General features: G+C 48.8%; 93 protein-coding genes (1 of these 93 only partly in view). 41 read left to right on the top strand and 52 right to left on the bottom strand.

Annotation, left to right across the window (positions count from 1 at the left end):
* From gpAD87_RS26435 to gpAD87_RS26390, 9 genes are all read right to left on the bottom strand, one after another.
* Positions 1–40, bottom strand: the 5' portion of a protein-coding gene (locus gpAD87_RS26435) for an ABC transporter permease (protein WP_064641788.1). Its footprint begins 779 nt before the window's first position; the window shows 40 of its 819 coding nt (coding positions 1–40); its start codon is at positions 38–40; its stop codon lies off the left edge, out of view.
* Positions 41–239: 199 nt separating this feature from the next.
* Positions 240–1,178: a nucleoside hydrolase gene (locus gpAD87_RS26430; protein ID WP_064641787.1), complete on the bottom strand. Its 939-nt coding sequence runs from the start codon at positions 1,176–1,178 to the stop codon at positions 240–242.
* A 275-nt stretch (positions 1,179–1,453) separates the two neighbouring features.
* Entirely contained in the window at positions 1,454–2,524 is a 1,071-nt protein-coding gene (locus tag gpAD87_RS26425; RefSeq protein ID WP_063567243.1) for an ABC transporter substrate-binding protein, read from the bottom strand.
* 477 nt (positions 2,525–3,001) lie between these two features.
* Positions 3,002–3,346, bottom strand: coding sequence for a Na-translocating system protein MpsC family protein (locus tag gpAD87_RS26415; RefSeq protein WP_064641785.1), 345 nt, complete (start codon positions 3,344–3,346; stop codon positions 3,002–3,004).
* 408 nt (positions 3,347–3,754) lie between these two features.
* Complete coding sequence (locus gpAD87_RS26410; RefSeq protein WP_064641784.1) at positions 3,755–4,648, bottom strand: ROK family protein; 894 nt, start codon at positions 4,646–4,648, stop codon at positions 3,755–3,757.
* Positions 4,649–4,667: 19 nt separating this feature from the next.
* Positions 4,668–6,149, bottom strand: coding sequence for a glycoside hydrolase family 32 protein (locus gpAD87_RS26405; protein ID WP_064641783.1), 1,482 nt, complete (start codon positions 6,147–6,149; stop codon positions 4,668–4,670).
* Positions 6,150–6,247: 98 nt separating this feature from the next.
* Positions 6,248–7,855, bottom strand: a complete 1,608-nt coding sequence (locus tag gpAD87_RS26400; protein ID WP_064641782.1) for an ABC transporter substrate-binding protein — start codon at positions 7,853–7,855, stop codon at positions 6,248–6,250.
* Positions 7,856–7,911: 56 nt separating this feature from the next.
* Positions 7,912–8,793 carry a carbohydrate ABC transporter permease gene (locus gpAD87_RS26395; RefSeq protein WP_064641781.1) on the bottom strand — a complete coding sequence of 294 codons (882 nt, stop codon included), beginning with the start codon at positions 8,791–8,793 and terminating at the stop codon, positions 7,912–7,914.
* Positions 8,794–8,810: 17 nt separating this feature from the next.
* The gene (locus gpAD87_RS26390) at positions 8,811–9,704 is read right to left on the bottom strand and encodes an ABC transporter permease (RefSeq protein ID WP_231952871.1); all 894 of its coding nucleotides are present in this window, start codon (positions 9,702–9,704) and stop codon (positions 8,811–8,813) included.
* 507 nt (positions 9,705–10,211) lie between these two features.
* Here gpAD87_RS26390 and gpAD87_RS26385 point away from each other — a divergent pair.
* Complete coding sequence (locus gpAD87_RS26385) at positions 10,212–11,273, top strand: LacI family DNA-binding transcriptional regulator (protein ID WP_064641780.1); 1,062 nt, start codon at positions 10,212–10,214, stop codon at positions 11,271–11,273.
* A 166-nt stretch (positions 11,274–11,439) separates the two neighbouring features.
* Here gpAD87_RS26385 and gpAD87_RS26380 read toward each other — a convergent pair whose 3' ends face one another.
* Genes gpAD87_RS26380 through efeO form a run of 3 tightly spaced genes read right to left on the bottom strand, consistent with a single transcriptional unit; the run spans position 11,440 to position 15,564 of the window.
* Positions 11,440–13,338 carry an FTR1 family iron permease gene (locus tag gpAD87_RS26380; RefSeq protein WP_082935363.1) on the bottom strand — a complete coding sequence of 633 codons (1,899 nt, stop codon included), beginning with the start codon at positions 13,336–13,338 and terminating at the stop codon, positions 11,440–11,442.
* A 50-nt stretch (positions 13,339–13,388) separates the two neighbouring features.
* On the bottom strand, positions 13,389–14,663 hold the full coding sequence (gene efeB, locus gpAD87_RS26375; RefSeq protein WP_064641779.1) for an iron uptake transporter deferrochelatase/peroxidase subunit: 1,275 nt from the start codon (positions 14,661–14,663) through the stop codon (positions 13,389–13,391).
* Positions 14,664–14,667: 4 nt separating this feature from the next.
* Positions 14,668–15,564, bottom strand: a complete 897-nt coding sequence (gene efeO / locus gpAD87_RS26370; RefSeq protein ID WP_064641778.1) for an iron uptake system protein EfeO — start codon at positions 15,562–15,564, stop codon at positions 14,668–14,670.
* A 303-nt stretch (positions 15,565–15,867) separates the two neighbouring features.
* Between efeO and gpAD87_RS26365 the strand changes: the two genes are divergently transcribed.
* The 4 genes from gpAD87_RS26365 to gpAD87_RS32850 all read left to right on the top strand — a co-directional run bounded on the left by gpAD87_RS26365 (position 15,868) and on the right by gpAD87_RS32850 (position 19,941).
* Positions 15,868–16,782 carry a zinc ribbon domain-containing protein gene (locus gpAD87_RS26365; RefSeq protein WP_064641777.1) on the top strand — a complete coding sequence of 305 codons (915 nt, stop codon included), beginning with the start codon at positions 15,868–15,870 and terminating at the stop codon, positions 16,780–16,782.
* A 267-nt stretch (positions 16,783–17,049) separates the two neighbouring features.
* On the top strand, positions 17,050–17,787 hold the full coding sequence (locus gpAD87_RS26360; RefSeq protein WP_231952870.1) for a DUF3105 domain-containing protein: 738 nt from the start codon (positions 17,050–17,052) through the stop codon (positions 17,785–17,787).
* 274 nt (positions 17,788–18,061) lie between these two features.
* Complete coding sequence (locus gpAD87_RS26355) at positions 18,062–19,780, top strand: methyl-accepting chemotaxis protein (protein WP_064641775.1); 1,719 nt, start codon at positions 18,062–18,064, stop codon at positions 19,778–19,780.
* 38 nt (positions 19,781–19,818) lie between these two features.
* The gene (locus gpAD87_RS32850; RefSeq protein ID WP_269453528.1) at positions 19,819–19,941 is read left to right on the top strand and encodes a hypothetical protein; all 123 of its coding nucleotides are present in this window, start codon (positions 19,819–19,821) and stop codon (positions 19,939–19,941) included.
* A gap of 1 nt (position 19,942) precedes the next feature.
* On the opposite strand, the gene gpAD87_RS26350 is transcribed toward gpAD87_RS32850, so the two are convergent.
* Positions 19,943–20,893 carry a nucleoside hydrolase gene (locus tag gpAD87_RS26350; protein WP_064642047.1) on the bottom strand — a complete coding sequence of 317 codons (951 nt, stop codon included), beginning with the start codon at positions 20,891–20,893 and terminating at the stop codon, positions 19,943–19,945.
* Between the two features lie 280 nt (positions 20,894–21,173).
* Positions 21,174–23,405: an MMPL family transporter gene (locus gpAD87_RS26345; RefSeq protein ID WP_064641774.1), complete on the bottom strand. Its 2,232-nt coding sequence runs from the start codon at positions 23,403–23,405 to the stop codon at positions 21,174–21,176.
* A gap of 180 nt (positions 23,406–23,585) precedes the next feature.
* Between gpAD87_RS26345 and gpAD87_RS26340 the strand changes: the two genes are divergently transcribed.
* Together gpAD87_RS26340 and gpAD87_RS26335 are read left to right on the top strand one after the other, a co-directional pair.
* Positions 23,586–24,209 carry a TetR/AcrR family transcriptional regulator gene (locus tag gpAD87_RS26340; protein ID WP_064641773.1) on the top strand — a complete coding sequence of 208 codons (624 nt, stop codon included), beginning with the start codon at positions 23,586–23,588 and terminating at the stop codon, positions 24,207–24,209.
* A gap of 84 nt (positions 24,210–24,293) precedes the next feature.
* Positions 24,294–24,875: a GNAT family N-acetyltransferase gene (locus gpAD87_RS26335; RefSeq protein WP_064641772.1), complete on the top strand. Its 582-nt coding sequence runs from the start codon at positions 24,294–24,296 to the stop codon at positions 24,873–24,875.
* Positions 24,876–24,888: 13 nt separating this feature from the next.
* Here the strand turns inward: gpAD87_RS26335 and gpAD87_RS26330 are convergent, their stop codons facing one another.
* Positions 24,889–26,100 (bottom strand): serpin family protein, encoded by a 1,212-nt coding sequence (locus gpAD87_RS26330; RefSeq protein ID WP_064641771.1) that lies wholly within the window; start codon positions 26,098–26,100, stop codon positions 24,889–24,891.
* Positions 26,101–26,389: 289 nt separating this feature from the next.
* Between gpAD87_RS26330 and gpAD87_RS26325 the strand changes: the two genes are divergently transcribed.
* Entirely contained in the window at positions 26,390–26,980 is a 591-nt protein-coding gene (locus tag gpAD87_RS26325; protein WP_064641770.1) for a hypothetical protein, read from the top strand.
* Positions 26,981–27,080: 100 nt separating this feature from the next.
* On the opposite strand, the gene gpAD87_RS26320 is transcribed toward gpAD87_RS26325, so the two are convergent.
* The 4 genes from gpAD87_RS26320 to uxaC form a co-directional block, all read right to left on the bottom strand.
* On the bottom strand, positions 27,081–28,961 hold the full coding sequence (locus gpAD87_RS26320) for an ABC transporter ATP-binding protein (protein WP_064641769.1): 1,881 nt from the start codon (positions 28,959–28,961) through the stop codon (positions 27,081–27,083).
* On the bottom strand, positions 28,958–30,685 hold the full coding sequence (locus gpAD87_RS26315; protein WP_063567314.1) for an ABC transporter ATP-binding protein: 1,728 nt from the start codon (positions 30,683–30,685) through the stop codon (positions 28,958–28,960). Before gpAD87_RS26315 ends, gpAD87_RS26320 begins: the two co-directional genes overlap by 4 nt.
* Positions 30,682–31,224: a MarR family winged helix-turn-helix transcriptional regulator gene (locus gpAD87_RS26310; RefSeq protein ID WP_064641768.1), complete on the bottom strand. Its 543-nt coding sequence runs from the start codon at positions 31,222–31,224 to the stop codon at positions 30,682–30,684. Before gpAD87_RS26310 ends, gpAD87_RS26315 begins: the two co-directional genes overlap by 4 nt.
* A 201-nt stretch (positions 31,225–31,425) precedes the next feature.
* Entirely contained in the window at positions 31,426–32,868 is a 1,443-nt protein-coding gene (uxaC, locus tag gpAD87_RS26305; protein ID WP_064641767.1) for a glucuronate isomerase, read from the bottom strand.
* A 204-nt stretch (positions 32,869–33,072) separates the two neighbouring features.
* On the opposite strand from uxaC, the gene gpAD87_RS26300 reads away from it, so the two are divergent.
* On the top strand, positions 33,073–33,819 hold the full coding sequence (locus gpAD87_RS26300) for an MBL fold metallo-hydrolase (protein ID WP_064641766.1): 747 nt from the start codon (positions 33,073–33,075) through the stop codon (positions 33,817–33,819).
* A gap of 103 nt (positions 33,820–33,922) precedes the next feature.
* Here the strand turns inward: gpAD87_RS26300 and gpAD87_RS26295 are convergent, their stop codons facing one another.
* The 3 genes from gpAD87_RS26295 to gpAD87_RS26285 form a co-directional block, all read right to left on the bottom strand.
* Positions 33,923–34,537 (bottom strand): hypothetical protein, encoded by a 615-nt coding sequence (locus gpAD87_RS26295; RefSeq protein WP_064641765.1) that lies wholly within the window; start codon positions 34,535–34,537, stop codon positions 33,923–33,925.
* Between the two features lie 202 nt (positions 34,538–34,739).
* Complete coding sequence (locus gpAD87_RS26290) at positions 34,740–36,218, bottom strand: alpha-amylase (RefSeq protein ID WP_064641764.1); 1,479 nt, start codon at positions 36,216–36,218, stop codon at positions 34,740–34,742.
* Between the two features lie 166 nt (positions 36,219–36,384).
* The gene (locus gpAD87_RS26285; protein WP_064641763.1) at positions 36,385–38,706 is read right to left on the bottom strand and encodes a helicase C-terminal domain-containing protein; all 2,322 of its coding nucleotides are present in this window, start codon (positions 38,704–38,706) and stop codon (positions 36,385–36,387) included.
* Between the two features lie 330 nt (positions 38,707–39,036).
* Between gpAD87_RS26285 and gpAD87_RS26280 the strand changes: the two genes are divergently transcribed.
* The 12 genes from gpAD87_RS26280 to gcvPB all read left to right on the top strand — a co-directional run bounded on the left by gpAD87_RS26280 (position 39,037) and on the right by gcvPB (position 57,129).
* On the top strand, positions 39,037–39,534 hold the full coding sequence (locus tag gpAD87_RS26280) for an antibiotic biosynthesis monooxygenase family protein (RefSeq protein ID WP_063567321.1): 498 nt from the start codon (positions 39,037–39,039) through the stop codon (positions 39,532–39,534).
* Between the two features lie 308 nt (positions 39,535–39,842).
* Positions 39,843–41,831, top strand: coding sequence for an LTA synthase family protein (locus tag gpAD87_RS26275; protein WP_231952867.1), 1,989 nt, complete (start codon positions 39,843–39,845; stop codon positions 41,829–41,831).
* A 292-nt stretch (positions 41,832–42,123) separates the two neighbouring features.
* On the top strand, positions 42,124–43,830 hold the full coding sequence (locus gpAD87_RS26270) for an amylo-alpha-1,6-glucosidase (RefSeq protein ID WP_064641762.1): 1,707 nt from the start codon (positions 42,124–42,126) through the stop codon (positions 43,828–43,830).
* A 193-nt stretch (positions 43,831–44,023) separates the two neighbouring features.
* Positions 44,024–45,769, top strand: a complete 1,746-nt coding sequence (locus gpAD87_RS26265) for a sensor histidine kinase (RefSeq protein ID WP_064641761.1) — start codon at positions 44,024–44,026, stop codon at positions 45,767–45,769.
* A complete protein-coding gene (locus tag gpAD87_RS26260) occupies positions 45,747–46,931 on the top strand; it encodes a response regulator transcription factor (RefSeq protein WP_064641760.1) in 1,185 nt (394 codons plus the stop codon). Before gpAD87_RS26265 ends, gpAD87_RS26260 begins: the two co-directional genes overlap by 23 nt.
* Positions 46,932–47,060: 129 nt before the next feature.
* Positions 47,061–48,323: an ABC transporter substrate-binding protein gene (locus gpAD87_RS26255; RefSeq protein WP_064641759.1), complete on the top strand. Its 1,263-nt coding sequence runs from the start codon at positions 47,061–47,063 to the stop codon at positions 48,321–48,323.
* Positions 48,324–48,347: 24 nt separating this feature from the next.
* Positions 48,348–49,334 carry a carbohydrate ABC transporter permease gene (locus tag gpAD87_RS26250; protein WP_064641758.1) on the top strand — a complete coding sequence of 329 codons (987 nt, stop codon included), beginning with the start codon at positions 48,348–48,350 and terminating at the stop codon, positions 49,332–49,334.
* The gene (locus gpAD87_RS26245; RefSeq protein ID WP_064641757.1) at positions 49,334–50,146 is read left to right on the top strand and encodes a carbohydrate ABC transporter permease; all 813 of its coding nucleotides are present in this window, start codon (positions 49,334–49,336) and stop codon (positions 50,144–50,146) included. The genes gpAD87_RS26250 and gpAD87_RS26245 overlap by 1 nt, the downstream gene beginning before the upstream one ends.
* A gap of 31 nt (positions 50,147–50,177) precedes the next feature.
* Entirely contained in the window at positions 50,178–53,309 is a 3,132-nt protein-coding gene (locus gpAD87_RS26240; protein WP_064642043.1) for a glycoside hydrolase family 2 TIM barrel-domain containing protein, read from the top strand.
* Positions 53,302–54,084: an SDR family NAD(P)-dependent oxidoreductase gene (locus gpAD87_RS26235; RefSeq protein ID WP_064641756.1), complete on the top strand. Its 783-nt coding sequence runs from the start codon at positions 53,302–53,304 to the stop codon at positions 54,082–54,084. Before gpAD87_RS26240 ends, gpAD87_RS26235 begins: the two co-directional genes overlap by 8 nt.
* 48 nt (positions 54,085–54,132) lie before the next feature.
* Positions 54,133–55,533 (top strand): aminomethyl-transferring glycine dehydrogenase subunit GcvPA, encoded by a 1,401-nt coding sequence (gene gcvPA / locus gpAD87_RS26230; protein WP_064641755.1) that lies wholly within the window; start codon positions 54,133–54,135, stop codon positions 55,531–55,533.
* 27 nt (positions 55,534–55,560) lie between these two features.
* A complete protein-coding gene (gene gcvPB, locus gpAD87_RS26225) occupies positions 55,561–57,129 on the top strand; it encodes an aminomethyl-transferring glycine dehydrogenase subunit GcvPB (protein ID WP_064641754.1) in 1,569 nt (522 codons plus the stop codon).
* Between the two features lie 194 nt (positions 57,130–57,323).
* On the opposite strand, the gene cidR is transcribed toward gcvPB, so the two are convergent.
* Positions 57,324–58,208, bottom strand: coding sequence for a cidABC operon transcriptional activator CidR (cidR, locus tag gpAD87_RS26220; protein WP_064641753.1), 885 nt, complete (start codon positions 58,206–58,208; stop codon positions 57,324–57,326).
* Between the two features lie 165 nt (positions 58,209–58,373).
* Here cidR and gpAD87_RS26215 point away from each other — a divergent pair, with 165 nt between their 5' ends.
* The 3 genes from gpAD87_RS26215 to gpAD87_RS26205 all read left to right on the top strand — a co-directional run bounded on the left by gpAD87_RS26215 (position 58,374) and on the right by gpAD87_RS26205 (position 60,046).
* Positions 58,374–58,745, top strand: a complete 372-nt coding sequence (locus tag gpAD87_RS26215) for a CidA/LrgA family protein (protein WP_063567332.1) — start codon at positions 58,374–58,376, stop codon at positions 58,743–58,745.
* Positions 58,742–59,422 carry a CidB/LrgB family autolysis modulator gene (locus gpAD87_RS26210; RefSeq protein WP_064641752.1) on the top strand — a complete coding sequence of 227 codons (681 nt, stop codon included), beginning with the start codon at positions 58,742–58,744 and terminating at the stop codon, positions 59,420–59,422. Before gpAD87_RS26215 ends, gpAD87_RS26210 begins: the two co-directional genes overlap by 4 nt.
* A gap of 105 nt (positions 59,423–59,527) precedes the next feature.
* Positions 59,528–60,046: an AbrB/MazE/SpoVT family DNA-binding domain-containing protein gene (locus gpAD87_RS26205; RefSeq protein WP_064641751.1), complete on the top strand. Its 519-nt coding sequence runs from the start codon at positions 59,528–59,530 to the stop codon at positions 60,044–60,046.
* A 179-nt stretch (positions 60,047–60,225) separates the two neighbouring features.
* Here the strand turns inward: gpAD87_RS26205 and gpAD87_RS26200 are convergent, their stop codons facing one another.
* On the bottom strand, positions 60,226–60,612 hold the full coding sequence (locus gpAD87_RS26200; RefSeq protein ID WP_064641750.1) for a DoxX family protein: 387 nt from the start codon (positions 60,610–60,612) through the stop codon (positions 60,226–60,228).
* 424 nt (positions 60,613–61,036) lie between these two features.
* On the opposite strand from gpAD87_RS26200, the gene gpAD87_RS26195 reads away from it, so the two are divergent.
* Positions 61,037–61,324, top strand: coding sequence for a winged helix-turn-helix transcriptional regulator (locus gpAD87_RS26195; RefSeq protein ID WP_062321783.1), 288 nt, complete (start codon positions 61,037–61,039; stop codon positions 61,322–61,324).
* Positions 61,325–61,431: 107 nt separating this feature from the next.
* Here the strand turns inward: gpAD87_RS26195 and gpAD87_RS26190 are convergent, their stop codons facing one another.
* From gpAD87_RS26190 to gpAD87_RS26170, 5 genes are all read right to left on the bottom strand, one after another.
* On the bottom strand, positions 61,432–62,436 hold the full coding sequence (locus gpAD87_RS26190) for a Gfo/Idh/MocA family protein (RefSeq protein WP_064641749.1): 1,005 nt from the start codon (positions 62,434–62,436) through the stop codon (positions 61,432–61,434).
* 68 nt (positions 62,437–62,504) lie between these two features.
* Complete coding sequence (locus tag gpAD87_RS26185) at positions 62,505–64,163, bottom strand: glycerol-3-phosphate dehydrogenase/oxidase (protein ID WP_064641748.1); 1,659 nt, start codon at positions 64,161–64,163, stop codon at positions 62,505–62,507.
* A gap of 393 nt (positions 64,164–64,556) precedes the next feature.
* Positions 64,557–66,044 carry a glycerol kinase GlpK gene (glpK, locus tag gpAD87_RS26180; protein WP_064641747.1) on the bottom strand — a complete coding sequence of 496 codons (1,488 nt, stop codon included), beginning with the start codon at positions 66,042–66,044 and terminating at the stop codon, positions 64,557–64,559.
* A gap of 23 nt (positions 66,045–66,067) precedes the next feature.
* Positions 66,068–66,646 carry a glycerol-3-phosphate responsive antiterminator gene (locus gpAD87_RS26175; protein ID WP_063567339.1) on the bottom strand — a complete coding sequence of 193 codons (579 nt, stop codon included), beginning with the start codon at positions 66,644–66,646 and terminating at the stop codon, positions 66,068–66,070.
* Positions 66,647–66,898: 252 nt separating this feature from the next.
* On the bottom strand, positions 66,899–67,666 hold the full coding sequence (locus gpAD87_RS26170) for a GTP cyclohydrolase II (protein WP_064641746.1): 768 nt from the start codon (positions 67,664–67,666) through the stop codon (positions 66,899–66,901).
* A 322-nt stretch (positions 67,667–67,988) separates the two neighbouring features.
* Here gpAD87_RS26170 and gpAD87_RS26165 point away from each other — a divergent pair, with 322 nt between their 5' ends.
* The 4 genes from gpAD87_RS26165 to gntK all read left to right on the top strand — a co-directional run bounded on the left by gpAD87_RS26165 (position 67,989) and on the right by gntK (position 72,934).
* Entirely contained in the window at positions 67,989–69,263 is a 1,275-nt protein-coding gene (locus gpAD87_RS26165; RefSeq protein ID WP_064641745.1) for an ABC transporter substrate-binding protein, read from the top strand.
* Between the two features lie 129 nt (positions 69,264–69,392).
* Positions 69,393–70,259: a carbohydrate ABC transporter permease gene (locus gpAD87_RS26160; RefSeq protein WP_064642040.1), complete on the top strand. Its 867-nt coding sequence runs from the start codon at positions 69,393–69,395 to the stop codon at positions 70,257–70,259.
* Positions 70,260–70,280: 21 nt separating this feature from the next.
* Positions 70,281–71,108: a carbohydrate ABC transporter permease gene (locus tag gpAD87_RS26155; RefSeq protein ID WP_064641744.1), complete on the top strand. Its 828-nt coding sequence runs from the start codon at positions 70,281–70,283 to the stop codon at positions 71,106–71,108.
* Between the two features lie 275 nt (positions 71,109–71,383).
* Positions 71,384–72,934 carry a gluconokinase gene (gntK, locus tag gpAD87_RS26150; RefSeq protein ID WP_064641743.1) on the top strand — a complete coding sequence of 517 codons (1,551 nt, stop codon included), beginning with the start codon at positions 71,384–71,386 and terminating at the stop codon, positions 72,932–72,934.
* A 378-nt stretch (positions 72,935–73,312) separates the two neighbouring features.
* Here gntK and gpAD87_RS26145 read toward each other — a convergent pair whose 3' ends face one another.
* On the bottom strand, positions 73,313–73,687 hold the full coding sequence (locus gpAD87_RS26145) for a hypothetical protein (RefSeq protein ID WP_063567344.1): 375 nt from the start codon (positions 73,685–73,687) through the stop codon (positions 73,313–73,315).
* Positions 73,688–73,848: 161 nt separating this feature from the next.
* On the opposite strand from gpAD87_RS26145, the gene gpAD87_RS26140 reads away from it, so the two are divergent.
* Entirely contained in the window at positions 73,849–74,166 is a 318-nt protein-coding gene (locus gpAD87_RS26140; protein ID WP_064642038.1) for an ArsR/SmtB family transcription factor, read from the top strand.
* A 63-nt stretch (positions 74,167–74,229) separates the two neighbouring features.
* On the top strand, positions 74,230–75,045 hold the full coding sequence (locus gpAD87_RS26135; protein WP_064641742.1) for a hypothetical protein: 816 nt from the start codon (positions 74,230–74,232) through the stop codon (positions 75,043–75,045).
* A gap of 243 nt (positions 75,046–75,288) precedes the next feature.
* On the opposite strand, the gene gpAD87_RS26130 is transcribed toward gpAD87_RS26135, so the two are convergent.
* Together gpAD87_RS26130 and gpAD87_RS26125 are read right to left on the bottom strand one after the other, a co-directional pair.
* Positions 75,289–77,613 carry an ABC transporter permease gene (locus tag gpAD87_RS26130; RefSeq protein ID WP_064641741.1) on the bottom strand — a complete coding sequence of 775 codons (2,325 nt, stop codon included), beginning with the start codon at positions 77,611–77,613 and terminating at the stop codon, positions 75,289–75,291.
* Positions 77,613–78,317 (bottom strand): ABC transporter ATP-binding protein, encoded by a 705-nt coding sequence (locus tag gpAD87_RS26125; RefSeq protein WP_064641740.1) that lies wholly within the window; start codon positions 78,315–78,317, stop codon positions 77,613–77,615. Before gpAD87_RS26125 ends, gpAD87_RS26130 begins: the two co-directional genes overlap by 1 nt.
* A 250-nt stretch (positions 78,318–78,567) precedes the next feature.
* On the opposite strand from gpAD87_RS26125, the gene gpAD87_RS26120 reads away from it, so the two are divergent.
* The 4 genes from gpAD87_RS26120 (at position 78,568) to gpAD87_RS26105 (ending at position 81,575) form a co-directional block, all read left to right on the top strand.
* Complete coding sequence (locus gpAD87_RS26120) at positions 78,568–78,954, top strand: GntR family transcriptional regulator (protein WP_064641739.1); 387 nt, start codon at positions 78,568–78,570, stop codon at positions 78,952–78,954.
* Positions 78,955–78,988: 34 nt separating this feature from the next.
* Positions 78,989–79,831, top strand: coding sequence for an ATP-binding cassette domain-containing protein (locus gpAD87_RS26115; protein ID WP_231952863.1), 843 nt, complete (start codon positions 78,989–78,991; stop codon positions 79,829–79,831).
* A gap of 10 nt (positions 79,832–79,841) precedes the next feature.
* Positions 79,842–80,510: a hypothetical protein gene (locus tag gpAD87_RS26110; protein WP_231952900.1), complete on the top strand. Its 669-nt coding sequence runs from the start codon at positions 79,842–79,844 to the stop codon at positions 80,508–80,510.
* 105 nt (positions 80,511–80,615) lie between these two features.
* Positions 80,616–81,575, top strand: coding sequence for an MraY family glycosyltransferase (locus gpAD87_RS26105; RefSeq protein ID WP_063567347.1), 960 nt, complete (start codon positions 80,616–80,618; stop codon positions 81,573–81,575).
* A gap of 202 nt (positions 81,576–81,777) precedes the next feature.
* On the opposite strand, the gene cydC is transcribed toward gpAD87_RS26105, so the two are convergent.
* From cydC to gpAD87_RS26085, 4 genes are read right to left on the bottom strand one after another with little or no spacing between them, the layout of a single operon-like run.
* Positions 81,778–83,727: a thiol reductant ABC exporter subunit CydC gene (gene cydC / locus gpAD87_RS26100; RefSeq protein WP_064641736.1), complete on the bottom strand. Its 1,950-nt coding sequence runs from the start codon at positions 83,725–83,727 to the stop codon at positions 81,778–81,780.
* A gap of 1 nt (position 83,728) precedes the next feature.
* Positions 83,729–85,603, bottom strand: a complete 1,875-nt coding sequence (cydD, locus tag gpAD87_RS26095; protein ID WP_064641735.1) for a thiol reductant ABC exporter subunit CydD — start codon at positions 85,601–85,603, stop codon at positions 83,729–83,731.
* 1 nt (position 85,604) lies between these two features.
* Positions 85,605–86,621 (bottom strand): cytochrome d ubiquinol oxidase subunit II, encoded by a 1,017-nt coding sequence (gene cydB / locus gpAD87_RS26090; protein WP_063567358.1) that lies wholly within the window; start codon positions 86,619–86,621, stop codon positions 85,605–85,607.
* Positions 86,605–88,020, bottom strand: coding sequence for a cytochrome ubiquinol oxidase subunit I (locus gpAD87_RS26085; RefSeq protein WP_064641734.1), 1,416 nt, complete (start codon positions 88,018–88,020; stop codon positions 86,605–86,607). The genes cydB and gpAD87_RS26085 overlap by 17 nt, the downstream gene beginning before the upstream one ends.
* A gap of 429 nt (positions 88,021–88,449) precedes the next feature.
* Between gpAD87_RS26085 and gpAD87_RS26080 the strand changes: the two genes are divergently transcribed.
* The 4 genes from gpAD87_RS26080 to gpAD87_RS26065 are packed head-to-tail and all read left to right on the top strand — an operon-like array spanning position 88,450 to position 92,762.
* Positions 88,450–89,748: a tetratricopeptide repeat protein gene (locus gpAD87_RS26080; protein ID WP_064641733.1), complete on the top strand. Its 1,299-nt coding sequence runs from the start codon at positions 88,450–88,452 to the stop codon at positions 89,746–89,748.
* Positions 89,745–90,659 carry a glycosyltransferase gene (locus gpAD87_RS26075; RefSeq protein ID WP_231952860.1) on the top strand — a complete coding sequence of 305 codons (915 nt, stop codon included), beginning with the start codon at positions 89,745–89,747 and terminating at the stop codon, positions 90,657–90,659. Before gpAD87_RS26080 ends, gpAD87_RS26075 begins: the two co-directional genes overlap by 4 nt.
* A gap of 1 nt (position 90,660) precedes the next feature.
* A complete protein-coding gene (locus gpAD87_RS26070; RefSeq protein WP_064641732.1) occupies positions 90,661–92,094 on the top strand; it encodes a glycosyltransferase family 4 protein in 1,434 nt (477 codons plus the stop codon).
* Positions 92,091–92,762 carry a class I SAM-dependent methyltransferase gene (locus gpAD87_RS26065; protein WP_064641731.1) on the top strand — a complete coding sequence of 224 codons (672 nt, stop codon included), beginning with the start codon at positions 92,091–92,093 and terminating at the stop codon, positions 92,760–92,762. Before gpAD87_RS26070 ends, gpAD87_RS26065 begins: the two co-directional genes overlap by 4 nt.
* Before the next feature lie 84 nt (positions 92,763–92,846).
* Here the strand turns inward: gpAD87_RS26065 and gpAD87_RS26060 are convergent, their stop codons facing one another.
* The 5 genes from gpAD87_RS26060 to gpAD87_RS26040 form a co-directional block, all read right to left on the bottom strand.
* Positions 92,847–94,862 carry a glycosyltransferase gene (locus gpAD87_RS26060; protein WP_064641730.1) on the bottom strand — a complete coding sequence of 672 codons (2,016 nt, stop codon included), beginning with the start codon at positions 94,860–94,862 and terminating at the stop codon, positions 92,847–92,849.
* Positions 94,863–94,907: 45 nt separating this feature from the next.
* Positions 94,908–96,812: a glycosyltransferase gene (locus tag gpAD87_RS26055; RefSeq protein WP_197521520.1), complete on the bottom strand. Its 1,905-nt coding sequence runs from the start codon at positions 96,810–96,812 to the stop codon at positions 94,908–94,910.
* A complete protein-coding gene (locus gpAD87_RS26050; protein ID WP_064641728.1) occupies positions 96,769–99,141 on the bottom strand; it encodes a glycosyltransferase in 2,373 nt (790 codons plus the stop codon). The genes gpAD87_RS26055 and gpAD87_RS26050 overlap by 44 nt, the downstream gene beginning before the upstream one ends.
* 80 nt (positions 99,142–99,221) lie before the next feature.
* Positions 99,222–100,565 carry a DUF6385 domain-containing protein gene (locus tag gpAD87_RS26045; RefSeq protein WP_197521519.1) on the bottom strand — a complete coding sequence of 448 codons (1,344 nt, stop codon included), beginning with the start codon at positions 100,563–100,565 and terminating at the stop codon, positions 99,222–99,224.
* 48 nt (positions 100,566–100,613) lie between these two features.
* The gene (locus tag gpAD87_RS26040; RefSeq protein WP_064641727.1) at positions 100,614–101,111 is read right to left on the bottom strand and encodes a DUF6385 domain-containing protein; all 498 of its coding nucleotides are present in this window, start codon (positions 101,109–101,111) and stop codon (positions 100,614–100,616) included.
* 234 nt (positions 101,112–101,345) lie between these two features.
* On the opposite strand from gpAD87_RS26040, the gene gpAD87_RS26035 reads away from it, so the two are divergent.
* Positions 101,346–101,879 carry a hypothetical protein gene (locus tag gpAD87_RS26035; protein ID WP_064641726.1) on the top strand — a complete coding sequence of 178 codons (534 nt, stop codon included), beginning with the start codon at positions 101,346–101,348 and terminating at the stop codon, positions 101,877–101,879.
* Between the two features lie 28 nt (positions 101,880–101,907).
* The gene (locus gpAD87_RS26030) at positions 101,908–102,489 is read left to right on the top strand and encodes a hypothetical protein (protein ID WP_064641725.1); all 582 of its coding nucleotides are present in this window, start codon (positions 101,908–101,910) and stop codon (positions 102,487–102,489) included.
* Positions 102,490–102,582: 93 nt separating this feature from the next.
* Here the strand turns inward: gpAD87_RS26030 and gpAD87_RS26025 are convergent, their stop codons facing one another.
* From gpAD87_RS26025 to gpAD87_RS25975, 11 genes are all read right to left on the bottom strand, one after another.
* Positions 102,583–103,923, bottom strand: a complete 1,341-nt coding sequence (locus gpAD87_RS26025) for an MFS transporter (RefSeq protein ID WP_064641724.1) — start codon at positions 103,921–103,923, stop codon at positions 102,583–102,585.
* 71 nt (positions 103,924–103,994) lie between these two features.
* The gene (locus gpAD87_RS26020) at positions 103,995–105,173 is read right to left on the bottom strand and encodes a winged helix-turn-helix domain-containing protein (protein ID WP_064641723.1); all 1,179 of its coding nucleotides are present in this window, start codon (positions 105,171–105,173) and stop codon (positions 103,995–103,997) included.
* A gap of 140 nt (positions 105,174–105,313) precedes the next feature.
* Entirely contained in the window at positions 105,314–106,108 is a 795-nt protein-coding gene (locus tag gpAD87_RS26015; protein WP_064641722.1) for an ABC transporter ATP-binding protein, read from the bottom strand.
* A 2-nt stretch (positions 106,109–106,110) separates the two neighbouring features.
* Entirely contained in the window at positions 106,111–106,971 is an 861-nt protein-coding gene (locus tag gpAD87_RS26010; protein ID WP_064642035.1) for an ABC transporter permease, read from the bottom strand.
* Between the two features lie 150 nt (positions 106,972–107,121).
* A complete protein-coding gene (locus tag gpAD87_RS26005; RefSeq protein ID WP_064641721.1) occupies positions 107,122–108,171 on the bottom strand; it encodes an ABC transporter substrate-binding protein in 1,050 nt (349 codons plus the stop codon).
* A 353-nt stretch (positions 108,172–108,524) separates the two neighbouring features.
* A complete protein-coding gene (locus gpAD87_RS26000; protein WP_064641720.1) occupies positions 108,525–109,430 on the bottom strand; it encodes an Rpn family recombination-promoting nuclease/putative transposase in 906 nt (301 codons plus the stop codon).
* A gap of 190 nt (positions 109,431–109,620) precedes the next feature.
* The gene (locus gpAD87_RS25995) at positions 109,621–110,259 is read right to left on the bottom strand and encodes a helix-turn-helix transcriptional regulator (protein WP_064642034.1); all 639 of its coding nucleotides are present in this window, start codon (positions 110,257–110,259) and stop codon (positions 109,621–109,623) included.
* Positions 110,260–110,281: 22 nt separating this feature from the next.
* Complete coding sequence (gene trhO, locus gpAD87_RS25990; RefSeq protein ID WP_064641719.1) at positions 110,282–111,169, bottom strand: oxygen-dependent tRNA uridine(34) hydroxylase TrhO; 888 nt, start codon at positions 111,167–111,169, stop codon at positions 110,282–110,284.
* A gap of 251 nt (positions 111,170–111,420) precedes the next feature.
* Positions 111,421–112,845, bottom strand: a complete 1,425-nt coding sequence (locus gpAD87_RS25985; RefSeq protein WP_231952857.1) for a YfcC family protein — start codon at positions 112,843–112,845, stop codon at positions 111,421–111,423.
* Positions 112,846–112,849: 4 nt separating this feature from the next.
* Positions 112,850–114,022, bottom strand: a complete 1,173-nt coding sequence (locus gpAD87_RS25980) for a M20 family metallopeptidase (RefSeq protein ID WP_231952854.1) — start codon at positions 114,020–114,022, stop codon at positions 112,850–112,852.
* Between the two features lie 395 nt (positions 114,023–114,417).
* Complete coding sequence (locus tag gpAD87_RS25975; protein ID WP_064641717.1) at positions 114,418–115,326, bottom strand: LysR family transcriptional regulator; 909 nt, start codon at positions 115,324–115,326, stop codon at positions 114,418–114,420.
* Positions 115,327–115,343 lie beyond the last annotated feature (17 nt).

Raw genomic sequence — 115,343 nt, 5'->3', positions numbered from 1 at the left:
CAAATCCCGGCAGCAATAGCCAGTATACTGATTTCTTCATCGCGGTACTCCTGACATAAGAATTAGAGATTTATACTCGGATACTCCGATTGCAGTACCGTCCTTCGATCCCTGTTATCCCCCGATTTTTCTGATTCCTTTTCAATGGAGAAAATCGGGGGATAAAGGGGAACGCTTCGCTTCTCCAGATCGGTTCTGCACTCTCCGCAATCGTATAAATATCTTATTGGGTCGAGCAATTAAGAATTTAACGCATTAATAAACAACTCAAGGAATGCTTCGGCATCTACCGTTTCGCATACCAGTGTGTTGGGTTGTTCACCCAAACGGTTTTGGAAGTCACATACCATCTGACCATCGCACAGGCGGCTGGCCGTCTCTACATCAACGTAATACGATTTGCGTCCAACCAGTTCCGGGGCAAGAGCGACGCCAACGGCCAGTGGATCATGCAAGGCACAGGCGCGTATGCCGTTCATTTCTTCATACCGCTTGATATAAATCTCCGTGCTCTGTGCCACGTAATTGCGCAATACCGGATCAGTTAATCGTCCAATGGCTTCTTCATTCAGCAGGGTTTGGCGGGTAACATCCAAGCCCACCTGCGTAAGCTTCTCGAAACCTGCATGCAATACAATGCGTGCGGCTTCGGGATCGGCGTACGTGTTGTACTCTGCAGTAGGTGTAACATTGCCATGTCCACGAACGACGCCACCCATAAAGATGACTTCCTTCAATAATGTAGGTAGTTCAGGACACTTCATTAACGCAAGCGCCAGATTCGTTAACGGCGCAGTCATGATCAATGTTAGTTCGCCTGGGTACAACTTCGCTTGTTCAACGATAAATTCCGGGGCAAAACCTTCATCAGCCTGCTTGGACACGGCCGGATCGGGCAGCGCACCACCCAATCCGTCTTGCCCATGTACCCGGTGCTCATAGTGAGACTTGCGTGTGAGTGGCCCAGCCGCTCCGGCAATGACCGGAATGGAGGGTGCTCCCACCAGCTCGAGAATTTTGCATGTATTATCCGTTGCCTGCTGGAGCGATACATTCCCACAGACCGTGGTAATTCCGAGAATGTCCAGCTTCCGACTCTTGACGGCCAGCAAGATGGCCAGCGCGTCATCAATACCGGTATCCACATCCAGAATGATGCGATTTCCTGTTTCACTCATACATTCCCAACTCCTCTGTCGTTCAATGATTGCTTGCTGCAAATTTTATAAGTTCAACTAAAGAATATTTACACTTACCACTCCGATGACAGAATAACCTTCCGATCGCTGTTATCCCCAGATTTTTTTTAATTCCCTTCTTCAAAGGGAAAATCCGGGAATAAAGGCGAACGCTTCGCTTCTTCACGTTATTTCTGTCCTCTCCGTTCTCGTGTAAAAAGTTTAGTTGAACCTATATAGATCAAAGATAACTTTAAGTCAATCGGCTTCTTGTTTTACTGTGCAATCTCGCGGTTCCAGCGATCTGTCCATGCTTTGGCCTGTTGATTCACAAATTCCATATCCAGCTTGTTCAGCTTGCCAACCACGTCCGCACCATATGTTACGCCTTCAGCTTCTTCGGCATTCAATTCAACCTTCGTATTTACCGGGGAGTCCACTTTCGCTTTGGCGGATTTGGTTTGTACATCCTGGCTGAGCTGCCAGTTGATGAATTCTTCGGCGAGTTCTTTGTTCTTACTGCCTTTCACGACATTGATCGTATTCATGACTGCATACGCACCTTCGCTAGGTGTAACAAACTTCGCATTTGGCACTGCAGCTTTCAGGTCTTTGAAGTACATTTCCATAATCGGTCCGCCCGCAATCTCTTCCTGGGAGAACATGTTCACGAATTCGGAAGTTTGCGTGTAGAATTTAACAACGTTGCTGCTTAATTTTTTCAGTTCCGCAAATGCTGCATCTTCATTAAACGTTTCGTTTCCGGCTACACGGGAAGCTGCATCCAGTACCATTGGGCCTGCTGTTGCCGTAATATTCGGAATGGTCAGGTTACCCGCAAACGCCGGGTCCCACAGATCTGCCCATGAAGTGACTTCTTTGTTAACGAGGTCTGGATTATAAGCGATTCCGAGCTGTCCAACCGTATAGGCCGGGCCGTAATCTTCGCCAAGCGGTGCTTTGGCAATATCATAAATATCATTCACATTCGGAATTTTAGAGCGGTCGATTTTCTCAAACAAACCTTCATCAATACCTTGCTGTGCATAGTAATCGGACAAATAGATCACATCCACATTGGATGTACCTTGGCGAATTTTGTTCAAACGCTCAGCGTTGTTACCCACTTCAAGCACAATGTCTACATTATGTTCTTTTTCAAATGGACCAAATACTTCTTCATTGAAGAAATCTTCCGAGAACCCCCAAGTGGAGATGACCAGTTTGGTTGGCGCCGTGCCTCCGCTGCCTGATCCGCCTGTTGCGTTCTCTGTGCTGCTGCCGCATCCTGCAAGTAATACCGATGTCATTGCCACTGCCGCCAAACCGCTAATCCACTTCTTCATCATGATCCTGATTCCCCCTGATATGTGTGATTTAACAACCCAAACCATTAAGTTGAACTAGCTTGATAACGCATTTCACGTAGAAAACAGAAAGAACCTGGAGAAACGAAGTGTTCGTCTAAAAGCTTTCTGAAAGAAAGCTTCTTCGGAAACATAAGCTATCACAAGATTTCTACCTTTATTAAAGGGAATAAAAGAAATCTGGGGATAACAGCGATCGGAAGGTCTTCTGATTTTCGAAGGATACATGCGTTATTTAGGGCTAGTTCAACTTAAAAAAACAAAAAGAAAAGCATTCTTGTATAAACAAGAACACTTTTCTTCGTAAACAAAGGAAAGCGACACCCGCTGCCGGTACATCATCGGTTTCTGCTTCAGAATCAATCCGAAGTCAGACGCCATCATATGAAATTGTTTGGAATCCGAATGATGAATTAGAATCGTGTGCAACGCATACATCGAACCTGTCGATCCATCCTATGCTTGTTCCAATATCACATTCGTGATGGCCCACTGCGTGGACGCATCATAATCCCGTAATACAGCTTCGATTGGCAAACCCATGTGCTGCTCCAACTTCTCCCTGAATTTCTTCTTATACAAGACAGACATGCGGAAGTCCACTTCCAGCTTCAAGCCGGGGGCCTCCCCTTCCAGGGCGTCAGAGCGCGGTGAACGTCGGTGCTTCGCGTAGAAGGTCACAGTGTTCTGATCAATGGTCACTCTCAGGAGAGTGGTCCCAAAGCCGAACAGTTCCTTCGAAATTTCGTTATAATACTGGCACATCTTCTTCTTGCTCTCATTGCTGTCCAGCAGTTCCATGAACTCACCCACATCATTTACTACCGTACGTTCGACGTGTTAACACGATTGATTATACATATATCTACGATTTTAGGCAACCCAAAAGATATAGTTAACATGCAAATAACACATAAAAGCGAACGATAGGTATAAACTAGCGAAAACAATTCGTAAATATTCACCGTGAGCGTGCTTAGCGTTACCTGTATCTCTTTTCTCTATTATTCTTGCTTAAAAACCCAATTTTGATACTCGTTCTCTGGATGAAACTCAAAACGACTGAGCATCACCTTTTCCTGATCCGCCTTGAACCGTGGCGTACTTTTTCTTGTAGTAAATGAGACAAAAATCCCACAAAGGACGGTGAGGTCACATAGCCAAGTGAACCTGCATCCGTCCCTTCTGGGACATTATTAATATAAGAAATTATAAAGCCGACGTTGGATGTTGCTGCAATGCCTCTAAACCCAATGCAAGGGCACCGCATAGTCCTGCGTGCTGGCCCAATCCCGGCTGGACAATATATTGATCGATATGTTGCGTTATTGAGGCTGCATTCACATAACCATTCAGATTTCGTACAACCCGCTCCCGGATCATGGGGAACAGATGACTTTGCTGCATCACCCCTCCGCCCAAGATGACCTTTTGCGGGGAATGAAGCAGAATGGCTGTCGTGATGGACTCCGCAATGTAAAAGGATTCGATCTCCCAGACAGGGTGGTCTGCCGGCAGTTCGCTGCCAGGGCTCTGCCAGCGGGCTTGAATGGCTGGCCCCGCAGCCATGCCCTCCAAGCAATCGCCATGATACGGACATAATCCGGCAAAATGATCCTCCGGGTGCCGTCTCGTCCGGATGTGCCCACCCTCTGGGTGCAGCAATCCATGCACACGTTTACCTCCCGCCACAAGTCCAATCCCAACACCTGTGCCGATTGTATAATACACACAGTTTTCCAATCCCTTTGCTGCTCCCCAAGTGACTTCTCCAAGGGCCGCTGCATTCACATCCGTATCCCATCCGAAGGGAATCGGGAATTCGCGCTTGAAGGTTCCAATAACATTACAGTTTCCCCACCCTGGCTTGGGCGTTGTTGTAATGTAACCATAGGTGGGGCTATCCGGTTGCAGATCAATCGGACCAAAGGAGCCGATTCCAATCGCGGCTACTCCTTTATCCCTGAAATAGTCAATAACCTTCGCCAGTGTGGTCTCGGGATGCTCCGTTGGAAAGCTGCACCAATCTTCAATTTCCCCTCGCTCATTACCTACACCACATACAAACTTCGTTCCACCGGCTTCTATTGCTCCTATACGCATCTTACTGTCCCCCTCACGATCATTCCGACTGATCTTCAACTCGGATGGGGGATAGCTCGTAGATATGAAGCGAAGCAAATACTACATCCTTATTTTCGGACTGAACAGAGATTCCCTTGGAGCCCGCATCCGGATAGATCAGATCGGTAATCACCGCTTGACCGTCATTGGCAAATACCTCTACGGATGAGTAATCCACAAAGATACGCAGATGTTGGTTGCCGTCCACTGCTTTTAATGCAGCTGCATGGCGACCCAGGAAATGTTCATGGAAATCGATAATACCCGATCGACTGCGATCAACATATACCTCATTCTGACGAGCGTTCACGCCGATGAGCGTTTCGTTGTCCGCACCACTTCGTAATGTAAATTGAACAGATTGATCAGAGGGCCATTCCGCATGAATCTCATAGTTTACAAGGCGCAAGGTGTTCAACTGCTCACTCACTTGTCTAATGGAAGCATTCTGTAAGGACAGTACTGGCGTGCGGGCTTGCTCCAACTCGCGTGCAGGACGCTGAACCAGCAGGACTTCGCCGTCCCTTTTCTCCAATGTCAGTTCTCTCGCAATGGTCATCGCGCCGCGGTATGCTTCGGTTGGTGTCTGATTGGCATACATCCAGTTGCTCATCCAGCCCATAAACAGACGTCTGCCGTCTTCAGCCGGAATGTCGGACCAACTGACCCCTGCGTAATTATCCCGACCATGATCAAGCCAGCGAACGGTATGGGAAGCTTCATCAGGAACAAATGTAATGCCATCAAAATCTCCGGGGAAGTATTGCGTTCTGGAGCCTTCTTTGAAGGCCGGATCTGCACCAATGCTAACGAGCATCACCCATTTCTCCTGGCTCGCATCTCCATCCACGGCCAGCGGGAACAGATCAGGGCACTCCCAGACGCCATCATGCGAACCGATCCCAGCGCCGAATTCACTGCCCAATGTCCACTCCTTCAGATCAGGAGAATGGTACAGACATACCGTCTGACCACAAGCGATAACCATAATCCATTCCTTGGTCTGTTCATGCCAGAACACTTTGGGATCACGGAAATCCACGAACGACTCATGCTCCAGTACCGGATTGTCCTCGTATTTCATCCATGTTCTGCCGCTATCCTTGCTATATGCGAGGCTCTGAGACTGAACGGGAGGATTGTTTGGCACCTCCTGATGATGGGTGAAAATAGCCACCAGTCCTGGCTCATCGTCAAAGAATCCGGACGTATTGTTCCAGTCCACCACTGCGCTGCCGGAAAATATCATGCCATGCTCATCCGGCGCCAAAGCCACAGGCAGCTCTTCCCAGGTAACCAGGTCCTTGGTCACCGCGTGTCCCCAATGCATCGGTCCCCATGTTGTGCCAAATGGATGATGCTGATAGAACAAGTGATACTCGCCTTTGAAAAATACCATACCGTTGGGGTCATTCATCCAATTTTTCTTGGGCGAGAAGTGATAGGCGCCCCGGTAATCCGTTGTTGAAATGGTAGACATGTTGGTTTACTCCTTTGATTCAAACCGTTGAAGAGGAGACTTGCTTCACTCACGCACCTTAATGCTATGTACGGCAGAGTCTCCTCATCGAGTTTGTTTTATTGGGTATTGCGGTCATATCCCGCTTGTTTAATTTGAAGCCACTCTTGCAAGCCAAGACGATCCAGCTCTTTCAGATAAGCATCCCACTCCTTATCGATCTTTCCGTTCTGATACCATTCCGTGCGCATACGCAGCACATAGGCGAACAGATCGGTCTCAATCGTGGAGAGGCGGTCGAGTTCATCAATCGAGAAGAACACTTTTGGATAGACGTGTTCTGCTTTCATATGTGGAACCATAACTTTGTCAAGCAATTCCATACGCCATGCGGCATCATCCGGTTTGGTCGTGTATTTATCATAGTAACTGTCGAGAATGGCCAGTGGTCCTGATATACTCGTTTTCTGTCTGAGCTCAACAGGTGCAGAGCCTTCCAGCGGAAGATGCTTCAGCATGCCCTTGGCTTCATCGAATTCAAATATATTCTGCTGTGTCTCATCGCCGTAGGTTCCCCAGTTGTTCTGCACGGATTGGAGCGGATCGTACAATTGGTCCACCCACTTCGCTGTGGATTCCAGATTTTTATTGCTGCTCGTAATAACCATACGTCCCCGGTCGAGACCAATACCATTCGTACGTGCAACATTAACCTCTCCATTGGGCCCGGCAACCGGAGGCAGAACATCATAGGTATCATTCATGCCTGTAATGTTGGCCTTATCCCAAGTGAAGTACATGCCATACTTGTTGTCTTTGCCCTTGGCCAGATACGTATTCCAATCCTGCTGATACGCTTCGATATCCACGAGACCTTCCTGAACCAATTCGTGAATATATTTGACCGCTTCCTTGTAGCCTTCATCAGCTGCCGTGAATACCACTTTTCCATCGTTGGTTACAACCGTGTGATCCGAGTTCTCTCCAAGTCCAAATGCGGCAAATAGAAATGTCAGATCTTCTCCGCCAGGCTTGTTAATGAAAGATAACGGGATTTCGTCCGCCTTACCATTACCGTTGGGATCCTGGGTTTTAAACGCAATCAGCACTTGTTTCAGCTCTTCGGTCGTCGTTGGCATCTTCAGTCCAAGCTTGTTCAGCCACTCCACGTTGATCCAGGGCAAGTCATCAACCGCCTGTATGCGCTGCTTGCCACTTCCGAGCTCCTCAATCCAGGGAAAGGAATAAATATGTCCGTCTGGAGCTGTAATCATGCTCTTGTATTCGGGAGCTTCCTCCAGCACCTTTTGCAGATTCGGCATGTATTGCTCAATCAGGTCTTCCAGTGGAATGATGGCCCCGTCCTTCGCCAGTTTCAGGAGATCATAATCCCCATAACCTGCATCAAAGATGGCATCGGGCAAATCACCGCTGGCTACCGCCAGGTTTCTTTTCTCCGCAAACACATCACTCGTATAGTTCTTCCAGTTGATATGCACATTGGTTTTCTCTTCGAGTCTCTTGTTAATCAACTTCTCGTTCGGATCAGAAGGGGCCAGCGGAGAACTCTGTGTTATAAAATTCAATGTCACTTTGCCATCAGGCGACTGGGCTTCACTCGCTGCACCGCCTCCTCCCCCGCCACAGGCCGAGAGCAGGAGCATGGCTGACAACATGGAGATGGATGCCGTTGTAGCGGCTTTTCTGGACTTGTTCACTTTTTTCATGATAATGACCTCCGTGGATTATGTTGGATCGAGCGCGCTATATTTCAGGCTGTTCACTATTTGAGCGAACCTACCATGACACCTTTTTCGAAATATTTCTGAAAGAACGGATACATGATGATGAGTGGCAGACTCGAAATGACAATGGCTGAATATTTGATCATTTCCGAGAGCCGTTTCAGTTCTGCCATCGCAAGCTGATCACTGATCATGCCCGGTGCAGCCTGATTCTGAATCAGAATGGAGCGCAGTACGAGTTGTAACGGATGGAGGTTCGGATTATCCAGATAGATCATGGCGTCAAAATAGGAATTCCACTGCCCTACAAACGCGTACAACGCGAGGACAAAAATGATAGGTTTTGATAACGGAATGACGATCTGGAAGAAAATCTTCATCTCGGAGGCGCCATCCACATTGGCGGCTTCTTTCAGTTCTCGCGGTACCCCTTTGAAGAAGGTTCTGGAGAGAATGATGTTCCATACGTTGACTGCGCCTGGGATGATAATGGCCCATACCGTGTCCAGCATGCCGAGATTACGAACAAGCAGATAGGTAGGAATTAAACCGCCACCGAAGAACATCGTGATGATAAATATAATCATGAAAAATCCCCGCCCAGCCAGCCTTTCATCAGACAAGGCATAACCTGCAAATATCGAGACAGTCACCGTTACGAGTGCAAAGGAAACCGAGTACAGCACCGCATTGGCAAACCCTCGAATCATGGCCGGATTAGACAAAATCATCTGATACCCGTCCAGACTCCAGTCGGATACATTGAAGGACAACCCGCGATTCAGCAGCACCGTTGGGTCCATGAAAGAGGCAACGACGATATAAATCAGGGGGACAACCACAACCAGCACGGCACAAGTGAGAAAGATCGCGTTTAGTGCGATGATGAGACGATCCAGCCCCGTATGTTTGACTACCATTGGATAACACTCCTTTCCTAATAGAGGCCTTCGCCTTCATTCAATTTCTTCACAATCAGATTCACAGTAACCAGCAAAATGACATTGATGACGGAGTTGAACAATCCCACTGCCGCAGAATAAGCGTAATCTCCGGACTGCAAGCCCACCTTGTAGACATACGTGGCAATGATCTCGGAGGAAGGCAGGTTCATGGACGTCTGCATCAGGTAGGCCTTCTCAAATCCAATCGACATGATTCCGCCAGCGGCAAGAATAAATACGATAGCCATAATCGGTCGAATCGTCGGAAGGTCGATGTGGCGAATACGCTGAATGAGATTCGCTCCATCCAGGTTGGCTGCATTGTGAAGTTCCGGATCGACATTGGCCAAAGCAGCGACATAAATGATGGAAGCCCAACCTGCTCCGGTCCAAATATCCGACAAAATGTAGATCCAGCGGAAATATTCCGGCTCGGACATGAACATGATTGGATGACCGGTAATCCAAGTCGCGAATTGGTTAACTGGTCCTGTCGGGGATAGGAAGATGAAAAGCATACCCACAACGACAACAACCGATATAAAGTTGGGTGCATACAGAAACAATTGAATATTTTTTTTCACTCCGGCTTTACGTACCTGATTGAGCATAAGAGCAAGTAGAATGGGCACCGGAAAACTGAATATCAACCCCAAAAAGCTCAGTTTAAGCGTATTCATTAAAATGATATCGAAATTGGGTGAAGCTATAAATTTCTCAAAATGCTTCAGTCCTACCCACTCACTGCCCATGATACCTTTGATTGGACTAAAATCCTTAAATGCGATAATGGCTCCGTACATCGGAATGTATTTGAAGATAAGGGTCAGGATCAGAGCTGGTGCGAGTAACAAATACAAAAAATAATTCTTTTTGAACTGCTGCATCCTGTGACCGGTTGATGTCCTCTCCTTCAACGCCCTTCCTGTACCCTTTTTGGTATCCACCGTGTTATCCAACACATGACCTCCGTTCATTCCTAAAGTTGACAATTGTTTATAGTAAGGGCTTTCAATATTTACAATTGCTCATTTAATAATTTACAATTTAGCAGGTAATCTAGGCATTAGTCAATACATTTTGTAAAAAAATAATTGTGCATTTGATAACATTTTGTGTATTTTTTGAGTTATGAATGTGCATTAAATGGTATATATAACGTTTGTTTAATTCCCTTAAATCTGTCATTCCCCTTATCATCAGTAGGATACTTCGAACTAATTATCATTTGTAACGAAACTTCTGAATATAAATAATAGCGCATTATCTGAATTAAAAATGTAAACTAAATTGTGCATATGTAAAATTGAGATTGCTATTTGTTTCGATCTATTATACATTTGACTAAGATAATACTATGGACGACCATATGATCATTAGAGGTGAAGCACTAGATGGCAAAAGAAAAGGTTACGATACAGGACATCGCGGATGCTTTGGGTATCTCCCGGAATACAGCTTCCAAAGCCTTGAATGATAGCGGAAACATCCCGGATGAGACACGTAATCGTGTAATTAAAAAAGCAATTGAACTTAAATATAAACAGTTTGCCTATATGGAAAACGAGCATGTTCTAACCAAAGCACCGAGCAATATCGCCCTGTTAACGGAAAATCTGCCCAATACATCTCACTTTGGTTCAATGTTAATCAGCGGTCTGGAGAAAAGAATCAGCGCAGAGGGGTACAATCTCTCCATTCATATTGTGCGTGAGGTTGATCAGGATTCACTTACACTTCCTAACAATTTTGATATTTCCAACGTAGATGGCATCATCTGCATTGAATTGTTCGATCTGCAATATACGCAGCTTATTACCGATCTGGGAATTCCCACAATCTTCATCGATTGCGCTTCTGACATATGTTTTCCGGAATTTCATGCAGATTTGCTGCTGATGGAGAATGAGCACAGCACGTACCAGTTAACCAGAAAGTTAATTGAGAGCGGTTATAACCATATTGGATTTGCCGGGGATTACAATCATTGCAAAAGCTTTAATGAACGTTGGGTAGGGTATCAGCGGGCCATGCTGGAAGCGGGCCTGCAGGTCGATCCATCCCAATGCATTGTGGATGATGACCGCCTGTTCTTCTCGAAGCCCGGCTGGTTGAACGAGCGAGTAGCGGAGCTGAAGTCACTGCCTGATGCGTATGTGTGTGCCAACGACTTTATCGCAGTCGATCTCATCAGAGCTTTGAGAGCGAGGAGTGTTACAGTGCCGCAGGATATCGTCATATGCGGCTTCGATAACGCACCTGAATCACGGATTATTGAGCCTGCATTAACGACGGTTCATATCTACAGCAACGAAATGGGCATCAAGGCTGCGGAGATGCTGTTATCCCGGATTGATCATCCGTCACAGCCTTATCAGGTCTCGCATATCGTGACCAAACTGATCATACGGGAGTCCACTCCCACACTTATGAATGCCAATCCACAAACCGTTTAACTTATCTCATGAATCTCTAAAAAAATAAATAGCCGTATCTTTCACGCAGAGTAGATCGTGAAGGATACGGCTTTTTTTAAAGGGACTTCTATATGCCCTTTGTATGATGCAGTCACAATATGATGCGAACAGGACGCAGCCTTTAACCAAAACTCGTAGCTCCGTGCTAAACGGATGCCTTGGATGCTCCTTTGGCCGAACGTACCTCTGTGCGAATCAAATTAAAGATCATAAAGACCAGCACAACGAGTTGTGGAATAAAGGTCTCCCATGTCGGATACATGCCAAGCCAGCCAATCGTTGGCAGACTCGGCACAACATGAGCCCCCAACGCTGCTGAGACTTGAAGGGAGTGAATACTCTCTCCAAGAAAACGAAATACCAGATAATAAATCAGCAGCGTAGCGGTCAGGAAAAACCATCGTACAGGCAGACGTACACTGAACTGAATAATGGCCACAGCCAATACAACTAGGATGAGCAATGCTGCCCCCATACCGATCAACATCTGCGAGGTATCAATTGCAGGCGCCATGCCGATATAAAAGATCGCAGTCTCGGCACCTTCTCGCAATATGGCGAGTCCCGCCACAGCAAAGAGTGACCACAGACTCCCCCTTGCCAGTGCACCACCTACCTGTCGCTGTACATAACTATTCCAGGAGCGGGTATTCGATTTGCTATGCATCCAATGTCCAACCGTCAACATTAGTACAACGGCTGCAAGCCCCGTATACCCCTCAATCATCTCCCGTGTGCTACCCGATGATGCCACAGCAAGGGTCAGCGACAGTACAACGGCCAGCGCCGCACTAAGCAGCAGACCACTACCGGCACCAGCCCAGATCCAGCGCCGGGCCGCAGTCTCGCCACTTTTCTTGGCATAAGCGAGCAATGCAGCCAGTACCAGAATGGCCTCCAAGCCTTCGCGAAGCAGAATCAATGCTGCATCCCATGCCGTGTATGAGGTAGTAGCCGTTAGCGGCTCCAGCCGATTGATCATGCGGGTTACAACCTCGGTTGCCTTCGCCGTATTGGGCGGATTCGAGACGACATATCCGGATGCTTCCGCCATTTCATTCTCAATGGCCGTATATGAAGCGGGAGATGATATCTGCACCTGACCTTCAACCAAAGGCCAGGCCACGATAAACTGCTCCAATCCCGTTGCAGCAGAAGTGGTATCCCCGGCTTGAATCTGCTGCTCTATTTGCTCCAGTAATTTCAGCAGGTCGGACAATGAAGAAACACCAGAGGATGCTGACGTATCCTCAACTTCCCCTTCCTTGAGTGTCCCTGCACTGTAGTCCGTGAGCAACGTGACCAGTTCCTGCATACGCTCTGTTGCCTGTTCTTCCTTGCGGGGCTCGGCCTGCATTGAAATACGAACCAGGCTGATGTCTTTCTCCAACTGGCTGTATACGCCAAAATGATCCTGACGGATCGGAGCTTCCGTGCCTTTCCAGGCCGTAACAATCCGTTTATAGGCAAGCTCAGCCTGGGTCCAATCGCCCTGTTCCATTGCACTCAAACTTTTACGTGCGTCTGGCAGCAGCCTTTCGGCCGCTTTACGGCCTGCGTCGCTGCTCTCTTCCGCACCCTGAAACGCCTCAATGTACTGATTGGTCGCACGGGCAAGATCCGCCAGTGCTTTCTTGGCAGCATCAGAATCATTGCCAGACAGTGCCTGTTCTGCTTTGGACAAGGCATCACCTACAACGCTAGAGCTCGTCGCAACCTGATCTGCGTTCTGCTCCGGCACCAACGTGCTGGCAGCATCCCACAGTTGCCTGAATTCGGTGACGTCCTCCCTTGCTTCTGTCAGCTTGCCCTGCCCCGCTTCAACCAAGGCACTGCCCACAGGCGGCAATAGACTATCCAGTTGTTTTTGCACGGACTGCTCTTTGTTTTGGATTCCTTCAGCAGAAGCGTGTGGCATGCCCAGCAAACGAATTACCCCGGACCCCACCATCAGGAACACCAGCAGCATCAGCAAGGAACGCATCAACTTTCCTTTGTACAGCAGCCGCTTCTGTGCCTTCCGATCTCCGATCCTGCCCATCATCGTCATCCTCCCCATTCCTCTGAAACCGTTCAGTGCCATCTAACCTTTTATTAAATTAAGGTGTCCCCAATATATCCGCCATTCGTAATCCCGGGGAAACAGGCAAATACAGCACTGCCCGTGTGCACGGTATATTCGTTCAGCTTGTCGTTCTTTGCCAGTCGTTTCTGAATCGGAATAAACTGCTTCTCCAGGTCCCGTTGATAGCTAATGAACAACAAACCTGCATCCAGCTGTCCGGTCTTGGCATCGAGCCCACTCGAATACGAGTAGGAGCGGCGTAAAATTTGCTGACTGCCGTCACCCTTGGCGAGACGCAGATGTGACGTTGCCGGAATGACAAGCTGTCCATCGGCAGACTTGGCCTTCAGATCTACCGGATCGAACTCGCCGCGGCTGCCGAGCGGCGCTCCGCTGTCCCGGTGGCGACCAAATGTCGCCTCCTGGTCTTTCAGTGTGGAGCGGTCCCACACCTCCACACGCATGCGAACCCGGCGGACGGCCATATAGCTGCCGCCGGCCATCCACCCCGGACCGTCAGCAGGCTGCGCCCAGACGGTCTGGTCCATCAGCACCGCATCCGTAGTATCCGGATTGCCGGTGCCGTCCTTGAAGCCGAGCAAGTTGCGCGGTGTTCCACCCGCAGGGTCAGCTCGGCCCGTGCGCTGGAAGCCTTCCTGCGTCCAGCGCAATACCGCATGCCCGCGTGCGATGCGCGCGAGATTGCGGATGGCATGGAAGGCGACCTGCATATCGTCTGCGCAGACTTGCACGCACAGGTCGCCACCACACCACTGCGGGTCCAGCGCATCTCCGGCGAATGCCGGCAGATCGCGCAGGCCCTTGGGCTTCCGGCCCTGCAGCCCGAAGCGCCCGTCAAACAAAGAGGGCCCCACACCAAACGTCAACGTAGTTCGTGACGGTGTCAGGCCTGCCGCTTCGCCCGTATCGGTAGGCGGAGTATTCAGCGTTGTATTATGTTCGCCAATCATCTCTCCGGCGGCCATGGCAGCGGCAGCCGCCGTCCAGTTCTTGAACAGTCGGCGGAGATCATCCGCACTTCCCGCCGTCACATCAAAGGCGGCGAAGCAGATGAAATCCTGAGCCGGGGTGGTGATGCCCGCCTGATGATTGCCATAGAAGGGCAGGCCCTTGTCTGGCGCGGCCTCTTTCATTACCGCCGGACTGCTTTTGCGGCCCAGCGCCATCAGTCCGCTGGCACCAACTCCGCCCAAGAGCAGACCCAATCCGGCCACGCCGGTCAGCTTCAGCATTTCACGCCGTGACAACGGCTTTTTCAGCGAATCCTTTTTCTGCTCAGTCATTGTTCTACACTCCCAGTACTTGTCCCATGTTCGACAGTGGCTCAGCCAATGCATCCAGGTTCTGACTCAGCTTCTTCACGTCCTCATCCTTCAGCTTCTCATAGGAAACGTACCCGTCTCCATCCTTGAATGGAGCAAGCTCTTTCTCCAGCGCATCGAATCGGTCCGCAATTTGCTGATTCAGATCCTTGTCTTTGGCAGCCAGATCATCCTTGAGTAGGTTATAAATCTCGCGTGCTCCCTCTACATTCGCTGCAAAATCATACAAATCCGTATGGGAATAACGTTCTTCTTCACCGGTTACCTTGCTGGAGGAAACCTCATTCAGAAGTTCTACCGCACCCGTTACCATCAGACTCGCATCGATGTCCATCGTCTCGACTTTAGCACGCAGGAGCTTCGCATCACTTAACAATGTATCCGCAAAGTCAGTCATGCCTTCGGTCGTCTTGTCTTCCCAAAGTGATTTCTCAATCCGGTGGAATCCGCGCCAGTCGGCAGCCTCCACATCTCCGTCACGTGCATCGATATTCGGGTCAAGATCGCCAAGTGCTTCGGCTACCGGTTCAATGCGTTCATAATACATACGAGCTGGTGCATATAATGATTTGGCAGTCTCCAGATCACCAGCTTTCACGGCATCCGTGAACTTCTCCGTTTGCTTCACGAATTCATCGATCTGCTCAATTGCAAACGCTCGATAGCCATCCACTGCGGTTGTATAATCGCTCCCGGTCGCTTCCTGATCTGCTGCATCCGTGGTTTCTGTGGAAGTTTGGTTTTCGCTTTGAGCAACAGGTGTTTCTGCCTGCTTGTCCGAAGCCGCTTCATTATTGCCGCAAGCGGCGAGTAAAACCGAAGTTGCCAGCACAACAGCCGGCAATGCCAATATTTTTTTCAACACGATACACTCCCTATTGGTTAGACTGATTTGTCTATACTCGCGCGATTAATATGTCGATGAGTACAAACCCTTGGATTAACGTTCATTTAATGATAATGATTATCAATTTCGGTAATGACATCATAATTCCAGTGCATACTTATGTCAATATGAAAATAAGGGGACCGGTTTATTCATATACTCAGGTGGAAAATACCGGGTATTAATTCCCTTGAAAACATAGACAAACTTCGTCATCAGCCGTTAAAATGAGACAAAATGTCTAGATTACTTTAATTTATCAAATTGGAGGCTCATGCCATGAAATGCCCAGTATGTAATCATGAAAATGGAAATGCCAGTTTTTGCGAGAGGTGCGGCGCTAATCTAGCCCCTTCCTCCCCTACTGCAAATTCCGCTCAGGAGCAACAATCCGCTGCTGCCGAACCTGAATATACCCGTTGGTCGAGCACACAGACGACACCTTCTCACGCTCCCATTTCTCCCAACACACCTTCTGCTCCCAGACCTGTACAACATGTATCCGACTCTTCCAGCACAGAGGGCGCTTCATCTTCAGGAGACAAAAACACCAATCAGTGGAATAACATCGTACAAAATGAGAAAGTTCAGCAAGCCAAAGAAGTAAGCAAACAGTATCTATCCTATTTCCTTAGTGTGCTCACTCGTCCTTATCAAACCATGAAAACCGTTGGTGAACAGCACTCTCTTAACGGCTGGATCACGATGGCTCTGATTGCGGTCCTATCCTCTACATACTTTTTGATTACATTCGGCCGGATGGATATGGACGGATTGTTCATTGGCGGGTTTATCAGACCGCTATTGTTCACCGCCATTTCCTTGATCGTTGCGATCGCATTGATGTATGCCATACTGAAGATTGAGAAAATAACGTTTCGCCCCAAAACGCTGGTTGCCCAGTTTGGATCATTACTAGTTCCCGCTGTAGCGTCGCTCGTTCTGGCGAATCTGTTTATTGTTATCTCGTATTCCATCGCTATCTTCTTCCTCGTTGTCTCGTATTTGATTATCTTTGTATCTCTTAACACGGTGCTGTTCCAGTATCCGCTGAATCGTACGAAGGCAGCCATCGATAGCATGTACAGCGTGTTGATTGCCAATGTTGTATTGTTTTTTATTCTATCTCGCTTTCTGGGCACTACAATCATTGGATTGATTAGTTTCATGTTTTCTCCATACGGTCGTATGTAGTATCTAGTTCAAAAGCTCTTACGAAGGCTCTCCCTGCTTATGCGAGGAGGGTCTTCATTTGTTTTCAACGTCAGCAGATTGCACTCGTTGCGTTCCATACACTATAATGTGTAGTGTAAAAGGTATGTCCTTTTTTACGTAAGGATATGAGGTGAGAAACACTCCATGCTTAAATGGAACCTGTACCATTGCCATCAACACTACATTATGTAGTGTATGGTTGTGATCATTCATTTTATTAAGAAGGGTAGAGGAATTGATATGGACATGAATATGAATCATATGCAAATGGAGCACGAGGCAGGGACATCCTATCTTTGGCTTATCATTGGGGCAGTCGTTCTATTGCTCTCCATCGCAGCTTATATCTGGTCTGCACGCACCCAGAAGTCTGTATTGTCCCATATGAAGAAGAATGAACGAGCTGTGATTAAAAAGAAAACCCGATCCATCCGCCTTGCTGCACATGCACTGCTGGGGGTGTCGATCATTGCGTTTGTCCTTTTCTTCATGCAGGGCGCATTTACCAAGTATGATGTTGCAGATCTGAATTCCGGTGCTGCGATCGAAGTGACTGACGATAAATACTACGGTGCAGATCATACGGAAGAGCCGATTCAATATGAGATGACCATCCCGACATCGGGGCCTCATAACCCGCATGATATCAAGTTTGGATTTTACACCGATTTCCCCGGCTATCCATACCTAGTACATAATCTGGAGCATGGGGATATCATCATTTATTACCGTGAGAATGCAAGTGATGAGCTGAAGGAGCATCTGAAATACCTTGCCAAGTTCCGCAAAGCTGGATCAGGTATTCTCGCTGTACCGAACAAGGACATCCCCGAGGGCAGTGAGGTCGTCTTGACGGCATGGACCAAAACGATGAAGCTTGACCAATTCAATGATGCCAAAGTAGGCACTTTTATTAATAAATATATTAATCAGGGACCTGAGAAGATCCCTGCATCCATCCGCCAGGGTGGCGGGACGATGTAATGCCCTCTTTGTAGTAACAGCAGCAAATGGTTCCTGCAATCATGGGGAGTCCAAGAGATGAGATATCCATTTATACGTTTCAAACAAGATAAGCTCCTGGATCTACTTGATCCGGGGGCTAATTCTTTATCATGCAGATGCCGATATTTTAAATAGAAATGAAATACATATATGTACGTTAGCAAAGTAGCAAACGCATTCCCAATAAGACGATTCATCCAACTTCAATATAAGAATTCATAGTCCTACATATCAAGGGGGAACATTTCTACTAATGAACAGTTTGTTTATGCGTATCTTTTTATTTTTTTCCTGTCTGATGCTGGCGGCAGGAGCCGTTCTTGGCATTACCATGTATCGCTCATCTGCACAGCTGGTTGAACAATCGATGGGCATGCAGGCACAGGCTGTTGCCGAACGGGCAGCGCAATCCATCGACACCTCCCTGTATGCGCCACTTAGTACAGGACAGGATCAAACCGAGTATTACGATACATTGCGCGAACAACTCAGCCAGCTTCGCCAGTCCAATGGATTGAAGTATCTATACACGCTTGGTAAGCGTGAAGATAACGGAGCCGCATCGTATTATTACGTGGTGGATGGCGCTGCTCCGGATGTGGAAGAGGATGATTTCTCTCCCTACGGGTCCCCAGAAGAGAACCACTATGCGGGAATGCTGCAAGCCTTTGCACAAAACGAACCTTTCCGGGGCGATCTGACCCAGGATGAGTACGGCGCAACGATTACAGCCTATGTACCAATTCACGGGGCTAATGGGGAACTGCTTGGTCTGGTTGGCGCCGACCTCGACTCCACCGCCGTCTACGAGTTAATGACACGCAATCGGATGACCATGATCTGGACTGCCCTTGCCATCGTATTACTCAGCGTGCTGCTGGTCTATGGATTTGCTCATTATTTGACCCGTCCTCTGGTGAAACTGAAGAAGATCATTGCTGAGGTGGGCAAAGGTGATCTGACCGTCGATGTCGAGCTTGGACGGAAGGATGAGGTCGGACAACTGGCTTCGGAGTTCAAACATCTGGTCACGGATACAAGAGATGTCATGACAGGCATCCGCAAAAGCTCCGATTCCCTGCTGCAAGCAGCCGAAGGGGTATCCAGACACTCGCAGGCGACAGCGGAAGCCAGCCAGCGCATTGCTGAGCACACGGATCACACAGCCAAAGGGGCTGCGGAGCAGGTTGCACGCGCGGGGGAAGTTACTGTAGCGATGGAGGAAATTACACGCAGCATGCAGCATATTGCGAATTCATCTTCCATGGTGGCTGATGTATCCGAGGAGACGACCCATAACGCGATACAGGGCCAGACCAACATCAACACAGCGATTGACCGCATGGACAAAATCCATCAGGCCAACGCCCAGATGGAAGCATCCACCTCCCAGCTCGCGCAATACTCCAGCAAAATTGAATCGGTAGCCCACATGATGAAGGGCATCGCTTCCCAGACCAGTCTGCTGGCATTAAATGCAAGCATTGAAGCTGCTCGGGCCGGGGAACATGGCAGCGGATTCGCCGTTGTTGCTTCCGAGGTTCGGAAGCTTGCGGGGGAATCAGAGCAATCGTCCCAGCATGTGACTGAACTGATCGCCGAAATAACGCGACAGACTGCCGTTTTATCTTCGCATATGTCGGCCAGCACTTCAGAAGTTCAGGCCGGTCTTGCTGTTGTTCAGGAAGCAGGACGTTCGTTCACGTCCATTCATTCCGGCATTGAGACGATGAATGAACGTTTGCACGAGGTGTCTGCCGCTTCCGAACAGCTCTCCGCCAGTGCCGAAGAAGTATCCGCCTCCGTTGAGGATATGGAACATATCTCACGCAAGTCTTCTTCCAGCATTCAGGAAGTATCGGCAGCAACTGACGGGCAGCTTCAATCGATGGATGAGATGAGTACGTCCGCGGAATCTCTTCGCGTGTTGTCCAGTGAATTGAACGGGTTGATAAGCCGATTCAAATTATAAATCGGATTGCAGGTGGGCAATCCATGGGAGCCCACCAGATGAATACAAAAAAGCCGCAAGGCAGGGAACGGAAACATGGGGTCTACCCCATTCCTGTTCACTCTGCCTGCGGCTTTTTATTGTTCTACCATTTAATGGAGGCTGGCCTTGCGGCTGCCTGAATTAATAACGCTGCGGAGCAGCTTTTTTGCCCAAATCCGTCATGTATGTGAAGAACGCTTCTGGATCGGTATCATACACGAGTTGTACTGGACGTCCGTCTGCTTGTTCCACCGTACGGCCCTGGCTTGGACCATCCGGGATAACAATACAGTTCACCGTTTTCTTCTTCACGATGTCCTCACGTCCAACGGAAGCCGTAGTCAACACATCCCACAGATAGTACGTGGAATTCGTTTCGCTGTACACCAGTGGCGGACATCCTGCGTAACAGTTACCCAGGAAGTCAACGCCTTCAAAGCGGCGCTCTGCAGCCCAACGGTTACGTACAGCAGGTGTCAGAGGTACTTTGTTTGTGCTTTCCAGGGCTACCAGATCAATCTGGATACCGCTCTGCCATACACGGTAAGCCGCTTCTGGGTCCCAGAATACGTTCCATTCTGCTGTACCATCATGTTCAGGCTCTTCAACGTTCCCTCTTTCGAACGTACCACCCATCCATACAAGCTTGTCGATTTTCTCTTCAATGTCTGGTGCTTCGTCCAGTGCACGCGCGAGATCAGTCAGCGGTCCTGTGAACAGGAGCAGCGTTTTGCCTTCGGTGTTGCGCACTTTCTCAATAAGATGCTGGTGGGCCGGAACGGCAGACAAAGGAGCTTCCATTTTGCCGGATTCGTTCAGTACTGGAAGTGCATCTACATAGAAGGAATGCAATCTCCACGCCGCAGGAAACGGATTTTTACCTCTGGAGTTGGATTTCGCTACCTCTACGGAATATGTGCCGAAGCGATCGATAATTTTACGGCTGGCATCTGTAGCTGGCTCCAGATATCCGTCTGCCGGAATAACCGATACACCGGTTACATTTACATTGTCCATTTGCAGAAGCATGAACAGCGATACGAGGTCATCCACGCCGCCGTCATGGTTAAAGTACACATTAAGTTGGTTCATCATGCTTGTTTTCATCCTTCCCCATGGTTGTCCCATTGATGTTCATCCCGTCCGTCCGCCTGTGGCTGACGTTACCTCTATTATGTCCCAAAACCCTTGGCCACGTAAACCTTCCTCGTACAAAGAAAATAGCGACCAGGTCTGTTTCTGCGGATATTTTACAGTTCCTCCATTCCGTCTCAGCATATACTTGGTGCACCTACACTCCAATATGAAAAATAGTAAAAAAAGGACAGTAGGCTTAAGATCCCCACTGTCCTTGTCTGAATCTATCCATCAATTACATGGATTGTTTTTGTTTCTCTTTGGCTTTCTCTGCAACAGGCACATACTTGCCTGGCCAGAAAGCCCATTTGCCCAGCAACGTAGTAATAGCTGGCACCATGAACGGTCGAACAAGGAACGTATCGAGCAAGACACCCGCAGCCGTGATAATACCGAACTGCACCAGCACCTGTATAGGCAGTGTTGCCAGTACGGCAAACGTACCTGCCAGAATCAGACCTGCGGAAGTAATAACAGATCCGGTTTCACCCACACCTTCCTTGATCGCTTGGCGAAGTGGCATCGTTTTGCGTTTTTGCCAGATGCTTGAGATCATGAAGATGTTGTAGTCCTCACCCAGTGCCACGAGGAATACGAAGGAATATAGCGGAATCGCTCCCTGAATGGCGTCTGCCCCCAGTCCATAGTGGATGATGAGCCATCCCAAGCCCAATGCAGAGAAGTAGGATAGTACTACTGTCGCGATTAGATACGCTGTCGCTACAACAGAGCGCAGATACAACAGTAACAGCAATGTGATCATTCCAATCACCACTGGGATAATGATGCTGGCATCCCGCTCTCCGGTTACTTCGATATCATACTGCTCAGCCGTCTGACCGTCGATCCAGACATGGCTGTCCACGCTTGTTATACCAGCATCTTTCAATGCCTTCTCAGCCGTTGCCCGCAGATCCGGGATATGCTGCATCGCCTCCATGGAGTATGGATTCAGATTGAATTCCACATCGTAAGCGGTGATGTTCGCATTCTCAGCACCCTGCTGCGCTTCACCCACCTTGCTTACGTAATCCAGCGATTCCAAGCGTTGTTTCAGATCTGTCTCGCTGCCTTCTGTATCGATAATTACTTTCGCCGGAGCGAGTTCACCCTCCGAGAACTGTTCTCCAATGACTTTGAAACCTTCACGAGATGCAACATTCTCCGGGAAGGACGATAGCAAGTCATACGTGAATTTAATTTGGCTGGAGAAAGCAGCCAGTCCACCCAACAACACCAGTGTAATCGCCAGTACTGTCCACGGTTTGGTTACTACTGTACGGCCAATCCAGCTTTCCTTGATTTTACGCGGAGCAGGCGCTGGTTTGCCTTTTTTCTTCGCACGTTCTACTTCCATATCATGCGTACGCGGTACAAACGGGTAGAATGAACCCCGACCAAAGATCGCGAGCAAAGCCGGAACCAGCGTCAGGCTCGCAATAAACATGATGAAGATGGATAAACTGAATGGTACGGCAAAACGGTGATAGGCACCATATTCTGCGAACAGCAGTACAAGCAATGCTGCAACAACTGTAAATCCACTCATGGCAATCGCACCGGACGATCCGGTAATCGCCTGGAAGAGTGCTTTCTTTTTATCCGGCTCATGATAGAGAACTTGACGGAATCTGGAGATCATGAACAGACAATAGTCCGTTCCTGCGCCGAACAACAGCACCGTCATAATAGAGATGGACTGCGCGTCCACTGTAATCCAGCCCTGATCCGCCATAAATCCGAGAATCGGACTGGTGACCATATAAGCGAACCCAACTGCAATAATCGGGATAATCGCCAGTACGGGCGAACGGTAGATCAACAGCAACAGCACGAGTACCAGCACAACTGTTGCAATCAGCAGAGATACATCCGCAGATGAGAATAATCCACTTGCATCAATCGATATCCCCACCGGACCTGTAACCCGTGCACTTAGTGCGCTAGCATCATCGATGGCAACGTTAAATGGGTCTGAGCCAAAAATATCTTTCGTTTTCTGCTCCAGCGCTTCAATGCCCTCTTTCAACTGTGACGAATCAGCTTCCTGATTGAAAAAGAGCGGCATAACCAAGGTGCTTCCGTCTTCCGAAAGCTGACCTTTCAGAGCCTCTGACGGCAACTGATATAGTGGCACCACAGATTGCTGCTGCTCCACCGGATCTTGATCCAGTCGCTCCGTTAACGCCTGAATGTTCTTAATCTGTTCATCCGTCAGCCCGCCGGCTTGACGCCATACGATAAGAGCGGGAACACCTTCGCCGCCGGGAAATTCTTTCTGGGCAACTGCTGCCGCCTGCACCGAGGGCTTGGAATCACTCAGATCCTGCGCGTTATTCGTTTCACGGTCACCAACAGCAGGCCACACCACACCAAGAACAACCGCGATGATGATCCATACCAACAGTGTAATCCATTTGCTTCGTTTGCCGGCAACCCAGCGGCCGTAGCCCGAACCTTCTTGCATTGTCTCTTCATCTCCCTATTTTGGTTCTATGAAGCCGTTTTTATGTGATAAATATAGAAATGAACCACGGGTCATAGTATAATTGACTTAATTATATATACCGGAAGGTTAATATTGCAAATACTAATTTTGTGAACACTTTTGTACAGCCAACATGAATAAGTAAAGAGGTATGCAACCATGAGCAAAAAAACGAACCCTCCCCGCTCGCCGGGCAGGCCCAAAGCTGGTGCTGATCAGGCATCAGCCCAGTCGAAAATACTGATGACCGCCTCGCGGCTATTTATGGAATACGGGTATGAGCCCGTCTCTCTCCAGCAAATCGCCTCGCTATGCGGCGTAACCAAAGCATCGATCTATTATCATTTTTCCAGCAAACCGCAGCTGTTCACCGTCGCCATCACCAGTATGATGGCCATGGGCATGCAGCAGACAGCCCTTCGTATGGATGCACCAGGTACATTGCAAGAGCGGTTGGAGAAAGTTGCGGAAGGACGGATGCAACAATCCCACGTCGATACCGAGACTATGATGCGTGAAGCCAATACCTATCTGGATGCAGATCAGCTGGCCCAGATCCGTGAAGCCGAAGTCCGCATCTATGAAGTCCTTGCCACCCACTTTAAGCGGGAGATGGACAACGGTTATTTGCGATCTGCCAATCCGATGCTGCTTGCCCACGCGTTCACGTCCTTGCTGATGCTGGCTAACCGTGAAGGCGTGCGCGACATGCATGCAACGATTGCCGATCTGGCACATGAGCTGGTAGCTTTATTTTTGGACGGAGCCGCTCACAAGGCGTAAAGATCTCTCCATGCTTTTGCCAATGCGGCGATACCAGCTCAATCAGTCCTGCATGACGATTTGAACCCATAGGAGGAATAAACCATGTCCCAACCAACACCATCCGCACGCATCCCACGTCTGTTGGAAACGAAGCGCATCTATCTGCGTCCATTTGAATCGACTGACGTTGATACCTATTTCCCCGGATTGTTTGACGCCGAGATGCGTAAACTTACTGGAACACAAAACAGCTTCACCCGTACCCAAGTAGAACGTTACATCGAAAACGCGGCCCAAGATGACTCACGCCTGATGCTGCTGATTGCCTTGCAGGAGAATGACCAGGTCATCGGAGAGATTGCCCTGATGGATATGCATACCAAAAATCGCAGTGCGCACATCCGAATCGCCATTGATCATACAGAGCATCAAGGAAAAGGGTATGGCAGCGAGGCATTGCTGCTTATGCTGGACTACGGCTTCGGTATCTGCAATCTGCACCGAATCGAGCTTGAAGTGTATGCCTTCAATCAACGTGCGATTCGTACATATGAGAAACTAGGATTTCAACGTGAAGGTTTACGGCGAGATGCCTTGTATTACAATCATCAATATCACGATTCCATTCAGATGAGCATGCTGGAGAATGAATTCCGAGAGCGGCATGTCAGCATACTTGGATAACGAAGACTACGTGCTACCGGGAGGGAATCTCATCCGGTTGGTTTACGTTCCCGGCAAATAACCATGCTCCAGTGGATTTATGCACTACAGCAACCATAAATGGACGATTAACCTCCATCTTGATTGGATCAGTTGGTGGAGCACTTCCAGCCTGCATCTCTACCAGCGTTGAAGCTGCCGCTACAGTCCCTTGCTCGCTCACTTCCATTACGGCACGATGCAGTACCTGACCAATGTATGCTTGCAAGTTCGGCCCGGGAGACATCATTTCCGTGAAATTGGCAGCATACGGATCAAAGGCCATTTCCATCCCCATCTGCTGCAACGTCTCTTTCAGGTTCATGCCATACTCCGCACGAAAACGTGGCAAGGACAGCTCAACTAGGCTATATTCGGAGCCACGATCAAGCCGTTTTGGGTCATCCAGCAACTGCTGCTGAACCTCATCCAGCGTACGCCCCTCTCGTGGCAAAACGACAAGCAGATGCATCTGGCCATCTCCGTAAGGCAGCCTCACCGCCTGCCAATCCTCATTCTCCGAGTATTGGAACTGCTTTGTCTGATGCATCATCCGCACAGACAGGTGCTTTCCATTTGCCAGCTTAAACTCATCATCCGTCGTGTACTCCGGATTAAACTCAGCCATCCAGTTTCCATCAAATGCAATGGCATTCACAAGAATCATCAGGGTTTCCTTTGCAGGTGGCTCCTGCATCAAGTTTGGAATCATGCCTTCGGTGTGCTGCTTCACCCATTGATTAATCTCTTCCTTTGCTTGTGCTGGTTGTCCATTGAGTGTCCTGATTTCGGCTTCATACGTTTGCTGTACGGCTGTTTGATACGTTTCCTCTACCGGGATTCGGTCCTTCACCCACATGGAGTTCGCAATACCGATCTGTATTCCTTTTCCCGGATGGTTCAACAACTGCTGCAAAGCCGCTTGAGAAGCATTCACTTGCTCCATTTCTAGCCCCGACCAGCCCATGAACTCTGCCATCTCTCGCCTAGTCTCGCCTACGCTGCCGTTATATGCCATGCCAATCGCCGCCGCAATGCTGTAAGGAGAGATCAGCAGATTATTCCCATCAGCTTTCTCTTTGGTACCCATCTGTTGAAGGATGCGCAGCCCCATGGTGTTCATGGCTTGGATTCTTTCGGGTTCGATCTCTTTCAGAGCAGCCTTTCGTTCTGACTCGGATAGCTCCTGATTCGAATTAGATTGCATCTTGTTCGGGTCCCCCTTTGCTGAACAGCTCGTAATGATCAGCCCACTTATACAGCATAATAACAGTAGTACTCCTAACCGTGCATGCATCGTAATCCCCCCTCATCCGTAATACTCAGATACCCGTCATAGCAATTTACTGATTCCCTTTTTTTACTAGACGTACGGTTGAGAAAAAAGGTTACTTTACACTCATATGCTAAGGTCACCAATTTCTACTGTAGAAAACACCATTCAAAACGAGTCAAAACGGTTATATCTATACCATATACGAATGGAGGGATTCCCTATGATTCCAGCAACGTTGGAACAATTAGAGCAAGTTCGCAAGGAATGCCGCACCATGGTCAAAAAGAGAGCCACCGCTTCCGCTGGTACAACACTCGTTCCTCTTCCAGGTACAGACGTCCTGGCTGATGTGGGAATGCTCATGCAGCTACTGCCTGCCATTAACAATAAATTCGGATTATCGCAAAAACAGCTCGACGGTATGGACCCTGAGACCAAATCCATGATCTACGGATTCGTCATGTCCATCGGAAGTAAAGTCATTGGACGTATGGTAACCAAAGAACTGGTAGTAGTCGTGCTAAAAAGGGTCGGAGTACGCGTAGCTACCAAATCAGTCGCCAAATTTGTACCTTTTGCAGGTCAAGGACTGGCTGCCGCGCTCAGCTTTACAGCCATGCGGTATGTCGGCAACAAACATGTTGAGGACTGTTATGAGGTCGTGAAACGTATGATCGAGCAGCGTGAATTACTACCGGGCGAGCCGGCACCTTCTGCGCTTGAGGAAGCAGACGAAGATCCAAAGCTGGAAGTAAAGACGTCATCCGGCGACAACGAAGGTAAAGCTCCAGAAGATTCGAAAAAGGACTAAAGAAAGAAGAAATTATATCGTGGGACTTTCCGCGGTAGCAAACAAATAGCCGGGTTCACCTAAAGGGTGAACCCGGCTATTATGTTAACGCCATCTAGGATCAGATCGCCTGTGGCTGTTGCTCCGTAAACTGACTGTTGTACAGATCAGCATAGAAGCCTTGTTTCTCCATCAGTTCCTCATGATTACCCTGCTCAATCACGTTACCATGATCCATGACAAGAATCAGGTCGGCTCCGCGAATGGTGGACAATCTGTGGGCAATGACAAAGCTGGTGCGATCCTTCATCAGATCATTCATCGCTTTCTGGATGAACACTTCGGTCCGTGTATCGACACTGCTCGTCGCTTCATCGAGAATCAGAATGGCCGGATTCGCCAGAATTGCTCTCGCAATAGTCAGCAATTGTTTCTGCCCCTGTGAAATGTTCGATGCTTCTTCATTCAGCACCGTATCATATCCATCAGGCAAGGTACGAATGAAGTGATCAGCATGGGCCGCATCGGCTGCCTTGATGACTTCCTCTTCCGTTGCGCCTTCTCGGCCATAGGCGATGTTGTCACGAATCGTTCCGTTGAACAGCCATGTGTCCTGAAGCACCATCCCAAACAGGCTGCGCAGCTTGCCGCGCTCCATGTCCACGATATTAACACCGTCAATTGTAATTTGGCCGTCCTGAATTTCATAGAAACGCATCAGGAGGTTGATCAACGTTGTTTTCCCCGCTCCAGTCGGTCCGACGATGGCTACCGTCTGTCCCGGTTTTACATCAATATTCATATTTTGAATGAGTAACTCATCCGCTTTATATCCAAAATTCACACCATGGAATGCAACGGCACCCTGTGGATACTGCAATTGTACTGGTTTTGAAGATTCTGGAACCTCTTCCTCTTCATCCAGCAATTCAAATACCCGCTCCGCCGAAGCGATGGTGGACTGAATGATATTCGAGATGTTGGCAATCTGGTTAATTGGCTGAGTGAACTGACGGGAGTACTGTGTGAATGCAAGGATATCCCCGATGGAGATGGCACCACGTGTAACAAAGATCCCGCCGACCACACAGATCAGCACATAACCAAGGTTACCTACAAACGTCATCAGTGGCATGATAATCCCCGAGATAAACTGGGCTTTCCAACCGGATTCATACAGCTCTTCGTTCACTTTTTCGAACTGCTCTACGGAATGTTCTTCCCGTCCAAAGGCTTTAACCACCTTATGTCCGGTGTACATTTCCTCGACATGGCCGTTCAATTCACCAAGTGATTTCTGCTGGCCTGCAAAGTGTTTTTGCGAACGAGATGCCACCAGAATAACAACAACTACACTTAATGGCAGTGTCAAAATGGTTATCAGGGTCATCCATGGACTAATGGTCAACATCATGATGATAACCCCGACAATGGTGACTACAGATGTAATGAACTGCGCCAAACTTTGCTGGAGCGTATTACTGATGTTGTCCACATCGTTTGTCGCCCGGCTTAATGTTTCCCCGTGGGTACGGGAGTCAAAATATTTCAGTGGCAGACGTCCAACCTTGGCACTGATCTGCTCACGCATATCATACACAACTCGCTGAGCAACACCAGCCATCAGGTATTGCTGAATGTACATGAAAGCTGCACTAAACAGATAGAGTCCCACAAGCAGATACAATACTTTCATCAAGGCAGGAAAATCAATGCCGGCCCCCTGTACACCCTGAAGGATGGCAATAGCGCCTTTACTGAGAATATCCGTACCTTCTGCCATAACCTTTGGGCTGATAATGCTGAACACGGTACTTAGAATTGCAGCAACCAGCACACCCAGCAAACGATAGCTGTGGGGCTGAAGATAACGCATCAAGCGTCGCAGTGTACCTTTGAAATCCTTCGCTTTCTCCACGGGAGGCCGCATGCCCATTCCGCCTCCGGGATGACCCGGCCCGCCAGGGGGACGAGATGACTTGCGTTCTGTACGTTCACTCATGCGATCTCCTCCTCTGTCAGCTGGGAGGATACAATCTCGCGATATACTTCATTGTGCTCCATCAGCTCTTTATGTGTTCCCGAACCGACAATCCGTCCCTCATCCATAACCAGAATGCGATCTGCATCCATAACCGTACTTACGCGCTGAGCCACAATAAGCACTGCTGCTTCAGTCGTTTCGGACTTCAGGGCAGCACGAAGTTTGGCATCGGTTTTGAAATCGAGAGCCGAGAAGCTGTCGTCAAAAATATATACTTCCGGACGGCGAACCAGTGCGCGTGCAATGGACAAACGCTGTTTCTGTCCACCGGATACGTTGTTACCTCCCTGCGCAATGACGCTATCGTAACCGTCTTTCATCTCCGTAATGAAGTTCTCTGCCTGGGCCGTTTGAGCGGCTCGAACAATCTCCTCCATCGTAGCGTCATCCTTCCCGTGGCGGATATTCTCCGCAATTGTTCCGGTGAAAAGAATCGCTTTTTGTGGTACAAATCCGATTTTGGCCCGCAGATCTTCCTGCCGTAGCTCACGGACATCTGTTCCATTTACCCGCACAGTGCCCTCCGTTACATCATAGAAACGTGGAATGAGACTGAGCAATGTGGATTTACCTGAGCCCGTACCCCCAATAATCGCTGTGGTCTCACCCGGGCGTGCCGTAAATGAAATGCCTGACAACGCAGCATTTTCCGCACCCGGATAACGGAATGTCACGTTATCGAATTCAATCGTGCCTTGCAGCGATTTCATCTCACGAGGCTGCTCTGGGTTGCTGAGATCCGGATGCATATCCAATACTTCGTTGATCCGCTCTGCCGAAGCCGAAGCTCTTGGAATCATGACAAAGATAATGGAGACCATAATGAGGGAGAACATGATTTGCATCGCATATTGAATAAAGGCAATTAATGAACCAATATTCATATTCCCGCTGTCGATACGCTGTCCACCGAAATACAGGATGGCAATCATTGAAAAGTTCATAACCAGCATCATAACAGGCATTAATGTTGCCATGAGCACATTCACTTTAATGGAAACGTCTCTCAGATCTGTATTGGCTCCATTAAAGCGAGCACGTTCATGTTCCCCACGATTAAAGGAACGAACCACGCGAATCCCAGTTAGTTGCTCACGCAGGACCAGATTGAGTCGGTCGAGTTTTTTCTGAATTTGTTTGAACAAAGGCAGACCTTTCGCACCAATCAGTGCAATGGCTCCAGCCAGTACAGGCAAGACAACCAGGAAGATGGTCGATAATTTGGCATCCTGGGATACCGCCATGAAGATACCGCCGATACACATCATCGGAGCCATAACCATCATGCGTAGCATCATCGTTAATACGTTCTGGACCTGCGTAATATCATTGGTGGTACGAGTGATTAGTGAAGCTGTACCCAATTTATCAAATTCCTGCAGCGAATAGTTCTCCACATGGCGGAATACTCTGCTGCGCAGCTGTTTGGCAAATCCACCCGCTGTGCGGGATGAAAGGTAACTGGCTGTTATAGAACAAGCCGTGCCTGCTATCGCAATCACCAGCATCCAGCCACCAATCTGCCAAATGTATGGAACATCTCCTTTTATTATGCCGCCATTAACGATGTCCGCCATCAGGGTTGGCAAATACAGTTCAGCTAGCGACTGTAACAGCACCAGACCCAGTATGAAGAAAATGGGGACTCGGTAAGGCTTAAGCATGCGAAACAATTTCATCATGGCTTATCATCTCCTTGTGTGGACGCATCCATCTGTTGGGAAACCCTTGTATCAAAAAAGGTGTACACCTTGGTCAACAACGCCGCTAATTGAAGACTGTCTTCCTCACCCAGATGCTCAACGAGCTTATTAAATATCTCCATGCGCTCCTGATGTGCCGCCCGAATAATTTCACGACCTGCTTCGGTAATGGTGATGCGGACTGCGCGACGATCCTCCGGGTCCATGGTTCGTTCAACCAGCCCTTCGTCTTCAAGCCCTCGAATGACAGGAGTAATCGTCGGCGATTTCACACGCAACAAAGCACTAATTTCCGATACTTTTAGTCCTGGATGATTTGAATGTAGTGTGTCATTGAAATTAGGAGGATTATCCTGCCAATTCAATCGTTCTCCCGGATGCATGCCGTGGAGCAAACAACCCAGTACCATAATTTCATTGTGATTACGCCCATGTGGTTTATGTTGCCTCCATTTGCCTTTATTAAACTGCATAATGGAATACAAAAGCTTCTGGGCAACCGGATCTATACCAGTCATTATTGTCCCCCCTTTAATTTCATTATCATTCCATAGACGTCCAACATCAAAGGACATCTATTAAATAGCATTCCAATTAAATAGCCAATCAATTAATTAGGTGTACTAAGTATATTCCTGCAAAAGTTGAATGTCAAATAGCAAATACACACCAAAAAACCGTGACTTTAAAGTCACGGTTTTGAACTAAATATAGAAGAATCAGGACTGTGAAGCAGAAACAGTTTTGAGCGCAGAAGCAAAAGGGAAATACTCCTTCGCATTGTTGTAGGCGATGCCCTGTACGATCTGTCCAAGCAGTTCCATATCATGTGGTACCTCGCCCTGTTCGGCCCATTCACCGATGAGGTTGCAGACCAGGCGGCGGAAATACTCATGTCGTGTGTAGGAGAGGAAACTGCGGGAATCGGTTAGCATACCGACGAAACGGCTGATTAGACCTACATTCGCCAGCGCCTTCATTTGAGCGAGCATGCCGTCCTTCGTATCGTTGAACCACCAGGCTGCACCAAGCTGGATTTTGCCTGGAATGGCGCCGCCCTGGAAGCTGCCGATAATCGCTGCGAGCACTTCATTGTCCCGAGGATTCAAGGAATACAAGATCGTTTTCGGCAGCGCCTGCTGCTGCTCCAACGCATCGAGCAAACCGATCATGGCTGAGGAAAGCGGCGTATCATTAACGGAATCATAACCGGTATCCGGGCCAAGCTGGGCGAACATACGGCTGTTATTGTTGCGGGCCGCATTAATATGGAACTGCATTACCCAGCCCCGATCTGCGTACAGCTTGCCGAGGAAAGTCAGCGTTACCGTCTTGTACTTGTCCTCTTCCTCACGACTAACCTTCTCGCCTGCAATAGCCTTGGCAAAAATCGCTGCTGCTTCCTCACGTGTGGCCGTGCCGTAAGGTACATAATCGAGTGCATGGTCAGACACCCGGCCTCCTACGGAGTGGAAGAACTCTACCCGGGACTCTAGGGCCGAGAGAAATGAGTCATAATCGGAAATCGCCGTTCCGGCTGCCTGCGACAGCTTGCCTACCCATTCCGAGAAGGTGTCACGGTTCAATTCCAATCCTTTATCCGGACGGAATGAAGGCAGTACAGCGGTATCGAAACCTTCAATCTCCTGAATCTTCAGGTGATATTCCAAGGAATCACATGGATCATCCGTCGTGCATACCACGGTAACATTGGATTTGGTAATGAGATCACGTGCACCGAATCCGTCACTGTTCAGCTTCGCATTTACTTTTTCCCAGATGGCCGGGGCGCTCGTCTCATTCAACACTTCATAGACACCGAAATAACGCTGTAATTCCAAATGAGACCATGCGTACAGCGGGTTACCAATCATCATCGGTACGGTTTTGGCGTACGCCAGAAAACGATCGTAATCGGTTACGCCCTCTCCTCCCGTAATGTACTGCTCCTCAATTCCGTTTGCGCGCATCAGCCGCCATTTGTAGTGATCACCGTATAACCAAGCCTCTGTAATATTGCCAAAGGTTTTATTCTCGTAGATCTCCTGTGGACTCAAGTGACAGTGATAGTCAATAATCGGCATGTCCTTCGCATAGTCCTCATATAACCTGATCGCCGTTTCATTGTGCAGTAAAAATTGTTCATCCAGAAAAGACTTCATTCGCCTCGCACGCTCCCTTTAGGTGAGTTTACGTTCATATGGGTTCACTTCCCAATCTTTACGCTACACTGTTTGCCCACAAAGTTCAATATAAAATGATAGCGTTATCACAAAAGGTTGATTTAGGCATATTTCCTGGAACGAGGTATACTGATTTTAATCTAATTGATGCTGATCTGAAGATGATAGAAGGAGATGAAATGGATGAAAATAACATTTCTCGGTACAGGAGACATGTTCAGTGTAGAGCAACACCACAACAGTATGCTGGCCGAATTCGGCGATACACATCTGGTGATTGATTTTCCGGAATCCAATGCAAAAGCATTAAAGGAATACGGCTTTCCAATGACGGATATTCACAATGTGTTTATTACCCATCTGCATGAAGATCATATTAACGGAGTACAGATGCTCGGATATTATTCACAGATTGTGAGCGACCGCAAGCCACGCCTGTTTATCCACGAGGAACTGGTTGATCCGTTATGGAACATTTTATCCCCAGGCATGCGTTATACAACCGATGGGGAGCGTACGATGAGCGACTATTATGATATCGTACCTTTACCGGATGGAGGCACATTTGAGCTGGGGGGCGTAACGTTTGAGACTTTTCGAACACAGCACGTGCCGGGTATGGTCAGCAATGGCCTTCTTGCAAAGCCCTTCTTCTACTATAGCGCGGATAGCACGCTCGATCAGGAACGGGTAGAGCAGGCCGCCGCAGACATACAGCTGATCTTCCACGAATGTCATATGCATGATCTGGTGATCAAATCACACACCTCACTGAAGGATCTGCAACAACTTCCTGCCGAAGTGAGACAGAAAACCGTGCTCATGCATTATCATGATGAATACGCTGATGCGGACAAACGGGCACAGTTCAACCAAGAACATGATCTAAGAATGGTGGGCACGCTGGAGTCGTTTGAACTGGAAGTGTAGTACGCAACTCGAGCTATATGTATCACCAAAATAAAGAGGCAGCATCCATTCAGGTTCCTTTGAAGGAGCTTTTCGGGTGCTGCCTTTCTATTGATCTGCCTTTCTATTGATCTGCATTCCATGATTTCATATATTCAATAGTTTCAGGAGATGGTTTGGCCTTAACATGAATGTAATCTTCCGTTCGCTGATCATTTGGTCCGTAAGAAATTTTGATATACATATCCTGATAAGTTTTAATGCTATTGCTATGGATCTCCGCTTTGGGCTTCAAAATATAATCTCGGAGTAAACTTAATCCCAACGGTTCTTTACCAGGACCCAGAGTAGTCTCGTGCGTATTTCCCGCATTGGAGTTGAGAAGCTCAGTGGCGTTAATGCTGTTCATCAAGGATGGATCAAGTGTAAAAGACTGTATCACATTGACCATCGGTAACCGGGCCTCTTGAACAGAAATCTCATATATAATGCGGTCCAGATCCGATTCATGATGAACTCTAACAGTAGCAGTCAAGGTATAATCATCTGGCAAACGCTCCTGAAAGGAATCCGAATTTTTCAGCAAGCGCTGGGTCAAATCTCTTCGCTCGGTATTCAGCGTATAATCATCCGTTCGCTTCGGTTCTCCCCTTGGCCCTTTGTTTGTTCCCAAACTGCAAGCCCCCAGACAAACCGCCAGCACAAGCAGAAACAACCCCAACTGTACTAATTTCCTCACCCGATTTCCCCCTCGGTATGATCTATCTAAAATGATCACGAATCTATTTTAATAGCAATCATTATATTGGTTTATTATTCCATATAAGGATAACACGAATAAGCTTAGTCTACCTAACATAAATAAACCACCTGCCTGGCAGATAGATCGCCAGTTCAGGTGGTTTAACATTCTATATGAAGATTTACTGATCCTCAACGTATTATTTAGCGGAAGATTCCTCACCCTGATTCGGGAGAGCCCACACGGAGACGCCTCCACCACATACATGGAAAGTGGCCCAACCGTCTTTCTCAATAGTGATGTCGTCCTCACAGCTGTGCGTCAGATCGGTCCAGAGCTCGCCAGCACGGTGTTCGCCAACAAACATCCTTTTCTCACCATCATCACCATTCGAGATAACTACTGCACAACCAGAGCCTTCGATTTCGTCCACCCCGCGGCGTACCCACCCAATCGTGTTCGCGTGATCGAAGTAATCTTCCTGCTCTCCATAAGCTTTGTCGTAACGGGCTGACATCAGAATGTCGAGAATGTCCTTCTTGCCCTCGACAGGTTCGGGACCACCAATGCCGTAATAATCACCGTAAAAGACAACCGGATAACCGTCACGACGCAGCAGCGTCAGCGCATAGGCGCTCGGCTTGAACCAATCGCCCACCCAGGATTCCAGCGCTTCATGCGGCTGGGAATCATGATTATCAACAAACGTTACGGCATGCGTTGGATGTGTCTGCACCAGGGTGTCATCAAAAATCTTGGAAAGATCGAAATCCCGCCCAACCAGAGAGGCTTCATGAAGTTTGTAATGCAGGGACACATCGAACAGATCAATCTGATAGTCCACCGTATCCAGAAATTCACGGCATGCATCGAGATTGGAGTTCCAGAACTCGCCCACAATGTAGAAATCCTGCCCCCGTTTGCGGATCATCTCAGCAGCGAATTCCTTGATGAATTCGTGATTGATATGTTTGATCGCATCCAATCGAAAACCGCTGCATTGCAACGTATCGATGAGCCATTTTCCCCATTGGAGCATTTCCTGCCGAACATCTGGGTGATTGTAATCGATATTGGCGAACATCAGGTAATCATAGTTGCCGAACTCATCGTCGACATTTTGATTCCAGTTCTTGTTCTCCCCTGCAATGCGGAACACACCGCTCCGTTCTTCCTTGGCATCAAAGTCTGTACCGTTGAAGTGTTCGGCGTTCCATTTGAAAGAGGAGTATTGATCTCCGCGACCCGGAAATGTGAATTTGGTCCAACCCTCAATCTCGAACGGTTTGGAGATTTCCTTCAATCGATCATTGGGATCGACCTCAATTATCTTGAAGACTTCCGTCTCATCCGCACCCGCTTTATGGTTCATCACCAAATCCACATAGACGGCAACACCATTCTTCTGGCACTCGGCAATCGCATCCACCAGTTCCTGCTTGGTACCGTATTTGGTGCGCACGCTGCCTTTCTGGTCAAATTCGCCCAGATCGTACAGGTCATATACGCCGTAACCGGTATCCTCGGCAGATACGGCTTTGGTCACCGGAGGCACCCACACGGAGTCAATGCCTTTTGCTTTCAGTTCTGGCGCCATTTCGGCCAATCGTTTCCAGTGATTTCCGTCTGCGGCCAGGTGCCATTCAAAAAACTGCATCATCGTATGATTTCTCTTCATTCCCAACCGACCTCCTTGATTGCTTCCGAAGCGGACCACGGCATGCATCTGTATCGTCCTTGTTCGTTCGTATGCTATCCAAGTAATACCCTTTTCGGCCTACCCTTCAATCATGCACAGCAAAGAAAGCTGAAAAGTTTACGATCGATCTTTTAGCTATAAATCGTTATGAAGGTGAAATCCGTGTGTAGTCCTGCCACTCCTCGGGCAGCAATGAACGATACGGTTCCTCGGTGAAACGATCATCGACCAGCACCAGTACGCCCTTATCCTCTTCCGTACGTATCAGCCTTCCACCTGCCTGCAATACCTTGTTCATACCTGGGAAAACATAGGCGTAATTGAATCCATTTCGCCCTGTACGACTATAATAATCGCGGAGTACGTTGTTCTCCAGACCAATTTGGGGTAATCCAGCACCGACCACCACAACTCCATTCAGACGATCACCCGGCAGATCCACACCTTCGGAAAATACACCGCCCATAACGGCAAATACCAACCGTGTTCGTTCAGGATGTGGCTGGAACGCGTTCAGGAACGCCTCCCGTTCCTCTTCACTCATACCCTGCTCCTGCATCACGACTTCTGCCTCGCCCGGCTGTTCCATATACGTCGCATGTACTTCGCGCATATAAGGATAGGATGGGAAAAAGACGAGCAGGTTGCTATGGGGCCACTCGGCAACCAACTGGCGCAGCATACTGGCAATAGGCTGTCTGGAACGCTCACGATCCCGATAGCGAATCGATAATGGCAGCAATCTCACATCCAGCTGTTCCCGCTGGAAAGGCGAAGCAATACGCAAGGTATAATCCTCTTCCTCCGCACCTAACATATCCCGGTAATAACCAAGAGGTGACAATGTCGCAGAGAAATGAATGGTAGAACGGAACCCTTTGGCAGTCTGGCGCAGCAGCACGGACGGATCCAGGCAGAACAGCTTCACTCGTACTTCACTTCGCACACATTCCATATAGGTAATGAAGCGATCATCATACAGCTTGGCAATACGCAGGAAATTCTGTGCGGTGAAGTAGGCTGCCAGCAGCAATTCATCCGTCTCGGCATTTCCCGAACCGCCTTCAACAAGGCATTGCTCCGCAACCATGACAAAAGGCTCCAGCAGTTCAATCAGCTCCTCCGGCGCCTCCTGTTGCAGCAATTTGCCCTCATCCCCGCCGTTTTTGCGAAGCGTAATCAGGTATTTGTCGATGGCACCCGTACGATCCGCGATGGCTTTGGCAGCGGTCACACTGCTGCCCAGCGTCTGGAACTCCCTTTTGACATCCAGAAAGACGGCCTTCTCCAGCTCTGCCGAAAACATCATTCGGCCCCGATCGACCAGATTATGTGCCTCATCGACCAATAATACCGTCTTGCGCTTCTGCTCCTCCAGCATTCGTTTGAGCGAGATACGCGGATCGAAAATATAGTTATAGTCGCAGATCACCGCATCGGCTGCATACGCAGCATCCAGTGAAAATTCAAACGGACATACCCGATGCTTGCGCGCGTACTGTTCAATAACCGGGCGTGTCATTAACGTCTCATGTTCCAGCATATCCAGCACGGCTCCATTAATACGGTCATAATATCCTTCGCACATGCCACACTGTCCCGTATCACAGGCTTCCTCTTCCTTGAAACAGATCTTGTCCTTTGCCGTCAGACTGATCACATGCATCTTCAATCCTTCCGCCTGCATCCGGGCAAAAGCCTCTTCTGCCGCCACTCGCGTCGTCGTTCTTGCGGTCAGATAGAACAATCGTTTGGCTTCTCCTTCACCAATGGCCTTGACCGTGGGAAACAGGACTGACATCGTTTTGCCAATACCCGTTGGCGCTTTCGCCATCAGTCCCTGCCCCTCGCGGATGGTCTTGTATACGGCTCCTGCCAGCTTGCGCTGTCCCTCTCTGTATTTACGAAAAGGGAAAGGCAGCTCTCGCACGCTTATATCGCGCTTCTCTTCATAAGCCACAATCATCTCTGCGTATGGCGCGTAACCAGCGACCAGCTCTGCTGCAAACTGTTCCAGCTCCTGCCGTTCCAGCATCCGCCGAAACCGTCTTTCCTCATTATTCACGGTGTGCACGTATGTAAGCTGTACCTGCATACGGGGTTCATCATGCTGAACGGCGTACATATAGGCATACATCATGGCCTGCGCCCAGTGTACGGGGGCCCCCTCGCCCAGATCGTCCAGATTGCCCGCAGTTGATTTGATCTCATCCACCGTCAGTTGACCATCCAGACGAATCAGTCCGTCACATCGTCCCTCCACCACGTAGGTCAAGTCTCCGTGCTGCAGTTCCACTTCGAGAACGACTTCTTTCAAATCCTCTTCTGTGTAATCCTTTTGCACTCGCTGATGTATCCGCGTTCCCTCCTGCATCGATGCATTCGAGCGGAACCCTGGACGTATGCTACCACTGCGGTACACATATTCCACCAAAGGCCTGACTGATATTCGAATTGCGGTTGTCATGCGATCACCCGTTCTGTTTGTAGTGACTATACTTTATCACGAAAAGCGGTGCTCAAACCAGCCAATCAGCGGATTGGACTCGTCCTTTCCCATATGCTATGTTGGGGTGTATAAGTTGAACTAGATAAAAGTTACACTTGCCACTCCGATGACAGAACAATCTTCCGATCGCTGTTATCCCCAGATTTTTTTGATTCATTTTTACAAAGGTAAACATCCGAGGATAAAGGCGAACGCTTCGCTTCTCCAGCTTATTTCTGTCCTCTACGTTCTCGTGTAAAAGTGTAGTTAAACTTATATTGAATGTACTTAAATGAGGAGGCATCTTCTATGTATATCTATTTGGTCCCTTCACCGATTCCGGATGCACTTGCTGCATATCCGCATCTGACTTTGCGCAGCGAGGAACAGGTTCGTTTGGCCATTGAATCGACAGAACGTCTGATGAACATCGAGTCCGATGACAACGTAGCGGCGTATGAAACCTTCGATGCCGCAGGCTCCTGGACAGGCGGCGGTTATGCCGTTCTCAACAATATACCCGTATCCGAAGATGGACGGAATGACTTCGAGGAACGCTTCAAGAACCGTGCACGCAAAGTGGAAGACGAACCCGGCTTTGTCGGCATTCGTGTGCTTCGTCCTTTAAAAGACGATACGTATGTCGTACTTACACTTTGGCAGTCCGAGGATCATTTCAAAAACTGGCAGCAGTCCCAAGCCTATAACCATGCTCACCGCAACCGCAGCACGAGTGAAGGGCTGACTGCACAGAAGCCCACCATGTTTCCAAGACCTTCATTCGTCACGACCTTCACCATAGAGTAAACGAACGGGAACAAACCTAATGTTATGCCCCAGAACCTGTATGCAAGTTTACAGATATACTGTGATCACACTTTGGACAAGCATCATTTAATTATTTGTACTTTAAAATGATAACCCCTTCCGCCTCTTCTTCAATGGAAGGGGCTTTTTGTATACGTGAGGTCAAGAATGATCCCAAGCTCCTCTCTCCTTTTTCCAATAATTGCAAGAATTGAGCAAACAATAAGTTCGGTGCTTTTGACACGACATACCATGAGATAGCATAATACTTGTTAAATGAAACTTCGGAAAGGAAGGAAGGCGGTAACTTGTCACGCAATTCACTCACCCGGTTTCTAAGCGGACCGTTTATAGTGTTTACCGTTATTATGATGATCAAAAGCTCTCTGGCCTGGATTGTGATCTTCGATGACATCCCCGTCTGGAAACCGCTGCTGACAGAGTTGCCGCTGATCTGGATCTGCTTCTGTCTCATTGAATGGTTCGCAGCCAAACGCCGGATGTGGCTCTATCTCGGACTAAATCTGGTGCTATCGGGCATCTTCTTCGCGGCGATCATGTATTACAAATATTATGGTGTGATTGTCAATTATCACGCACTCGCACAGGTTAATCAGGTAACCTCGGTCAAGAGCAGCATGTTCTCTTTGCTCGATCCGTATTATTTGTTTATTTTTGCAGATATTCTGGTCATCGCGGGGATTCTGATTCGTCGGCGGATCAAGCTCGGCGGGACTGAACGTCCAGGCAGAGTGCCGCTTGAACGAAGGGCTCGAAGACGGAATGCCTCAGTCATTCTGATTCTATCGATGATGCTGTGCATGCTCAACATATACCCCAATCGGGCGAGCATGAGCGAAATTACACAGGCGGAGCAGATGGGGATTCTCGGTTACGAAGCGTACACCATCCTGGCGGACCGGCCTGACAAACCCGTGCCCTTCGATCAAATCGATCAGAAGCATATCGACGAGATTAAACAAACGACAGCACTACCCGCTGTTGTGGAGGAGGGTGCAGCCAAGGGACGAAACGTTATTGTCCTCCAGCTCGAATCATTCCAGAACTTCCTGATCGGATTGCAGGTGGACGGACAGGAAGTTACACCCAATCTGAATAAGTTGGCAGGGCAAAGCCTGTATTTCCCCAACTTTTATCAGCAAGTGGGACAGGGAAACACGTCGGATGCCGAGTTTGTCGTGAATACATCGTTTTATACACCGCCCAACGGAGCTGCAGCTACCGTCTATGCCAATAAGGAATTGCCAAGTCTGCCCAGACTGATGTCCGCGAACGGTTACCAGACAGCCACATTCCATACGAATGATGTGCACTTCTGGAATCGCGATCAGTTATACAAGGCGCTTGGATTTGACCAGTATTATGACATAAATTATTTCGGAACAGAGGATTCCATCGCCTTCTCGGCATCAGATGAAGTATTGTACAGCAAAACGCTCGACAAACTCGAGGCCATGCAGGACACGGGATCACCTTTCTATGCACAAATCATATCCATGTCTGCACACCATCCTTACCATCTACCAGAAGATAAAAAAAGTCTGACGTTGCCTGAACGGTACGTTAATACGTTGCCAGGGGATTATCTTGTATCGCAGCATTATGCCGATCAGGCCGTGGGGCAATTTATTGAGGGACTTAAGGAACGTGCACTATGGGAAAATAGCGTGCTGGTCGTTTACGGTGACCATCTGGGTCTGCCTATCTACTCGCTGGATCGGACTGACGAAAAGCTCATGCAGGAAATCTACGGTCGGGAGTACACGTCTGCGGACATGATTAATATTCCACTTATCGTCACGGCTCCTGGCATCACGCCGGCAGCTCAGCTGGAACAGATCGGAGGACAGGTGGATATTCTGCCAACGATCGCCGGGTTGACCGGTGCCTCTCTCCAGAACCAACTGTATTTCGGGCAGGATTTGCTGCGTGAGGGAAATAATCTGCTGCCAGAGCGCTATTATCTGCCCTCCGGTTCCGTACTGAACGATGCTTCACTGTTCGTTCCTGAGACGGGGTACGGTGACGGTACTCACTACTCCCTTGCGGATGCCGGGAGACAGGATGTCGTCTCGGCAGAGCTTGATCAGGAGAAGGGGACGATTCCAGACAGTCTGGAGGATGAACCGGCCGTGCCCGCATCTGCCATACCAACCGAAGAGGGATCGACCTCTTCCGAATATATTACGAAGGAACAGTACGATCGGGCTTTGGATCTTCTACACTTATCCAACAGTTATCTGAGTCAGTTACCGAATCGAAATGCCGTAAAATGATCCAACATGCGAAATGAACTTATTTTTAACTTTAACAATTTTAATCCATCATGAAAAAAGACAAGAGCCCATGAAAGGTCTGAAACGACCTGATTCATGGGCTCTTTCCATTCCTTCTAACCTCTATATCTAACACTTTCTCCCCAATCATCTAACAAAAAGACACCTATAACCACCCGAATCATCCATTGCCAACAAATTCCCCTCTTTAGTGAAGACACCTGGACGTTCCTGTTCCTAGAGCAGCGGTTTACAATGAAAGCGTATTATTCCTTGTTGAAGGAGGAGAATTATGAAATTCGATCTGAACTTTGTACCCTTCAGTCGCAGAGAGTCGTTCCTTGCCGTCTCTCTTCTGCCTGAAGGCAAGAATAGACAGCAGGGCCTCTACCTACGAACTGTGCGGGGTGGGGATGATAAATTTGGCGAGGCGTTCCGTATTGAACTGTTGGATCAGCAGAATCAGACGATTCCATTCACTGCAGAAGCTTCTCCAGAAAATGTCCGGCTGAATTCACCAGAGCCCGCAATCTTTGCCGAAATCTGTATTTCGGATAGCTGCACGGTCCGCTTACGCTCGAAAGGGTGCGGGATCAGGTTGACCTTTATCCCGTCAACTTATGATTATGCATATGAGGTGAATAAGAACAGCTTGGAAGTAAATAGCTTCACCCATGAATGCCGCTTCATGCTGACTGGAATTGTAGGCGACATGAAGCTGGAAGTGCCGTGGGATAAAATAAAGAGCTCACGCGTAATCGCAGAGTTCAATCCGGATACAGACACGAATACAGCTGAGTTTGCCGTTGAGGAGTTCCGCACAGTATGGGAGCCTCGCCCACAATGGGATTCCTTTGATGATGACGTAGAAGCGGTTCGGACTGAATTCAGCCAGTGGCTGGACAGCAGTCTTGCGATCCCTGATCGCTGGCAGGATGCGCGGGAGCTCGCGGCTTACATTACTTGGTCCTGCCTCGTTCCGGCGGAGGGTTGTCTGACGCGTCCAGCTATGTATATGTCGAAGAACTGGATGACGAATATATGGAGCTGGGACCACTGTTTCAATGCGATGGCGCTTGTTCGCCATGATCCAAAGCTGGCGTGGGACCAGTTCATGATCTTTTTTGATCGGCAAGATGAGAGTGGATTAATTCCTGACTTTGTGAACGATAAATATGAACTGTGGAACTGCAACAAACCTCCTATTCACGGATGGACACTGGCTTGGATGATGCAACGTACGGATTATATTCGCGAGGCGCAGCTTCGTGAAGTGTACGCCCCATTGTCCAAGTGGACGAAATGGTGGTTCCGGTATCGTGATGATGATGGTGATGGGATTCCCCAATATAACCACGGTAATGATTCCGGTTGGGATAACAGCACCGCGTTTAATAATGGAATTCCTGTAGAAAGCCCTGATTTGGCTGCCTTTCTGATTATCCAGACAGAGCTTCTGGCTGAAATTGCTGGGTTGCTTGGGCTTACGAAGGAATCTTCGGAATGGAGAAAACTGGCGGATGATACGCTGGAGAAGATGATCAGCCACTTCTGGAAAGATGATAGATTTATCTCCTTACGTTCAGGTACACATGAGCCTTCAGCTGGAGACAGTCTGCTGTTATTCGTTCCGATCCTACTGGGCAAACGCCTGCCTGAACCCATCAGAGATCTTCTTCTGGAAGGGTTGCGGGAAGAGAATCGCTTCCTAACGGAAAATGGTTGGGCGACCGAGAGCATAAGCAGCCCTTACTATATACCAGACGGGTACTGGCGTGGACCGATCTGGGCTCCATCAACCATGCTGCTCGTGGAGGGCGTAGCTGCTGCCGGTGACCTGGAGCTGGCTCGGGAAGTATCCCGCCGCTTCTGCAATATGCTTAGCCGGAGTGGTATGGCGGAGAACTTCGATGCGCTGACTGGTGAAGGCCTACGTGACAGGGCATTTACATGGACATCAAGTGTGTTCCTGGTTCTGGGGCACGAGTACACAATCTAAAACCAATATTGCACGTCCCTGGCTGCTGTTTTAAACAGCTTTCCGGGGAGGTGCTTTTCCCGTTTCATCGAAAAATTTTATTTGCAAACAACAAATTGAAAGCGTTACCATAAAATGATTGGATTCTTCTATAGGCTACCTGTCCATGCTAGAATGCAGGTAGATATAGTTATAGCGAGAGGGGAAACCGTTTATGAACATCCAATGGATCAGGCAGCTTAATAAACGCATTTTCTCTGGTTCCTACCGCAGTATACGGACCAAGCTGCTCTTCTGTTTTCTCATCGTGACTCTGATTCCACTGCTCTCGCTTGGTGCATTGTCCTATTACCAATCCGCCAAAATCATTAATTCCCAGTTTGGCAAATATGGTGAAAATGCCGTAGCGCAGTTGGAACAACAAACGAGTTCATCTTTAAGCCGAATGAAACAAATGAGTGAAACGATCTATTCGTATTTGCTTGATCCCGCCCATACAGATCTAAGGAATCAAGCACCTGTAAGCTATAGTGAAATCATTGAGAAGAATGACTTTGAAGCACTACTGAAATCGCTGCGGACAGACCAAACTGCAGGAATCTATATCATTACACCCTCTGGCTATTATTATGGAGAGAACAATTTGGATGTTGCCAAGCTGAGAAATATCCCAGAATGGAAGACAAAACCCGTCTCTTATAAAGGATTATATTGGCTCGGCTTTTATATGCAAAATCACGCAATGAGCAGCTCAGGTGATTCGAATCTTCCCGTCCTTGGGCTCGCTGTACCGATTCATAATTCCAACGGAACGCAAAACGGCAGCACCATACTCATAGAGGAGAATGCGCAGGAACTGATTCATATGTTCAAACTGTTTGAGACAGATACGAAGTCACATCTGACCATTAAAGCTTCGGACGGAAGAATTGTATATGAGAGCGTATCCACTTTTACGAAGAAGGATAGTGATATTACATGGATTCGGACGCTTGCCGTGAACCAGTGGACCATAGAAGCGAGATTACCTGCCAAAGCCTTCTACCTGTCCTCGGGCATTATTCGGTCGAATACAATTGTAGTGGCAGTTATTTCATGTCTGCTTGCCTTTGGATTCGCCTATCTGTTCTCATCGAGGTTTACAGCACGTATTCGCACGCTAAAGGATTCGATGCAGAAGGTCAGCTTCGGTAAGCTGGATACACGGATGCCAATCGAAGGTAGAGATGAGCTAGGTAGCCTTGATATGAGTTTTAACCGGATGGTAAGTGGTGTCCAATCGCTTGTACAAGAAGTGGAACAGAGCGAACGACTCAAGAAGGAAGCGGAATTAAAGGCTTTTCATTATCAGATTAACCCCCACCTGCTGTTCAATACGTTGAACTCCATTCAGTGGAAGGCCCGTCTGGAAGGGGCTGATGATATCCGTCAGATGTTATATCACTTAACGATGGTGCTGGAAGGAAATCTGGATATATCGCAGGAACTGATCACGGTGGGCAGAGAACTACGCATGATTGAGCATTTCCTGAAAATTCAGGAGATCAGGTACGGAAATGTGTTCAGCTATGAGCTGAATTGTGAGGACTCACTGAAGCAGTATCTGATCCCGCGTATGACTCTGCAGCCGCTGTTTGAAAATATATTTTTCCACGGCTTCACGGATGGAATAGGTGTAATTAAGCTGGATGTCACCATAGAAAAGAATGAGCTTCTGCTGACTCTCCGGGATAATGGAGCAGGTATGACGGAAGAAAAACGGGAGCGTTTGCTTGTTCCAGATCCAACACGTCGTGGTCGCGGAGGATTAGGCGTCCAGAACGCAGACCAGAAATTCAAACTGCATTTCGGCTCGCAGTACGGACTTACAGTATATTCGACCAAGGGTGAAGGTACAGCGATTGTCATTCATTGGCCCAAAGAGGAGGAGCGTCCGGATGGATACAGCAAAGAGAATTAAGGTGCTGATTGCAGATGATGAGAGCATTGTACGGAAAGGCCTACGTTCGACCGTAGCTTGGGAGAAATTTGGAATGGAAGTTATAGCTGACGCGCCCAATGGACAAAAAGCCTGGGAAGCCTTTCTGGAGCATCGGCCTGAAATTGTAATAACAGATATTGTAATGCCAGAGATGGATGGCATTGAGCTGTCTCGCAAGATAAAGGAGATGGATGTGAAGACCAAAATAATTCTACTCAGTTGCCACCGAGATTTTGAATACGCACAGCAGGGAATTCAACTTGGGGCCTCCGGATATCTTTTGAAAACCGCTTTTGAGGACGAAGAACTTGAAGACATGTTACAGAAGTTCCAGCAGGAACTTTCTGTCTCCGCTCCCCCATTTTTAAAAGATGAAGAACGTATGGAAACACTGCTCTTTGCCTGGCTGAACGGACATAGCTGTAAATTTCCAGAGGAACTGGAGAAGCTGCATGGCGGTCAATCGCATGTTAATGGTCTGCCGCTGGTGATATATCTGATTCGAACGACAGAATGCGGAGCATCTTGGACCGAGCTACTACAAGAAGCTGAGAAGAATGACCGCAGCATGCGCGAGGGTACGATCATTCCTTATGGAGAAGAATACTACTATTGGATCGTTCCTGATTCACTGCGAGGGTCAGCAGACAGCCTTCTGGTAGAGAGTAAGAGCAAATACAGTCAGTTGAAGTGGACTCGTAAAGAATCCTTGCTCCACAGCGATGATCTGAAGCAGGCGTTCCAAAACCTTCATAAAGAAGCTGAGCTAGAGAAGCTGTATGGGATATCCGTAAATCATTGGCCAGAACCGATCTGGAAAGCCGTGAATCTACTGTATGCTAATCCCGCAGCTGACTGGTCAGCCAGCGAACTGGCGGAAGAGGTTGGGCTCAGCCGCAGTCATTTCTCCATTTTGTTTAAGAAGGCTGTCGGTGATAGCTTCATTGCCTTCCAATATAAACGGAAACTGCGCCTTGCTTATGGTTTACTGCGGGATACACATCTAACCATGCAGGAAATTGCGGAGCGGACAGGACTTGGGGATAGCAAATATTTTAGCAAATGGTTCAAACGCTGTACGGGTCAGACACCGAGCCATTACCGTACCCAACAAAAAGACGAAGGGTCGCGAACAGATTGACACCTGCTTCAACAATTCGAACAAAATCACAACAACATTCGAATAGATACACGTTTTGAACCGCTTTCATTCGCGTTACGATGAAAGCGGTTCAATTATTATAAACCTCACTGACAGGGAGCTGACAATATGAAAAAAAGAATTTCACACATTGTCCTTGCAACGACGCTGATGGTATCTATACTGTCTGCATGTAGCGGTAACGCTGGAACAGCCAATCCAGAGAACGGCGGTTCGGATCAGACGAAGACGCTTCGTTTTGCAACCTGGGATACGGGAGACGCGCTCAAAATTGAGCAGGATATCGCCAAGAAGTTTGAAGCAGAACATCCCGGTACAAAGGTGCAGGTTGAGGCCTATGCGGACGGATTTGACCAGAAGCTCGCCGCAGGCTTTGGAGCGGGTAACCCGCCAGACGTCATGTACATGTGGGATTTCCCTACTTACCATCAATCTCTTGAACCACTGGATAGTTTCGCAGAGAAGGATACAGACCTGAAGATAGATGATTTTTACAAAGGATTGTTCAACTATGGAAAAATTGACGATAAGTTATACGGCATTCCGGCAGGCTTCACGACTCGTGTCGTCTATTATAACAAAAAGCTCTTTGATGCTGCCGGTGTCCCTTATCCCAAAGACGGATGGGAATGGAGCGACTTTCAGGATATCGCTAAGAAGCTGACGGACACATCCAAGAAGCAGTACGGCTTCGGTGCCCGTGCCGAGAATGATACGTATGACTTGCAGGGCTTTGTCTGGAGCAACGGTGGCTCCTTTATTTCCCCGGATGGTAAAACCATCGAAGGCTACATGAACAGTAAAGAAACCGCTGAAGCTATCCAAATGTTTGGTGATATGGTCAAGAACGGCAGTGCCGTGCTCACAGGTGGTAAAGGCCAGCAAAGCGGTGATGATATTTTTAAAGGTGGCAAAATCGCCATGTGGGAAAGCGGAATCTGGCCGCTCGAATCATTCAAACAAGCGGGAGTTGATGTAGGTACAGTCGAAATTCCGGCTTTTCCAGGCAAACCGGTTAAAGGTGTACTTGCAGAATCTGCCCTCTCTATTGCCAAAGACTCCAAACACAAAGATCTGGCATGGGAATTCGTTAAATTTTATGTCTCTAATGAATCGATCAAAATGCGCGTTGCTGACCTGCCAGTACGACAAAGTGTTGTAAACGAACTCAAGAAGGATCAGGACCCGCTCTACAAACCTTATTACACCATGCTTGAGCGTTCGGACAATACACCTGCATTTCTACTCAATCCGAAGTGGAATGAAGTGAACCGACAGCTGTCGGCTGCAGTGGAAGCAGTCATGCATGGCAGCAATGCCCAAGAAGCGCTGAATCAGGCGGTTAAGGATAGCGAGCGATTTTTGAAATAACACTTGTAGAAAGAAGGTTAGGAGATGGCTCAGACCTACCTGCAGAATACATCAGAACCGACAGCTACCCTTAAGGCCTTGAAAAAACGTAGATGGGGTGGGCTTGCGCCCTACCTCTTTATCTTCCCTTGGATATTTGGATTTATTGTCTTCACGTTAGGTCCCCTGCTGTTCTCACTGGTCATTTCATTTTTTGATTGGCCAATTGTAGGTAAGGTAACTTTTATCGGGCTAGACAACTACGTAGAGATGTTTTCGAATGATCCGCTTTTTTGGAAATCACTATTTGTAACATTGAAATTTGCAGCCCTCTTCGTTCCGCTCAATATTGTAGTCGCACTCGGACTCGCCATGCTGCTCAACCAAAGGGTAAGAGGAAGCGCCATTTTCCGTACGGCATTTTATCTTCCCTCTGTAATTTCAGGTGTTGCGCTTGCCATGATCTGGTCGTGGGTATACAGCGGAGACTATGGAATTCTGAACTATTTCCTGTCTGTCCTTGGCATTCAGGGGCCCGATTGGCTGAATGATACGAATTGGTCGCTTGTTGCCATGGTCGTTGCCAGCCTCTGGGGACAGGGATCGATGATGCTTATTTTCCTGGCTGGACTTAAAGGCATTCCTAAGGACTTGTACGAATCCGCTTCAATCGACGGAGCAGGTAAAATCCGAAAGTTCTTGAGTGTAACCATTCCGATGATTACGCCAACTATTCTGTTCAATCTCATCACATCGATTATTGCAGCATTCCAGCAGTTAACTCTCGCCCTGCTACTTACGGGAGGCGGGCCTATGAAATCAACCTATTTCTATGCGATGTACATGTATGAGAACGCTTTCAAATATTTTAAAATGGGTTACTCTGCCGCCAACGCCTGGTTTATGTTTCTGATCGTGCTTACCTTGACGTTTCTGGTATTCAAATCTTCGGAAGCCTGGGTGTTCTATGAAGGTGAAATGAAAAAGCAGCCGCAGAAGAAACTTAAGGTCAGTAAAAGGGGGCGGTCCTGATGAAAAAAATAGTTGCATACACTTTGCTGATTGGGTTCTCACTGCTGTTCATCGCCCCACTGTTCTGGGCGGTGACCACGGCGCTGAAATCACCGCAGGAGCTTTATCTGTTTCCTCCCAAATGGATTCCGTCCGACTGGAAATTCAGTAACTTCGCAGAGGCATGGAACATCCAGCCCTTTAATTTATTTTTAAAAAACACACTGCTCGTTACGGTTCTATCCACCCTGGGTCAGCTGATATCCTGTACGCTCGTCGCTTACGGCTTCGCCAGATTCCAGTTCAAGGGGCGTGATTTCCTATTTCTTGTCGTTCTGGCAACCATGATGATCCCTTGGGAAGTAACGATGATTCCGCAGTATATGGAGTTTAACTATTTGGGTTGGATCAATACACTCAAACCGCTGATTATTCCGTCGTGGTTCGGCTCTGCCTATTATATCTTTTTGTTGCGGCAGTTCATTATGACCCTGCCCCGGGAGCTGGATGAAGCAGCGACGATTGACGGCGCTAGTAAAATGACGATTCTACTGCGAATCATCGTGCCGCTAATGGGCCCTTCGCTGATCCTGGTCTCCGTATTCCAGTTCATGAGTTGTTGGAATGACTATCTGGGACCGCTCATTTTCCTGAATGATCAGACGAAATATACGTTAACACTTGGCCTATCTCAATTTAAGGGCATGTACGGTGTTGATATGCAATCCATCATGGCCATCACCTGCTTAATTTCGATTCCGCCACTTGCGATTTTCTTCTTCGCCCAGCGTTACATTGTCGGCGGAATTGCCACGACAGGTATTAAAGGATAGGACACACAAATAGAGGAAGGGAATGATGATCATGACTGTGATGAACATTGAGCGCGACTGGAATAACCTCAGCGTGCTGGAGAGAAACCGTGCGAAGAGTCGCTCCTATTTTATTCCTCATTCCACTAAAGAAAGTGCTCTGAGCTATGACAGAGGAAGCTCTCCTTGGTTCAAATCGCTGAACGGTATTTGGAAGTTCCAATTGGCTGAGGGGCCGGATCTGGCCACCCCGGATTTTCATCAAAATGAATATGACACCTCAGGTTGGGATGATATCCCTGTCCCTGGACACTGGCAGTTGCAAGGTTACGGAAGTCCGCATTACACGGACCTCGACTACCCATTCCCTGTCGATCCTCCTCATGTACCTAACGATAATCCAACGGGTAGCTACGTCAGGGAATTTACGCTGCCAGACCATTGGGACGGAAGAGTTGTTTCACTTAAGTTCGACGGTGTAGATAGTGCCTTTCATGTATGGCTGAATGGTTCATTTGTCGGCTACAGTCAAGGCAGCCGCCTGACATCAGAGTTCGATCTGACCCCTTTCCTTCAGGCGGGAATTAACCGATTGGCGGTCCGGGTTTACCAGTGGTCTGACGGGAGTTATTTGGAAGACCAGGATATGTGGTGGATGAGTGGCATTTTCCGGGATCTCTATTTGGTTTCCGAGCCTTCCGCATCCCGTATTACAGATTATCGAATTGTAACGGAGTTAGATACGGAGTTTACCAATGCGGTACTGTCGGTCCGCTTAGACCTCGATGGAGAAGAAGTTCAGGGCAAGGTACAGCTGCAACTGCTGAATAACATTGGAGAGCAGATCCTGTCTGCTGAGAAGAATCTAAACCATCCTTCACGTGTCGAGTTCAATCTGCCTGTGGCGAAGCCTTCTTTATGGAATGCCGAATCTCCTTATTTATATCATCTGGTCATTTCATTGGTTGATTCGAAGAATCAGGTTGTAGAAACTGTTGCCCAGCGAGTCGGGTTCCGCCGTGTGGAAGTCAAGGATGGACAGTTCTTGGTGAATGGAGTAGCGATCCTTCTCAAAGGAGTAAACCGGCATGACCATCATCCAGATACGGGGCGAACCGTTACGGTATCCACCATGCTCGAAGATATCCAGATGATGAAGCAGCACAATATTAATGCCGTACGAACGGCACATTATCCGAACGATCCGAGGTTCTATGATCTGTGTGATGAGTATGGGTTATACGTTATGGAAGAGACGGACCTGGAGACACACGGCTTTGAGCCGCTGGGCAATATTTCACGACTTAGCGACGACCCCGCTTGGCAGGATGCTTATGTTGACCGCATCCGCCGTATGGTGGAGCGCGACAAGAATCACCCTTCCGTGATTTTCTGGTCGCTTGGCAATGAATCGGGCTTCGGCTGCAATTTCCGTGCAATGTCTGAGTGGTGTAAAGCCAATGATTCCACACGTCTTATCCATTATGAAGAAGACCGTGAAGCGGAAGTATGTGATGTGGTGAGCACCATGTATTCCTCCGTCGAGAAAATGGAAGGATTCGGCCAGCTAACCGATCATCCAAAACCGCATATTCTATGCGAATTTGCCCATGCGATGGGCAATGGGCCCGGAGGGTTACGGACGTATTTTGACACCTTTGATGCTTATCGGCGTCTTCAAGGCGGCTTTGTCTGGGAATGGATCGATCATGGGCTCAGCAGAAAATTAATCGATGGCAAGACTGACTATGCTTACGGCGGAGATTACGGAGATGTACCGAATAACAGTAATTTTGTTATTGACGGGCTGGTTCGCCCAGACCGTACCCCCTCTCCAGGACTCATTGAATATAAGAAAATCATCGAACCTGTGAGGGTCGAATTAATAGACGCAGGAAAGATTCGCGTAACGAATCGGTATGACTTTGTGACTTTAGATCATCTGCAGGTTCATTACAGTATCACGGCTGATGGAAGAACCATAAACAGTGGTGCACTCGTACTTCCTCAGATTAGTCCGGGTGATAGCGCAAACGTATTGATTCCAAATTTGAATTTAACAGATCAACAGTCGATTCATCTTGAGCCGGGTACGGAGATGTGGCTGAATGTCGGATTTACGCTGGCAGCAGACTGCGCTTGGGCGGAACAGGGGCATGAGGTGGCTTGGGCGCAGTTTGCACTGCCGAATCATTCCACCTCAGCCGTATCTTCCCTGTCTCAGTTGTCTGTAGAGCAGAAGTTGTCAGTCACCGAAGAAGGGCGAGAGCTAATCCTTGCGAATGACAGTTTCCGTATTTCTTTTAATCGTCTACGTGCAGGGGTCACGTCGCTTCGCTTGAACGGAAAGGAACTCATTCAACATGGACCACGACTGAATTTCTGGCGTGCTCCGATTGATAACGATATGTATGTGCTCCCGGATTGGCGTAAGGTACACCTCGATCGACTGACCGAGCGGATAGATAACTTCGTCTGGGATAGATTGAATGAAACGTCCGTGCGTATGACTTGGACTTCACGCATAGCACCTCCTGTCTACGACTGGGGCTTCCGCTGCGAAACGTCCTATACGGTTAATGCAAGCGGACTAATCATTATGGATGTGAAGGGAATACCGGAGGGAACACCACCCGCCATGCTGCCGAAAATCGGTCTTCAAATGGAAGTACCCGGTGATATGGACCATGTGAAATGGTATGGCCGCGGGCCGGGAGAGAGCTATTCGGATAGCCGGGAGGCCGGACGCTTCGGAGTATATCAGAGCAGTGTTGATGGATTGTTCACGTCGTATATCTATCCCCAAGAGAACGGAAATCGGACAGATGTTAGGTGGGTGTCGATCGTCGATGGGGCAGGAATCGGTCTGCTAGCGGCAGGAGCGCCAACGCTTGATTTCAGTGCCAGACATTACACGGACGGTGATCTGGAGAAGGCGCAGCATATGAGCGATTTGACACCTCGTGATTTCATTACTCTGAATCTGGATTACCGACAGAACGGACTGGGTAGTAACAGCTGCGGCCCAGCACAGTCCCCTGAGAATACAGTTAAGCCGGAAGCGTTCCGGTTCCGCATCTTGCTTCAAGCGTATATGGCGGAGGATAGCGCGCCTACAAGGCTGAGCCACCGAATGAGTACAGAAGCGATGCAATATGAAATGGAGGAAGATCAACATGCTTAATACACAGGATGTTTTGAATTTATCTGGCAAGGTAGCTGTTGTTACTGGCGGGGCATCAGGCATTGGGCTTGCCACCGCCGAGCTTCTGGCGAGCTTCGGGGCACATGCTGTCTTGATTGATATTAATGAGGCGGCGGGTAACGAGGCCGTCGCCAGTATCCGTGAACAGGGCGGTCAGGCCAGCTTTTACTGCTGCAACGTAACCTCTGCTGCAGACTGCGAACGTACAGCCTCAGAGATCAAATCAGCTTTTGGAGGGATTCATGTCCTGTTCAATAATGCAGGGGTTATCCGCCGCAAAACGGTTACCGAGTTGGATGAAAGAGACTGGGATCTTGTACTAGATGTCTCACTCAAAGGTGTCTTCCTCCTCTCTAAATATGTAATTCCCATTATGGAGCAGAGCGGCGGCGGTAGCATCATTAACACTGGCTCAGGTTGGGGACTGAAAGGCGGAGACCGTGCAGCAGCGTATTGCGCCGCAAAGGCGGGCGTTGTCAATCTGACGCGTGCCATGGCTATCGACCATGGCGCGGCGAATATTCGAGTCAACTGTGTATCACCAGGGGATACGGATACACCTCTCCTGCGTGACGAAGCGAAGCAGCTACAGCAGGATGAGTCAGCATTTCTGGTTGCCTCTGCAGGAGGCAGACCGCTGGAGCGTCTGGGTACACCGCGTGATATCGCGAATGCGGTATTGTTCCTGGCGAGTGACTTGTCCTCATGGGTAACAGGCAGTGTGCTCGTTGTTGACGGAGGCGGAATCGCTTAGGGCGGATAAGAACACCATTTTCCCAACATATGAACGGAGGCGTTAATTGTGGCTGACAGCAAAACATATGCCCATCCCTATATTCCAAATACCGTTCCGGAGGTCCGGGACGCGATGCTGAAAGAAATTGGTCTCACGTCTATGGAGCAACTCCACGACGCGATCCCTGACAGCCTGAAGCTGAAGCGGGAGATGGACCTTCCGCCAGCCATGAACGAGTACGAACTGCGCCGACATATTGACGGACTACTAGCAAAGAACAAGCACAGTGGAGATTATCTTAATTTTCTGGGTGCAGGATGCTGGCAGCACTTCATTCCAGCTGTATGCGACGAGATCAATCAGCGTTCTGAATTCGTGACAGCTTATGCCGGTGAGCCTTACGAAGACCATGGTCGATTCCAGGCCCTGTTCGAGTATCAGAGCCTGCTTGCCGAGCTGGTGGACATGGATGTCGTAAATGTTCCAACCTTTGACTGGGCTCAGGCGGCTTCCACCGCGATCCGGATGGCCGGGCGTATTACCGGGCGCAAAATCGTGCTGCTCCCGCGGTCCGTAGACCCGGATAAGGCGGCGATTATTCGTAATTACTGTACTCCAGTCATGGATATTCAGTATGTTGACATCGATCAGGTCACAGGACGAATGGATCTGAATGATCTGCGCAACAAATTAAATGATGATATCGCGGCGATTTATTTTGAAAATCCCGGTTACCTTGGAATCATTGAGGATCAGGGTGCTGAGATATCTGAATTGGCTCATAAGATCAATGCTGTTTCAATCGTAGGTGTTGATCCCATTTCACTTGGAGTTTTGGAGCCTCCGGGCCGTTACGGGGCGGATATCATTTGCGGAGATTTACAACCGCTGGGGATGCATATGAATTTTGGCGGCGGGCAGGCTGGCTTTATTGCAACACGTGATGAGGAAAAATACGTAATGGAATACCCTTCCCGGTTATTTGGCATCGTGCCCACCGAAGTGGAAGGCGAATATGGCTTCGGAGACGTTGCCTATGAACGTACCTCATTCGCTCTTCGGGAGAAAGGCAAGGAATCGGTAGGAACCCAGACCGCATTATGGGGCATTACGGCAGGAGTATATCTGGCCCTCCTCGGTCCTGCCGGAATGCAGGAGGTTGGCACCACTATTATCCAGAAATCGCATTACGCTGCTAAACAAATATCACGAATTCCAGGTGTGTCTCTTCGCTTCGAAAATGGCACCTTCTTCAAAGAGTTTGTTGTTGATTTTAATGGTACAGGTCTAACCGTTGATGAGATCAACCAGAGATTAATGGAAACAGGGATTTTCGGTGGTAAGGATCTGTCATTATCCTACCCATCATGGGGTCAATGTGCACTGTACTGCGTCACGGAAACGCATACCCAGGCGGATATAGACCGACTCGTCGATACTCTTCGTTCCATTGTCAGCACATCATAATGATCATATAGAGGAGGACTGAACGCCATGAAACGGATTCGCAGAGATCATAAGGTTCGTAATTTTCACCAAGCTAAATGGGATGAGCCCGTTATCTTTGAACTTCACCGGCCCGGAGAGCGGGGCGTCGTTCCACCGGGAACGGAAGCGGCTGTAGCGGCTGAAGTAGGCTCCGCAGAAGACAGCATACCGGCATCCATGTGGCGGCGCGATATTCCCGCTCTGCCAGAAATCGGGCAGGCAAAGGTACTGCGGCATTATCTGAGATTATCCCAGGAAACGTTGGGATCAGATATGAACGTGGAGATCGGGCAAGGAACGTGCACGATGAAATATATTCCCCGGATTAACGAAATGCTTATCCGCAATCCACGTATGACCGAGCTTCATCCGCTGCAGGATGTGGATTCTGTTCAGGGGATGCTGGAAATCTTCCACAATCTTGATCTGGCAATGCGAGAGATTTCAGGTATGGATGCATTCTCCTTTCAGCCGAGTAGCGGAACCCAGGCACTTCTGGCTATGGCCTCCATCGTCCGCGCCTATCATGATTCGCGCGGTGAAGGTGAACAACGTGATGAGATCATTACGACGATCTTCTCTCATCCTTCCCAGGCTGCCACAGCTGCCGTTAAAGGATATAAGATTATTACGTTGCATCCAGACGAGGATGGATTCCCGGACCTTGAGAAGCTGAAGAGTGTTGTCTCCGAGCGGACAGCCGGATTTGTTGTGGCTAATCCGGAGGACACAGGCATCTACAATCATCGTATCCGCGAATTTACGGATGTCGTGCACGAAGCTGGTGGTGTCTGCTATTATGATCAGGCTAACGCCAATGGCCTGCTCGGGATTACACGAGCGAAGGAAGCGGGTTTTGATATGTGCTTTTTCAATCTTCACAAAACCTTTGCTGCACCCCATATGTGTGGTGGTCCTGCTACGGGCGCTCTCGGAGTGACGGAAGAATTGAAGAATTTCATGCCCGGGCCTTTGGTGGATAAGGAAGATGACGGACGTTATATCTTGAGAGATCAAACGGAAGTCAGCATAGGTAAAGTACGGAGTTTTCACGGTGTAGCCCAAACTGTACTCCGCTCCTATGCCTGGATTATGAGCCTCGGACCGAACGGTCTTAAGGATGTCGCCCAGGTAGCGGTGCTGAATAACAACTATCTATATCATAAAATTGTTCAAATACGCGGAGCGAGTGCCCCATATGTCCAAGGACGCCGTTTAGAACAGGTACGCTACAGCTGGAAACAACTCACGGATGAGACTGGAGTGACGACGGAGGATATTACGCGGAGAATGTGCGATTTTGGCTTGCATTACTGGACCTCTCATCACCCATATATTGTTCCACAGCCGTTCACACTGGAGCCAACCGAATCCTATTCCAAGGAGGATCTCGACGAATATATCGATGCGCTGGAGCATATCTCGAATGAAGCCTATACTCAGCCAGATATCGTCAAATCAGCTCCGCATAACAGCACGGTGCATCGCAATGACGAATCATCTTTGGATGATCCGAAACAATGGTGTATTACCTGGCGTGCATATTTGAAAAAAACACAGCCAGAGCTTCATTAACTGCATTAGCATGTACGCTGTAGCTACTCTTATTGTTCATATAGAAGCACATTAATATTACTCGTTTTATAAATAGACGGAAAAGTAAAGACCCTCAACACGTGTTGAGGGTCTTTTTAATATGGTTCTATAGCTTTCAGTGGAGTTAAGATAATGATTTATCCCGTCCCCTCTTCCCCATTTACACCGATTTCCTATTCATTCAGCATCGACTGTGTGAAACTGATCCACTCCCGGGTTGCGAAGGACAAATATCGATCCTTCCGCCAAATCATGCCGAGCTGCCACGGAATCACAGGTTCCATCACAGGTATAATGCGCACACGCATATGATCCACCTCACGGCAGATCGTTTCTGGCAGCAATGCCACGCCCAGATTGGCCGCTACCATCGCACTGAGCAGGTCCCATTGGGAGCTCTCATACACCACCCGAGGCTGGAATCCCGCATGCTGACAGGCGGCGATAATCCGGTCATGCAGCGCAAAATCTTCCCGAAACAGCACAAATGCATCATGCTCCAGTTCGCGCAGCGCGACAGACTCTTTACCCGCAAGCGGGTGTGAAGGGTGTACGATCAGATTCAGTTTCTCTTCCACAAAAACAAAGTGGTCCACAAGTTCATCCACAGTAGGCAGAACGGCGACACCAATATCCAGTGCACCACTAATCACATCGGCCTCTACTTTTTTGGCACCGTCCTCGAAGAGCTGAATGGTTACCTGTGGATAAGCTTTATGAAACTCACCGATAATCATCGGAAAAAAGCTGGAACCTATCATCGGCGGCAAACCGATCCGCAGGTGCCCTTTCTTCAGATTCATTAGATCGTCCAGCTCGGACGATAAGCTGCGAAATGACTTTTCAATCTCCAGCGCCTGCCGAAAAAAGACATGCCCTGCATCCGTCAGCGCTACCTTCTTGCCATAACGATCCAGCAGCGTTACGCCCAATTCGTCTTCCAAGCTTTTGACGGTTTTGCTAATCGTCGGTTGAGTAATGAACAGCACTTCGGCTGCTTTGGTGAAGCTTTGCTGCCGAGCGACTTCCAGAAAATATTGCAAATGGCGGATATCCATCGTCTAGTCCCCGTCTCTCATAGATAAATGGAATGGTAAACATTCTTAATATGCATTTTACTCATGAAAGAATGCGATGTAAAATTTGTTATATCAAACAACGTTTCCATTCACTTTCATAAACAACTCAAAATCATCACGTTCATTATACAAGGAGGGATTGAAGTGAAGAAATGGGGCCTTGGCATTTTGCAAGTTGCGCTCTTGATGGCCTTTTCACTGCTCATGGACCAGTTGGCCCGTGCTCTCCATCTACCTGTACCCGGTTCCATACTTGGCATGATCGTGCTGTTCATTTTGCTTCAGACCCGAGTCGTGAAGCTTCGCTGGATCGAAATTGGAGCTGCCTGGCTGCTAGGTGAGCTGCTGCTGTTTTTCATCCCGTCAGCCGTCGGCATTATGAACTACATGCCCATGCTGGAGCAAGACGGACTGCAAATTCTGTTTATTGTTCTGCTTAGCACATTTCTGGTCATGGCCTGCACAGGCCTTGTTGCCACCCGAATCGCCAAACGAAAGGAGCGTCACACCGGATGATTGGATTCCTCTGTCTCTTGTTAACCGTCGGTATATACTTGGTCACCAAACGCATGTATCGCAACCTGCCCAAAGTGTATCTGTCTCCGCTGCTGATTACGCCGCTTCTTGTCGTTGGTGTGCTGCTCGCAACAGGCACGGATTACGCAGCCTACAGCAGTGGTGGTAAATGGCTAAGTTTGCTGCTTCAACCGGCAACGGTAGCCTTCGCTATTCCGCTCTATACATTCTTCCATGTGCTCAAAAAACATATTTCCGAGATCGTCTTCAGCGTTATGACGGGCTCCGTCGTGGCGGTCCTCTCTTCTGCCCTGCTCGCCAAATGGCTGCGCCTGGACTCCGGACTCATTCATAGTCTGATCCCGAGATCAATCACGACCCCTATTGCCATGAATGTATCGGCTACCATTGGAGGCATTCCGGCGGTTACGGCGGTTTTTGTCATCATGACCGGTCTGTTGGGGGCAATTATGGGGCCATCCATTGTGAAAATACTGCGTATTGATGGTGAGATAGCACGTGGTACGCTGCTTGGAACCGGTGCCCACGGAACAGGCACATCCAAGGCTTTTGAGCTCAGTTCACTGACAGGAACCATCTCCAGCATCTCCATGGTACTGGCCGCATTGTTCACATTGGCGGTTGCACCCGTGCTATCCAAACTTATTTTCCCATAATAGATGGAATTAACCCTATTTCTTGAAATATTATTGTTGTATTAAAGCCCTTTCTTCCTTACAATAAGGACAGGTTTTAATTGTGAATATTGCGGGGGAGATGCGATGAAAAGAACCGGAATGAAGAGATCTCTGGACCGCCTTGGACGAATTGTCCTTCCCAAAGAAATGCGGGATACGATGGAAATCCATATCGGCGATCCGCTCGAGTTTTTCATTGAAGGGAAAGAGTTGATTTTGAGAAAGTACAAATCAACATTGTGTATTTTTTGCGGTGATGTGGATACTGAAATGTATTTCAAAGAGCAATTCATCTGCCGGACTTGTGCAATTCAATTAAAACACCCGGATGACACTCCCGATTGGTTCGTTCCTCCAAACAAACAGGCTCCTGCACCCGTGGAGCGTCCTGCTACCGAATCCGCCACAGTCTCATCTCCCGCATGGGAAGAAGGGACTACAGCTGCCAACCATGAGTACCCGGACCTGCGGCCGAAGACCGCACGCATGCTGCAACAGATGAAGGAAATTGTTGAACAGAATCCTGGTTTGGCTCAACAGCAAATTGCGGAAAAGCTTGGCATTAGCCAAGGACGCGTCTCCCAACTTAAAAAACTACTATAATAGGAATTTATTCGATTATTTATAATCAGGAGACCTTCCGTTTCAAGAAGTCCCGTTGCAAGAGAACCCTTTGAAATCCGTGGGTTCTTCTTTTTTTTGAGATAAACGTAAAAAAGACGACTACCGCTTAATCACAGTGGTCATCTTTTTCAATATTCGTTACTCCAGCGTCTAACTCTTTAGACCTGCACGAGATCCATATCCATTTCTTCTGCTTCCAGTTTACGCATGCCCATAATAAGAACGACAATGTTGGCAACCAGTAGCACTGCCGGGAAAGGAACAGCCGTATATTGTCCGTAAATCAGATGACTTCCCACAGCCCCAATCAGAATAAACGTCAATACTCCTGAAGCCAGAATACGAGTTCGGGGAATCAACAGACCCACCGCACTGAGCAGCTCTACTGCACCAATGAGATACATCGTCCATGTAGGATAAGAGAAACCTTCGAAAGTCTGCACCATCATCTCTGCTCCACTAACCTTGTTAAACCCCGCCATTACAAACACACCTGCAAGCACAACCAACGCAATATATCCCAAAATTCTTAAGCCTTTGTTCATATGTATAATCCTCCTGAAAATGAATGTCCATATCCATCTGTTGTATAAAAAGCAATCTATGTAAAAGTTACTGCGTAACTCTATTTTTAAAATGGGCAGTTTGCACTGCAAAAAAAGGTACGTGCTGATATTATACATATTAATAATCATTAACTTACTTTTATGAAGTGAGTATATAATAATAACATTATTTATTCAAGTAATTTTTTGACGAATAGTGTATAATACATACAAAAGGTATGTTACAGTACATTTTGTAGTAACATGTTGACTTCATTGTCCCTTACTTTGGTCAGAGCGGCAGAAAGCCACGCACTTTTATATATACGAATATACGAAGAAATCCATCAATACTTGAATCGAGGTGAACACGTTGAAGCTGAGAAAAGTAAAATCACCAAGTCCCTGTCTCATTACTCAGGCCATGGATATCATCGGTAAGAAATGGGTACTGCTCATCATGTACCAACTGTTATCCGGACCGAAACGATTCACAGAGCTGGAAGCAGAAATGGCGATTAGCGGTCGGTTATTATCCGAACGTCTGAAGGAGATGGAAATGGAAGGTATCGTAACCCGGCATATGTATCCTGAAATTCCGCCCCGCGTAGAGTATGAATTGACGCCCAAAGGCAGAGCCATCGAACCCGTCATCAATCAGATTTACAACTGGTCCTCAGACTGGTTGAAACAGCAGCAGTCTACTAAGTAACCAGATTCTGATTCATGTACAACACAAAGACGCCTGAATTGAACTGATCTTTGGATCAGTCCAGATTCAGGCGTCTTTTTTATATTTCTGGTTACGTCATAAAAGGATTAATGAGAGAGATGTTTGGAGCGCTGAAGCTGTACCGGCAATCCCGAATCTGCCGAAACCAATGCCGCCGTTGTAATTTCCTGTGTACGGCAGGCATCCGCATAATCGGACAAAATCCGAGAACGATCTCCGGTACGAAGGGCGTGAATGAACGCTTCATTTTCCCGCTCATACGGGTTATGCCCTGCTGGAATCTCCAGACCTGCCATCGCATGAGGGGCAGCACTTGGCAGAAGAAGACGTTCAGGCGTCCAATCCCAGACTCCGGCGTCCGTGTAAAACTGGAGCCCTGCACCGCCTTCACCATCTGGCAGCAGGCAAGTGTTGGCAATGCTCGCGATCGCCCCACTTTCTAGCTTAAGCGTTACATTCGCCACATCGGCTACCGTGACATGTTCGTGCTTCTCATGCATGCTGCGCTGGGCAGCTGCAGCGTATACCTCTGTCACTTCACCAGCACAGTACCGCAGTAAATCCACGATATGGGTCGTCTGTTCCACAAACTGTCCCCCGGATCCTTCCTGGCGACGCCACCAGGCGACTCCTGGCATTCCGCCCATCCAGCGCCCAAGCGCCATGCCGACGGTCTGCTCTTTCATCGCTTCTTTCAGTACCTGTGCAGCCTCCTGATAACGGAAATGATAACCTACGGATGTCAACAATCCAGACTTCTGTACCTGATCCAGCACCTGACGAGGAATATCCATGCCTGTACTCAGCGGTTTTTCCACCAGGAACGGGATATCCCGACGAACCAATTCAGCTTCAATCGATCCATGAGACATCGGAGGAACACAGATATAGACTGCATCCAGCTTTTCACCATCCAGCATATGTTCAAGTTCACCGTAGCCAACAGCATCATAGACGGAAGCCATAGCCTCCGCCTTTTCCAGCGTTGTTCCACAGACAGCTGCTACACGAACGCCTTCCATTCGTGCCAGAATATCTGCATGTACCTTGCTGAACCAACCTGTTCCAATGATTCCGATCTGTAAAGTCATAGATGTAAACCCCTCTCCTTGTTACACGCTTACATGTTCCATTCGACCCCCACATGCGAAATCCTGCATTACATTTTGCCCGATGCTTCCAAGAGTAACTGATCCAGTTCATTCGCAAATCGTATCGCTTGCTCCTCACGCCAATCCAGGCGTTCAGCCATAAACTGAATAACTACCGCCTTATACTGACGGACTTCGTCAATACGGAAAAACAGGTCTCCGGTGCGTCTCACAAAAAAGTCTGCTGGTGTCACAGCCATCTCCTCATCAATGGCATAACGTAGCATCAGCAGCAGCTCCTGCGGCATGCCATGCAGCTCGGCCTTTGCCCGCGGATCAGGCATCCGCTCGTACAGTGCGTCCACATTGGAACCATACACTCGGGCTAATCGTTCCGCAGTAGATCTGTCGAGGCCAAGTGCTACTCCATCCTTAATCTTGCGTTCAGCATACGCAACAAATCCGGCGGAACCGCCAACATGACCTCCAGAGATTGGCATCTCTTTCGTTATACATGGTCCTATCGATTTTCCCGTCTCCTGCTCCAATTGGCGAGCAGCGAGATCAACAACCATCTCGGCCATTTTGCGGTACCCGGTTAATTTACCCCCGGCAATGGTGATCAACCCCGAAGGGGCTACCCACACTTCGTCCTTGCGCGAAATTTCGGAAGGTCCTTTACCCTCCTCATGAATCAACGGACGCACACCTGCCCAACCGGACTCCACATCCTCGGCTCGAATCCGAACGTCCGGGAACATGCCGTTGACGGCATCGATGACATAATTCCGGTCTGCCTCAGAGATTAACGGGTGTGCGGGATCATCTTCGAATACGGTATCTGTGGTTCCCACATAGGTTTTCCCATCCCGCGGGACAGCAAAGACCATTCGTCCATCCGGTGTATCAAAATATACAGCCTGCCTTAACGGGAAACGCGTACCGTCGAATACCAGATGAATACCTTTGGTCATCTGCAACGTTTTGCCCTGGCGAGACCCATCGATCTTGCGCAGCTCATCCACCCATGGACCGGAAGCATTAATCACTTTGGTTGCCCGCAAATCATAAGATTGACCGCTGATCTGGTCCACAGCCTGAATTCCGGTAATGACCCCATTCTCCTTCAGGAATGCTGCTGCCTTCACATAGTTCACTGCCTGTGCGCCGCGCCGCACCGCTTCCTTCATCACTTCAATGGTAAGCCGGGCATCATCCGTTCGGTATTCCACATAACGTCCACCACCCAGCAGTCCTTCCTTGCGCAGCAAAGGCTCACTGTCTGAGACGGCACCGGCATTTAACATTTGGCGTCGTTCACTACGCTTCACTCCGGCAAGCCGGTCGTACACCATCAGACCAATGGATGTGCTGAAGCGGCCAAAGGTACCCGCCGTATAGATGGGGAGAAGCATCGGTTCGGGTGTCGTCACATGCGGCCCATTCTCGTACACCACCGCTCGCTCCCGTCCCACCTCAGCCACCATTTTCACTTCAAACTGCTTCAGATACCGTAGACCGCCATGCACCAGTTTGGTCGAACGACTGGATGTGCCTGCTGCAAAATCCTGCATTTCCACCAGTGCTGTCTTTAATCCGCGGGAAGCTGCATCCAGCGCAATCCCGGCTCCCGTGATTCCCCCACCAATAATCAATATGTCAAAATGTGCATTCGCCATCCGATCCAGATATTCAGTACGCTTTTCCGCCGAGAACGATGTTGTCATCCTGATTCCTCCCATTGATTACCTCTGTTTTACCCACAAAAGCACAAAAAAAAGACCACGTCATTCGCTTCAGCAATTGCTGAGCGGTACGTGGTCTCTCCCGATCTCCAGACATCATTTTTTTAACTTGTGACTTAATCCTATCACACAATTAAGGCGGCGTGAAGGCCTGAAATGACACATTATTCAAAAAAATTTCAAAAAGTTGTTCTGCCTGCGGATGGAATTTCAAGCTGATCCACTAATCATTTATTTTTCCTTATAGTGGGTATATGTTTTCTCTTCTCCAGGAAAATAACCCCTGTAAGTTATGCATCATTTTCCACCAATAAATATCATTTATTGTAGAACTTTAACGAAAAAGTACAAATGCCCATTTGAAATATAATCCACTCATTTGAAAACCATCGCTGCCTTCACGGCACGTTGCCACCCTGCATACAGTTCTGTACGCTCATCTTCAGCCATAACCGGATGGAAGACACGTTCCGTATTCTCGTGATTCGCCAATTCATCCGCGCTATTCCAATAGCCTACTGCAAGTCCTGCCAGATAAGCCGCACCTAATGCTGTCGTTTCGTTCACATTGGGACGCTCCACAGGAATATTCAGAATATCACTCTGGAATTGCATCAGAAAATCATTGGCAGCCGCTCCCCCATCCACACGCAAGGCATTCACCGGAATACCTGAATCGGATTCCATTGCCGTCAGTACATCCTTGGTCTGATACGCCAGTGCTTCCAGGGTTGCACGGATAAAATGTTCTTTGGTCGTTCCTCGCGTCAAACCAAACACAGCTCCCTTAACTTCACTGTCCCAGTAAGGGCTGCCCAGACCCACAAATGCAGGCACCATATAAACGCCGTCTGTAGAGCGTACACGTGCCGCATAATCCTCACTGTCTTTTGAGGAACGAAGCATCCGTAAGCCGTCACGCAGCCACTGTACCGCCGAACCTGCAACAAAAATACTGCCTTCCAGCGCATACTCGATTTTACCATTAATGCCCCATGCAATAGTTGTAATCAGCCCGTGGTTGGACTGTACGGGTTGTTCTCCAGTATTCATAAGCATGAAACAGCCGGTGCCGTACGTATTTTTCATGCTCCCCTTCGTATAACAGCCCTGACCGAATAATGCCGACTGCTGATCTCCTGCTGCTCCGGCAATCGGAATCCGATGACCAAAGAAATGGTAGTCAACCGTGTGTGCGTACACCTCGGATGAACCGCGCACTTCCGGCAGCATCGCTTTGGGAATGTCCAAAATTTGCAGTAATTCATCATCCCATTGCAGATCATAAATGTTGTACATTAAGGTGCGAGAAGCATTAGATACATCGGTGACATGAGTACCACCGCTCAGCTTCCAGATTAGCCAGCTATCAATTGTACCAAACAGGAGTTCACCCTTCTCTGCACGCTCCCGGGCACCAGGCACATGATCCAGAATCCACTTTACCTTGGTTCCCGAGAAGTAAGGGTCAATGAGTAGACCCGTTTTGCGATGAAATAGGTCAACCAGACCCTTCGCCTTCAACTCATCACAAATTCCAGCCGTTTGTCTGGACTGCCAGACTACTGCATTATAGATGGGCCGGCCCGTTTCTTTGTCCCATACCACAACCGTTTCTCGCTGGTTCGTAATGCCGATGCCGGCAATCTGGACGGGCTTGATTCCACTCTCGGCCAGACATGAAGCCATCACTGCCAGAATGGAGCTCCAAATTTCATTGGCGTTCTGCTCCACCCAGCCCGGCTTGGGAAAGTACTGCGGAAATTCTTGCTGTGCAATATGCACAATCTCCCCGCTCCGGTTAAATAGAATCGCCCGGGAACTCGTCGTCCCCTGATCTAGGGCCAATATATATTTTTCCATACAGACAACCTCCTGTTGTGGGATTACTGCTTATATTCTGTATGCGATTTCTTGTAGTGCCGAATCAGGTCCACGTTGGAAGTGGTTACTGCAGTAGCTCCGGCTTCCAGCGCCAGTTCAACCTCTTCCGTTGAGCGGATCAACCCACCTGCAATAATGGGTATACCTGTCCGTATGGATACTTCTGCAATAATATGCGGGATAACACCGGGCAGTACTTCAATATAATCCGGTTGGGTCTTGGACAGCAAAAGATAACTTTTCTCCAGCGCATTTGTATCCAGCAGAAAAACACGCTGAATGGCCGTAATCCCTTTCTGTTTCGCCTTCTGAATTACACTGGCCCGCGTCGAAATCAGTCCTGCCGGCCGAATATGCTGGCATAAATACTCTGCGGCATATTCGTCGTTCTTCAGCCCCTGCACCAGATCGGCATGCAGTACTATTTTTTTACCACGTCGCCGTGCTTCTTCCAGCAGACTATGAAGCTGCGCAATATGCGTATCCAGCATAACCCCATAGGTGTAAGGGCCTTCAATCATTGCTTCAAACTGCTTCATGCTCTTGGCAGCCGGTAACACATACTGTCCCTCAAATGGCACCTTCGTTCCTCCCGCATAAATCAGATGCCTATATTGTATAGTTCGTATGGTATGAACGGCAAGCAAAGTCAGGACCGTTAGATCAATTATTGGTGTAATACGGGACCGTTCCATTTTCTAAACTCAAAAAAGCTGTTCATGTATATCCCAGAAGGAGCATACACAAACAGCTTAAATTGTCCTGTTTATTGGACAGTATGGCAAACAGGTTTTATCCAAAATCATATTGAACGATTGATCGGGATCAACCTTTTAGGCTTGGGCATGCGGAAGCAAGGTGTCTTTGCCAGCCCATGCATCATTTTCTGCCAAGTGACCGGAGCGGCTCACTTTGGTCTGCAAATATTTTTCGTTGAAGGACGAGCGATCTCCCCACAGTGGCACACGTCCACCCACATTCAGTCCAGCTTCCTGCAAAGCAGCAAGCTTGCGTGGATTGTTGGTGATCAATGTAACGGGAGCTGTACGAAGTGCCCGCAATACGGCAATGGCATCATCATAATTACGAGCATCGTCTGTAAACCCAAGTTGCAGGTTGGCGTCAACGGTATCCAGACCTTCCTCTTGCAGCAGGTATGCCATCGCTTTGCTGAACAGACCGATGCCACGGCCCTCATGGTTCGCCAGATAGAAGAGTGCGCCTGCTCCATGGGCAGCAATCATCTTCATCGATTGCTCCAGTTGGAAGCCGCAGTCACAACGTTTGCTACCAAAGATATCGCCTGTATGACAGATGCTGTGCATCCGAATCAGTGCTTCCTGTGCTTCGGCAAACTCACCGTACACCAATACGCTGGATTGCTGACGTTCAGCCAGTTCGGCGGTAGCGAGAGATTCAATCAGCTCGCGGCTTTCCATAGCTTTCTCCGATTTCATCCAGCTGTACCACTGGAAGGTATGTGTCTCTCCATCAAGATTCACCGGAAGTTTAATCGGTCCAACGAGGTGAATGAATTCTTTTCCACTCGGAAAAGTCTGAATTTTGGGGGCAAGCAGTTGAATAATATGTGAATTAATCATTAGTAATTTCCTCCTGTTAAACCATCTTGGTTATGAATTGGTTCGCATCCAGACGTAAAATGGATCACTGGATTGCATATCATACGTATCTATATTATTGTCATCATCATTAGTTACTTTATGTAAGCAAGTTTAAAATAAAAATTATATTGTGTCAAGTAACTTTTGTTTTTAAAGTAACTAATAAATTTATGATACGTAACCGACACAAATTTGTGTTTCATTTCAGGAATATTGGGTATGAGTTTATAAACTGCTCATACACTTATGTTGTAGTCCATCGCACTTCATGCCTCGAACTTAACGATGAGGGGGTTATCACATGATCCGCCGGAAAAGAACATGCTGGACAGCCATTCTGCTAGTCTGTGTCATGCTGGTGAGCGGATGCTCCATATGGCCGGGACAGAACGATTCATCGAGCAACAAAAAGGTAGCGCTTACATTGTGGTACTGGAACCGTTCCATCGATGATAAGCTGATTGCCAAGGCCAAGGAAAAGTTCCCCAATATTGAACTGACCGCCCAGAAAATCGGTGGTGATTTCAAGGCAAAACTCAAAACGACACTCGCTGCGCGCTCAGGTGAGCCCGACATTGTCGCATTGAACGATTGGATCATGGAGCTCTTTCCCAGCGAGGACCGTTTCTATAATCTGTATGATCTCGGCGCAGGTGACGTCGAAGACCAATATCTGGATTGGAAATGGAAGCAAGGCGTTACACCGGATGGACAAATGATCGGTTTCCCTATGGATACAGGACCGACAGCCCTCTTCTACCGTGCAGATCTATTTAAAGAGGCCGGATTGCCTTCCGAGCCTGAAGAAGTGGCTCATCAGATCAACAACTGGGATGCCTATTCTGCTGCAGGAGAAAAGATCAAGGAAAAGTTCGGAGGCAAAGTATTTCTAACCGACAATATTGGAACCGTTTACAATCAAGTGTTATCGCAAGGAACCGAACGGTATTTCCGTCCTGACGGCTCGTTTATCGGTATGGATTCTCCACTCGTCAAGCAGAGCTGGGATACCGCCGTATCCTTCAAGCAAAAAGGGCTGCTCGCTAATGCAGACGGCTGGACGCCGGGCTGGAACGCAGCGATGAATAATGGTGAGATTGCTTCCTTTGTGGGAGCTGTCTGGATGAAGCAAGTACTGCAGGAAGCCGCGCCGGATACATCTGGCAAGTGGCGAGTCACTCGCGCTCCTGGTGGAGATGGCAATAACGGTGGATCATTCCTGTCCATTTTGAAGTCAAGCAAACACCCAAAAGAAGCGTTCGAGGTCATCCAGTGGCTGCAAAGCCCGGATAACCAGCTTGAACAATATAAGACGTTGAACCTGTTTCCTTCGGCACCTGGTGTGTTTGATACACCGGCGATGAAAGAAGAAGAACCCTTCTTCGGCGGACAGGCAACAGGGCCTGTATTTGCCGAATCGGCACAGCATGTGCCCGAGGCTTTCTTTGGCGAACGGTACCCTTCGGTGCACAACATCATTACTCGGCGGCTGAATGATATCGCGAAGCAAAATGCCAATCCGGAGCAGGTATGGCCCGATACGGTTCAACGTGTTGAGCGGGAGTTACAGCGTTAATTCAGACACTCTTATGAGATGGCAATCCGCAAAGGAGGAATTCATATGGCTGTAACCGAACCTCGCCTCACTCCGGATCCGGGGAAGGCAAGTCCGGATTTGGATCGGCAGAAATCACTCTTGTCCCGGATGTGGGAACATCGTGCACTCTATGTGGCGATCTCCCCGTTTTACATTCTGTTTGCCGTGTTTGGGCTGTTTCCGATTGCATTTTCCTTATATCTGGCCTTCCACAAGTGGGATGGCATTGGTGTAATGACCTATAACGGACTAAACAATTTTAAATATATGCTGACCGATGCTGAATTCTGGCAAGCCGTGGGCAATACATTCATGATCTGGATTTACGCTACCATTCCGATGTTGTTCTTTGCACTGATCATTGCGTTTCTACTGCATGCCCCTTTTGTGAAGTTCCGTACGCTGTTTCGCGTGGGATATTTCCTGCCGAACGTGACGTCCATCGTGGCCGTGGCCATTATCTTCGGTGCCTTGTTTGCCAACAATTATGGCTTCCTCAACTATCTGCTACAGTCCGTCGGACTTCCCGTGGTGGAATGGCTGGACGCACCATGGGGTATCAAAGTGGCAATCTCCTCCATGGTAGTCTGGCGCTGGACAGGATACAACGCAGTTATCTATCTGGCCGGACTTCAGAGCATCCCGCAGACATTGTACGAGGCTGCCAAGATTGACGGTGCATCCGGAATACAGTCCTTTTTCCGAATTACGATTCCAATGCTGCGTCCCGTCATTCTGTTCACTGTGATCACATCAACGATCGGCGGCATGCAGCTGTTCACCGAACCTCAAATTCTCGTGGGTAACGATGGCGGTACAGGTGCAGCCGGGATGACGATTGTATTGTACCTTTACCGAGAATCGTTTATAAACAACTATTTTGGTTACGGTGCTGCGGTTGGTTGGGGCATGTTCCTCATTATCGCCCTGTTCTCGATTGTGAACTGGAAGCTCGTTCAAGGCAAGTCATCCTGATGTGACAAGGGGGGAGCGCTCATGACGTCCAAATCTCTCAAATCGTTGGTGCTGTATACCGGTCTTATCGGGGGCATGCTCATTTCCATGTTCCCGTTCTATTGGCTGATTGTAATGTCCACCCGGACGACGTCCGAAATTTATACATTCCCACCCAGACTCTGGTTTGGGAGCGAGCTATGGAATAATGTCAGTCGGGTGCTTCAGCAGATTGACTTCTGGGGCGCATTCATGAATACGTTGTTTGTATCGGGCTTGGTGACGGTACTGGTGCTGTTTTTTGACTCATTGGCAGGATTTGCGTTTGCGAAGTTTGAATTCCCGGGTAAAAAATGGCTCTTCGTCCTGCTGCTCGCCACCATGATGGTGCCTTCCCAGCTGTCGCTGGTCCCTTCCTTCGTGCTCATGGCGACGTTCGGATGGGTTGGTTCCTTCAAAGCCCTCATTATTCCGGGCATGGTGAACGCCTTCGGCATCTTCTGGATTCGCCAATATGCCACGGAGTCCATACCGAATGACCTGCTGGATGCCGGGCGAATCGACGGCTGTAATTTTTTCCGGCTCTATTGGAACGTAGCGTTGCCCATTCTGCGGCCTGCCTTTGCTTTCCTCGGTGCGTTCACGTTTATTGGTGTATGGAATGATTATCTCTGGCCCCTGATCGTCTTAACGGATGCACGAAAGTATACGCTGCAGATTGCGTTGTCTCAATTAAACGGACTGTACAATACGGATTACGCGATGGTTATCGCGGGTACATTGCTGGCTGTTATTCCGCTGATCGTGATGTTCCTGTTCATCAGCCGCCAGTTTATCTCCGATATTGCCGCAGGAGCTGTAAAGGATTAGGGATAGCGCATTTTGATCCATCCCTCAAGTCTGATATTCTTATCTATAGATAAATACCAGATGCCATATAAGTTAAGTGAATAGCGCCACGTGGGCGGAGGGGACAGAAAAGGCCTGAAGAAATGAAATGTTCGCATTTATAACCAAATTTCTCCTTTTGAAGAGGGATCGAAGAAATTTGGGGATAACGGCGATCGGAAGGCTTTCTGTACCCGGGGTGTTAACGTGTAACAGCATTCATTTCACTTATATATTCAAGAAAGAGGGATGACAAAATGGCTTCTTCACCCTATATGATCGGCGTAGATATCGGCACCACCTCCACGAAGGCCGTCCTGTTTGAAGAGAACGGAACCATCGTGGCTCAAGGCGGTGCCGATTACCCGCTGTATACCCCTACTCCTGCGATTGCAGAGCAGGATGCGGAAGATATTTTCAAAGCCGTAGTAGAATCGGTTAAACAAGCGATTTCCAAGGCCGGTATCAAACCGGATGAAATCCTGTTTGTATCGTTCAGTTCAGCCATGCACAGCATTCTGCCTGTTGATGAACACGGCAAACCGCTGATGCGGGCGATGACTTGGGCAGACAATCGCAGTGCCGAGTGGACGGAAGCACTCAAAACCGAAATGAACGGTCACGAAATCTATTTGAGAACAGGTACGCCGATTCATCCGATGTCACCTCTGACCAAAATCATGTGGCTAACCAGAGATCAACCTGAGCTGTTCAAACAGACGCACAAATTTATTTCAATGAAAGAATACGTATTTTATAAATTGTTCTCCGAGTATGTAATTGACCACTCCATGGCCTCTGCCACGGGAATGATGAATCTCGAAAAGCTCGACTGGGACGAGGAAGCTCTCCATGTCGCAGGCATCACTCCGGATCACCTGTCCCGCCTCGTGCCGACGACACATGTACTTAAGAAAGGCTTGAATCCTGAGTATGCCAAGGAAATGGGTATTGCGGATTCGACACCATTTGTCATCGGGGCAAGTGACGGCGTGCTCTCCAATCTGGGCGTTAACGCCATTGATCCAGGTGTCGTGGCCGTTACTATCGGTACCAGCGGAGCGATTCGTACCGTCGTGGACAAGCCAGTCACTGATCCAAAAGGACGTTTCTTCTGTTATGCGCTCACTGAGGATGCATGGGTGATTGGCGGTCCGGTCAACAATGGCGGGGTGATATTCCGTTGGATTCGGGATGAGTTTGCGGCATCCGAGGTAGAGACAGCAAAACGACTCGGCATTGATCCGTATGAAGTATTGACCCGTGTCGCCGAAAATGTACCACCAGGCTCGGAAGGCCTGCTGTTCCATCCGTACATGACGGGTGAGCGGGCCCCACTCTGGAATCCGAATGCACGCGGTTCGTTCTTCGGCCTGACGCTGCATCATAAGAAGGAGCATATGATTCGCGCTGCTCTCGAAGGTGTCTTGTTTAACCTGTACACCGTCATGCTGGCGATTGAAGAGAAGATCGGACGTCCCAAAAAGATTCAGGCCACGGGCGGATTCGCCCGCTCTGAGCTGTGGCGCCAGATGATGGCTGATATTTTCGACCAGGATGTCATCATTCCCGAAAGTATCGAGAGCTCCTGCCTGGGGGCAGCCGTACTGGGGCTATATGCTCTTGGCCGCATCGATTCCCTCAGCGCCGTCTCCGGCATGATTGGATCGACGCATCGGCATCAGCCAGACCCGGATAGCGTTCGCGTCTATCGCGAACTGCTGCCGATCTTCATCCGCATCTCCCGCAAGTTTGAAGAAGAGTATGCCGATATCGCTGCTTTTCAGAATAAAACGATGCAGAAGTGAGTTAGCTACGCCAACGAATCGCTGCACGTTAAAGAGGGGCATCCCACATGCCATATCTATGGCATGTGGGATGCCCCTTCTTCATGTACTTTTTTGTACAAATACCCCAAGTACCATAGGTGCAATGCCCATCACACCATCAGCAATGGTGACATGATATACAAGATAGATAACGAAGTATCTCAATAAGAAGAACCACAAAAGAACATTTATGCATCCACATAAAACACCTAACTTTGAACTATCTGTAGGAAATAAGTTAACGCCTAACTGATCCGGTGTACGACAAAAAAAGAGAACAATTAATCGAAAAGTAATCGATCGGTTGCTCCCTTTCTATTTCAATCTGGATATGCATCTGTATCCTAATTATTGCAATCATCCATTATATTTGCTGAATGCATCCTTATCTGCCTGCACATTTTCCAAATATACAATCTGTCCCGCTTCATTCACACGAGCGATATCGATGCCTGTTTTGGCATACACCGTTCCGTCCGCAGCTTGTCCGCATACCGCCCAGTTCGTTTGATAGCTACCGTCCGGCTGAAGCTTCCATTCGTCCCACATGTGTTTCACATCGCTATTGTATTCATAGAAAGCCTTCATAAAACCGTCGAATCCTGTTCTGCTGGTGCCGTTCAACACAATCTCTGCATCCGGTGTAAACAGGGACAACAAATCTTGCATCGCGCGTTCGTCTGTACGGGAAGCGTCAAATAAACGGAAATAGTTGTTTAACAAGGTAGTCATGGGTATTCCTCCTGAGGTTGATAAGCTGATTTGGATTTCAGTTCGAAAAATTTCAAACTAATCTAGAAGAAATGTACCACACTTTATGTCCACAGAACAACACTCAGTTCGAAAAAAATCAAACATTGAAAGAGATTGTCGAATATGCTACCGTCATAGATATGAAAACTCCAATGATACCTATGGCTTCGGAATTGAATCTGACCACGGTCTGCAACGCACTCGGTGATCCGGTACGGATGAAAATTGCACACTGTCTGGCCAGCTCTGGCGAGAAAAACTGTTCCGCCTTCGAAGTAGACCATATTTCCAAATCAACGTTGTCTCATCACATCAAAATCTTGCGTGAAGCAGGCCTTATCCGGCCTCGCATTGAAGGCAAACAGCACTTTTATTCTCTACGAAAGGACGATTTGAACTCCCGTTTTCCCGGTCTTGTTGAACTGATTCTGAATACAACCGAGGAATATGTACATTAAGGAAAACGAAGCTTGAATCTTGCGATACATCATCTTATGGATTGTATACAGGAGGTTGATTTCTTGGATAAAAAAGCGGCAAAAATTCTGCTGGGCACCTTCTGGGGAAGCGGCGGCTGGAAAACAATATCTGCTCCCTTCTCGGGGGATGACTTTGAATATGCCAAAAGCAGAGGTGTTATGTTCGATCCACTGACCATTACCCATGATGAGATCGTCGCACGTTTGCATGAGATTCATCAGGACAACTCCATCAAGCGACGGGTAGTATCAGCATTTTTACACAGTTTGTCTACCAAAAAAGGTTATCTGCGCAGCGCCCTTTCCAGCTGGGCTTTAACATCGCAACTGCCTTTGCATACCTACGAGGAACGCCGCACACTGCTTGCCAACACCAGCTCCTGTGGGGATTGTAACTTCCTGCGCCTGCAATCGGACAAGACGTACACGGACGTCGATCTGAATGTATTGAACTTTGAACGGGTGAAATGGGGCGGGGTTCGCCATAATAACCTGTTATACTGCCTGATCGATCTGGAGTTACTGCTCGCTAGCAACGAAGCCATCTATGAAGTGACTGACGCAGACATCTCTATACTTGTGAGCATGCTTGAAGCAGCGCAAACCTGCGAACCTCATGACAGCGCACGCGGGTTGGAGAAACGCTGGAAAGGCTTATTTCCTTCGAGCAAACAGGAACGCGACGCCATCCTCGAAATCTGGGGTGCATCCGGTCTGCTTGTTCCGCAGGATACGCCACGAAAAAGCAGAGGCGGATACAGCGACTTCCACTTTGCAGCAACCTGGCAGGGCGATGACGGTTATAGTGCAGATGCGGCGATTTCCCTCTTTGGTTCCTATCTGCCCCAGAAACTCTAAGCCCTTAAGCAGCTCTGGATCTGTTTAAGCCGGTTATATGAATAACAAACAAATACTTAGGTCTATATAGTAAAAAACACTACAGCTTGGAGGCTCGTAGTGTTTCATCGAAAATTGACCATTAATTTTCCGATAGGCATCAAGAATCAAGACATATTTGAAGGACGACTTACTATGTGTGGAATCAATTCACACTTGTCGTTTTTTATATAATTGGCAATAATCCACTCTTTACTGCCCGATTTATTCTAAACTTTTTAACGATACAATCATATTAATTCGGGATACCTTTCTCCGAAGCATCAAGTTAGAGAGCCCGGTAAGTAAAAATGCAATAATGATTGATATCAGCATAACAAACATATTTATTTGATCTGGGATTTGTTGATGGGTACTCGACAGCGCCTCAATAATAATGGAATACATATATACACTGATTGGCAGTGCTATAATGACCGCAAAAGTGGTGAGTATCATATTCTCAGAAAAGATGAGTCGATTTATTTTATATTTTTGATAACCCAATACCTTAAGAGTAGCCAGCTCGCGATTCCTTTCATAAATGTTGATGGAGGATATGGTGTAGATAGCACCAAACGAAAGAATGACAGCACTAATGATAAACATAATGAAGATAAAACTATTTTGCTTCATAATAAATTGTGCGGATTTTTTTAAATCATCTTTATCCGCGATTGTATCTACCTGATTGTCTTGTTCGAAGAACTGTCGGACGTTAGTAAGGTCTGCGGCGTTGCTGGCTTTCACTAGAATCGAGGTTGGGTTGTAGTCGATGCCAAAACTCCTCAGATACGCTGTCGAACAAAAGAAAGAGGGATTGGAATACTGATTGGATATTTGCGTAACCTTCATATCAACCGTTTTATTCGCAAACGACGGATCGGTGAATCGAATTTGGATCGTATCCCCTAGCGCAACCTTATATTGATCCGCATACGATTTGGGTACCAGCACGCCGCTGTCCATAAGCGTCATCGGATTGTCTTTCTCGTCGAAAAATTGAATAAGAGCGTTGTCCTTCTCCGTAACGGTCAACGTGGCGTTCTCATGATCATCGCCCTTGGCGAATTCCACAGGAAAGGTCTTTTGATAATAACTGCTTTCAATCCCAGTGGGTAATTCCACCTTTTCTAGCTCTGCCCCACTCGTGTATTCAACCTTCAGATCATAGGTATTCACCTCTTCGATCTGTTCGGCGACCCTTTGTAAGGACGTTTGTGTCCCGAACGCAGTGATCAACAACACTGTGCTCACAACAACGCCAACGGAACTTGCTATCGCCTTTTGCTTATTAAGAAAGATGTTTCTCAAAATGAGTTTATTGCTATAGGGAATACGTCCCCAAATTTTCGGAAGCTGTTCAATGAGCAGTTTTTTCATCTTCTTCGGCGGTTTAGGCCTCATCGCCTGTGCTGCATGTTCTCGAAGGATACCTATGCCGCTCAAGTAACATGCCAGCATGCCGAATGCACTCGAGAACAGGATAGGCATAATGATCGAGAAGGGGGATAAGGAGAAGGTTATGCTCGGCAACGAGTAAGATCTAGCATTCGACGCCTCAATCATTGGAACAAATATGATTGCCGAAAAGATACAACCAAGAATGGAACCTATGATTCCGACAAATACCGGGAAACCCATGTAATGTAGCATGATGCTGCTGTTCTTCACGCCTAACGCCTTCATAATTCCTACTTGGTTCCTTTGCGAATCGATAATTCTTGACATGGTGAGGAAGAGAATGATCGCTTCGATGATAAAGAGAACCAGCGGAATAACCTTGCTCATCAATTTATTGTTATAGACTGTTTGTTGAAGCTGCGAGTAATTGAATGTTCGCTCTTTACTTATTTGACTTACATAAGAAAGTTGTTGAGACTGCGCTTCAACATTTTGGCCTAATCGGTCTATATCGTACCCTTCTTCAGCGTCAATCAAAACCTCATTATAATAAAGGTTACCTGCGATTCGAGGAATTCCCCCTTCAGCCACATATGCAAATCCCGAAGTTTTATGATCCTGGGTTTCGTTCTTTTTGGCATATTCCACATTTTCGCCCAAGCCGCTAATGGTGAATGGCACTTCCTGGTCATTGATGCTTAACTTCATTTGATCCCCGACTCTGTACTGGTGCTCCTTGGCGTAATGGGAATCAAGCAAGATTTGATCCTGGCGAGACGGAATGTTGCCCTCAATTATAGTAGGCGTATTAATGCTATTGATTTCGGGGATGGAGTGGATCTTTAAAGTTGCTTTAGTATCACCAAATGATTGCGTCGCATCAAAGGTATACCGTCCCTCCACCTTCTTTATCCCCTCAATTCCACTCAACTTCGACATATCCTGCTTGGATACTTGGTCGTAGTAAACATTTAAGTCACTTAAATTATGAGTTTGAAAGTAATTCTTTGAATAAGAGCTAAGGTTATCACTTAACGTTACCAGCCCCGTGTAGAAAAAAGCGCCTATGGTGATAACCAATACAAAGGCCAGAAATTGACCGATTGATTGCCTGAGATCCCTTATCAATTTTTTGAATAATTTCATCACCACTCAATCCCTTCAACGCTTTGTTTATGCTCATTGACCGTTACGCTTTCGATTTTTCCGCTCTTCACCCGAATGATTTTATCCGCCATCGGCACAATCGCAGAGTTATGCGTGACCAGCACAACACATTTTTTCGTTTCCGTATTCAAATCCTGAAGCAGCTTCAAAACCGACTTGCCAGTTACATAATCCAACGCACCAGTCGGCTCATCGCATAGCAATAGCAGAGGGTTCTTTGCAACGGCGCGTGCTATAGCAACTCGCTGCTGTTCTCCTCCAGAGAGCTGGGACGGGAAGTTTTCTAACCGATTCTTTAAGCCGACTTTATTTAAAATCTCTTTGGCATCCAGATGGTTTTTACATACTTCAGTGGCAAATTCAACATTTTCTAAAGCATTCAAATTGGGAATTAAGTTATAGAATTGAAAGACAAACCCTACCTTCTCGGCGCGATATCCCGTAAGCTTCTTCTCATTAAAGCCAGTAATATCCTTATCGCCAACAGTCACTTTACCCGAGGTGGCTGTATCCATGCCTCCAAGTATATTCAGAATCGTGCTTTTGCCTGCTCCGCTTGCACCTAGAACAACGACGAATTCGCCCTCGTTGATGGAAAAATCCACGCCGTTCAGCGCCTTGATCGGCACTTCGCCAATTTTGTATTCTTTGGTTACGTTTCTAAATTCGATTAATGTTTTCATAAAATCTTCTCTCCCCGTTATCTATTTGTCATACTTCTGGAGTGTCCTTTGGCAAGCATATTTTTATTTATGTAAGTATGTTAGTGTATGAGTATGTCACTCATGTAGCATACTATAATTCCATTGCAAACAATTGTCAATAACTGGACTCAGTGTAAAAAAAATCATCAGTAACCCTTAAGAATGATTGTTTATTGACAAATTTTCGCATATAAGTTATGTTTTCCTGCTAGATGTGTAACAAACTACAATGCTGAGTGGTGAGGTAATGAGCGTCACTTTCGACGAAAAACAGCCAATTTTTCAACAAGTAGCAGATATCATTGAGGACGATATTCTCAACGGAACTTACCGAGAGGACGAGCAAATTCTTTCCGTTGCTCAGTTTTCTCAGCTCTTTCAAATCAATCCAGCAACTGTTGTGAAGGGAATTGGCCTGCTTGTAAATGAAGAAATATTGTACAAAAAAAGAGGCCTTGGCATGTATGTCTCGTCTGATGCCAAACAAAAGATTAAGAATAAGCGAAGAGATCGTTTTTATAAGGAATTGCTGTCCAATCTCATTTGTGAAGCTGACAAACTTGAACTGGCAACTGGGGATATCATTGAGATGATTAAACAATTAAGGAAGGAATGAATTCATTGTGAGCATCTTGGTGAGTTGCAACAATTTGAATAAGAAATATGGTCGAACCTATGCATTACGAGATCTGGATATACAGCTAGAGGAAAACGTTATTTATGGCTTGCTCGGACGAAACGGCGCAGGCAAAACAACCTTGCTAAACATCATAGCAGGTGGACTCTTCTCGAATGACGGCAGCATTGAGGTAAGAGGTAAAAAGCTGGGTAAAGGAGTCCTTCCAGAAGATTGCTGTTTCGTACGGGAGAATAACAAGCTATTTGGAGGAGCTCGATTGATTGAAATTTTGCAGTTCGCTGCAAATTTCTATCCCAATTGGGACTGGACATTAGCTCATAAGCTTCTTCAAACGTTTGAGCTTGATCCCAACAAAAAAATCAAACAGCTCTCAAGAGGCACAGAATCACTCGTAGGAAACATCATCGGTCTGTCTAGTCGATCGTCGTTGACATTATTCGACGAACCGGTGCTTGGACTTGATGTATTGATGCGGGAAAGGTTTTACAAGGAGCTTTTGGAGGATTACGCCAATCATCCCCGTACGATTTTAATTTCTACGCATTTGATTGATGAAATCGCCCCAATCGCAGAAAGAGTCTATATCATTGATGAGGGCTCTCTCCTGCTTCATGACGAGATGAATCGGATACGGATGGCAGCTTATTTGATTCGTGGAAATTCAGATGCCGTAGCTTTGTTCACAAAAGGAAAGCGAGTATTACATACAGAATCTTACGGCCACGGAAAGCTTGCCGCCATCTACGAAAAATTTAACGATGAGGACAGGCTTCAGGCCCGCAAACTAGACATAACTATTGAAAATTTGACGCTTCAGAAATTTTTTTCGTATTTGATCGAAGGAGGTCGTTAAATTGGGTGCAGTGACCGTTCATTTAAAGGCGACCTATTTACAATTGAGGATTTATATATGGATGGTCATTATTTTAATCCTCCTTGGCAGGTTGGCGGAATTCATTGTTGGCCTCTTTATAGACAGCAGTCAAAACACAGGAATCGCGGATGGCAACCTGCTGCTACTTATTTTGCTCATTTTCGCAATCGTACTTCCGCTTAGCTATTACAACCGCATCGTACATTTAGGAGCAAGCCGAAAACAATATTTTTTTGGTCTTCAATTCGTTTATGCTGTGTGGGCAGTGGCCATCGCTTTATTTAATTCTTTATGGCCTATGCTTGAAGTGAATGTACTCCACAAAAACACCGTAAATCTTATTGAAGCGTTTCATTGGAACGAATTTGGCGTGGCAGGTTCTTTTCTCTACCAAACTATTTTTTATTTGATGACGATGGCGCTCCTAAGCATGCTAATCTCCGGCTACCACCACCTTTTCGGCTGGCTGCTGTGGGTGCTATTCATTGTGGCGATTCCAACCGGAACAGCGATTCCCGCGCTACGCACTCATGTTGTTTCTTTTTTCGAAGCATTGTTATTCAACGACTCACTACTCAAGGGTGTTGGATTTAATCTTGTGCTTTTCATCGTGTTCGTGGCCGGTGGTTGGTTTTTCACAAAGGGGAGAACATACTAAACTATCTTGGTAGAAACTTAGGTTACAATAATGACATCGACAGATTTCCTGTTTAGCTCGTATAATAGGGGGAAATTGGTAGATAGGAGTGAATCAAGCGAATTTATGGTATACATACTGGCTTTTATGCTGTCTTTTGCTGTCGTGGTTCTGCTTATTCCGCCGCTTGGTCGACTGGCACATCGGCTCGATTTTGTGGACAAGCCCCGAGAAGATGTGGAGCGTAAGCTGCACAGGCAGCCCATTCCACTGACGGCGAGTTACGCGATATTTACTGGATTCTTCCTGACATACATTGTTCTTACGAAAGAAATTTCATGGGAAACGGCGGCCCTGGTCGCCGGCGGAATGCTGCTGTTAACGATTGGTACAGTTGATGACTGGTACAAAACCAAAGGCAAAGACTTCCCTGCCCTGCCCAAGATGCTCGTACAGATCTCTGCCGCAGTGCTCGTATTTGCTTCCGGCATTGCGTTCACCGGGTTCGTGAATCCCTTCAATTCCGAATACATTATGCTTCCGATCTGGCTGCAATTTATTCTGACGATCCTGTGGATCTTCGGTGTGACAACAGTCATTAACTTCACGGACGGCATGGACGGATTGGCAGGCGGTTTGTCCGCCATCTCAGCCATTACACTGTTTATCGTGGCAATGACCAAAGGCCAAACCGATTCTGCCCTTATGGCCATTACGCTGGTCGGGGTCACCCTTGGTTATCTGAAATATAACAAAGCCCCCGCCAAAGTGTTCATGGGCGATGCAGGAGCTACGTTTCTCGGCTTCATCCTGGCGGTAATCGCCCTGGATGGTGCTTTCAAACAAGCGACCATGCTGTCTATCTTCATTCCGATTTTGGCACTCGGTGTGCCGATCTTCGACAACATTTTTGTGGTCATCAAACGTTTCATTCAAGGCAAAGCCATCTATCAGGCAGATGCAAGTCAAGCCCATTATCGCTTGCTGCGTGCTGGCCTGAATCACAAACAGGTGGTTGGCGTCCTGTATCTCATCAGTACCTGTCTATGCCTCTCGTCCATAATTTTGATGCTGGTGGAGATGTAATACTAGAAACAAACTTTACAACAAAAGGTGTAAAAAAAGAGACGAGCCCACTGATCCTGTGGCTCGTCTCTTTGCTATGTCCCTGATGAATTGAACTAACATTTAAGAGGGTACCAGCTACTGTGTCGTGCAAAAACCTCTGTCTACGCCCCATACCCTATCCGACACCAGCCCTGCCTGCATCTGCACCTTATATTCGCTCTTATCTTGAGGCTACAGGTGGTAGCGTGACCGCAGGTTGCTGCCCATCTGCCCAACCCGGTCGATCAAGTTCAACGAGACGGCGATAACGCTCTTCCCGGGCTAGCAATTGTTCGTGAGAACCCTGCATGGTGATCTGTCCATTTTCCATAAAAATAAGTTCATCCATCCGTTCCACTCCCATCAGGTGATGGGTGACCCAGATCATTGTTTTACCTTGCATGCTATCCAGAATCGTCCGCATGAGCGTTCGCTCCGTTACAGGATCGAGTCCTACAGTCGGTTCATCGAAAATAACGACAGGCGTTTCGCGAAGAAGTACCCGAGCCAGTGCAATCCGCTGTCTTTCTCCACCAGAGAAACGAAGTCCTGTCTCCAGCATCGGGGTATGATAACCCTGCGGTAAAGATTCAATGAGATCGGATAAACCTACTTGCGCAGCCACTCGCTGGATTTCTTCGTCTGTTGCATGCGGACGGCCGATCCGCAGATTGTTAGCTACTGTTGTATCAAATAGATGTGGACTTTGGTTCAGCACCGCAATGACATCCGTTATATTTTCGCCCATCGTTTGTACCGGAAGATCATTGATGAATATGTTCCCGGCGGATGGGAGTAACGCTCCCTGAATGAGCTTCAGGAGGGTTGATTTACCGCCGCCGCTGCGACCGAGAATAGCCAAGCGTTTGCCCTGAGGAAGATGAAGGGATACCTCCTGCACCGCATACGGAGCATCAGGCGTATAACGATAACTCACTTGATTGATCTGAATGTCGGCTCGCAGCCTGGGCGGAATGCGTAAGCGGATACGTCGGTCCGAAGCTCTTTCCGTGCGATTCAGGGAATCCAGCTGCTCTCCAGCTACCAGATCACTGCCTGATGCACCTAAGGTCATATCCGCTTTGGCTCCGGCTGCTGCTTTCGCTTCTTCGATTCCAGACTGTTCTGGCTTATGCTCTTCACCTTCCAAGTGCTGCAATCGTTCCAGCGATTCACGATACTGCGGGATATGCTCCACCGCATCTCCTACGGGCAGCAGTGCTTCCGTGAGTGGAAACAACACCAGCACAAATGCAGCAATCATAACCGCAGGCAGCTGTCCGGCAGAAGCCGCACTTCCCGCCCATAAGGTCACGGATACCACCATCAGTCCAATCACGCACTGCGCAACCAGATCACGCCAGCGCGTCCATTGCCGCAAGCGGAGTCGAATCATATCCGCCTGTCCTTCAGTCACTTCCTGCCGACGTACAAATTCTTCAGCTCGTCCACTCGCTATCCAATCCCCGAGGCCAAGCACACCATCTGTCAGACGAGTGTACAACTTGGCGTTCTCCCGCTTCAGTCGCACCCGCAACTTCCACGTCACGCGGAGGGAGATGGCAGGCAGTACGGCAACCAGAAACAGCATATACAACCCCATCCACAGTGCAAACCCCAGATCAATGCTGCCAAAGACCACAACAGCTCCACCGTACATCATGAGCGCGGTAACCGCTGGAAATACCGTACGCAGGTAAATATCCTGCAGTCGTTCTACGTCCTCTGCGAGAGCACCAAGTACGTCTCCCGTCTGCATACGAGAGCGCAGGAACAATGCCTGCGGCTCCAAAATTTGATACAGCTTCACGCGCTGATCCGCCAGTATACGCAAAACCGCATCATGTCCGGCCAGACGTTCGACATACCGGAATACGGCACGGAAAATCCCAAATGCACGAACACCCACGATAGGTACATATACCATCAAAATATTTTCAGGACGGAGCGCCGACTTGGAGATCAGAAACCCGGAGGTGAAGAGCAGCAGCACAGCACATAATGTAGCGCATATCCCCAGCGCAATGACTGCCACGAGTCTCCAGCGGTACTGTGCCACGTACGGAGTGATCCAGCTATTCTTTTTGCTCCCGCTCCGGGCTGTTTCTGTCTGCTCATATCCGGCTTTCATCTTACACCGCCTCCATCTGGGCCTGAATCATCTGGTAATATACGCCTTGTCGGGCCAATAATTCCTCATGTGTTCCTGTCTCTGCAACCGTGCCGCCCTCCATCACGATAATGCGATCCATATGGGGCATCCAATGCAGTCGATGTGTTGCCAGAAACACCAGCTTACCTTCAAACAGCGGTAGCATCGTCTGTTTCAGTTCATACTCGGTCTCCACATCCAGATGCGCAGTCGGCTCATCCAGCAGTAGGATCGGGCGCGCACTAAGCAGAGCTCTCGCCAAAGCTACCCGTTGCTCCTGTCCCCCACTGAGCTGCCTTCCCCCAGCCCCGATCGGCTCCTGCAACCCATTCGGCAAGGAGGAGGTAAGCTTATGCAGACCTGCTGCGTGAATGGCGTCAGCCACCTCCGCATCCGAAGCTTCAGGCATATAGAACCGAACATTATCCGCTAAGCTGCCACTGAAAATAGTTGGATGCTGCGGAATCGCCGCCGTTTGTTTTCTCCAATCTTCCATCATCTCTGGAGATAAGGGCTGGCCGTTATATAAAATCTGACCTGAAGTAAGCTGCTGGAAACCCGCCAGTACATCAATCAGGGTCGATTTCCCTGCTCCGCTCGCTCCGATAATCCCTACTTTGCCAAGACCAGAAACCTGAAAAGTCACATCATTCAGCGAACATGGCCCGTCTTCCTGATGCCGTACCTGTACGTTGGTAAGCGCCAGTCTGCTCGTTGCCTCCCAAGAGGGTCTCATTGAGAAAGCAGCCACGCCACTTCGGGCATTTACCTCGCGCAAGACCACCCGTATGGTGGATGGAGCCACATTGCTTAGGCCAGAAGAAGGCTCAGACGAAGAGGATTCTCTGTTCTTTTCTGACACCCCATGCAGAACAGTACTTGTGTATGCTTCCTTTTGCTTACGTTCGGCCATTTTCCCTCGTTCAATCATCTGGCTGATCGATTTCCCGGCCTCTTTGCCGTCCAGTGTAGCGTGGTAATCTGCGCCTACCATTCGTACAGGCAGGAAGTATTCCGGCGCGAGAATGAGTACGGTCAGCGCTGGTCCAAGCAGCATATTTCCTTCCGTCAAGCGCAGCCCCAACCCAACCGCCACCGAAGCCACCGACAGCATGGTGAAGAAATCAAGTGCGAAGGAGGACAGAAAAGCCATACGCAGCGTAGACATTGTAGCCTTGCGATAACGCTGACTGACCCGAATGATCGTCTCCCCGTGCCTGCCGCTCTGTCCCAGTGTTTTGAGTGTTTCCAGTCCACGGAGCGTATCTACGAAATGGTTCGCCAGCGCTTTGTATGACTTGAACTGTCCATCGATCTTGCGTTGTGCAGCCATTCCCACCAAAATCATAAACACAATCAGGATCGGCAGCGTCAGCGTCAAAATAACCCCGGACATCATATCCAGCTTGAAGACATAGAACAGAATAACGATTGGCGTGAACCCCATCCCCAGCATTCGAGGAATAAACAGTTCAAGATATGTCTTATACTGGGCTATTCCTTCGCGTGCCAGCGTAACCAGGTGCCCTGTTCCTTCCGTTTTGGCAAAACGCGGCCCCAGCCGGAACCACTGCTCCACCATCTGTCTACGCAGATCGTTCCCTGTCTTCTCCGCGTACCGCGAAGCGATGAGCTGCAACCAGAACGATAGGGCGTAGCGGGCGGCAAAAGCGGCTAAGAACAATAGCAGCACTGGGTACTGCTCCGTTACAGGTGAACCTTGAAACAATGCCGTAATCGCCTGTGCCAGCCACTTCGCCTGCATGATAATCGTCATCGCCTGCAACAGTACCAGCGCTGAAGCCAGCGCCAGTACCGGTCGGATGCCCGGCAGCTTCAACAGCCCTCGTCCCATATCAGTACTCCAGGTGATGCTGGTCGTTCAGACGTTTGCGGAAAATGTAATAACTCCAGATCTGATAGCCGAGTACAAACGGAAGCAGCGTACAAGCCACAATCGTCATCACTTTTAGCGAATATGCACCGGATGAAGCATTATAGACTGTCAGGTCAAACGCCGAACCCATTGAACTCACCATGACCCTTGGGAATAGACCGATAAATACGGAGGCAAACGCGATTGCAATCACGGCTCCCGTCATACCGAAGGCCCAGGCTTCACGTTTCTGACGCACGAAGTAAGCGGCCAGCCCCAATGAAGCAGCGCCGAGGACAACCATAATCCAGAGAGCCCAGCCACGTACGGCGAACACATCGGTCATGAAGTATGTCATCACAGCGTAGATCGCGAGGATTGCGGCCAGCGGCAGCATCAGTTTTTTGGCCATATTTAGGGCACGTTCTCTAAGATCTCCGACGGTCCGCAATGAAGCAAACAGCAAGCCATGCACCAGACACAACAACGTAACGCTCAACCCACCTACCACCGTATACGGATTGACGATGTCCAGGAAGCCGGGACGGAGCTGCATCTGCGCATCAATAGGTAGGCCTTTCATCAAGGTAGCGAAAACAACCCCGAACAGGAATGGCAGTAATGCACTGGAGACTACGATGATGATGTCCCATGTTTTGCGCCAGCGTTCATGTCTCATCTTGCTGCGGAATTCAAAGGCAACTCCGCGGCCGATCAAAGCCAGCAGTACCACAACTAGCGGCAGATAAAACCCGCTAAACAGCGTGGCATACCAGTGCGGGAAGGCTGCAAACATTGCACCCCCCGCCGTAATCAGCCATACTTCATTGCCATCCCAGAACGGACCGATCGAGTTGATCAGGGTACGACGTTCACGATCCGTTTTGCCAATCATTGCAGTGGACATGCCCACACCAAAATCAAAACCTTCCAGAAAGAAAAAACCAACAAACAAGACGGCAATCAGCAAAAACCACAATTCACTTAGTGACAACAGAATAACCCCCATCCACGCCGAACGGATCGGCCGATTCATCATGCTCCTCCGGCTTGTCGACTGCATATGGCCCTGCCTTGATTTCACGAACGAACAGATAGACCATCACCGCTCCCAGGATTGCATAAGTGACTGTAAACGCGATGGTGGAAAACAAAATCTGACCTGCGCTTACGTTCGGGGATACCCCGGCTTCCGTCGTCATATAACCGAATACCGTCCACGGCTGCCTTCCTACCTCAGTCATAATCCATCCCGATGTATTGGCGATAAACGGCAGAGAGATGGCAAACACCATCAAGCGCATAAACCATTTGCCTGCTCCCTCCAATTTGCGGCGCATCGCCAGATAGGTACCGTATATCGCTAGCAAAATCATCAATCCGCCCGCAGCAATCATGATGCGGAAGCTCCAGAACGTCGTCCGTACCGGTGGAATATAGTCCCCTGGTCCATACGTTTGCTCATACTCCGCTTGCAGCTCCTTCATGCCTTTGACACTGCCAGAGAACTTGCTATAGGACAGATAACTGAGCAATCCTGGGATTTTGATCTCGCCGGAATTTTCCTGTTTGTCCGGATCAACAAAGGCTACCACCGTCCATGGTGCCGGATCTTCCGTCGTCGTCCATGTTCCTTCACTGGCTGCCATTTTCATCGGCTGCGTCTCCACCAGATATTGCGCCTGGAAGTGACCCGAGAAGGCAACCCCCAGCGAGGAAACCAGACCAATTATGATGGCAATGTTGAATGATTTCCGGAAGATCTCCACATCCTGCTTCTTCATCAACTTATAGGCACTAATCCCGGTTACCACAAAAGCACCTGTTATTAATGCGCCAAAGATCGTATGTGGGAACTCCACTAGTAGCTGACCATTGGTGATCAGTGCAAAGAAGTCATTCATCTCGGCGCGGCCATTATTAATCTCGAAGCCAACCGGATGCTGCATGAACGAGTTGGCTGCCAGAATCCACAGCGCGGACAAGAATGTACCGATGAATACCAGCCAAATGCAGGCCAGATGCACTTTCTTGGACAAGCGATCCCATCCGAAAATCCAAAGCCCAATAAAGGTAGACTCCATAAAAAACGCCAGCAAGGCTTCAATCGCCAGTGGCGCACCGAACACATCCCCGACAAACCGGGAATACTCGGACCAGTTCATGCCGAACTGGAATTCCTGAAAGATACCTGTGACCACACCGACGGCAAAGTTAATCAGGAACAGTTTGCCCCAGAATTTGGCCATCGTTTTGTAGACTTCCTTACCCTTCACTACGTACAACGTCTCCATAATCGCTACCAGCAGTACAAGACCAATGGACAGCGGTACAAAAAAGAAATGGAAAATCGTTGTGAGCGCATATTGGATACGCGATAACATGATCGGATCCATACCGTTACCCCTTCTTTCTGTTCATATCGCAGTTTTCGTATTTGGCATTGAAGCCCCTTCTTCAGTTTCTGTCAGCCAAACACGTATTGATGAACGTATTGTGCCAGATAGACTATTTTATACATGTGACAATTATCACAAACCCTACCATGTCAGCAAAAAAAAGTGACGATGGTCACACAATAGAAAAAAATAAGCCTAATCTTAGAGCTTGCCAGCTTCGTCTATTCACGGAAGATGCTCATGTTTAGGACGGAACGCCCATATGTTAGTGTCAGGCATAAAATACGCTGGGCAAAAAAGGCATTACATATTGAATTATTGGATTCATTGATATCATTCAAAGCAGCGCCAATCCGATGTTTATCAGATGGTGCTGCTTCAATCCATGAACGGACAAAAATGCAAATCAAGTGAGGTGATTCATCGATGGAAGAGCTGTCTCCGATCCCGGACCCGGAGCCTTATCAAGGGGTAGATATAGAAGAGTCAAGTACGGCCCTGCCTGCCTTTCGTTATGTTCTTTTCCCCCGGAAGGGAGGATGGTCTGCTTTTCCCTATCCAGACATCGCTGCTCTGATGGTTGCGGAAGGGCTTGTCTACTATGTCAGTAGCCTGGAGCGCTCCGAGGAAATGCCTGCGAATATCACCGTCATCACGCTTCCCGAAGCAGAACAATTGCTGCAGGAGCCCCGTACGGTTGCTGTGGTTGCGCATCCCTACTGGCTGACCGCCACAGCCTCGCTCCATCCGGAGCTCTGTATTGTACTTCTTCCCGAGCCAGTTGGTGAAGAAGCGGAGTCCCCCTTATGGGAGAGCTGCATTTCAAGACTGGTCGGTATCGCCGATCTGGTGGGCACCACTTCAGAAACACGCTATATGAAGCTGGTATTCCAGGGTGTACGCGCCATCTGGCTGAATGGAGAGGATATCTCTCCTGCTGGTGTCATGCAAAAGGATGACCTCGAGGTCCCTCTCCGGGACTATGAACTGCTATTCCTGCATGCGCTGCGACAGACCCTCTCGGGTGTTCAGGATACGGTCACCCAGCTGCAATGCAGTGTGCGTGCAGACTTCTATCGTCAGCTTCGGTCCAAAGCAGGAGCCCATGAGACGATTTCCTTTTTGCTGGCAGCCTATGAATATGTGCTAGAGGATTCCAGAGCGGCCGCTTCACTCAAGGAAGCCTTCTCTCACGCGGTATTAAACGGGCGCGATGATTGTGTAAGCTCCCACTATCGATTCCTCTCCGCCATTCATGCAAGGGCCGGGGAAATCGGGAATGCGCTGCAGGTGTATGGAATCAGCGCAAGTAACGAGCAGGAACGGCACCATTATGAACAACTCTGTCGCTGGCTGGAGGCCGGGGAGGAACAACTTGTCCGAGCAGAACTGCTGCGTCTGAATGATGATTATGGAAATGCATTGCACATTTTGGATGAACTCGGAGGCGAAACGGCGCGGCATTGGAAATTTCGTATCTATCAGGAGACTGGACGTGTGGAAGATGCATTAGATTTGGTGCATGCAGTGGATATTCAGGATAGCCCCAGCCGACAGGATTATCGGCAATTATCGGGTCTAGCTCTGGCTTTGCGCGGAGAACGTCACGGGGCGGTGAGACAATTTCTGGAGACGGCACTGGAGGATGAAGATGCTCTTGCGCGAATCGTCGAAATGGAGCTGTTGGATCAAGCCGTCCAGCAATTGCTGGGGGAGGTGCCATGATGCTGGACCCGAAGAAGCGCAGACAACACGTGAATGGACCGATGGTGCATAAGGATATACGATCCGAAACAACTCATACTCCAACGGAAACGCTGGAATCGCTGCATGCTGACCCAGAGGGGCAAGGCGATCAGCAGCATGCTGCAAAACACCAGGATACAGACCTATTCAGAGAGCCGTTTTCCGTTCGTCGGGTTCGTAAAAGTCAGGGCAATAAACTGACCGCCATGCTTCAGGTACGTAACGAGCGCGGGCGATATCTGGAGGAAGTGCTGGACGATCTGAGTGAATTCGTAGATGAGATTGTCATTGTGGACGATGCCAGCACAGATGGAACACCCGATATATGCAGAGCCTATCCAAAGGTCGTTCGTCTGGAAGTGCTGGAAAAGCCATTATTTGCGGAGGAATGGCGATTACGCAACGCTCTATGGCAAGCAGCGGCAGGTACCTCCCCGGATTGGCTGCTCTCGGTTGATGCCGATGAGCTATACAGCACGGAAGCGAAGAAAGCGATACGCGCTCTGATTAACCAGGATCACGCGGACTGGATCGCTTTCCGCTTCTACGATATGTGGGGCGGACGAACCCACTATCGGGAAGATAACCTTTGGGGGCTTCACCGACGTCATACCGCTTCCCTGGTCCGTTATATGCCAGGTTATCCTTATTTTTATCCGCAGCAAAATCATCATGTGCCTCGTCTTCCCTTGCCCTGCACTGTATTGCCTGGAATCAGCACAGAATTGAAAGTCCAGCATCTTGGCTGGGCCGGAAGTCTGGAGGATCGGGTTCGGAAATATTTGCGTTATAAACGAATTGATCCACACGGCGAGTGGGGTAGCCTGGAGCACTATGAATCGATTCTTGATCCGGAGCCCCGACTGATTCCGTGGAAGGAGGAGCAGTGAAATGGGCGTGGTCAGCATATTGACACACAGCTTCACCGATGGATATAACCGGGAATTCAGCCGGGTGTTCGGGGGCGGTCTGGAGCGTTACGTCCTTGATTTATGCAGTGTAATCCGCGGATTGGGACACATCCCCGAGGTTCATCAGTTGTCCTATTTTGAAGCTTTTCAGACCCGTACGGAACAGATTGATGTGTACGGATATGCCTACGATATGAATGATGTGCCCGAAGCTTTTGCCCGAATGGCTGCCGCAGCACGAGGACCTGTGATCTATGCAAGCTGCCTGTGGCAGCCCATTGCCTACAAGCCGGGCAGTCTCGGCATCTGCCACGGTATTAACTGGGATCGTCCCGCGCTGCCGCTCGAAACCAAGCAGCAAGTCGCGGAGCATATTCAGCTGGCACTGGATGGACTTGTACGCATCGTGTCGGTCGATTCGCATTTTCAGACCTTTTGCCGTGCTGCTTGTACGTTTGCCGACCCCGGTCAGGTCGTGCTCATTCCCAATGCAGTGGATACCTCCTACTTCACGCCTGCTCCGCCAAGGCGTACATTCGAGCATGAACAGGAAGAAGAATGGCTGGCAGCATGGAAGAAGGATCTTGCAAGTCATGAAGATCATAGTGAAGCTGCCATCTCGGGGTTGAATGCTTTGTCATCCGTGGGGGAAAGAAACGATGGAAACGGCATGGTGCGGGCGGACAGATCCGAGGTGACAGTAATCGCTGAAGAACTGGACTCGCCAAATATCAGACAGGGCATGGCTGGTCACCAGCCAAATGTGCTAACGGGTGATCATTTGAAGGAGCAGGAGAATGACACAACGGCCGCAATCCATGTGAGCCCTTCCCGTCCACTGCGCATTTTATATCCACGCCGCATCAGCATGGAACGGGGCATTATTCCGATGATGCTGGCAGCTGACCGACTGCTCGGTGCCTTTCCTGATCTAGAGGTCGAATTTGCCGGAGAGCTGGTTGAAGGCAGCACGGTGGGCCGATCCTTCCGGTATTGGCATCGCACGCACCCCCATGCGGATCGAATTATACAGCGCACGTATGATTTTCGGGATATTCGCGAGGCCTACCATCAGGCAGATATCGCCGTGATTCCGACCGTCTTCTCGGAAGGAACATCCTACGCTTGTCTGGAGGCGATGAGCTGTGGGCTTCCGGTTGTTGCTTCCAATGTTGGCGGTCTGAATGATCTGATTCAGGATGGCTTCAACGGACTGCTGGTACCTCCAGGTGAAGAAGCGCTGACCGCCGCGCTGGTACGCCTCGTTCAGGATCGGGCCGAGCGAGAGCGGCTGGGTATCTATGCCCGCGAGACGGCGCTGTCCTACGACATATCCCACTGGCGGCGCAGGTGGAGTACGGTATTGGAATCTTTTTTGGCAGAAGCAGGATTAAAGGAGGGAATTCGGGGATGATGGATACGCCAAATGCAACGGATTTCATGGAATCAAGATACATTCGGGAGGGTGACCCCAAAACGGATACATTGGTTTTCCCACTGCATCCTGCGTGGTGGAGCCGTCCGTACGAGTACGAATGGGCACGCCAGTTTGCGCGGCAGGAAGACGTCGTACTCGACGCTGCCTGTGGTATATCCCATCCATTCAAATTCTGGCTAGCAGAGCACTGCCGGGAAGTTCATGCCTGTGATTGGGATGAACGCATTTTGTCCAGAGAAGCGATCCGGCTGGATATCGCTTCTGATTTTGGTGAGCAGGCCGCACGCGATCTGCCGGAATCGAGCCTGGACCGACTAAATCTTGCGCAGGCCAATCTGGCTCAGCTTCCGTATGAATCGGAGATGTTTGACAGCGTATTCTGCATCTCTGTGTTGGAACATCTGGATACAGGCACGATGCTGCGGGCCTTTCGCGAATTCGCCAGGGTGCTGAAGCCAGACGGACGGTTGATAGCCACGTTTGATGTGCCCGAGATGCGTCCGGACCTGCTGGAGACGATTATGGCTGTTACTGGACTGACGATCGAAGGCAAGCTGAGCGTGAAAGAACCGGAGGATGCCATCTGGTCTGACATGTATGGCCCGGCAATCCGTTGTTTTCGTGCTGTTATTCGTAAAGAGTAATTGGGATGGATAAATGGGATCACGGATGAGGGGCATAGATTAAGATTAATTCTAAATCCTTAAAACCCTTGGATTGCCTCAGCGTTAGAGATGAACCAGCAGCATGCTGCACTGGTTAGCGTATGCTTCGGTGGATGCTGCGCCGGGTGATGTCAGGCGCAGCAGGGTGTGCAGGCCCGACGGGATTGTCGTCGCCGGGCTGCCGGAAGCGGCAGGTTGCCGTGCAGTGACTTGGGCCCATTCGGCCCAATCACGCGCAGTGCGCTGCCGCCCGGCGAGCAAAGCGAGCGTGCCCGCCAGTACCATGGCGGGCACTTCGTGCGTGAAGGGCTGCTGCGCACCATGCGGCGTGCCGAACAGCGCAAGCAGCCCTTCACGCACGCTTGCGGGCGCGCGCAGCAGCCCGCAGCGGGCCGCAGGCGGAAGCGCCGCGAGCAGCGCCGGCGCCTGGCCGGGCGGAAGGGCACGCAGCAGGCGCAGCCATGCGGCCCAGGCGCCTACGCGCGCGAGCGCCAGCGCCGCGGCGTGCACGGCCTGCGGCGCTGGCGCGGCGCTGCTGGCCGGAGCGCCCCGCAGCAGCGCATCGGCTGCGCGGGCTGCATCGGGCGTGGCTGCCTGCTCGCGGGCCTTACGCCGCACTGGCGGCGGCGCTGCGGCGCCTCGCGCTGAGCCCGCCGCAGCACTGGCGAAGGGCTCGCCGGGCTGCTTGTGGCCGAGCGCCCACAGCACCAGCGCCGCCTCCGGCCCGTGCTGCGCATGCGTCGCCCAGGGCTGCAAAGCCGCCCGGGCAGCGGCGTCCTCGCCGAGCTGGGCCAGCGCCAGCCCGGCGGCGAGGGGCTGCGCCCGCAGCGCAGCGGCCAGCGATACCGCGTGGCGCAGCAGCCATTCCGGCCGATGCGCATCCAGCGCGGCCGGAATCAGCGCCTGCCAGGCCGCAGGCGGCAGGCTTATCCGCTGGGCTGCGCTTGCGATGGCCTGCGGCCGCCCGGTAGCTGCGGCCAGCAGCAACAGCCGCTGCCATACTGGCAAGTTGCCGGGCTGCAAGGCGAGCACAGCGGTATATGCCTTAGCTGCCTCCTGCCAGCAGCCCAGCCGTTCATAGGCCATGCCTTCCAGAGTCAGGCTGCGATACGTTCCGGCACCAGAAACGGACGTATATCGACTAGCTGTGGATGCTGCCGCTTTGGCCTGCTTCAGCCAGTCAAGCGCCGCATCATCCCGTCCCTGATCGAGGGCCAACACAGCACCAAGCTCCAGCAGATCGGGGAAGTCCGCATACACTGGTCTCCATTCCTCAACGATAGCGAGTGCTCTCTCTGGGCGGCTACGTTCCCGCCAGGCATAAGCCGTTTTGAGTACCAGATCAGAATGATAGCCACATTCCGGCGTAAGCTTTGCCAGCAAAGGTTGTAACAACTTGAGCGCTTCATCGTATCTCGCTTGCTGAAACCACTCGGCAGCCATGGCATATAACAGTTCCGGTTGATCCGGCGACTTATGGAGAGCGGAGCGAATCAGCCGCATATTGCGCTCGGGTTTATTTTTGCCAACAATAACGTGCTCCAGGTAGCCATAATGAATAATCTCAAGCTCGGAATCGACCACACCCCACGGAGCGAAGGATAGAATCGAAGATGCCACTTCTTCATGGATCATGCCTTGAAAAGCAATCCGAGGATCGTTCCGAAATAAACGACACACCGCATCCGTCACACGCTCTTCTCCAGACATTCCGAGCAAACTCGTGACCTGTATCCAGTATCCCCATACGTCGTCCTGACTTGAGGTCAGCAGCCGATTCATCTCCGCCAGATTGTGCTCGGTCTGCATCCAGACTTCATCCGCATCCAGTACCAGAATCCAAGGATGAGTGGCCGCAGCAAGGGATAGGTTGCGGGCATCGCTAAAATCTCCGGACCATGCCGCACTGATGACAACCGCACCATAACGACGGGCAATGTCGATCGTGTCGTCCGTTGATCCCGTATCCACAAGGATGATCTCATCCACAACATCCTGAATAGCATCCAAGCATCGCTGAAGCGACCTGGCCTCATCCTTCACGATCATGCACAGGCTGATTCCTGTCTGCATGTTCATCCTCCGTCCTTCCTATACGGGGTTCTGCTCTCTTTCATTCAATCTTCAAAACTCAAAACCATCCGGGCCCGGTAAATCCAGCCTAATCTGCTGAACCACAGGCCAACAACGTTCTCGCTGTCCTTCTGTCCCTTGAGCAAATGCCTCCAAGTGATAATCGGCAGCACTGACAAGCCCCTTCACCAACCAGCTGGTTCCCACACGTGAATCGGAGGCTCCGGGAAAGGGTTCTCCCGCTTCCTGCCGTGCGCCTTCAACCAATGGATACGTTTCTTCTGCCAACTGCCCCTGACCAAGCTGAACCAGCGCAAGCAGCACATCCCATTTCCCGGATTGCACACATCCTTCCATCATCAGTCCAAGTGCCTGCCAGCCATTATACGCTGTTCCAGCAGCCACGTTTAAGTTGTCATTTTGGGCAACGGCTTGTGAACTACTGATTCGTTCTGTCTGTTGATATGGCTCCGACTCCGTACCCGGTTGTGAATGACGATACAGCCACGAAGCCAGTTGATCTTTCCCCTCTATTGGCCTTCCTTCAATCCAGTTTAGTCGCTCTATCGAATGGATAGCCGGTACAGAAAGCTCTCCTTTTTTTCGTCGTACCGTATCCAGCTTAAGACGTGCCTTGTTCCATTTCCCCTGTTGAATCTGAAGCAAAGCCTCAGCCATGGATAACCTCTCCCGCATCTCCCCGGAAGGGTGTGAAGATATGTCTGGCAACAACTGCACAGCCGTATCATAACAGCGACACTGCTCCAAAATGCCCAATACTTTCTGGAACGCCTCTTCTGAGGTGATTGCAAATCGCTCCTTAATCAGCGCCACCAGGTGTTGCTCTTGACCAGAAACCCGCATGATTCGAAAGATCCTGTACAACGGCGGTAGCAGGCTCGATTTGTCACGGACTGCTTCCACATAAGCATCCACTGCGCCTTCAAGATCCGCCCGCCCCTCCAGCAGCCTACCCAAGGTATACCAGGTCTGATAGGTTCCAATTCCTTCTTCCGTATGAAATATGGGTGGCGGCGGTCCCATACGGACTGCTTCACGCAGCGATAGCTCTGCCTTTTCTGTCTCGCCCAGCGCCTCCTCACATACTCCGCGATGATGCAGCAGGTCCGTGTATTCCGGGAAGAGTTCAAGAGCAGCATGGATGTGATCCAATGCTTCCTGCCAGCGACTCAAATGCTGGAAACAGCGAATCTCATATTTGAACAACAGATGTGCATAACTTGTCAGAGTGGGGTCAATTCCCGCTTTAGCTACGCCAAACGTCTTCAGCGCCTGTTCCATTTCTCCCATTCGCAGATACTCGACACCCAGGTTATAGTGATGGAACGGCTGCCCTGGTTCTTCCTCCACCGCCTGTTGAAGCAAACGCAAATTCCGGTTCACCTTATCCTTGCGCTCCACAATGACCGTCTGATACCCGTAATGGTGAATGATCATGTCTGTCACGTGAAAAGCAGCCTGTGGATTCTTCCGACAGATTGCCACCGCAATCTGCTCATGAATCCGACCCTCGAACCGATGCTCCGGCTCGTTCCTGAAGAGGCGCAATACCGGATTTACCGTCACCCCCTGCTGGCCCGAACCTGTATAGTTATGGATGTTTAAAAACAATCCGTCACATCCGCTGGCTGCCGTCCAGCTTCTGATCTGCTCCCGTGCAGTCTTATCCAGCGCCTCGTCCGCATCGAGAAAAAGAATCCATTTGCCCGAAGCCTGCTCCAGCCCAGCATTTCGTGCCGCAGCAAAATCGTCGCTCCACACAAACGGCACAACCACTGCCCCATATTCCCTGGCAATGGCAGCACTTCGGTCCGACGAACCGGTATCCACAACAATGATCTCGTCCACCGCTCCGCGGACACTTTTGAGACAATGAGGCAACAGCTCTTCTTCATCCTTCACGATCATGCATAATGAAATGTGTTTGGTCGGCAAGCTGGTTCCTCCTTTCCCGTGCATGGAACACCGTACGCCAAGGAAGTCCTTCGGCGGTGCGAAGCTGCTGTTCCAGCACAGTTTGTTGTGCCATAAGCACCTTTTCAGCGGGAGAACGAGTTAGTTCTTGTCTGAAGACCCCCAGCGCCAGCCACATATAACAGACAGCAGCTCCAGCTCTCGCCTGCCGTTGTTCTGAATCCTTCTCCAATGCCTGCTGGAAAAGAATCAATGCCTGATCGTAATGCCCTTTGGAATACACGGCTTCCCCAAGGTAGAAGAGGCTTTCCGCATCCAGATCGCCTTGTGACATACATTGAATCAGCAGCTCTGCGGCCGCCATGGTGTATCCCTGACGGTAAAGAACAGCGGCCAGCCATCGGCTATAATCACCATTTTCGTCGTGTTCAGAGTGAATTGCAGACACCTTCTCGTACAGCTTCTTGGCAAATGCCAATTGCCCAGTCTGCACTGCCCGAATCAAAACGTTCTTACTCAGCTCCACTGCAGCCTGACGCGTCTGATGATCTATTTTCCCATCTATATCTTCTTTGACATGCACCTGTTTCTTCACTTCCAAAAGGCCATTCAGCAATCTCCAGCCTTCCCTCTCCTGAGGTTCTGCTGCGGCCACTACTGATTCAGATACAGATAATTCATTTATCCAATAGGTCAATGCCAAATCCAGTCGTTGCTCAGGCTGGAGGTTTACGCCCGCACGATGCTCCTCACTCCACTGATTCTGCACGTACTGCAACGCATCTGATACCCTGTTGTCACATAACATCCAATATAGGTACTCTTCATGTTTTATACCCGTATTTCGGGCATCTCCATGTTGCAAGTCTAATGCTTGCCCATACGCTCCGCTGGAAGCAATTGCATGCACCACATATGCCAGACCATCATCGTATGTGACTCCGCTCAGATCTGGATCCTCTTTCTTTGAGCGCTCTTTCTTTGAATACTCTTTCCAGCGTGCGAGTAATGTCTCTGTTATGCTTTCATCCGTCTCTCCGGATTGCTGCAATACATCGGCTAACCCTGTCCATGCAGGAGCATACGTGATCTCGCTCCCCAGAGCCAGGCTGTACAGATGAGCAGACTCCTGCAGAAAGCCTCTTTTCTGTGCAAGCCTTCCCATGGCTGTATAGGCCTTGTAGCTATCGCAACCTACATCCGTTACGTAATGTCTTTCCAATCGGTCTGACTCTCTGTGAACATCATCAGAGGAATTGCCCTCACGTAATTCATCGCTTCCCCGTTTATCTGTTTGCTCGATTGCCTGCTGATGTATGCCTCGAATCTCTGCCTTGTTATCGTCCTTGGGATCAGCTCCACTGAAGCCCTCCCGGCAATTTACTGCTCTGGCATAGGACTTGTAGGCCCTCTCCTCCAGACCCTGTTGCTCCAAAATCTCTCCATATATCAGATGCAGGTCGGCATACCCCGCATAACGCTGTCTTTCTACCGCCAATAATCCATGAGCCTCGTCATAGCGCCCCATTGCCAGAAGAACCTTGGCATAGTCCCGAACCAGGGTGGAGCGATACGGAGCTTGCAGGGGTGTATGAAGAAAGGATTCAGTAAAGGCTTCTGCTGCCTGTTCGATATTCCCTAGCTGGCAGTATGTTACCCCCACATTATAGAGGTGAAAAGGTTGCCCCGGACGATCAGCTAGTTCACGCTGCAAAAGCTTTAGATTACGCAATGGTTTATGTCCTTGAGCAATCGTGGACGGCAAATAACCATCATGAACCAAACACAGTGGAGCCAAGGGTTCATACTCAGCAATCCCGTCTTCCTCACGGGTAAAGGAATTGTTTATTTCGAGGTCGCCTTCTTCTTGTTTTCCATCATCCTTTGCTCCTCCACGAACCAACTGCTCATGGATACGCCCCTCATACCGATATCCTTGATGGGCGCGAAAAAGACGCACAGGTTGGAAGATGACGCTCTCTCCCGTTCCCTCGCCAATTCGATTCTCTATCGTAATCCGCAGTCTCGAAACGCTCTTATGGACCTTCGGTAGATAATTCAAAAGCTCTTCCAATCCCTGTATGACATACTCATCCGCGTCCAGACACAGAATCCATTCCGTGCTCGCGAGAGGCAAACTTATATTTCTGGCATGTGCAAAATCATCTTCCCAACGGGTGTGAAGCACCGTTGCTCCATAATGTCTGGCAATCTCCGGAGTACGGTCTGTTGAGCCGGTATCTGTAATGAAGCATTCGATGCCAATCGACTTGAAGCCGTTGAGACAGCGGGCCAGATGACATTCTTCATTTTGCACAATCATATGAATTCCGAGTAACCTGTTCTGCATATGCAGCCACCTCCAATACAAAAAAAAGCACATGAAGCCCACCAAAGGGACTCCATGTACCTATATGACAACAAACCGGGTTATGTGCCTTGTCCATTAAAGAACACATCAATCGTACTTGGTGCTCCCAGCAGACTGGAGCGGTAGGAAAGACGTGTATATTTGAGAAAACGCTGCGGCACCAGTACATCCACCGAGCCTGGCAAGATCCCGGTTACCGTGTCCACATCATCGTACCAGTTGGTACCGTTGGCACTGATTTCGACGCGGGCATCTATCCGGTTAAGCCCTGGACCCCTGTTATATACAAAGAAGGAATAAGTGCCGAACACACTCGTCGTGACTGCCGGAAGCGGTGTAAACGTGTTTGCCGTCGGCGTACTAAGAAGCTGTGATTCCTGAAAGCTCTTTTGCGAGATGGATGTCACACTGCTGAGTGTACCCGCTGTAATCGTGGCTCCCAATACGCTGGTAATCGTACCATTCAACAAGTTGGTCAACGTCCCCGCTGTCACGGTAGCTCCAAGTACACTGGTGATGGTACCATTTAACAAGTTCGTGAGTGTTCCTGCTGTAATCGTAGCTCCAAGTACACTTGTGATCGTACCGTTCAACAGATTGCTCAGCGTCCCTGCGGTAATCGTCGCTCCAAGCACGCTGTTGATTGTACCTGCCGTGATTGTTGCTCCCAGTACACTCGTGATCGTTCCTGCTGTGATTGTCGCTCCCAGTACACTTGTGATTGTACCATTCAGCAAGTTCGTCAGCGTCCCCGCCGTCACCGTGGCTCCAAGCACACTGGTGATCGTTCCTGCTGTGATCGTCGCTCCGAGTACACTCGTGATTGTACCGTTCAGCAAGTTCGTCAGCGTCCCTGCGGTCACTGTGGCTCCAAGCACGCTATTGATTGTACCCGCCGTAATGGTGGCTCCCAGTACACTGGTAATCGTTCCTGCTGTGATCGTCGCCCCGAGTACACTCGTGATTGTACCGTTCAGCAAGTTCGTTAGTGTTCCCGCGGTCACTGTGGCTCCAAGCACGCTGGTGATCGTTCCTGCTGTGATCGTCGCTCCCAGTACACTCGTAATTGTACCGTTCAGCAAGTTCGTCAGCGTTCCTGCGGTGATTGTAGCTCCAAGCACGCTGGTGATGGTACCATTGAGCAGGTTTGTTAATGTCCCCGCCGTGATCGTTGCTCCGAGGACGCTGGTAATCGTTCCGTTAAGAATATTTGTGATAGTTCCGGCATTAATCGTAACGGTAGTCAGACCTGAGATATTACTGATCGTACCATCCAAAATAATTCCGAGTACGTTCCCGCTTGTATCGGTGTGAACCGGCTGGGCTGCGCCTGTACTATCATGACCAAAAATCAGAGTTCTCAGATTATCCGGATTCGTGTTAAACGTTGTAAAGTTAGGCATATGCCTCGTCCTCCTCCCTGGTCAAATCGGTTGTAGAATTCCACGTTCTTACGGCATACGCTGTGCCTGAAAATAAACATCGAGCCGGGTCGACTGATCCGGTTCAACCGATTGGATAACCAGCCGGGTATAACGCAGGAATCGTAGCGGCACCAGCGCTTTGGTCTGCCCTCCGGCAATCACTTCCTGGCTGTCCACAGCATAGTCCCTGGCATTAGGGCTGATCTGAATCTGCACAAGAGCCGGATGTTCGCCCCGATTTACAATGCCATATGTGTACATGCTGAGCGATGAGGTGTCTTGAGCCGGAAGAGAATTCATACTACCGTTTGTCTCGGCTCCGACATACGTATGCTCTGTAAAACAGTGAGTAGCACCAGGGAGTGTCGTACGTGAGGAAGTACCCTGCTTGAACCGGGGACGAGTAATCCGGGAACAAGGAGGTTTCAGCAATTTAGCGCGGCAGGAACGACGGGATTGGCGACGGCTGACATATTTAGTTGTTTGGTTCGTTCTCTTCTTGCTACGCTTCGCTGTTCGACTCATATCGATTTCCCCTTAAAAAATGTGCTTACGCATCGTATGCCTGCATGTAAAATACGGGCACGGCATACGCCGTTATTTGAGGATTTACTGTTTGTATCCCAAACCCTTCCCCTTTTTCCCACATACACTGCAAGTACAAACTCTTCACGTCTCTATTTCAAAATTTCATAGAAGCAGCACATTCCAAAAAATTCACTTTGGTTATCTTATTCAGGCAGATTGGAGGTGGATTATATGACCAATTCCAATGTATTCAATCAATCTAACGGTCCCTTATATACTCAACTGACTAATACATTCTCTGCCCCTGGCATTGAGTCCACTCCAGAGGGCGGGGCGGCAGCCGCAGGCAGTTCTTTTGCACTGACTACCAATAATGTCAGTGTAGGTGCTGGACTAAATCTGTTGCTGCAGGTCGTTAATGCAGTGGGCAGTGGGCGTACCTTGTACGTCTCTAGGATCAGCGGAGGCACAACCGCAGCTGCTACACTCATTGTCTATTCCGGCGGAACCATTACAGGTGGTACCACACCTGTGCCAGTCAATACATTGTTGGGCAATACCAATACGAGTGTAATGACAACAAGGCAAAATACCGGCACATTAACGGGAACATTAACAAGCTTGTTAAGCATTCCTCTTACAGCGGGCATGTATATGTTAAACCTGAACGGTTCTATCATCGTCCCTCCAGGACAGACACTATCCATCAGTGCGGGAACAGGCTCCCAAGCCGCCTCCATTAATCTTTCCTGGTGGGAATTCTGACATATCATTTAGAAAAGGAGTGTGCACAATGCCGAATGATCACGTGTTCAACCCGCTAAACCGTCCCGTTTATACATCCATTACGAATACGTTTACCTCTCCCGGCATTGTGGCTCCACCTGAGAATAATGCAGGTAGTACTGGCAATCTGTACAATGCAGGCTCAACCAACTCCACAACACTAGGATTGCTGGGGGGCAGTGTTATTGCTACTGTCCAACTGACCAACCCAGTCGGGAGCGGTAAAAATGTGTATATATCACGGCTTTCCGGTGGAATCACGGTCGCGCTCAACTTGCTTTCTTCCTTCAGTGGTACCATGACTCTGTCTGCAAATGGAACATTGACATCACCGAGCACACTCACACCGGTAAACAATAATTTATCAAGCAGTAACACGAGCATTGCAACGGTGCGATTCTCCGCTGCCGCTCCTACAGGTGTTACAACCTTATTGGCTTTGCCATTGCAGGTAGGTCCTTTTCTATCCGATGAACTTGGACGCTACGTGGTTCCTCCCGGTCAGTCCATTAACCTGACTGTGAGCGGTTCACTCACTGTTGGGGGACTAATGGCTTCCACGTCCTACTTCTCTTGGTGGGAAGTATGATGCACTACCCTATTAGATGGAAATGGCCGCTTACGGATAAGTAACCGTAGCGGCTGTTCATCGTTCATTTTCTTTTTATCGTAACGATGGCAGTTATGGCTGTCTGACTGGCCTCTGTCCATGTTCACCAGTCGATTCTGCCGGAAGTGGTTGTTCCCCCTTCCATAAGATTCGTTGCAGCATCATGCCTGCTAAACCAATAGCCAGTGTCGCCATGCCAATATATTGAAATGTGGGACTTGGCCCCACACTCCGAATCAAGGCACCTCCAGCGAGTGGAGCAACGACCAGCACGACACTGGAAAGCGAGTTTTGAATACCGAATACACGGCCTACATAGGCAGGCGGAGTTTCTTTTTGCAGCAAGTAATTCAACGTCACCATGAACAGTCCATTGCCCACTCCGATGCATAAGCCCCAGATGATGATCCAGAACTCGGACGTTTGGGAACTGATCCAACCAAGCGCAGCAATTCCGGCACCAATCAGCAAATATCCTCCACCCAGCCCCCAGCCATACCCAATTCGCGGAAGTCGATTCAACAGTAGAATAATCACAACCGCACCTGCCCCAGCCGATGATCCCAGCCAGCCGATCAGAGCTTCGTTGCCCGGCTTGATCTCCCGAAACAGCGTCGTAAACTGATAATCAATCATGAGGATCGCCATTAATCCAAAGCAACCAAACAGCATCGTACTCAGAAGGGTGCGGCTGCTCTGGATAAAACGCCAACCCTTCTGCCATTGAATGAACAGAGATTCCTCGGTCTCCCCCGTTTTCAAAGGACCTCCATCCGATGCAGAAGGTTCTGGATCCTCTGTTAGACGCCGTAAAGGCCATAACACGGCTCCGGACAACAAACGTGTACAAGCATTGATTAAAATACAGACTTGCGGTGAAAATACGGCCACGATGACTGCACCCAGCAGAGGTCCCGCTACTTTGGAGCATTGGTTCACAAAACCGTTCAGTGACGATGCTTGAAACAAATGCTCCTCTGCTACCACTTGACGCGTAAGTGCCTGCTGCGCAGGTACATGGAATACCCCCATCATCGCTCGTAAAGCAAGAAGCGGCAGCAGCCAAGCCGCACTTGGCGCGAACAGAATTGCAATCGTTAATAAGACGGTAATCACATCACATATCATCATGATTTTCACCTTATGCAAACGATCAGCCAGTGCACCTGCCACCGAGCCAAGTACGATCCCCGGAACAGCCATACATACCGGAATAAGGGCTATGATCAGCGGATCAGCACCCCAACGATAAGCGACCATTACCTGGATGGCGAGCGCGTCAAACCAATCTCCAAAGGTTGCGAGCGAATACGCAATAAACATCCGCATGAAGCGGAAGTTGGTCCATAGGCTTTTGGATGAACCATTGGACGAAATGGATGATGGATTGGGTTCATTTGAAATGACGGTCATACGTATACTTCCTCCCCTGATTACAGCCTTGTTGCTGGCTTATATGTTCCTTGGCTGTAATCATAAGGGTGTTAAATCAGAGGAAGATCAGAGGATGGAGCAAACGGGGATAAAAATGTGCGGATTTCATCCACAATTTGCTGTCCATAAATAGGCACGCCGTAACTTTTGGAGATATCCGCATAAATTTGACGGTATTTAGTGCGAAGACGCCCCTCTATCCGGTGGTGTGCCATGAACAACAATATTTGGTAAGCCGAATTGAGATATAGCGGTGCGTTCAATGTCATTTTCAATACGTCCAGACCATCGTCCATTCTAGGCTCTGCCTCTCGGATTCTCCCTTGTCTAAGCAACCATAGGCCTTCCATAACTTGAAAGCGTCCGATTTCCCGCAAGTATGGCGCATCTTTCAACCCGGAACGCAGAGCAGACATCTGATCCTCTACCGCTTCGCCGCTGCCACCCCACAGTTCCACATACAACGCTGAGAGCTTTACCGGAAGTCTGAAATGAACCAGTTCATCTTTCTCCATCACGTGATACGTTTCAATGAGTCGAGCCTTGGCTCGTTCATACTGGCCCACCTCTGCGTAGACTTCAACAATGTTCAGAATACGAAGTTCACGAAGCTGATCGGCAGACAGTGCGGATGAATTCAGAGCCTTTTCGTACAATGGCAAACTCTCCGATGGTTCAATCAGGGTATGTGTAAAAATTAGCAGCCAATACAAACGTTCCTCGAAGGGAATTTCCGTCGTTGTAATCAACCATTCCAGATCTCCCTGAATAAAGTGGATATACAGCTGATAAAATGGATCAATCTCAATGCCCAGCGCTTCTTGCTGATCCAGCAGCGTGAGCATCGACTTCCCCTGCCCATACAGATGATATTTGCGGAACAATCCATGAATCACTTCTCGCATCTCCTGATCTTGGGCGGAAGGGTTAGAGGGCAATATCGCCATATTCGATCGGATGATAAGCCGGTAACCATAACCACGCACGGTCTCCAGTGCAATTTCTTCCCATCGTTTCAGTTTCTTGCGCAGTCGATACACATGGTCGTCCACGGTGCGTTCAACCGGATATTCTAGGGGCCATACCCGGTCCAGCAGTTGGCTGCGAGTAAAGGCTTTTTCCTTGTTCTCATACAAAAAATGCAGCAGCGCAAATTCCTTCGCTAACAGGCGGATGGAATCGGTACGCTGGGTTACCGTGTATGTTCCTTCATCGAATTGTAACGACATGCTCTGCCCTCCTATGTATGCTTACTAATTGTGGTCCTTATTCTGTTCAACATACCACAAAAACCCTTTGCGAGAACGCAAAAGGTTTTTGTAATGAGATGTACTGGCTCTCTTCGGTGATCGCAAGGTTCTCCTTGGATTTAACCCAGCACCACGCGATCATCAGCCATTTTTTTACCACTGATACGTTCAAACTCACCCAATAACTCAGGTACGGTCAGCGTGCGCTTACGCTCTTCACTAACGTCCAAAATAATTCGGCCTTTGTCCATCATAATTAGACGATTGCCCAAACGTATGGCCTGCTCCATATTATGTGTAACCATCAACGTTGTGAGTCTCATCTCACGTACAAGCGTCTCTGTCAGCTCTGTGATCAGCTCCGCACGAGAAGGATCAAGCGCAGCCGTATGCTCGTCCAGCAGCAAAATTTGCGGCTGGGTGAATGTTGCCATCAGCAGGCTGAGCGCCTGGCGTTCACCGCCGGACAGAAGGCCCACTTTGGCATTGGGACGTTTGTCGAGCCCAATACCGAGCTTCTCCAACTGGGCGTTGAAAATCTCTCGTCTGGCCCGGGTAACTCCAAAGCCCAATCCGCGCCCCTTGCCTCGTTTGTACGCCATCGCCATGTTTTCCTCAATGGACATATGTGGTGCTGTACCCGCCATCGGATCCTGGAACACACGGCCAATCCAACTGCTGCGCTTATGCTCAGGCAGGCTTTTGATGGAACGATCTTTGATCAGCACATCGCCCATGTCGGGCTTCATGACGCCTGAGATAATGTTCATCAACGTTGATTTTCCCGCGCCATTACTGCCAATCACGGTCACAAAATCTCCCGGATTCATCGTCAGGTTTACGCCAACCAGTGCAGTCTTCTCGTCCGTCGTTCCAGGATTAAACAGTTTGGTCACTTGTGTAATCTCAAGCATAATCACATGCCTCCCTTCGCCTGTTGGCTCGACGAGCCCATAAGCTCTTCGGTTCGTTTGCGAGCCAGACTTTTCTGCTTCATGGAGCGCTGCATGGTTGGGAAAACAAGTGCGATAATAACGATTACCGCTGTGATCAGCTTCAGATCGGATGTGTCGAACCATTCGACCTGGAGTGCGATCGCAACCACAATCCGGTAAATAATTGAACCGACCACGGCCGCAAGTGTGGCCCAGAAAACAGTTCTTGCACCAAGAATTGCTTCCCCGATAATAACGGAGGCCAGTCCGATGACGATCATCCCGATGCCCATCGTAATGTCTGCAAAACCGGATTGCTGTGCAATAAAGGCTCCAGACAGCGCAACAAGTCCGTTGGACAAACTGACACCAACAATAGTGGTCACATCCGTATTCGCGCCAAAGCTGCGAATCATGCGTTTGTTGTCACCTGTGGCTCGCAGTGCCAGTCCAATATCTGTTTTCATAAACAGATCCAGCATGATTTTGAATACCAGCACAACTACGATAATAATGATCATGACATGTTCACCCGAGAAAGGGTTGTCCATGCCCATAATGGATTTGTTCGGTGCGCCTAGAATACGCATATTAATCGAATACAAGGCAATCATCATCAGAATACCGGATAACAGCCCGTTAATTTTGCCTTTGGTGTGCAGCAGACCTGTACAGGCGCCAGCCACCATTCCTCCAGCCATTGCTGCCAAGCAAGCGAGCCAAGGAGAGAAGTCGTTGGATATCATGACCGCCGCGATTGCGCCTCCAGTTGTAAAACTTCCGTCTACGGTGAGATCGGGGAAGTCCAGTATGCGGAATGTAATATATACACCCAATGCCATCAGTGCATACAACAATCCAAGCTCGATTGCCCCTTCAATTGAACCCCAAGTCAAATTCACATTGCTTCCTCCCTGTCTATCGAAAAGAATGAGGCGAACCCGCCTGCACGTCCGCCTCGCATCCGTACTGCCGGAGGATCTCCGGTCAGATTATTGAATAATGTTGTTATCCTGATCCTTCACTTCTGCCTTCATCTCATCGGTAACAGTGATGCCTTGAGCTTCAGCCGCTTTCAGGTTCAGAATCAGATCCAGCTTGTCCGGCACGGTGACTTTCATGCCGCCCGGTTTCGTACCATTTTTCAAAATGTCCGCAGCCATTTCACCCACTTGGTATCCGTGATCGTAGTATTTGAAGCCAACGGTTGCGAAAGCCCCTTTTTCCACGGTATCCCGGTCACTGGAGAAGAACGGAATTTTATTTTTATTCGCTGTCTGGATGATTGTATCCACTGCGCTAACTACCGAGTTATCCAGCGTGATATAGAAGGCATCCACTTTGCCAACCAGAGAATCGGCCGCCTGTTTTACTTCGGATGTGTTCGTAACTGGTGCTTTGACCAGCTTGATATTATGTGTTGCCAGCGCTTTTTCCGCATTGTTCGCCATCACCACCGCATTCGGTTCGCCCTCGTTAATAACCAGACCTACCGTCTTCACATCCGGCAAATATTTGGCGATAAAATCAGCCAATTGCACGATCGCCTCCGGGTTCGTATCCGATGCACCTGTTACGTTACCACCTGGCTTGTCCATGTCACTCACCAGTTTGGCACCCAGCGGGTCCGTCACCGCTGCGAACAGCAATGGCTTGTCCTTTACTTGTTGAGCCAGGGCCAGTGCGGATGGCGTTGCAATCCCAAGGACCAGATCATTTTTGGAATCACCGGCAATCTTCTGGGCAATGGACAGGTTGTTCGTTGAATCGCCTTGCGCGTTATTGTAGTCAATCGTCAAGTTCTTGTTCTCTTCAAGGCCAGCATCCTTCAGCGCTGCAATGAATCCTTCACGTGTGGCATCCAGCGATGGATGCTCGACGATTTGTGAGATCGCGATGCGATACGATTTTTCTGCCGTACCTTCATCTGTTGTACTGCCCGATCCCTCGGTCGTTGTGCTACCGCCGCTGTTATTTCCGCAACCTGCCGCTACAATCATAGATGCAACCATCATCAGAGACATTAACCATTTCTTTTTCATGTGTGAGAACCCCTCTCCATCTTCTAAAATGTTGATGCCCTCATCGTTATCCAAGTGACACGATAGGGCGGGACAAAACGAACGCTTCAACGCATTGTTGCTTTGACCGACAAAAGCAGACAAATATAGACTTTTCTCATGCGACTGAAGTCCATGACTCGTGTTGGTATTTTATTGTTTCCCTAATATTAAGGTGCGACCTGTTTCCCGTCAATGGTTGAACCGCTTCCAATTTGGTTTCATTGCAGATACGTGAGAGATAACATTACATAAAACAAAAAAAGGCCTCTGCAATTTTGCAATAAGGCCTCTGCTAAGAAAGGATATACAACTGGGTGAAGAGAAAATACACATCATTCTTTTTCTTTTTTCAATTCTTCTAGTTCAGATAATGTTAGCCCGGTAGCTTTGATAATGGTATCTTGATTAAGCCCCAAAGCGAGCATATTGATTGCGATTTTACGTTTACTCTCTGCTTCTCCTTCTTTGATGCCTTCTTCGATTCCTTTTTGGATGCCTTCCTCCAAGCCTTTCTTGAGACCTTCTTCTCGTGCGCCCTCAATCATGGAAACTTCATCCCATAGAAATTTCTGACGGTCGATATATTGTTGACGTGCTTGCTCATCCTGGCTCAGAAACTCCAATACACTCATGGCTTTTTTCAACGCCGGTTCCGGTTCGTGCATCAATAACTCCTCCCAGCTTGATCTAGTCATTCCTTTCAGAAATAACAGCCAGCGCACCAATCCATTCTTCATTTGAATATTTTCATCATTCAGCTTAGGTATTTCCATAAAATGAATCTCTATAACATCCGTCAACGGAATATCGGTATGGTCTTCTCTTAAATGAAATACGTTGTGGTACTGGTCATTAGCGAGCATTTTGAAATTAACAATGTTGATCGCAACACATTTTTTGAGTTGACTATATCTCTGTCCCTCAAGTAATTGTCCGGAGTATTGTTTACCCCAATAGAACAAAGTCCTCTTCTCTAAATCATACTGATTAAACAACTGCATTTCAACATTAATTAGCTCGCCTTGATCTGTTTTGGCCCGTATGTCCAGAATGGACTGTTTATCTCTCGGAGTGTCCTTGTCCAGATAAGGGTTGATCAACAAAATGTCAGTCAGTAAGGATTCGCCTGCATTTTTAAAGGTGTGATTTAGAAAAGCCAGAAGCACATCCTTATTCTCTTCACTTCCAAAAATTCGTTTGAACACATAATCGTTCTTGGGATCAAGCAACTCTGTCATCATTATTCACTCCTACATAAAAAATGAACAGGATATATCTGCTGAAGTATTAGCAAATATAAGGATGCGAACATACACTAGATGTTAGCCCTATTGTAGCACGCATCTCTATATTAGCATAACGTTTTTACGTCATTTTCCAAACAAAAAAAGAGACTGTTCCGAGTGATCGAAACAATCTCCATACATGCTAATTCCCAGCCGCCTCGCGAATCTGGTACGTGCATTTTTTGCCACCGTCTGCATAACATTCGGTGCGCTCCACATCAGCCTGCAGCAATGAACGGAACAGTTCCAGTTCACATCGGCAAGCCTGTTTATAGACACTGGCTACCTGCACAATAGGGCAGTTCAGCTCGGTAAGCACATAGGTGCCATCCTCTTCCTTGGAGGTATCGGCCATATATCCGTTTGCATTCTGAATGCGCGCGAGTTCCTCGACACGTCCGGCCAGATCCTGACCTTGCATCTGTGGCTGTCCGCTGCGAAGCAGCTTGTCCCGGCGGCTCTCGAACAATGCATCCACGACACCGCTGCCCGCTGAATCCGACAGTTCCTCCAGCAGTTCCAGTGTCAGTGATGAATATGATTTTGGGAAAAAGCTATCCCCGCGTACCGTCAGATGGTATACGGCGGAGGGACGTCCAGCTGTAGCTCTAGCTTCCCGAACCTCAATCCATCCCTCCTGCTCCAGTGCCGTGAGGTGACGGCGAATCGCCATGCCGGTCAGACCAAGCTCAGCTGTCATTTCCCTTGCGGTCATTGTGCCTTGCTGCTTCAGCATGAACAAAATCCGTTCACGCGTCGTTCGTTCCTCTTCGCGCTTCACGATCAGCACCTGCTCTCCCTGCTTATGCGGTTACCGGTGCTGCCTCCCGGCAGGCATCCGAGCAAAAGCGGTTATGCGTCTCTTCGCAATCCTCACAGCTTACATGCTGCAGGTTGCAGGTTGGACAGTTAATATAACGGTCATGCGTCGTTCCACAGTGATAACAGCTGGCAATCACGATATCTTCATCCGTCCGGTTAATCGGCACGGAAATACGCTCGTCAAAAACATAACATTTCCCATCAAACAAACGACCTTGTACCTCATCATCCTTGCCATAGGTCACGATTCCGCCATCAAGTTGAGCCACGTCCTGGAAACCTTCCTTAATCATGAACCCGGTCAGCTTTTCACAACGGATACCGCCAGTACAGTAAGTAATGATCTTTTTGTCCTTCATGTCGCCCAGGTTATCCCGAATCCATTCCGGAAACTCGCGGAACGACTCAACGTCCGGACGAATCGCACCTCGAAAATGACCAATCTCGTACTCGTAGTCATTGCGGCCATCAATTACAATGACATCCTCCTGTTGAAGATGCTCGTAAAATTCTTTCGGGGACAACCGTTTACCGCTAATTTCGTTCGGGTCCAAGTCTTCGTCCACACGGAACGTAACCAGCTCAGCTTTGTGACGAACAAATATTTTTTTGAACGCATGCTCTTCGACATCATCAATCTTGAATACCATATCGCTGAACAGCGGGTTGGCATGCATATCCTTCATGTACTGCTCGGTTTGCTCTGGTGTACCGGATACGGTACCGTTAATGCCTTCCGAGGCAATTAGAATACGTCCTTTTACACCCAGGTCCTTACAGTATTGCAGATGCTCTTGCGTAAACGTTTCAGGGTCTTCAATCTTCACGAACTTATAATATAAAAGCACGCGGTACGCGCTGTTACACATGTGTATCACCTGTTCCTATTCCATGTTGTTATTGGCCGGATCATCCGACAAGACTACAACGTTGCAACCTTGCTTATTAAAAAGAAAAGAAACAGCCGTCCGAAACAATGTCTCGAACTGCTGCTTTGAACATTCGACTTTTATTCCTGCATTCTAGTTTATCGGAAGCGGAATAGCTTAGTCAATATAAATGTATAGAAAGGAATGTAAGTTATGGAATACATTTTTCGTTACTTATCTTAATTGAATGATTAAGAATACTGAATGGCATTCGCGATAAGCATAAATACAATACCCATAGCGATCCACATGACCATCAGCGGCCAGAAGAATCTAACCCATTTCTGATACGGAATGCCGGATACCGCGAGACTACCCATTAAGGCTGAAGACGTTGGCAAAATCATGTTGGTGAATCCGTCTCCGAACTGGAAAGCCAGTACAGCAGTCTGACGGGTAACCCCGAGCAGATCCGATAATGGAACCATAATCGGCATCGTAGTCACGGCCATACCTGTACCCGACGTGATGAACACGTTCATGATATTTTGGAAGAAATACATACCCAATACCTGCACGGAGGACGGCAATTCGCCAACCGCTGTAGACATTCCGTATACTACGGAGTCAATCACGTTACCCTGATCGAGGACAACCATGATGCCTCTTGCCAGACCGATGATAAAGGCACCATAAGCGATGCCACTTGCACCTTTGACGAATTCACTTGCAATTCGACTAGGACCGAACCCAGAGACAAGACCCGCGATCACGCCCATGCTCAGGAAGAGAGCCGCCAGTTCTTCCATCCACCAGCCTTCTTTGGAAACACCCCAGATTAACAGGACAAAGCCAGCTACAATTGTAATGATAGTCAGAATATGTGTGATGCGAATCGTTGGCAGTTTGTTCAGGTCCACCGCAGGTGTATCTGCTGCCTGCTCCTGTTCCAGCTCATGCACCAAACCACGTGTTGGATCAGACTTCACTCTGGACGCGTACCGCATAATATAGATACTTGTCACGGAGATGAGACACACCAGGATGATCGCACGCAGCCACATGCCTGAAAAAATCGGGACTTCTGCAATCGCCTGAGCCAGTCCCACGTTGAACGGATTAAGCAGTCCAGCGGTAAAACCACAGGAGGCCCCTAGCGAGATCATCGCCGTACCCGTTAGAGCGTCATACCCTAGCGCACGCGCAATCGCGATCCCGATCGGTACAAAGACCATAACCTCTGTGGACATGCCCATCGTAAATCCACCAACTGAGAACAAGGTGATGAATACCGGAATGACCCATAATCCCTTGTTGGCGAACGAACGGGCTACCCGGCCTGTAAGAGCTTCAATCGTTCCCGTACTCGTAATGATCTGAAATGCTCCGCCGATGATGAAAATAAAGAATACAACGTCCGCAGAATCAACCAGTCCGCGAACGATAGACTTGGGAATATCCCATAATCCCGTTGGATTGGACTCTACATGATGGTATGAACCCGGAACGAGCAAGGATTTGCCTGTCGCCTCATCCTTAACCCGATCAAATTCCCCTGCAGGAATAATGTAGGTCAGCACGGTAGCTACCAGCACCAGAATAAACAAGATGACGAAGGTGTGAGGCATCTTAAACCATTTGCGCCGTTGTTGTGGTTGTTTTGTTATGTTTTCCAATTCATCATCCCTCGTCCTTCTGTTGTTTCCATACTTCAAATTCATCACGTACCTGCTGCAATGCTGCCTTGTCTGCGTACAAATCGAACGCCGTCAGTGCAAGTGCCTTCGCCGCACGGTTTAGCTCAATCATGCCTTCCTCTGCTCCGGCAAGCCGGGCAAATTCAGGTGTGTGTGTTGTCGCATCTCCTAACCGAATATACGGATGAATTGCGGCTGTAATCTGGCTTACGTTACCGATATCCGAAGAACCGACGCCGCCCGTTTGCGGTGGATCATGCACTTCAATGCCCATATCCTCCAAGTTCTGCTGGAACAGACCCGCCAGAGTCTTGTTGTTATTCCGCTCGGCATAGATCAGGCCTTCCGTAATATCTACCGTAGCCCCAACACCTTCCGCAGCATGGCGCACGACGCGATATACTTTGTCCATGACGATTTTTAGCTCTTCGACGGTCTTCGCCCGAATGATATATACGGCTTCAGCCAGCTCAGGCACCACGTTGGGCGCATCTCCACCCTTGGTGATGATCCCGTTCACCCGAACGTCATCCTTCAAATAAGGACGCAGTGAATTTATTCCCGCGTACGCGTTGACCAAGGCATCCAATGCACTAATGCCCTTCTCAGGAGACGAGGCAGCATGTGCCTGTTTGCCGTGGAACGTAAAGGTTGCGTCCACACAGGCCAGCGCACCTCTCAGTACCATCGTTTTTTGCTGCGGGTGACACATCATGACGGCATCAATCTCATTGAATACGCCATCGTTCACCATAATGATTTTTCCGCCGCCCTCTTCTTCAGCCGGTGTGCCAAGAACGACGATCCGTCCCGGAAGATCAGGGCAAGATTCCTTGAGTGCCAGTGCTGCACCTACAGCAGAGGTTCCGATCAGATTGTGTCCGCAGGCGTGTCCGATGCGGGGCAGCGCATCATATTCAGCGAGCAGTGCAATCGTGGGTCCACCTGGCTGGCCTTCCCATACAGCACGGAACGAGGTATCGAGGCCTGAAATGCCTTTTTCCACCTGAAATCCGGCCGCTTCCAGCGGTTCGGTTAACCATTGTTGTGCTTGGACTTCCTGAAAGCTAAGTTCAGGGTTAGCGTGAATGCGCAGGGATAATTTCCGCAAGTCAGGGTCCAGCCGATCTACGGTTTCTTTGATTTTTTGCTTCATATGAGCTGGGTCAGGATACATATTGTTTTGCCGCCTTTCTCCAAATACAGCATTTCTATATTCAATTCAATCGAATAAATATACAATCAGATTGGATATATTGTATGTGTGACCAAGCCAGAAGTAAATTCAAAAAAATTAAGGAATAGCCCATAAAAAATTTTATGGACTCGCTAGACAATAACATATGGATATCATTAGATGTCAGTATATTACTGGTTATTTTTCATATTAGCCAAGACGGCATCGGTATACATTTTAATCTTATGTACATCCTTCGAATGGGTACTCCCTATAAAAATGACACTGCCAAATAGCAATAAAATTCCTTATTTGATAATAAAACATCGGATAATTATGCATAAAGAAATGCATCTATTCGGCTATGTCTGTATCTAGTTTCCGTCCACAACATGCTGTGTTCCAGCCGTTTTCATCAAGTCAACAAAGCGACCCACCGTTGCCTGCTGCAACACACTTTCCTTATACACCAACCACGTATTACGCCGCACTCCCTGTCCATTCTGTCGAATCAGTTCTTGCTGATGAAGGCCATCCGAAGCAGATACGAAAATACCCGGAATAATGGCATAACCAAGCCCGTAACGCACCATTTCCTTGCATGTCTCATAGCTGTCCACACGCATCGCTACAGTTGGTGAACATTCATAGCGCTCATACCACCAGGCCGCTACTCCCTCTCGGAAAGGACTCACAGGAGTTCCACCCGTTTTCGTCAAGGGCTCCTGAAATGCAATTTGCGGAAGCTCGGGAAGTTCATCCAGGTTGATGGGTTCACGGGATACAATGCAGACCGGTTCATCGTGCAGCAGATGTTTCCCCTCATACCATGGATGCTCCCCCCGTATGACACCCACTTGAATTTCATCCCGCATCAACAGTTCCATAACCTCCACACTCAGAGCACAGGTCACAGCAAACTGAACCTCCGGGTACAGCTCCTTGAACTGCTTTAACAAGGGAGGAAGCTTGTACAACGAATAATGATTGGCAATCCCGAGACGCAGCGTTCCCTTAACCTCATTCCAAATGTTCGACAGCAGTTCCTTGACCTGGTTAAGCTCATTGAGCATTTTACGGGCATAGATCGCGAGATGCTCTCCTTCGGGAGTAAATCTGGCACCTTTTAACGTTTTATCGATAAGTGGCACGCCAAATTCCTTCTCCAATTGCTGCAAACGGTATGTCAAAGCCGGCTGGGTCATAAACATGCGCTCCGCAGCCTTGGTCAGACTACTTTCTTCGGAAACGCTCAGCAGCAGACGGCAGTCCTTTTCATCCATGATCATGTTCCCCCTTC

It is taken from the genome of Paenibacillus sp. AD87 (assembly GCF_001659845.1).
GTDB lineage: Bacteria > Bacillota > Bacilli > Paenibacillales > Paenibacillaceae > Paenibacillus > Paenibacillus marchantiae.
This window is presented reverse-complemented; position numbering and strand designations above follow the sequence as displayed.

Excerpts from the sequence above, each read along its gene's own strand:
- gpAD87_RS26430 (WP_064641787.1), bottom strand. The coding sequence starts at position 1,178 with ATGAGTGAAACAGGAAATCGCATCATTCTGGATGTGGATACCGGTATT.
- gpAD87_RS26425 (WP_063567243.1), bottom strand. The coding sequence starts at position 2,524 with ATGAAGAAGTGGATTAGCGGTTTGGCGGCAGTGGCAATGACATCGGTA.
- gpAD87_RS26415 (WP_064641785.1), bottom strand. The coding sequence starts at position 3,346 with ATGGAACTGCTGGACAGCAATGAGAGCAAGAAGAAGATGTGCCAGTAT.
- gpAD87_RS26410 (WP_064641784.1), bottom strand. The coding sequence starts at position 4,648 with ATGCGTATAGGAGCAATAGAAGCCGGTGGAACGAAGTTTGTATGTGGT.
- gpAD87_RS26405 (WP_064641783.1), bottom strand. The coding sequence starts at position 6,149 with ATGTCTACCATTTCAACAACGGATTACCGGGGCGCCTATCACTTCTCG.
- gpAD87_RS26400 (WP_064641782.1), bottom strand. The coding sequence starts at position 7,855 with ATGAAAAAAGTGAACAAGTCCAGAAAAGCCGCTACAACGGCATCCATC.
- gpAD87_RS26395 (WP_064641781.1), bottom strand. The coding sequence starts at position 8,793 with ATGGTAGTCAAACATACGGGGCTGGATCGTCTCATCATCGCACTAAAC.
- gpAD87_RS26390 (WP_231952871.1), bottom strand. The coding sequence starts at position 9,704 with ATGCAGCAGTTCAAAAAGAATTATTTTTTGTATTTGTTACTCGCACCA.
- gpAD87_RS26385 (WP_064641780.1), top strand. The coding sequence starts at position 10,212 with ATGGCAAAAGAAAAGGTTACGATACAGGACATCGCGGATGCTTTGGGT.
- gpAD87_RS26380 (WP_082935363.1), bottom strand. The coding sequence starts at position 13,338 with ATGATGGGCAGGATCGGAGATCGGAAGGCACAGAAGCGGCTGCTGTAC.
- efeB (WP_064641779.1), bottom strand. The coding sequence starts at position 14,663 with ATGACTGAGCAGAAAAAGGATTCGCTGAAAAAGCCGTTGTCACGGCGT.
- gpAD87_RS26365 (WP_064641777.1), top strand. The coding sequence starts at position 15,868 with ATGAAATGCCCAGTATGTAATCATGAAAATGGAAATGCCAGTTTTTGC.
- gpAD87_RS26360 (WP_231952870.1), top strand. The coding sequence starts at position 17,050 with ATGAATATGAATCATATGCAAATGGAGCACGAGGCAGGGACATCCTAT.
- gpAD87_RS26355 (WP_064641775.1), top strand. The coding sequence starts at position 18,062 with ATGAACAGTTTGTTTATGCGTATCTTTTTATTTTTTTCCTGTCTGATG.
- gpAD87_RS32850 (WP_269453528.1), top strand. The coding sequence starts at position 19,819 with ATGAATACAAAAAAGCCGCAAGGCAGGGAACGGAAACATGGGGTCTAC.
- gpAD87_RS26350 (WP_064642047.1), bottom strand. The coding sequence starts at position 20,893 with ATGAACCAACTTAATGTGTACTTTAACCATGACGGCGGCGTGGATGAC.
- gpAD87_RS26345 (WP_064641774.1), bottom strand. The coding sequence starts at position 23,405 with ATGCAAGAAGGTTCGGGCTACGGCCGCTGGGTTGCCGGCAAACGAAGC.
- gpAD87_RS26340 (WP_064641773.1), top strand. The coding sequence starts at position 23,586 with ATGAGCAAAAAAACGAACCCTCCCCGCTCGCCGGGCAGGCCCAAAGCT.
- gpAD87_RS26335 (WP_064641772.1), top strand. The coding sequence starts at position 24,294 with ATGTCCCAACCAACACCATCCGCACGCATCCCACGTCTGTTGGAAACG.
- gpAD87_RS26330 (WP_064641771.1), bottom strand. The coding sequence starts at position 26,100 with ATGCAATCTAATTCGAATCAGGAGCTATCCGAGTCAGAACGAAAGGCT.
- gpAD87_RS26325 (WP_064641770.1), top strand. The coding sequence starts at position 26,390 with ATGATTCCAGCAACGTTGGAACAATTAGAGCAAGTTCGCAAGGAATGC.
- gpAD87_RS26320 (WP_064641769.1), bottom strand. The coding sequence starts at position 28,961 with ATGAGTGAACGTACAGAACGCAAGTCATCTCGTCCCCCTGGCGGGCCG.
- gpAD87_RS26315 (WP_063567314.1), bottom strand. The coding sequence starts at position 30,685 with ATGATGAAATTGTTTCGCATGCTTAAGCCTTACCGAGTCCCCATTTTC.
- gpAD87_RS26310 (WP_064641768.1), bottom strand. The coding sequence starts at position 31,224 with ATGACTGGTATAGATCCGGTTGCCCAGAAGCTTTTGTATTCCATTATG.
- uxaC (WP_064641767.1), bottom strand. The coding sequence starts at position 32,868 with ATGAAGTCTTTTCTGGATGAACAATTTTTACTGCACAATGAAACGGCG.
- gpAD87_RS26300 (WP_064641766.1), top strand. The coding sequence starts at position 33,073 with ATGAAAATAACATTTCTCGGTACAGGAGACATGTTCAGTGTAGAGCAA.
- gpAD87_RS26290 (WP_064641764.1), bottom strand. The coding sequence starts at position 36,218 with ATGAAGAGAAATCATACGATGATGCAGTTTTTTGAATGGCACCTGGCC.
- gpAD87_RS26285 (WP_064641763.1), bottom strand. The coding sequence starts at position 38,706 with ATGACAACCGCAATTCGAATATCAGTCAGGCCTTTGGTGGAATATGTG.
- gpAD87_RS26280 (WP_063567321.1), top strand. The coding sequence starts at position 39,037 with ATGTATATCTATTTGGTCCCTTCACCGATTCCGGATGCACTTGCTGCA.
- gpAD87_RS26270 (WP_064641762.1), top strand. The coding sequence starts at position 42,124 with ATGAAATTCGATCTGAACTTTGTACCCTTCAGTCGCAGAGAGTCGTTC.
- gpAD87_RS26265 (WP_064641761.1), top strand. The coding sequence starts at position 44,024 with ATGAACATCCAATGGATCAGGCAGCTTAATAAACGCATTTTCTCTGGT.
- gpAD87_RS26260 (WP_064641760.1), top strand. The coding sequence starts at position 45,747 with ATGGATACAGCAAAGAGAATTAAGGTGCTGATTGCAGATGATGAGAGC.
- gpAD87_RS26255 (WP_064641759.1), top strand. The coding sequence starts at position 47,061 with ATGAAAAAAAGAATTTCACACATTGTCCTTGCAACGACGCTGATGGTA.
- gpAD87_RS26250 (WP_064641758.1), top strand. The coding sequence starts at position 48,348 with ATGGCTCAGACCTACCTGCAGAATACATCAGAACCGACAGCTACCCTT.
- gpAD87_RS26245 (WP_064641757.1), top strand. The coding sequence starts at position 49,334 with ATGAAAAAAATAGTTGCATACACTTTGCTGATTGGGTTCTCACTGCTG.
- gpAD87_RS26240 (WP_064642043.1), top strand. The coding sequence starts at position 50,178 with ATGACTGTGATGAACATTGAGCGCGACTGGAATAACCTCAGCGTGCTG.
- gpAD87_RS26235 (WP_064641756.1), top strand. The coding sequence starts at position 53,302 with ATGCTTAATACACAGGATGTTTTGAATTTATCTGGCAAGGTAGCTGTT.
- gcvPB (WP_064641754.1), top strand. The coding sequence starts at position 55,561 with ATGAAACGGATTCGCAGAGATCATAAGGTTCGTAATTTTCACCAAGCT.
- cidR (WP_064641753.1), bottom strand. The coding sequence starts at position 58,208 with ATGGATATCCGCCATTTGCAATATTTTCTGGAAGTCGCTCGGCAGCAA.
- gpAD87_RS26210 (WP_064641752.1), top strand. The coding sequence starts at position 58,742 with ATGATTGGATTCCTCTGTCTCTTGTTAACCGTCGGTATATACTTGGTC.
- gpAD87_RS26205 (WP_064641751.1), top strand. The coding sequence starts at position 59,528 with ATGAAAAGAACCGGAATGAAGAGATCTCTGGACCGCCTTGGACGAATT.
- gpAD87_RS26200 (WP_064641750.1), bottom strand. The coding sequence starts at position 60,612 with ATGAACAAAGGCTTAAGAATTTTGGGATATATTGCGTTGGTTGTGCTT.
- gpAD87_RS26195 (WP_062321783.1), top strand. The coding sequence starts at position 61,037 with ATGGATATCATCGGTAAGAAATGGGTACTGCTCATCATGTACCAACTG.
- gpAD87_RS26190 (WP_064641749.1), bottom strand. The coding sequence starts at position 62,436 with ATGACTTTACAGATCGGAATCATTGGAACAGGTTGGTTCAGCAAGGTA.
- gpAD87_RS26185 (WP_064641748.1), bottom strand. The coding sequence starts at position 64,163 with ATGACAACATCGTTCTCGGCGGAAAAGCGTACTGAATATCTGGATCGG.
- glpK (WP_064641747.1), bottom strand. The coding sequence starts at position 66,044 with ATGGAAAAATATATATTGGCCCTAGATCAGGGGACGACGAGTTCCCGG.
- gpAD87_RS26170 (WP_064641746.1), bottom strand. The coding sequence starts at position 67,666 with ATGATTAATTCACATATTATTCAACTGCTTGCCCCCAAAATTCAGACT.
- gpAD87_RS26165 (WP_064641745.1), top strand. The coding sequence starts at position 67,989 with ATGATCCGCCGGAAAAGAACATGCTGGACAGCCATTCTGCTAGTCTGT.
- gpAD87_RS26160 (WP_064642040.1), top strand. The coding sequence starts at position 69,393 with ATGTGGGAACATCGTGCACTCTATGTGGCGATCTCCCCGTTTTACATT.
- gpAD87_RS26155 (WP_064641744.1), top strand. The coding sequence starts at position 70,281 with ATGACGTCCAAATCTCTCAAATCGTTGGTGCTGTATACCGGTCTTATC.
- gntK (WP_064641743.1), top strand. The coding sequence starts at position 71,384 with ATGGCTTCTTCACCCTATATGATCGGCGTAGATATCGGCACCACCTCC.
- gpAD87_RS26145 (WP_063567344.1), bottom strand. The coding sequence starts at position 73,687 with ATGACTACCTTGTTAAACAACTATTTCCGTTTATTTGACGCTTCCCGT.
- gpAD87_RS26140 (WP_064642038.1), top strand. The coding sequence starts at position 73,849 with ATGAAAACTCCAATGATACCTATGGCTTCGGAATTGAATCTGACCACG.
- gpAD87_RS26130 (WP_064641741.1), bottom strand. The coding sequence starts at position 77,613 with ATGAAATTATTCAAAAAATTGATAAGGGATCTCAGGCAATCAATCGGT.
- gpAD87_RS26125 (WP_064641740.1), bottom strand. The coding sequence starts at position 78,317 with ATGAAAACATTAATCGAATTTAGAAACGTAACCAAAGAATACAAAATT.
- gpAD87_RS26120 (WP_064641739.1), top strand. The coding sequence starts at position 78,568 with ATGCTGAGTGGTGAGGTAATGAGCGTCACTTTCGACGAAAAACAGCCA.
- gpAD87_RS26105 (WP_063567347.1), top strand. The coding sequence starts at position 80,616 with ATGGTATACATACTGGCTTTTATGCTGTCTTTTGCTGTCGTGGTTCTG.
- cydC (WP_064641736.1), bottom strand. The coding sequence starts at position 83,727 with ATGAAAGCCGGATATGAGCAGACAGAAACAGCCCGGAGCGGGAGCAAA.
- cydD (WP_064641735.1), bottom strand. The coding sequence starts at position 85,603 with ATGGGACGAGGGCTGTTGAAGCTGCCGGGCATCCGACCGGTACTGGCG.
- gpAD87_RS26085 (WP_064641734.1), bottom strand. The coding sequence starts at position 88,020 with ATGGATCCGATCATGTTATCGCGTATCCAATATGCGCTCACAACGATT.
- gpAD87_RS26080 (WP_064641733.1), top strand. The coding sequence starts at position 88,450 with ATGGAAGAGCTGTCTCCGATCCCGGACCCGGAGCCTTATCAAGGGGTA.
- gpAD87_RS26075 (WP_231952860.1), top strand. The coding sequence starts at position 89,745 with ATGATGCTGGACCCGAAGAAGCGCAGACAACACGTGAATGGACCGATG.
- gpAD87_RS26070 (WP_064641732.1), top strand. The coding sequence starts at position 90,661 with ATGGGCGTGGTCAGCATATTGACACACAGCTTCACCGATGGATATAAC.
- gpAD87_RS26065 (WP_064641731.1), top strand. The coding sequence starts at position 92,091 with ATGATGGATACGCCAAATGCAACGGATTTCATGGAATCAAGATACATT.
- gpAD87_RS26060 (WP_064641730.1), bottom strand. The coding sequence starts at position 94,862 with ATGAACATGCAGACAGGAATCAGCCTGTGCATGATCGTGAAGGATGAG.
- gpAD87_RS26050 (WP_064641728.1), bottom strand. The coding sequence starts at position 99,141 with ATGCAGAACAGGTTACTCGGAATTCATATGATTGTGCAAAATGAAGAA.
- gpAD87_RS26045 (WP_197521519.1), bottom strand. The coding sequence starts at position 100,565 with ATGCCTAACTTTACAACGTTTAACACGAATCCGGATAATCTGAGAACT.
- gpAD87_RS26040 (WP_064641727.1), bottom strand. The coding sequence starts at position 101,111 with ATGAGTCGAACAGCGAAGCGTAGCAAGAAGAGAACGAACCAAACAACT.
- gpAD87_RS26035 (WP_064641726.1), top strand. The coding sequence starts at position 101,346 with ATGACCAATTCCAATGTATTCAATCAATCTAACGGTCCCTTATATACT.
- gpAD87_RS26030 (WP_064641725.1), top strand. The coding sequence starts at position 101,908 with ATGCCGAATGATCACGTGTTCAACCCGCTAAACCGTCCCGTTTATACA.
- gpAD87_RS26025 (WP_064641724.1), bottom strand. The coding sequence starts at position 103,923 with ATGACCGTCATTTCAAATGAACCCAATCCATCATCCATTTCGTCCAAT.
- gpAD87_RS26020 (WP_064641723.1), bottom strand. The coding sequence starts at position 105,173 with ATGTCGTTACAATTCGATGAAGGAACATACACGGTAACCCAGCGTACC.
- gpAD87_RS26015 (WP_064641722.1), bottom strand. The coding sequence starts at position 106,108 with ATGCTTGAGATTACACAAGTGACCAAACTGTTTAATCCTGGAACGACG.
- gpAD87_RS26010 (WP_064642035.1), bottom strand. The coding sequence starts at position 106,971 with ATGGCATTGGGTGTATATATTACATTCCGCATACTGGACTTCCCCGAT.
- gpAD87_RS26005 (WP_064641721.1), bottom strand. The coding sequence starts at position 108,171 with ATGAAAAAGAAATGGTTAATGTCTCTGATGATGGTTGCATCTATGATT.
- gpAD87_RS26000 (WP_064641720.1), bottom strand. The coding sequence starts at position 109,430 with ATGACAGAGTTGCTTGATCCCAAGAACGATTATGTGTTCAAACGAATT.
- trhO (WP_064641719.1), bottom strand. The coding sequence starts at position 111,169 with ATGTGTAACAGCGCGTACCGCGTGCTTTTATATTATAAGTTCGTGAAG.
- gpAD87_RS25980 (WP_231952854.1), bottom strand. The coding sequence starts at position 114,022 with ATGAAGCAAAAAATCAAAGAAACCGTAGATCGGCTGGACCCTGACTTG.
- gpAD87_RS25975 (WP_064641717.1), bottom strand. The coding sequence starts at position 115,326 with ATGGATGAAAAGGACTGCCGTCTGCTGCTGAGCGTTTCCGAAGAAAGT.